The following is a 115,343-nucleotide window of genomic DNA, read 5'->3' on the forward strand; positions in this document are numbered from 1 at the left end:
AAGCCCCATTTCAATGATTTTATTGGGCATTTTAAGATGGTCATTATCATACCCCAATATCTTCCCCATTTTGTTTTTAGGGAATCCACTTAATTTATGTAATCCTTTCTCTTTCAAAGCCTAATTTTTAGTCCTGCAAATATACGCTATTTAAATTTAATCTAAATAACGTTTTGACATAAAAGAAATCACCCCAAATACATTGCTGTATCTGGGGTGATTCAAAATATAATTTAGTTGATATGAATGCTTATTTTTTCTTCTTCTCAGAAGCTTGCTCTTTTTCTATTGGATTGTTATTGGCTCCGAAGAAATCTTTCACTTGCTTTTCCATTCTCTTCATAAAGTCTCCAATTGTTCCATCCGTACCTGGCATTGGTTTACTCATTGTTTCAGCAGTCATATAAGGACGTGATTCCGCAAAAGGATCTGCCTTAAAGGCATCATATGATTTTTGAAATTTTTCTTTAGTTGTCGGAGTTATAGAATTACTAGACATTCCCATTTTGGCATTAATTTTATCAGCATAAGAAATCTCGTCATAGTTTTCTATTTTTTTGTTTCCGCTTAACTGCCAAGAATAATTTTTATCCGTATCTTCTACTTTTACAATTAAACCTGGTAGGCCATAGAATTTATAGGGTCCATCCTGAAAAGGAATATCTGAACTGAACCAAGCTGTCCAGGTTCTTCCTCCAAACTCTGTGGTTGCTTTTTGGGCATTATAAGTACCTATTTTTTGTTTTTCAGGTAAAATATTCCACTGTAATTTTACATCATCATCATAAGAGAAAAAATTTCTGCTGATTTTGTCAACATACTGCATCTTCATTTCAGGATAATTTTTGATGATTTTATAGGAAAATTTCGGCCATCTTATCATCTTACTCATGTCCTTGAAAGTCTTAGTCTTTTCCATCTCTTCTACCTGAACTTTAATGATGGAATCCTGCGCTGGCATGGTATAATCCTGATAGATTGATTTCTTAGGTGTAATATCTAAAATTGTAATGACCTTATCCAGCTTCGCTGAATCTTTCTTAGGTTTAAAAGTCAGTTCATAAAAGAAACGGTTAGCTGTTTCTTTTGACTCCTGAGCTCCCGCAAAGGCAAAAAGAGCAATAAGAAATACGGAGAATAACTTTTTCATTGTAGCAAGTTTATATAATTAGTACCGGTTGTTGTGATTTTGTTACACTTTTTTTCAAATTTTATTTTTTTGAAGGATCTGTTGATGTATTCCATATTGTAGAGGATCGTAAAAAATTATGATTCTCTTAAAACATTTTCATTTTCAAAACACTTACCTTTAAGTTTCTAAAAAACAAAACATTATGGACACTTTATCTCAATTAAAATCCGAACTGGAAGGAGAATTTAAAACCACAAAAAAGTTTATTGAATTGTTTCCTGAAGGAAAAAATGATTTCGCTCCCCATGAAAAAAGTATGAAAATGATGCCTCTTGCCACTCATCTTGTAGAAGTTTTTGAATGGCCAAACACTATTTTGAAAACTTCTGAACTGGATTTTGGTAAAGGCGATTATAAACCAACAGTTCTTTCAACAAAAGAAGATCTTATGAAAAAACTGGAGGATGATTATCAGTCAGCAAAAACTGCATTGGAAAACAGTACTGAAGATGATCTAAATCCCAGCTGGACTATTAAAAATGACGGCCATGAACTGGCAAGCTGGAGTAAATATGGGGCGATCCGACATGCTTTAAATCAGATTACCCATCACAGGGCTCAACTGGGTGTGTATTACAGACTGAACAACATTCCTTTGCCGGGAAGCTATGGGCCTTCGGCTGACCAGCAAAGCTTTTAATTTTAATACATCATTATATCTCAACAAAAAACCAATCCTGACGGATTGGTTTTCTTATTATTTAAAATTGAATTTTACTGTTAACATAACTTGACTAGGGCGAAGCTGATATCTTGTATACTCAATATTTATAGTATTAATATTATAGGTTTCAAAAACTTTTTTGTTCGCGATATTCATCCATTTCAATTCAAAATCAATTTTCTTTTTAGTCCAAGTAAACTGATATGAAAGATCATAGAATCCATTATGATATTTTTGACCTGCTGCATTTGTATTTACCTGATCCCAATTGAATCCAACAGTATGACTTTCCATAGGATAGAAGAAAATCCCTAGATTATGGGTAAATCCTGTTCTGGTAGCATTTGAGTTTAATTCTCCAACACTTGTTTGTTTTGTTCTGGTAAGACTTGCATTATAATCAACGCTCATCCAACTGAAATAGGTATTATTAAATTTAATTCCAAATGACTGGCCGTTGTTTTTATTGGTATAGGATTTATCATTCAAAAAGGCATCAGATTCTGTCGTATTGTTGCTATAGCTAAGAGATGCGTTCGTTTTAAACTTTGGAAAATATTTTCCAACTTCTACGCTATATCCATTATTTAATACATGATTGTCCTGCTCTTTATATTTCATTATGGTATATCCGCCGCCATTAATCACTGGATTCGAAATTAAGTTTCTCTTTGCATCAGAATATCTGTAATTAACATTGAAGAATAAATTATTTAATGGATTTCTGTATTCTATTCTTGTTCCTGCAGATTTATTGTTATTCTGAGGAATTGGATTGTTAACATCCATTGCTCTAATTCCCTCAGGTGACGTCATTAAGAACCCTGAATATGCTGTATTTATTTCTCCAAAATTATTATTAATATTAGCATTTACGGATGCTTTCCAGAATGAAGCAAATGAATATTGTGCAAAAATATTAGGTTCAAAGGTTACTTTATTTACAGATTTTGAAACGAGTCTTAATGGATCATCCGCTTTAATATTGTTTGAGTTTACCGGAAGATTAGCATAGATCATCCATGATTCACTTTTATAATTTATCCCTAAACTTCCGTATGGTGTAGCTATGGTGTAATTTAAATCATTACTATATGCCTCTGGTTTGGGATCTTGAATATCAGGATTGGTAGATGGGATTGCTTTCACATTTAACAAATCAGACATCAGACCCGTACTTTTAAAATTAAATCCGACTTCAGGAGTAAATGTCCATCCTTTGGCAGAAAAACCAATATTAGCAGAATGATTAGCTTCAAAAGTTTTAAGTCTTAAACTCTGTGTAGCAAACTCTGTATTAGGTACTGGTTTAAATCCAGGGATATCCAAATAAGATGACGGAGAAACTTCCAAAGTCTGTCTATCTGTTTGGTAGCTCACATAAGATAAGAGATTTACCATTTTTTCCTTCCATGGAATAATGGTACTCAATGAGTTCTGGAATGATGTTGTAGGAGATTCAACTCCCTCATTAGCATTTCTTTGTATACCTGTTTTTGCATCTGTTCTGTCAACAATTCCTCTATCTGCATTCCAATATTGAGAGAAGCTTGTGGTGTTTTTAAAGAATCCTTTTTTGGCATTCTTTGTAAATATTAATTCTCCTTTTGCTTTATCTGTATAAAAATTATTCAGGGTTTTTATAATAGTAGAAGCTCCTCCAAAATAATCTGTCTGGCTATAAGACTCTCTCTCTACAGCATTGTTGGTATAATTTGCATTCGCTTTAAGCTCCCATTCCTTTTTCTTATCAATGTTGGTAAGATAATTGGCAGATAAATAATGAACATTATTCATCAGATATCTTTTCACCGGAAGATTAGGAGCATCTCCATTTTCTACATTTAGCCAATCATTTTGAGAGGCATTAATTCTTTTTCCTTCAAATCTATTTCCAAACGCCAGAATATTCCCCTCATTTTCAACCTGCTCGCCCATGTTATTGGTCTTGTAATTGACTACCCACTGGCTTTTCTGTCCGAAAAACATAGGAGTCAGTTTTACATTCCAAAGCCATGGGTCTCCGAAACCGGTTCCTACTTCTCCTCTACCTGTCATGGTTACAGAGTTTTTAAGCTTGATATTGATAGCGGCCTGATCTGAAGGGACTTTATCCTGCAGGATTTTTACCGGTTGATGATTTTCCAGTACTTCTACTTTCTGTACAGCATCTTTTGGAAGGGAGTTGTTAATTGTTCCATAACCGCCTTCCATCAGGTCTTTCCCATTGACATAGAATTTATTAATGGCATTTCCCTGATATAGAATTGTTCCATCATTGTTTACTTCAATTCCGGGAATTTTTTTCATAACATCAGCAAGAGTTCTATCATTTTTGGAATTGAACGCTTTAAGATCATAAGAAATGGTATCACCTCTGGCTGTAATCATTTTTGTTTTCAGCTGAACTTCTTTAATTTCTGTAGCTTCAGACTGCATTTTAAAATTCAACGTCTGGTCGCTGTTACTGATTTGCTTAGTGAGAGGTTTCTGATTGAATGCTTTCACTTTTAGATCCACATTAGCCTCACCTGATGTGAAGGTCACTTTGTATTCCCCTTTAGAATTGGTAATTCCGTAAGCCAAAATAGCGTCTTTACCTGGTTCTTCTACAGTAACACTGGCGCTTGGTATTGCTACCCCGTCATCATCAGTAATCTTTCCCGAAACGGTCTTTTGTGCAAAAGTGAGCACAGTAAAGAAAAGCATCAGAAATAAGGAAATATTTTTTTTCATACTTATTATTTGCTCAATTAGTTAATCATTGTAGTTTTTTGTTACACTTTTATAAAGATGGCTTTTATATCTAAAAGTTAAATCTTTTATCACTACAAACATAGTTATAATTTTGTTTTTTACAACTATTAAAAAACTAATTGTAGTTTCTTTTAAATTATTACCTATAATTAACAAAAATAGTCCTTGATTTCTTTGTATTTTAACAAAAACGTTATAGATAAATTATATTAAAAATTACTTTTATTTATTTCATAATCTCTTTTTTAAAATTTACGATTTTATGATTTGTCAAAAAAACAATGCATTAAATAAATATTCCATACCAATCAATAATAAAATTGTTGTTCAAATCTTGCACTATTTTAGATCATTGATGTAATATAAAGTCAATCTGGCTCTATTTTGCCAACAAAAAGAATAATTTAATCAATTAACTAAAAAAATAATATTTTTAACTATTCCAAATAGTAAAATCTGATTTGAATCATAGATTAAAAAAAAATTAAACAGGAGGCTCGTTAACATTTATTTAATAATTTTGTCATATAAATTTACTAAAATGGGAATTATTTTAAAGCCTATAGATGTTGTAGATGAGATTTCCAAAGAGGAATTCTACGAAAAATATCTGAAGCCAAGAAGGCCCGTTGTCATCAAAAATATGGCAAAAAAGTGGCCTGCTTACCAAAAATGGACGATGGAATACATGAAGGAGGTAGTAGGAGATGTAGAGGTTCCTTTATATGACAGCTCAAAAGCAGACCCTTCAGCTCCCATCAATGCTTCTGCCGCAAAAATGAAATTTGGAGATTATATAGATCTCATTCAGCGGGAACCTACTGATCTCAGAATATTCCTTTTTGACCCTATAAAATTTGCTCCGACTCTTCTGGAAGATTATATTTCTCCTAAAGAGCTTATGGGAGGATTCCTGGATAAATATCCCAATATGTTCTTCGGAGGAAAAGGTTCTGAAACATTCCTTCATTTTGATATTGATATGGCGCATATTTTCCATACTCATTTCAACGGAAGAAAACATATTCTTCTTTTCGATTATAAATGGAGAGAAAGACTTTATCAGATTCCTTACGCAACATATGCATTAGAGGACTATGATATTGAAAATCCAGACTTCACAAAGTTTCCGGCACTGGATGGTGTAGAAGGAATTGAATGTTACCTTGAGCACGGAGATACTTTATTCATGCCTACGGGATGGTGGCACTGGATGAAATATCTGGATGGAAGTTTCTCTATTTCTTTAAGAGCCTGGGACAAATCATGGGCAGTAAAAGCTCATTCTTTATGGAATCTTACTGTACAGCGTAAATTTGACGATGTTATGAAATCACAGTTTAAAAGTAAATACATGGACTGGAAAGAAAAGCTCGCCATTGAAAGGGCAGAAATTGCTTTAAAAAGAGGTTTACCAAAATAAATAAAAAGACGTTTCAGATGAAACGTCTTTTTTTATTCTATTATAAAAGGTTTTATTTCTTAATAATCTTATAGCCTTTTTCAGCCTCTTTATCTTTGACCTTTACTATATAATTTCCTGTAGTCAGTTCACTTACGTTTACCGTTCCGTTTTCTGAATTCATCATTTCTTTTTTCACCAGTTTTCCATTAAAATCATAAATATTGATTTCAGATATCTTCGTTTTATTTTTGATGTATAAGATATCTTTTACCGGACTTGGATAGATAGATGCCCGGCTTTTATCTGCTTTTGCATCAGAAACCGATAGACTGTTTGCTGAAATCTGGAAATCATCTATCCCGATAAACCAGATATCGGTTGTAGTGGAATGAAAAGCAATGTAAATAGTTTGTCCAACATATGGGGTCAGATCATAGGTATATTGATTCCATGAAGTAGGAGGCTTTACTGCAGCAGCAAGCGTATTGGTAAGCCCTGCAACGGTAGGAGTTGTTGTTGAGATTTTTACATCCACTGTCTCTGCAAGCCCGGCTCCTCTGTTTCTTGCCCAGAAAGTAAGCTTATCCGATACTCCTGCAGTCACTACTATAGCAGGACTAATGACATAATCATCATGGGCAGTACTGCCATATTCCAATCCCAGAAAATGGGTTCCTGAATGAGGTGCATTGAATGAAGAATCATAGGAAGTCCAGGTTTCCCAGGTTCCGGGATCTCCTCCATTAATTACTGTCCAATCGGCAGGCATTGTTGCCGAATCAAAACTTTGAGAATATTGTGCCAGCAGACCTATTGGTACAAAGCACAGCAATGTTACGAATTGATAAATTTGTTTCATAGTGTTTTGTTTTGAATACTAATTTAATAAAAAAAACTAACACATTGATTAACAAATCACTATAAAAAAAATAAAAATAATCTGACTTTTATGAGTAATTCTCTACAATACCCTATAAACAGGATATTGTCTGAAAGTTTTTTCTTCAAAGTAAGGGGAATGTCTGTACACCCAATCTAATTGTGCATCTCCATCTTCAGAAAGTTTTTTATCGGATGCTTTCGCTTTTTCAAAGGCTTCTTTCAATTTTTGATCTTTTTTCAGCAGTCCAGCAGCCGTGTCCTCAAAAATATAGGCAGAATAGTATTCTTTCTGGGCTAAAATTCCATCAAAGAAATTCCAGTTAAAAAAAGAGTCTAACGCCTCAGGTTCAAGGGTTTCTATAATGTATTTCACACCAGACTGATTGGTAGAAACCAGATAATCTCCGGCTGAAAACATTATATTCTTTTTTGAAGTATCGAGTGTCGTTTCAAAATGCAGATAATGACCTTCATAAGGATTTTTAACGGTCTTAAAATCTTTAATTTTATAAGATTCAACCGCTAAAGTACTGTCTTTCTGAATGGGTTTCATCTGAATATTATTTCTTCTGAATTCTTCAATCACACGGTACTGCGATTGCGGAATTACATAATACTTCGGAATGGAAATATATCCTGTTGGGACAGCGGTAGTAAAGAGTTTTATATTCTTTGTAAAGGGTTTGTTTCTGTCATAATACAGCCTTGGCTTTCCGGAAACTTCACTGGGTTTGTATTTTCCTTCATAGCCTTTAAAATCCATAGTAGAGAACTTTGTGGAGTCAATTTTCCAACGGATGCCATATTGTTTACCCGCCTGGTATTGTTTTAAGTTTTCAATGCGGAGCTGTTTTATAGTACGATACTCTTTATCTAAATTCTGAAGGTTGACCAGCATATATTTGTAAGTAGCATCTACTCTTTTGTCATAAGGCTTCAGCATATGGGTTTCAGGAACGGTTCCTAAGGAATTGAATAGTGATGTATAACCTGTGGAGTATCTCGGAGAGTCTTCAAATGAAGCAAAGCCTACTTCTGGAACATCACCATGAATATTGACATAAGGTGTGCTTTCATAGCCCAGCTTCTTCATATCTTCAAGGTTTTTAGCCTGATAATCATTATAGAAATAAGTCCCCAGAGTATTTCCAAGACGTTCTTTAAAGGTAGAAATATAGGTAAAAGTATATTGATAATCAGCACCGTTGCTGACATGGTTGTCAATGAAAACATCCGGTTTTAGCCATTGGTATATCTCCTGAAAGCTTCTGGCATTTTTAGAATCGGCCTTAATAAAGTCTCTGTTCAGGTCATAATTCCTTGTATTTCCTCTGAAACCATACTGCTCAGGTCCGTTCTGATTGGCTCTGGAGTAAGAACCTCTGTTCAACATTCCACTCACATTATAAGCTGAAATAGCAGCGATGATAAAATTTTGTGGAGTTTTAATCTTTTTTGTGGCAAGATCTCTCATCAGCATCATGGTAGCGTCTATTCCGTCCGGTTCTCCCGGGTGAATCCCATTGTTGACAAAGAGAATTGCTTTATCTTTTCTTAATTTTTCAAGGTCTTTTTCAGGAAAAGGGTTATAAACTACAACATAAATAGGTTTTCCATTATCATCTTCCCCCTTTTTAAGATACTGAATGGTATTAAAATTCTTAGCCAGATCCTGGTAATAACTATTCATTTCATCATAGGTAACGGTCTGGTTGCCATTTCCTTTTTCAAAAGGGGTCTGAAATGATTTTTGAGCAAAAAACAAGGTAGAACTCAGGATAAATAAAAGATATTTCAGTTTCATTGAAGTGATATTTTCAGGCTTTAAATGTAGTTATCTTTTGTGAAAAATGGGAATGTGTTGACAGGCAAAATTGCGAAAAAGTGAAAATGCAAAATTACTTTAAAACCCAAACCTAACAGGTTTTGAAAACCTGTTAGGTTTGTTTGTCAAAATTTGAAAATTTTATTTATACGCTTAATTTCTTCCTTTTTCTTCTGGATATAAGGAAGGCAGCGGATCACTTTGCCAGAATTCTTTAGTATTAATATCCATGATGGATAAAGCTCCGGTATAAGCTGCTCCGGTATCCATATTCCAGATATTGGCTTTATTGGCCGGCGTTCTAATCCCAATATCAAGAGTGGGTGTATGTCCGATAAATATTTCTTTATATAAAAGTAGTCTTTTGGGATACAACACTGAATTCTTTTCCAGTTTTTTGTCCATTGCTACTGCGGTTTCCCAAAGGGTTCTGTCCCAGCGATAATTACTGGAGTAGACTTCTCTTTCCGGGCCGTGCATGGAAGCATATCCGGCATGAATAAACAGGCGGTTCTGATCGTCAATATGATAATTTTTCATTCTTTGAAAGAATTCGAGGTGAAGATCCAGGTCTTCCGGAAGATAATCAGCATAGCTTTCTACAGTGCTTTTTCCGCCGTTGAAAATCCATACATCAGGATTTTGTCCCAATGAAAGCCAGTCTTCACACCATGCATCATGATTTCCTTTGATGAAGATACATTCCTGTTTTTGGGAAAGATCCATTAAAAATTGAATAATTTCTGCAGACTCACTCCATCCATCCACATAATCTCCGAGAAAAATCAGTTGATCGTTTTCAGCGACCTTTGCCCTTTCAAGAACCTGCTGCAAAGCTTTAAATCCTCCGTGAATGTCTCCTATTACTAATGTTCTTTTCATTTTACTTAGAAATGTATTTTGCATCTACAAAATCGGTGAGCCAGACTCCGTTTGCAGACTGATAGAAAGATAATCCATCCTGATGCATTGCTCCGGTTCTGATCGTAAGAATCACAGGCTTTCCGTGTCTCATTCCGACCTTTGTAGCGGTCTCTTTATCAGCGCTTAAGTGTACATGCTGACGGGTTCTTTTTTCTATTCCATTTTCCAAAATGGATCTGATATTGGCTTCTGCAGTTCCGTGATAAAGAAATTCAGGTGGCTGTTTTGTTTCCAAAGCCAGATCTATATCAATAGAATGTCCCTGACTTGCTCTGATCATGGTTTTATCTTCATTAAAAGCAAAGCGTTTCTTATTATTGGTTTCTACTACTTCATCCAATTCTTCGGGAGTAAAATATATTCTTTTCTTTGCTGATTTTGCTCTCAGCTCTTCTATATCTGCCCAGCCGTTTTCATCCAGCGAAAGTCCAATGCTTTCCGGCTGATGGCGTAAGATCAGGCTTAAAAATTTACTTATTTTTTTCTTTTCTATTTCGTTCATGGTTTGAGTTTTAATTCATTTTTTTGGTGTAATTTCTCACACAATGCTTCAATATCATCCTTTCGCACCAGCTCAGCAATCCATTCTTCAGGAATATTTTCATATCCATAATAAATTCCGGCAATTCCCCCTGTAATGGCTCCTGTCGTATCGGTGTCCTCTCCGAGGTTGACTGCCTTCAAAACTGCTTCAGAATAGCTTTCTGAATTGAGAAAACACCATAGAGAAGCTTCCAGGCTGTGAAGGACATAACCTCCACTTCTGATTTCATCTTCAGGATATCCGGAAATATCATTTATTAAAACTCTATTAAAAAGTTCAATTTCTTTTGGGTTAAAGCCTTGTTCATCAGCACATTTCAACGCTGTTTTTTGTGTATAGGTATATGCTTCTGTTTTGTCCTTGCCTTTTAATAATTCGATCGCAAAAAGTACGTAGATGAAACAAGCAAAAACAGAACGGAAGTGACCGTGAGTTATTGCTGAGACTTCTTTTACCGTAAGATAAAGCTTTTGAATATCATCTTCGCTTTCAAGATAAAAAGCAAGAGGAAGAATCCTCATTAAAGAGCCATTCCCATTGTCTTCTTCAAAAATATTTCCTGAAAATCTCGCACTTTCCCCTTTAATTAACCTCGCCAGAGCATGCCTTGTTGTTCCACCAATATCAAAAAGTCTCCCATGGGCAGTCCAGTGACCATATTTATTCCATTTTACAAAGCTTTGCCCGATCTTTTCCAAGTCATACCCTTTGGTAAGTTCTTCAGCAAGACAGAGTGTAAGAGAGCTGTCATCACTCCAGGTTCCTTTGGGCTGATTCCAGGACATGTATTCCAGCATTTTTGTTACCGGAAAACGTTTTAAATCTTCTCTTTTTTTGAATTCTACAGGAACACCAAGGGCGTCTCCTATGCAAACGCCCATGATTCCTGCTTTTACTTTATTTTTCATCAGGCAAGGTTTACCAGTTTATCGAACAGCAGTTTCATTCCCTGGGTTGCTGTTTCTTTCATAACAACAGCTCTCTGTCCGTATCCAAATCCTGTTTCATTAGGATTGATAACGATTAAAAGGCAGTCGTCTTTAATATCATGAATCAATCCAGCTGCAGGATATACCTGCAAAGAAGTTCCGATTACCAGCAGAATATCAGATTCTTTCACAATTTCTCTTGCCGTTTGATATAAAGGAACATCTTCTCCAAACCAAACGATAAAAGGTCTTAACTGCGCCCCATCTTCTGCTTTGTCACCGATATTGATGTCCTCTTTTTGGTCATAAATCAAGTTTTTATTGTTGCATGAACATGATTTGAACAATTCTCCGTGAATATGAAGGATATTGGTAGATCCAGCTCTTTCGTGAAGGTCATCAATATTCTGGGTAATGATCTGAACATCGAAATGTTTTTCCAACTCTGCCAGTAAGTGATGCGCTTCGTTGGGCTGTACTTCATGCAGCTGGCGTCTTCTCTGGTTGTAAAATTCAAGAACCAGAGCTCTGTCTTTTCTCCATCCTTCCGGACTTGCCACATCCGTTACATTATGATTTTCCCAAAGACCGTCTCCGTCTCTGAAAGTTTTTATTCCGCTTTCGGCACTGATTCCGGCACCGCTTAATATGGTTAGTTTTTTCATTGGTTTTTAATTTTTTCTATTAACACCTGGACCGCAACAATAGTCAGCACGATTATAATAAAAGGAGCTAACAGAATCCCTAAAAGGGTATTTCCTATTCTTTTAAGTCGTTTTGGCCCAAATTTGTCTTTCGTTTTATGATTGATAAAATCTACAAAATTTTCTTTATTCGTAAGCTCTTTATCATATCCCAACCAGTCGAAATTGGTTATAAAGTCTCCAAAAATATACAGATCGGGAGATTTAGGATCTGATAAATTGAAAAAATAAAAGGTTTCAAAATCCTGTCCGACCAGAGGTTCATACTCCATATTATACTGGAAACAAAAAAGACGTTCAGTGCTCAATAAGTCTCTTTGCTTCAAAGCTTCCTTAAATTGACTTTGATATTTTTTCAGCTTTACGATATCATTTTCCATTGGGAAAACATTTGATTTTCTTCCAGCATGTTGAAGATAATAAATATAATTTTCAGGAAACTGCAGGTTCAATTCTTTCTGAAGAAAATCAATTTCTTGATTTTCCAATCCCACATTAGGATCTTCAGGTTGATCTACGAATCTGAAATTATATTTTTTCACAGCTGTAAAAGGTCTTTATAAATCTTTTCATTTTCATCATCAAAACAGACAAAAATAACTGTCTCAATACTATCTGAATGAAATTTTCTGACCTCATCTACTGCAATTTTTCCTGCCAATTCTTTTGGAAATCTATAGACTCCTGTACTAATATTAGGAAAAGCAATCGTCTTCACACCAAGACTTTCTGCTAAATTCAAAGAATTATGATAACAGTTTGCCAGAAGCATTGATTCCTTTTCTTCGTGACCGTTCCAAACTGGGCCTACTGTATGAATAACATATTTTGCAGGGAGATTTCCTGCATTTGTTACTACAGCTTCTCCCGTTTTGCATTTTCCTTGTCTATTTCTGATGGCAACACATTCTTCCAATATCTGTGATCCTCCCACTCTATGAATAGCTCCATCTACACCGCCTCCACCAAGTAAGGATGAGTTAGCAGCGTTGACAATTGCATCAGCTTGGGTTTTTGTGATGTCTCCTTTTATTAATTCAATTTTCATCTTAAGTTGAGTTTTTTATTTAAACCCTCGTCATCAAATAATAAGGGTTTTTCCTCAGGAATAATCAGATTATCTAGATCATCGTTCAATACAAACCGATATTGTTCTGCCACGAAATCTGAAATATTTTCAATCAGAAGAATATCATCCTTAGCAAAAGACTTAATAAATTCCTTCCGCAAGCCAATCTGTATGGCTCGTCGTTCCAGTTTATTTCCAAAAGGATCATGATCCGGATCCCACTGCAGTCTCACTGATGATGATTTCACCCGATCCTGCCATTCTTCTCTTGAGATTCCAAGCTTTTTATTGTAAGAAGAATATACTGCATTTTCCAGATATTTTCTAAATGCTTCTTTTTTCAAATGAATCGCAAGAACACTTTCCTGGCCTTCTTTTCTTCCCCAACCATTGCGATACATCATCCAGAGAAAATTAGGTTTTATCCATGTCATTCTTTCGAGACTAAAAGCTCCGCCAAAGAATTGGTTTTTAACAGCAAACTCTCCTATCTCTTTTCTATAGGATTGGTATACTATAATTTTTTCATCATCATATTGAGCCATGATATGATGTCCTTGTTGAGGCCAGTTTTGTAATTGTTCTTTATATTTTTTTAGCTTGATTTTCATTGTATTTCTTCAAATGGTTTCAGCATTTCTTCTTTCTTCGTAAGTACAGCGAAAACCACTCTTTTAAATTTATTTTTATATTTTCCCTGGATATATTTCCTGAATAATCCTGCAATTTCATTTGGATCATTTTTGAAAACACCACATCCCCAAGCACCCAAGATTAAGACTTCATTTCCCTGATGTAAAGCAAGTGAAAGCATTTTATCCATCCTGAGATCCATAGCACCGAGGATTTCATTTGCTCTTTGTGGTTCCTGACGTTTTAGCACTCCTGCATTGACTGCCGGAGAGGTAATGAAATTACACAAAATGGGTTTAGACAGCAATTCTCCCTTATCTTTCCTGAAAACCGGAACTTTCGGGCTGTAAATCATTGTATCCGTATAAAAACAGGATTCCATTGCACGATGAATCGTATAATAATCCCATGCCTCAAGTAAGCTTTCATATAAACCTGAAGTTCTTGCCAGGCTTTCTTCCTGAGCTTCGGCACCGTTGATAAATCCGCCACCCGGATTTTTTGCTGATGCAAAGTTCAGACACATGATTTTCTCCTGATTTTCTTCTTCGGCTAATTGTAAAATTGCTTTTAAAGAACTGCACTTCCATGTTTCAATTTTTGTTTCAAAACTGATTTCAGGCAACGGATATTCTTTCATTTCAGAAAGTTGTTCCGGACTGAAAAGAACGGTTTCTTTTTTACTGATTTCCAGTTCGTTTTCTATATTTATTTTTTCGTTGTTTTCGTTTATATAATATTTTTTGGCAAGGATATCTAAAGTATCTTTTGCCATTCCTTTATTTGTCATTGTTAGTTTTTTTATGTTTAACATCAAGTCTTCCAATCCAGTATTCCCGGCTTTCTTAAAATCACCTCCTATAAATACTTTAGTTACCTTGATATCGCCTACAATCGCTTCATTAAAACTGTCCAGCTCTTCGGAAGGGACCCATAATTCATTGTGGTTCCTGGCTCCAACATTTTGTGCAGGATATTGATCCGCTACTTCTTCCAACACCTCAAACCGGGTTACAAAACCAAGATAATTTCCGGCTTCGTCTCTGGTATTCCATTTTTCAGCAATCTCTGAAGCATATTCTTCATTAAGAACAGGATAAAAAATGGGCTGCCATTCCAGTCTTGGAGGAAATTTTTTAAATCCACTCTCCATAATCAATATCATTTCTTTTTCTCCTACTGGTCTGTATAATGTTGTTGTTTTCATGATGTTTTGTTTTTTTTTTATTACACTGAGGCCCCAATTCTGTGAGCCAGTTCTTTTGACAGAGGATAGTTTTTTTCTACAGGCAGCAGTTTCTTTGCCTTGTCAAATTCTCCCGATTTGGTAAGATTCAGGATTTTCTTAACCAAAGGAGTATAATCCTCTATTTTTACAATCCATTCTTCATTGAATTCCTCAATCAGCGATCGGCTAATCCCGACCTGAATGGAACGGTAATTCAGTTTTGTCCCTTTAATATTCCTTTCAGGATCCCACTGCACATAAACCTCTGCATTTTCAAAATCTTTTTTCCAATTTCGGGGATCGGGATAGACCCTTTTTTCTGGTGAAGTAAGAATCGCTTTGCTCAAAGCCTTCTCCCAGGCTTCTCTTTTAATATGTATTGCCAAAGTACATTCCTGATTGGGTTTCTGTCCATAGTTACTGCGTTCCATCATCCAAAGAAAAGAAGGCTTTATCCAGGTCATCCTGTTGAATGAAAAAGGAGCGGTAAATTTCTGATGCTCCACGGCTGATTGTGCAATGGCTTTATTATAAGCCTGGTAAACGATGAGAGTATCATTTTTATAATCTGCTCTTATTTCAAATTCTTTCATTGCTTGTTAATTTATTCAAAGTCATATACATACACCTCCACATTCTTTGCAAGCAGTGTTCTTTCAATAATAGGTTCTATCTCTTCCCATTTTCCTCCTGCCAATCCACATCCGATTCTCGGCATATGTACCGAAGCTTTTTGTTGGATAGCTTCATGCGCGAGTTTTAATAAACATTCTTCTACAGCATCATATCTGATAGGTGGAACTTCTGAATGAGTGATAATTTTATGCTGAGCAATCATATTGCATACCCAGATATCATCCTCTGTCTGAACGATCTGGATTTCTCCAAGATTAAAATTTTTATTGTTTCTAAACCACTCTCTGTATTCTTTTTCCGGTTGTTTCCATCTTTTGGAAATGGCAGTGACAAATCCTTTTCCCCAGCCTCCTATATCATTGCAGATATGAGCAATTATTATATTTCCTTCGGCATTGGGACGGGTAGCATCTCCTTTTATATATTGTATTATTTTCATGGTTATTATTTCTCAATCATTAATCATTCTCTATTCTATCATTAATATAAAACTAATGCTTTTTTATGTTATTCCTGATTCCCTTTTTTGAAATTAAAAATCTGTTTAAAATCTTTTGAATACGGAGAATAAGATCCATACACAGCGTCAAATTCTATATCGATATTTTCCATTTTAAATTCTTCATCAATCTGATCCAGGCAGGTAACAACAAGATTCTTTTTACTTGGAAATACATAGGCTGCATCCAGTTTTAAGGCATAATTCAAAAGGTTATAATCTATTTGTCCTGTTCTCAACTCCTTTTGGTATTCGTTAAATGTACAGGTTTCTTCTTCATTATTTCTGAGGTTCATTTGTTTTTCATTGCTCATCCAGCCGTTTCCATGTCGGGTTGAATAGCTTCTGGTGACATAATACATCTCAATATCTTCAATTTTTAAAAGCTTACAGATTTCGCAGGCATTTTTTGAAGTGGTATGAGCATAAGTCACATTGGGAAAAACGCCATGATCCATATCGAGTAAAATACCCTGGCTTCCTTCAAAAATAAGATGATTGAATGAAGCAAGCCAGGTATAATCATTTATTTTCCAATCAATGCTGTCAACAGCTTCTAAAAAAGGGTGTAAAAGTTCATCAACTTCTTTTTCATCTGCAAAACCGTAATAATAGGCGATTCCTTTTAATTTTTCCATCAGCATTTCTCTAGGTGCAATCAGGTCTATGGCAAATAGTTTATAAGGACTTTCATGTCTTTTCATGGTTGCTCCTATTCCTTTTCCACAGGTTCCGTGTTCCAGATTTCTTGCATTGGTTCTGTTCTGCCATACGTCAAAAGGAGTCGTAACCTTTGCCAATGGATGAATATGCAGTTCAATATTTCCGTTCTTTGTTTTTAATTCTTCTCTCTCATTGAGAAGAAAAACCGGATGAATAGTGCAATGTTCTGTAAAATAAGAAGGTAATCCACGAAGAGAACCGCTTCCAAAGCTTGAATGTACATGCTTTCTATCATCAATCATCACTGTATGAGCGGCTTGCTGCCCTCCTGAAAACCGGATTACCACCGCCTCAGGATTCTGAGAAGCCAGAAAATCTGTGGTAATTCCTTTCCCTTCATCACCAAAACCAAGTCCAATTACAATCTGCGCTTTTTTCATGTCCTTTTTATTTTTTAAAAGCTTTTGCCATCATCATTTGTGTTTCTAATTTTCCTGATGGCAATGGCTCTGTTTTAAAGCATTTTAAATTGATCTAAACCTTCTGTTCCTGTTGTTCCAAAGGTTGAGTTTTTAAATTTATCGCAGATGATTCCTTTAATAACATTCGGAATTTCTCTGTGATCTTCTATGGAGATACAATTTTGTCCTAATAATTCTCTCCATCCTCTGTCTGCTCTCAGTGCCTGGTCTGAATGTAAAACACTGATATGGTATACTTCATACTTCTTTTTCACTTCTTCGAGCAATTCAAGATGAGTATAGGTTTGCTGTCCTTTTCCCATAATTTCTCTGATTGCGGAAGCAGGAAGTGTCTTTAAACAAGGTTCGTCTCCCACGGTAAACAGCAATCCTTTTTGTTTTCTTTTTTCAAAGGCATCTGTTCTGGTATGGAACGCCGCGAAATACCATGCTAACAGATAGCTTTCTCCAGCATTTCCTCCTCCACCGGATTCAATATAAGTGCGGGTCAGCCACATATCCAGTTCTGCATCTCCGGACTCAAACTGTCCTACCTGAAGCGGATAGCCATCACATTCATGATCTCCGATTCCAAGAAAGAGTAAAGCCGGATCGGGAACTCCTCCCTGAATAATTCCTCCCATCAGTTTAGGCAATCCATCTCTGATCAGCTCATGAGGGATATGTCCCATACTTCCAGTAACATCCAGCCCCAAAATAATCGGAACTGAGTTGGGATGAACTTCCGAATCTCTGGATTCTCTGAAAGAAATTCCGTGAGGATTCATAGATTCGTGGGCCATTCTTTTGGCATTCTGGGTGAAAATTTCTCCCGCGGATTTTGTTCCGTAACCTGCTTTTCTTGCTCTGTCATAACGAGCGTCTAAATCATATCTTGTACTTCCCATGACTATAGTGTTTTTCCAAATAAATATTCAAATCTCTTTTGGGTTACTTCAAGCTGAATATTCAGATTTCTGATTGTTAATGATAATTCCATGTCTTTCTGAACAAATGCTTCGGGATTAAAATCCGCAAAAGTCAAACTGTTTCTGTCTAAAGGACTGATATCAATAAGCCCTTCCTGTTCGCGCTCGAGTCTTTTGATTTTTAATTCGATATCTTCAACTCTGCGTCTGTAGATCAATTCGGAATCTGCTCCGATGATCCTTGCTCTATCTTCTCTGATCTGATCATTATTTCTTTGTAATGACTCGATAAATCTGGGTTTTAATTCATCTTCCATGATCAATATTTTTATTTGTGTTTATATTACGCTAATTAAATAAGACATAGTAATGCCTTTCTTTTTTAAGAATGGTTAATCTCTGGAATACATGATATCCGTTCTTAAAACATACTTCTGTCCACTGGTCAAACTCTTTCCTTCATGTCTCAAAGGATGATGAAAAATAAGGGCTGTCCCTTTCTTTGGAGCTACTGTAAACAGGTTTTCAAATTCTGTTTCTCCCCCTTCAAAATCATCATTCAGGTAGATCATAAAAGTGTAAGAACTTTTCTCTCTTTCATTTCGTATATAGCTTCCATCCCTGTGCATTTTAAACTGCTGTCCGGGAGCATATCGATAAACTCTGAGCATTTCATTGAAGTTAAGAAGCTGATATCCATCATGTTCCTAAGGTAGAAATTCAGATGCTTTTTTAAACAAATCTTCAGCCATGGTTTCATCAAAGATCATCAGCCGGTCATTATTTCTGACTCCCTTATTCATCTGCTGGCGTCCAAATACATTGATTTTTGCTTCTTCAAAAACTTTCTCCTGCGAAAGATTGATATAATGATCACATTCTGCCTCGGTCAGAAAACCTTCAATCAGAAATATCTGTGGGTGCAGTTCTATTTTTTCCATGATTCCTATTTTGTGTTGGTGTTGTTTTTTACTTTCTTAATTGGTCTCTGACTTCCATCAAAGCAAATCCTAAAAGGTTTTCCCCGTTCCAAAGCAAAGGATTTTCTGCCCTGCTATCGGTTTCCAGCATTCCGATACCCCAGATTCTGTCATATGGACTTGCTTCTACCAAGGTTTTATCTCCGGTTGACAAGAGAAATTCTTTAAATTTCTGATTTTGAGAAAATTTCAGAAAGTTTCCCTGGGTTACAATTTCATATTTATGCTCATTCCAAAGTTTAGGATCAAAGTTTTTTACTTTTCGCCCTAAAGCTTTTGCCTGGTTAGGAGTAGCAGCCTTCAAGATCTCTTCTTCGGTTTCAGGATCATTAAATAATCTTGCTTTTCCGGCCATCATATAATGTTCTGCCGTTTTATATATGATCCCGTTTTCTTCAAATTTTCCGGGAAACCATTGGCTGAAGCATGATTTGGTCACAATATCCTTTGCGGTGTGCCCCCAGAAAAAGAGAAACTTTATCCTTTCTTTCTTCTGAAAACGTTCTGTAATATTTTGTATGGTGTATTTCATGATTGCGTTATTTTGACACAAATTTAAAATAATATCAGTCTTTGCACCAAATTTATTTGTGTTAATTTTACGCTAATAAATATAATTAATTGATTTACAGATACAAAAATTTAATTTTATAAAACACGAATAACACAAATTTTTATCACGAAAGGCAAAAATCTTTAAGATGTTTAGGCTAAAGCCGATGGAATTGATCATAAAAAAACGGGCTAAAGCCCGTTCGTATTGAATATTTTCAATTGATGTTTTATATTATTGCTTTAAAAATGTCATAAATATTAGTGATAATTGTGCGTTTGTGTTTAGAAATCTATTTAATTTCAAAATAAAAACCCTGCTCTTCAAGCTCTTTATACTTTTCCTTATTGAAGGTAAAAAGTTTTCCGGGCCTTCCGCTGCCTTCTTTTTTAACGTTATTTGTTTCATTCAGAAGTCCGTAGCTCATGATTTTCTTACGGAAATTTCTTCTGTCGATTTCTTGTCCAACAATTGTTTTATAGAGGTTTTCAAGGTCTGAAAAAGGGAATTCTTCATTGAGAAGATTGAAGCCGATCGGCTGGTATTGAATTTTAGTACGAAGCCTTTTTAACGCAGTCTCAATGATTGTTTTGTGGTCAAATGCCACTGAAGGAAGTTTATTAATACTAAACCATTGTGCATCTTCGGCATCAGAGTCTGCGAACAGTTCATGATACGATGGGTTCACAAGGCCTAGATAAGCTATAGAAACCACCCTATTCCTCGGATCACGGCCCAGATTACCAAATGTATAGAGTTGTTCAAGAAAATCGGGCTTTATGCCTGCCTCTTCATAGAGTTCTCTTTTTACGGCGTCATCTACGCTTTCATCATCAAGCACAAGTCCTCCCGGCAGCGCCCAGCCGCCTTTAAAAGGTTCAATATTTCTTTTAATCAGAAGGATCTGAAGATCTTTTTTATCAAAATATCCGAAAATAACGGCATCTACAGCCACTTTTATATCCTGTAATTTTTTTGGAGACTCCATAAATTGATTTGCGTTACGAATACACAAAGCTACGATTTATGCTCAAATTAAAAAACAATTTCGGTTATAATAAAAGTTCCTATCTTTAAGTTATTATTCTAACCATCTTAAAACTAAATTATTATGAAAAATGCATTAACAATTCTTGCTGTTGCTTTTTTATTAACAGCATGTGAAAAAGGAAAAACAACAGCTGCCAATGGTTCTGATAAAACAGATTCTACTGCAGCAAATTCTGAATGGAAACCTGTAGATTCCGCAACGGCTATGAAAAACTGGACGGAGTATGCCACTCCGGGAGAAATGCAAAAAATGCTGGCCAAATCTGATGGGAACTGGACCGGAGAAACGACAATGTGGATGGAAAATGGAGGAAAACCTATGGTAAGTAAATCCGAAGCTACCAACAAAATGATGTATGGCGGACGTTATCAGATCACGAATCACAAAGGCAACTTTATGGGAATGCCTTTTGAAGGGATGAGCATTGTAGGATATGACAACGCAAAGAAGAAGTTTGTCAGCACATGGATAGACAATATGGGAACCGGAATCATGCATAGCGAAGGAGACTGGAATGCTTCTACAAAATCAGTTGAATTTAAGGGAAAAATGACGGATCCTTCAAGACCTGGCAAAGATTGTGATTTCAGAGAGGTTTTCACATTTGTAGATGATAACAATCAAAAACTGGAAATGTATGGTCCTGATTCCAAAACCGGAAAAGAATATAAAACAATGGAAATAAAGTATACCCGTAAAAAATAAAACAAAAAAAACCGCTTCAGACGAAGCGGTTTTTTTTTATAATGAATTAATCATTCAGTTTTAATACAGCCATGAATGCTGACTGCGGTACTTCTACTCTACCAATCTGCTTCATTTTCTTCTTACCTTCTTTCTGCTTTTCCAATAGCTTACGCTTTCTGGAAATATCCCCACCATAACATTTTGCGGTAACGTCTTTTCTTAAGGCTTTAATCGTTTCTCTTGCGATTACTTTAGTCCCTAATGCCGCCTGAACAGCAATATCGAACTGTTGTCTAGGAATCAGCTCACGAAGCTTTTCACACATTCTTTTACCAATGTAATAAGCATTAGAATCGTGAATCAATGAAGACAATGCATCTACCATATCACCATTGATCAGGATATCCATTTTTACAAGCTTGGAAGCTCTGAATCCTATCGGGTGATAATCAAATGAAGCATATCCTTTGGAGATTGATTTTAATCTGTCATAGAAATCAAATACAACTTCAGCAAGAGGCATATTGAAAATCAATTCCACTCTTTCTGATGTTAAATAACTCTGGTTAACGATCTCACCTCTCTTTTCAATGCACAAAGTCATTACGGCTCCAACGAAATCGGATTTTGTAATGATTGAAGCTTTAATGAAAGGTTCTTCTACCCTATCCATCGTTGAAGGGTCCATCATTTCTGACGGGTTGTTGATCAGAATCGGAACTTCAGGTTCTTTTTTAGTATATCCAAAATAAGATACGTTCGGTACCGTAGTGATCACGTTCATATTGAACTCTCTGTCAAGACGTTCCTGAACAATTTCCATGTGAAGCATTCCTAAGAATCCGCAACGGAAACCAAAACCAAGAGCAGCAGAACTTTCCGGTTCAAAAACCAGAGAAGCATCATTCAGTCTTAATTTTTCAAGCGAGAATCTAAGCTCTTCAAAATCCTCAGAATCAATTGGATAAATACCGGCAAATACCATTGGCTTTACTTCCTCAAATCCGTCAATCGGACCATCAGCTGGTTTTTCAAAAGAAGTAATGGTATCTCCTACTTTTACCTCACGGGCATCTTTAATCCCTGAAACCAGATATCCTACGTCTCCACATTGAATTGTTTTCTTTGGAACCTGCTTCAGTTTTAGTGTACCTACCTCATCAGCTCCATATTCTTTTCCGGTTGCAAAAAATTTAATCTTCTCGTTTTTAGAAATGCTTCCGTTTACTACTTTGAAATAAGCTTCAATTCCTCTGAATGGATTGTATACCGAGTCAAAAATCAAAGCTTGAAGTGGTCCGTCAGGATTTCCTACCGGTGCAGGAATTCTTTCTACGATCTGCTCCAGAAGATGATGAACACCTTCTCCTGTTTTCCCAGAAACCCTCAATACATCTTCATATTCACATCCGATAAGGTTCATAATCTCATCGGTTACTTCTTCAGGATTGGCAGACGGAAGGTCAATTTTATTCAGAATAGGAATAATTGTTAAATCATTTTCCAATGCTAAATAAAGGTTACTGATGGTTTGTGCCTGAATACTCTGTGCAGCATCTACGATAAGAAGAGCACCTTCACAGGCAGCAATAGAACGGGATACTTCATAAGAAAAGTCAACGTGTCCCGGTGTATCAATAAGGTTTAGAATATATTTTTCTCCTTTATACTCATAATCCATCTGGATGGCGTGTGACTTGATGGTAATCCCACGTTCTTTCTCCAAATCCATATCATCAAGCGTCTGAGACTGAAGTTCTCTTTGGGTAACCGTATTCGTGTACTCCAATAGACGGTCTGCCAGGGTACTTTTACCGTGGTCGATATGAGCGATTATGCAAAAATTTCGTATGTTTTTCATTTAAGAATCTTGTAATTTGCAAAGATAAGAAAATGCAAGAGAATTTTTCATTCTAATTCTTTCTTTTAACTGAAACACAGATAACAATAGGAAAAGAGGCAAAATTTTCCCACTTTTCAAATATTATTTTGTTTTGCCAAAGTCTTCAGATAACAGATAATTTCCAGTTAAAGGATCAAGATAAACTTTAGGTCCTACAGCATTCTTTCTCTTGCCTGATAAACTGACATCTATCACTGCACCAATAACGCCACCAATCAGACCACCAGCAGCTGCTCCAATTGTAACCCCGGTTGTTGCCGTTTCAGGAAACAGTTCTGCTTTTGTTACTTCAATATAAAGCCCATTCTCATCTTTAAAAATCTCAGTGTAACCCACAGGAATATTTTTGTATGCGATACCCTTATAGACAAAAGCATAAAAATGTCTTATTGGTGTTTTTTCCGCTCCTTTTACGGCCTTTGTAACGATTCCCTTATCATTAGCCTGCAAAGTAAATCCAGGTTCAGGATTGTGAGTAAAAAAGCTATAATAGTCTTTGTAAACCCCTTCTTTAAGTTCATTTGCTTTTAGAATGCTCAGTTTTTCTTTTAATACAGAGGTATAGTCAGGAAAATCATTTTCTGAAATACTAATTTCCCAAGGGGTAGCTTTATAGGATTCTTTAAAAAGATCAGTAAGAATTAAAGTTGTTTTTCTTGCCAGACTTTGTGCCAGATAAGGTGTTGTACGGGATGAAACTATTGCTATTGTATCTTTTCTGTCAATAAAATGATATCCGTCTTCTTTTTTAAGGAATGTACTCGCTCTTAATTCAAGCTTTCCTATAGAGTACTTTTCTTTTTTGTCTTCTGAAATATTCAAACTTTCCAGCAATAGGACCAGATCATTATTTCCTCTTTCAGGATTGTATTTATAAAACCAGTCCTCTATGTCTTTACGGGCATTATTTTCAAAAACAACTTTCACTTCGTCCTTATGATACATAACTGTGCCAACTTCCTGACTGGGTCTCTGATCTATCACCGTAAGGCTTTTAACAGAGCTTTTACTGTCTTTAATAGATTTTGAAAGATCAATCGTTTCTGTTTTCTGTCCAAATAATACTATCGAAAATAATAAAAAGAAAAGTGTTTTTTTCATAAGTGATACTTTCCGGTAAAAGTAATTTTTTTATTGTAAAAATTAAACGGCTCTCACAGAAAGTTCTGTAAGAGCCGTCCAACATTAAAAAAATAAACTATTATGGGTTTTGTTTAGGTCCCGAAGCATCTTGATTTCCGTGAGGTTTTCTTTCATCCATTTTATCCTTCATCATTTTCTCGGATTGAAACAGCTTCAGAACTTTCTGGCAGGGAATTACCTGCTGCATTTTTTCTGCATATTTTTTTCTGTTATCCAACAGTTTTTGTCCTACTTCAAAGCTTTGCTGCAATTTAGCTTTGGCTTCCTCATCTGTAAGAGTTTCAGGATCAAAGCTTGAGTTAAACTGACTTTTTATTTGCTTCTGGCTGTCCAGATATTCGTTGTACAATTGTGTAAATTCGGCTTTATCTCCCGGATCGACATTAAGATTATCCATAATCATATTGTTCCTGAATTTCTTCAGGAGTTCTTTTCTCTCTTCCGGAGAAAGATTATTGATGACTTCCTTTCTTTGCTTAGGGTCCATCTTTTTCCAGTCGTAATCAGTCCTTTGAGCATTTAGTCCAAAGCCATAAATAATCAAAAACGTCAATAATATCTTTTTCATTTTCTTTTAATTATAAATATCCAAATAAACGTCCTGAGTCGAATTACTTGCTAACTCTGCAATTTCAGAGTTAGAAAACGAATCCAGATATTCATTTATTCGTGTTTCTTCTTTTTTCTTCACGGCTTTCACCGGTTTTGGTGTATCAATTGTTTTTTCAGATTCGCTTACACTTTTATAAGCATAATCATCATTACTATTTTGATTTTCAACTGTTTGATTATTATTTTCAACAGAAGTTAAATCAGATTTTAAAGTTTCGTATGCAAGCTCACCTTCTGTTTTGGGTTCTTTGGTATTGGCAGCATATGCTATTTCAGAATTCAATCCTTTCTGAGCAGAATCATTATCCGAATTGAAAACATAAGTTGCTCCAAAGATCAAAGCCAGAGATGCCGCTGCAGCATACATCCAGTTCAGCTTAAAGACAGGTGCTTTTTTACTTGTCTTTATATCATTCATAACGTTCTCCTGAATACTTTCAAACATATTATCAGGAACTGTGTAAATGTTCTTACGCTCTAATTTTTCTATGTCGAACTCTTTCATCTTTGTTGGGATCAAAAATTATCTTTCGTAATTTTCTTTAATATAATCTTCTATTTTTTGTTTGGCATAATGATAATTCGTTTTCAAAGTTCCTACTGACATATCTACAATTTTTGATATTTCTTCGTAGGGTAAATCATCATAATACCGCATCATAAATACCAATTTCTGCTTTTCAGGCAGGCTTTGTATAGCGCTCTGCAGCAAAATCTGTATTTCCTCAGCATCTCCTTCGGTATTGTCAGCTACAAGATTCTGCATGTGATACTCCGGATCTTCATCAGTTTTCTGCATTTTCTTCATTTTGTTCACCTGCTGCAATGCTTCGTTGGTTGCAATTCTGTACAACCAGGTATACAGCTGGCTATCATTTTTGAACTGATGAAAATTTTGATAAGCTTTTATAAAAGTTTCCTGCAAAGTATCCTGTGCAAGATCTCCGTCCACAATAATTCTTCTTATGTGCCAGTACAATCTGCTTTGATAGGCATCCATCAAGGCCCGGACTCCTTTATCCTGGGTCCGTGGATTCTGCATCAACGAAATAATCTCCGCGTCCTTAATCTTCATAAGATGCCTTACATTGTTTTGGATTACAAAAATAACTGAAAGTTAAATTAAATCTTCAATTTTCAATTAAATATTTAAAATAATATGAGACACTTACGCAATAAACGTGCCCATATTGAAAGTCAGGATTTCTGAGCCCATCTTCCTTTCCCGGCTCAGCTTAATATCTTATATTTGTTATATGCAAATTGTAATTATCGGTTCCGGAAATGTTGCCTATCATATGGCAAAAGCTTTCACTTTGAAAAGCATTCCCCTGGCCCAGATTTTTGGCAGGAACGAAAAAGAATTAAGTAAAATTTCAGAAGAATTAAATATTCCGTATTCCACAGATCATCTGGAGGAAGCGGATCTTTATATCATCTGTGTAAGTGATCATTCTGTGGAAGATGTTTCAAAGATCATTACCAAAAAAGATTGTTTGGTTGCCCATACTTCCGGATCGCTTCCAAAAGAAGTTTTGTCTGGTGAATACCGGAAAGCCAGCTTCTACCCTTTACAGACTTTTTCTAAGTCAAAAGAACTGGAATATGAAAAAATTCCGTTTTTTGTAGAAGCTGAGAATGAAGAAGACCAGAAAATATTGCTTGACCTTGCTTCACAGGTTTCAGAGAAAGTGATGGAAAGCAGCCACGAAAAAAGAAAATATATTCACTTGACAGCTGTTTTCGCCTGCAATTTTGTGAATCATCTTTTTTCCAGGGCTAAAGAAATTTCAGATTCTCAGGAAATTCCGTTTGATTATTTCTTACCGCTGATTGATGAAACGGTTCAGAAAATTTATGAAATTGAACCCAAGCAGGCACAAACAGGACCAGCAGTGAGAAATGATGTAAGAATTCTACACCTGCATGAACAGTTATTAAAAGACGAAAGTCTTGAAATTTATAAAACAATGAATCATTCTATTCAGAAAATGTATGAGTTATAAAGAGAAATTAAAAGATATTAAAGCATTTGTATTTGATGTTGACGGGGTTTTCACAGACGGAAGTGTTTATCTGCTTCCCGGAGGAAATATGTGCAGGGTAATGAATGTTCTGGACGGATATGCAGTAGTGAAAGCATTAAAAAACAACTATTTGATCGGAGTGATTACCGGAGGAAATGATGAAATGGTAAAACACAGAATCAATTATCTGGGTATTCAGGATTATTACCCGAAATCCCACAATAAAATAGATGATTTTGAAGATTTTAAAAAGAAACACAATCTTAAAAATGAAGAAATACTGACCATGGGTGATGATCTTCCGGATATTCATATTATGGAAAGTTCAGCTATTGCGGCATGTCCTGAAAATGCAGTTCCTGAGGTAAAGGGAATCTCCGATTATATTTCCCCGAAAAAAGGTGGAACCGGAGCAGTACGCGATGTGATAGAACAGGTAATGAAGGTCCAGGGCAACTGGCATGATGATAACACTCAATCTGTATAATTCCCGGTATGAAATTACTTTTAGCATCTCAATCACCAAGAAGAAAAGAACTTCTTTCAAGCCTGGGTTTTGAATTTGAAGTCGTAAAAATAGACTGTGAAGAAATTCTTCCCGAACATATAAAAATAGAAGAAGCTGCAGCTTACCTGTCTGATTTAAAAGCAGATGCTTTCAGGCGTCTGGAAGCTGATGAAGTCCTGTTAACTGCTGATACTGTTGTAGCTATTGATAATCAGATTCTTGGAAAACCTAAAGATGAAGCTGACGCATACAAAATGCTTCAGAGTCTTTCCGGAAAAACTCATCAGGTTTATACGGGAATCACTATCAAAACTGCAGATAAATCTATTACAGAAACGGATGTTGCTGATGTCACTCTTGATAGCCTCTCTGATGAAGAAATAAACTATTACATTCAAAACTATAAGCCTTTCGATAAAGCGGGAAGCTATGGTATTCAGGAATGGCTGGGAATGGCAAAGATCACAAGTCTTACAGGAAGTTTTTATACGATTATGGGACTTCCTACCCATCTTGTCTACAAAATATTGAAAGAAACCTCCCTGATTTAAAAATTATTAAGGTTCTCAATATCGATTAAAGAAGAAATAAAATGTTTCCGAAAGAAATATAAATATTATTCATTATAAAATTTTATTATTTTTACAAAATCAGCAAACCGCTGATAATAAAAAGCAGATTAGCGAGTTATATTGAATAATGAAAAAGAATATATTGTTCCTTTTAGTGATATGTCTCGTTGCTTCCTGTGCTACCAAAACAAAAAAGCCGGAGCAGCGATCAAAACTATTGAAAGGATTTTCCACATATTACAACACGCTTTTTAATGCGAAAGATGCATTAAACAGTGAGTTTACCACCAGAGATAAAGGACATAAAGACAATTTTTATGCTCCTTATATTCCCATTCTTACCTATGAAGAACAGCCTTTGGGAAGTGATCTCGGACAGTCAGAAGCTTTTGCTGAAAACTCCATGAAAATGGCTGAAGTAGTCAACAGACCTTCAGGAAGAGGAAATTCCGGAGTTCCCAATATACCGGGAGGACCTCAGGGAAATGCCCCTGCAAGACCTGAAGGTGAACAAGGTAAAGGAGCTACTACCCTAGAAATTGCAGAAGCAAAAGCTTTAAAAGCGATTAATAAATATTCTGTAACCAGAAACGGTGAAGAGAAAAACAAACAGATTTTTGATGCTTATATGATTCTTGCCCAGGCGAGAATTTATAGAGGAAAATCCCTGGAAGCGCTGGATGCTCTTAATTATGTGTTTACTCACATGAAAGACGATAAAAGGATTGCACTGGCAAGAATTTATCAGGGACTTGCTTATAATCAAATCAAAGATTATCACAGAGCTCATGAGACTTTTGCTAAACTGAAAGGAGAAGATATCAATAAGAGCTATGCAAAACTGCTGAGCATTTACTACTCTGAATCTTTGCTAGATGCAGGTAAAAAGGAAGACGCAGCCAAAGAGCTTGATGATGCTTTTGAACTGAACAGCAACAGAAAACTCAAGAGTAGAATTGCTTATCTGAGAGGCCAGGTTTTAGAAAATCTGAACCAGAATGATAAAGCAAGGGAAAGCTATACCGCAGCCTATAAATATGCCAATGATTTTGAATTTGAAGTAAAATCCCAGATTGCCATTGCTAAGACTTTTAATGGTAAAGGTGATTATGCAGGAGCTAAAAACTATCTGGAAGGCATCAGTAAAAAAGGGACTTACGGTTCCAGAAAAAATGAATTTTATTATGCTTTAGGTTTAATGGCCAACAAAGCAGGCAAAAAAGATGAAGCCCAGCAGTTCTTCAGAAAATCTTTGTTTGAAAAGGTTTCTGACCCTCAGATCCGTGGATTAGCTTATTATGAGATAGGAAAAAGCTATCTGGAGAAAAATGATTATATCGGAGCCGGAAGCTATTATGATTCTGCGCTTGCAGTAATGACCTATGAGCCATCAAAGATTTTATTAAAAGATCAGTCTGAATACATTAAAAAGATTTCCAAAAACTACTATCTGATCAAAAAGAATGACAGTATTCTTTCACTCGCAAAGATGGATGAAGGTCAGAAAACAGACTATTTCACAAAATATATTGCAAAATTAAAGATTAAAGAAGAGAAAGAAGAGCTGGAAAGAAAACGTGCAGAAAGAAGCAAAGGATTTGATACCGGAGACTACAGCGCTAATTCTGTTTTTGCCAATAGTTCCAATGCTTTTGAAGATTTCGGAGTGACGACCAAAGGGTTTTACTTTGGAAATACGGGAACTGTAAGCAAAGGAACATCTACCTTTAAACAAGTCTGGGGAGATCGTGCTCTTGCCGATAACTGGCGTTTTTCCAAGAAAATGGCATCTATTGAAGATATGAAGAATGAAGCTCTAGGAGTTACTTCAGCACCTAATCCAAGACGTTTTGAACCTTCTTACTATATTGAACAGATCCCTACAGATCAGGGTAAATTATCCCAATTGAAAAAAGACAGAGATACTGCTTCTTTAGGTCTGGGAATCATGTATCAGAACTATTTTACCAACACTCCTCTGGCGACAAAAACACTGTATGACCTTGTAGATGTTAAACCTGAAGAAAAGGTAATGTTACAGGCATTGTATGAGATTTTTGCCATGAACTATGAGAAAAATCCACAGGCATCTGAAAAAGCAAAACAAATTCTATTGACGGATTATCCTTACACTTCTTATGCTGAATTTGCCAGAAATCCTAAAAATAAATCATTCGTAAAATCAACGGAAGAAGTTGAAAATGAATATAAAAAAGCATATGCCTTATTTGAATCGGAAAAATTTGCAGAAAGTAAGGAAGTGATCGATCAGACTCTTCAAAAATTCCCTAAGGATGCACTGGTTCCTAAATTGTACCTTCTCAATGCATTCAATGCAGGAAAAGCCAACGGAAAGGAAGTCATGATTCTGCAGCTTGAACAGATTGCCCTGAATTATTCTAAAACTCCAGAAGGCATAAGGGCAAAAGAAATGCTGGTGTATCTGAAAAGCGATCTCAGCTTCCAGGCAACGGATAATAAAGGAAATGCTGTTCCACAACAACCAGGAGGAGCACCCGTACAGCCTAATGCCCAAAACACCGGCGTTCCGCAAATGAACAATGGAAAAAATATCAGTACACAAACCCTGAATATGGACCCTGCTCCACAACAGGGAAATCCTGCCCAGCAGCAGCAAAAAAACAAGAAACCTGCAGAAACGAAACCTGCTTCAAAGGCACCGCCAAGACCTCAATAAAATAAAAAAGCGAAGATGTACTCTTCGCTTTTTTTATGCAGTTGCTTATTCTTGTCTACTACTCTATTTAAGAAATATTACGAGCCCTTTTTCTTTACTCCATGGAAATCCTTAAGATAGAAAGGCTCAAAATAAGCCATATCTTCAAATTCTTTATTCTCTATTTTTTCCAATGTCCTTGTGATAAGATATTTTGCAGAAGGATAAACAGTCTCGTTAAAAACAGCATCAGGAAGATTCAATATATCTTTTGCCTTTTTTGCACCGTCTCCCACAAACAATACTTTTTTATCTTTAAATTCTTCAAAAGAAGTTTCATCCAAAATCTTGGCTTCGGTCTCAGATAATTCTTTTCCCGTACTACCGTCATAAACGGCTGTATATACCTCCATTCTCCTCGCATCAATCAAAGGTACTATAAAGTCATAGTTATCGCCTAAAAAAGGCTCTATCATACTTTCAAGGGAATTTACAGCAATCAGGGGAACTTTAAGACCATAGCAGAATCCTTTTGCAGAGGCTGCACCAATCCTTAATCCGGTGTAAGATCCGGGACCTTTCCCCAAAGAAACGGCTTCAATATCTTTAAGTGCAATCCCCGCTCCTTCCAATGCCCATTCCACATAGGTATGAAGGCTTTCAGATTGTTTATAGTTTTCAGAAACTTCTTCACACACACACAGCAGCTTTTCATTGTCTGATACCGCTACTGAACAGTTTTTGGATGATGTTTCCAGATATAGAATTTTCATTTTTTTGTTTTAAGCTAAACAGCAAAATTGCTTTTAATATTCTGCAAATTTAGTCCATTATTTTGACTATTTTCTATAAATTGTTCTCGGTTCTGCTTGAGCACTTGGATAGATGGTCATATCTGAAACAGTTACATGTTTCGGAGCATTCACACAGTAAGCAATGGCATCGGCAATATCCTCTGCTTTCAGAGCTTCATAGCCCGCATATACTGTTGAAGCTTTCTCACTGTCACCTTTGAACCTTACCAAAGAAAAATCTGTTTCTACAGCTCCCGGCTGAATATTGGTCACTTTGATTCCGAATTCAGTAAGCTCCAGTCTCATTCCTTCTGAAATAACGTCTACTGCTTTCTTCGTTGCACAGTACACTACTCCATTGGCATAAGTTTGTCTTGCTGCTACAGAACTGATGTTTACTATATGACCTAAATTTTTAGTTTTCATAATCGGGATGATCATTTTAGAAACATAGAGCAGTCCCTTTACATTCCCATCAATCATAGAATCCCAGTCGTCCGTCTTACCAGCCGAAAGAGGATCCAGCCCATGAGCATTTCCTGCATTATTAATCAGAACATCAATCTCTTTCCAGTTTTCAGGGAGTGAGTTTATAGCTGCTTCCACCTGTTCAAGATTCCTTACATCAAACAATAAACTAAATATTTCGGTATATTGAGAAAGTTCTGTTTTTACAGTTTCCAATACTTCACTTCTTCTTCCGCAGATAATAATTCTGTTCCCTTGTTTTGCAAGAAGCTCTGCAGTGGCTTTACCTATTCCGGAAGTTGCTCCGGTAATTAATACTGTCTTCATAAAATTGTTTATTAACTTGTATGAATGGAATATCTTCTCAAGAGTATGATGCTATTCCTTCATACATTTTTATTGATTTATTAATTAGCATCCAATGCCTGAAATGCATCGGCTATGTGGTCAATTTTTAAGTTTCTGCTTTCATCAGGAAGAACGGAGATAATATCAAACCTGACTTCGTTATCTTTATTAAATTCTTCGAGATAATGATTGGCTGCAGAAACAATTGATTTTATTTTTGTTTTGGTGACTGCTTCCTGTGGGAGCATGAAGGCATCGGTAGACCTTGCTTTCACTTCCACAACAATAATCAGATTATCTTTTTCAGCAATAATGTCAATCTCCGCTTTCTGAAAACGAAAGTTTCTGACAAGGATTTTGTAGCCGTTCTTTTGAAGATAATCAACTGCTGTATCTTCTGCTATTTTTCCAAAATCGTTATGATCAGCCATATCTTGTATTTAAGAGTTTGGAGATAGGAGAGTGGTATTTTTTAAAATTCGATCTTCACTTTAGTTCCAACCTTCATTTTAACTTGCCCACCAATTAAAAGCGGCCGGTTATCTTTAATATGTCCATTCGGGAAACCAAACACTACAGGGAATTTATATCTTGAAATTCGTTCTGAGATCAGTTTATAGGCAAATTCATCAAAGCTTTCTTCATAGCTTTTATTTTCCTTTTCGTCTCCCATATTGGTCATCCCGCCAATGATAAGTCCTTTGATCTTACTGAAAACTCCTGCCAGCTCCAGACTCATAATCATACGGTCCAGTGCATAGAAGTTTTCTCCGATATCTTCAATAAACAGGATTTTGTCTTTAAAGTCAAAAGAATACTTGGTCCCTAAAAGGGCATAAACCAGGGCTAAATTCCCTCCGATTAATTCTCCTTCAATATTCCCTTCTTTATTGAATTGATGTGATTCTAGACTGTATTTTGGCGTTTTACCTTTGAGGATATCAAAGATCAGATCATAGCTGTCATCAGTAACACCGAAACTTGATGTTTTAATGGTCTGCCCATGAATGGATGCAAAACCTTTTTTCAACAGATAACTTTGTATCACTGTGTTGTCAGAATATCCAATATACCATTTCGGATTTTCTGTAAAACCTTTCATTTTCAGGTGCTGAATCAGGTGCTGGCATCCGTAACCTCCCCGTGAAGCCCATACCGCTCTGATCTCTGTATCATTCAAAGCCCAGTTGATATCTTTTATTCTTTCCTGTTCTGTTCCGGCATAATTATATCCGTTTGAAAATCTTGTATAGAGATGTTCCCCGAGAACGGGCTCAAAACCTCTGCTCTTAATCATTTCTATTCCCTTTTCCATTTGAGAGGCATCTACCGCTCCTGCAGGGGAAATAACAGCTATTTTGTCACCTTTTTTAAGGGACTTTGGAAAGATTATTTTTTTCATTCTGTTTTTTGATATTTTACTTCTTTCTTTTCGGCTTCCTCCAGCTGTCTTTCAAACTGATTGAACTTTTTGAAACTCTGCAGGAAGATAAAGAAACTGAAGATAATAAGAATACAGCCAACAACTCTTCTGATTTGGTTGGCCAGTTTTTGTGTTAATTTATCGTGAAATTGCTTGGCAAGAAATATTTTGGCAAGATCTATTGAAAGGTAAGTGCCCAGTACGATCCCTATGTATAGAATAAAACTGCTGGTGTCCGGATATTGATTTCTCACAGAAATTACCGTTACCAGCCAGAAAAGGATAACTCCTACATTTAAAAGATTAAAGAAAAAGCCATTGAAAAATGTTTTAATATAATTTTGGCCAATGATCTTTTCTTCGCCTGGCAAATGCATCTTGGTCTTGGTAACCAGCATCACAATTCCATAAACAAAAATAAGAATGGAAGTGATCCTGTAAAAACCGGGATGCTTATCAATTAAAGCTACAATATCTGTACTGGCATAATATGCTGCTACAATACATAATAAATCTGCAGTAATAACTCCAAGATCCAATGACAAGGCATGTCTGGGGCCTCTGGAAAAGCTGGTTTCAATTAACAGGAAAAATATAGGTCCTATAAAAACCAAGCTCAGCATGAATCCTAATATGATCGCCGATAGTACAAGTTCTAGCATTTAATGTGTTTTAAAATGAATAAAATTCATTTCGTTTTATACAAAGTTATACTTTATGATTTAATTATTCAATAAAGTTGTGATTTATCAAGTGGATTTTAAGGAGAGTTTAATCTAAAGTTTTTAAGAAAATAGGAGAGGAGAGTATATTCAAATGTTTTTGTTTAAAAAAATAAAAGGCTGAATGTCCGTTAACATTTCAGCCTTTCTATTATTTTATAAAAGATCTAATTTTTTATTTTACAATCTGGAAATCAAGCTGCTTCTGAATCAGATTAGCTTTTACCACCTTGATCTGAACTTCATCTCCCAACTGATACTTGTTTCCATGTCTTATTCCGTATACGGCGTGAGTTTTCGCATCATACATGTATGAATCGTCTACAAGGTCTCTAAGTTTGATGAGACCTTCCGCACCGTTTTCAGGAATTTCAACCCAGAAACCAAATTCTGCCACCCCGGAAATAACCCCTCTGAAAGTTTCTCCCAGGTGTTTTTCCATGAATTTCACCTGCATAAATTTGATAGAATCTCTTTCTGCATCTGCAGCCAGCCTTTCCATGGCACTGCAGTGTTTTGCTTTTTCTTCAAGCTCTCCTCTGTTTGGAGATTTTCCTCCATCCAGATAATGCTGAAGAAGACGGTGTGCAAGCAAATCCGGATAACGACGGATAGGAGAGGTAAAGTGGCTGTAATATTCAAAGCCTAAACCATAGTGCCCGATTGGTTCAGTAGAGTACACCGCTTTGCTCATACTTCTCATCGCAAGTGTTTCGATCATATTTTCTTCGCCTTTTCCTTTTACGTCATGTAGAAGTTTGTTCAAAGATGCAGCAACCTTTTTGGTATTGGCCAGATCCATTTTATATCCGAAAGTAGCAACGAAGTCTCTCAACGATTCCAGTTTCGCAGGATCCGGATCATCGTGAACCCTGTAAATAAATGTATTATTTGTGATCTCTCCTTTTCTGCTCAGAGATACATATTCCGATACTTTTTTATTGGCTAAAAGCATGAATTCTTCGATCAGATGGTTAGAATCCTTACTTATTTTAAAGTAAACTCCAACAGGCTCATTATTTTCATCAAGATTGAATCTTACTTCACTTCTGTCGAAAGTAATAGCTCCTTTTCTGATACGTTCCTGACGCATAATTTTTGCTAACTTATCAAGAGTATTGATCTCTTCTGCCAGGTCTCCCTGTCCGCTTTCAATACGTTCCTGAGCTTCTTCATAGGTAAATCTCCTGTCTGAATGAATAACTGTTCTTCCAAACCATTGTTTCTGAATTTCTGCTTCGTCGTTCAGTTCAAAAACTGCAGAAAAAGTATATTTATCTTCGTTAGGGCGAAGGGAACATACATCATTACTCAAAACTTCAGGAAGCATTGGCACAACTCTGTCAACAAGGTATACCGAAGTTGCTCTTTTATATGCTTCATCATCAAGAATAGTTCCCGGAACTACATAATGAGATACATCCGCAATGTGAACACCAATTTCCCAGTTTCCGTTTTCCAGCTTTCTTATGGATAAAGCATCATCAAAATCCTTCGCATCTTTAGGGTCAATCGTAAATGTACAGATATTACGCATATCCCACCTTTTTGCAGCTTCTTCGTCTGTGATACTTCTGTCTATTTTATCTGCATCTGCCTCCACTTCGGATGGAAACTCGTAAGGCAGGCCATATTCTGCAAGAATAGAGTGGATCTCTGTTTCGTGTTCTCCCGGAGCCCCCAGCACCTGGATAATTTCTCCTTCAGGGTTTTTATCTCCCGGTCTCCATTCTGTCATTTTTACAATGACCTTATCTCCATCTTCAGCAGTGTTGAATTTTCCTTTCGGAATAAAGATATCTGTGTTAATTGATTTTTTATCGCAAACCACAAACCCAAATTCCTTATGAGCAACTTTCTGAAATGTTCCTACAAATTCAGTTCTGGTACGTTCCAAAACTTCCAAAACAGAACCTTCCAGCTTCTTTCCTTTATAATGATAAGTTATAATAAGAACCTTATCTCCCTGCAAAGCATCCTTCACATTTTTAGCATGTACGAAGACATCATCTTCCAATCCTTCCACACTTACATAAGCATTTCCACTTTGGTTGAAGTCAATGGTTCCGGTAAGTGTTCCAGCGATTTTCAGGTTCACTATATATTTTCCTTTTTCCACTTCCTTGATCTTTTCAGATCCCTGAAGTTTGTGCAGCGCCTGGATAACAAGTTCTCTTTGTCTTGGATTTTTGTAATCTATTCCGTCAGCGATCTGCTTATAATTATAAATTTTGGATGAATTCGCATTCATAAAACGGAGGATCAGTCTTCCGATCTCCATCATTTTTAAATCATTTTTATGACTTATATATTTTCTTTTTTTTGGCATTTTAATTTTCTTTTAAATGTTCTGGTCTTAGTTTCAAATAAAACCTTTTTCTAAATTTTCCCCATTCATTCCTTATAAAGGTTATTCAATTTCATCATTAGATTCTTTCCGTACATCATCAGAAATTATCTTTCAGTTTACTTAGAACGGGAGCTTTAGTTTTGTATAAATTTAATACAATTCTCGAGAAGAAAAGAGAAAAACCTTCTATTAAATATGTTTCAAATATAAGAAAGGCTTTAGAGAATAATAGAATGTAATTTCTATTGGACACTGCAAATGTACGAATAAAAAATAAATAAGGCTTGTAATACAATTTACAAGCCTTAGTATATTTAGCAAACTGCAATTTTATCAACTCTGTTCTGGTGTCTGCCACCTTCAAAGTCTGTTGCAAGAAATTTATCTACAATCTCAATCGCCAGTTCCTTTGATATAAATCTCGCCGGTATTGAAATCATGTTGGCATCATTATGCTGTCTTGCCAGTGTTGCAATCTCCGGCATCCAGCAAAGGGCGCATCTTATTTTCTGATGTTTGTTCGCAGTGATCTGAACCCCGTTTCCGCTTCCACATAACAGAATTCCTAGCTCATTTTCTCCGTTTTCCACAGAGGTTGCAGCAGGATGTACAAAGTCCGGATAATCCACACTGTTTGTGGAAAACGTTCCAAAATCCTGAACTTCAAACTTTTCTGAAAGGTAGTTCTTAACAATCTCCTTATATTCATAGCCTGCATGGTCCGCTGCGATAGCAATTTTTCTTTTCATAATACTCTTATTAAGCTTTATTAGATTCTATTTCCTTACAAAGGTAAGAATAATAACAATTCGTGTTAGTAAACCCTGAGTTAATTGTGAAAAGGTATGTTAATAACTGTGGAAAACTTTTATCAACTTTCTATTTTTAAAGATCAATTTATTTCGTAATAGAAAACCTTTCCGCAATTTTTTACCACAACTTTCCAGATGTTTTCTTCAGCTATCCCCAGATTTTTCCATAATAAAATAACTAATAATTGATTCATTTCAAAGTTACCAACATTTGTTAATAAGTATGTGAAATAGCGGGTTTACAAGCATTTATATTGTGAGTTAAATATGAATTGAATAAAAGTTGAGTGTTACCAACTTTTAGCTTAAAACTTATCCCCGAAACTAACAACACTCAACAACAACTACATTATTCTTTTTTTTAAAAGAGAAAAAATTGTTGATTAATGGGTGATTGTGTTCGGGGAAAGTTTTTGAAAACTTTTATTTTAATCAATCTGTTGAAAAAGTTTAAAACCTTACATTTGTGAAACAAAAATTCAATGAAATTTATGAAATTGCCTTTGCAGGGTTTACGGAAAATCAAACCGGGATCTGGCGAAAGGAGTTTCATCCGACTCAGAAAAAAATAAATCTACGTATGAAAACAATCAATGATTTCAATTTTAAAGATAAGAAAGCTCTGGTAAGAGTGGACTTCAATGTTCCTCAGGACGATCAGCTGAAGGTGACAGACAATACGAGAATTGTTGCTGTGAAACCAACAGTGGAGAAGATCCTTAATGATGGTGGTTCTGTCATCTTAATTACACACCTTGGAAGACCTAAGGGAGAGGTTAAAGATGAATTTTCTCTTAAACATATTCTTGGCGAAGTTTCTGCTGTTCTTGGACAGGAAGTTAAATTTGTTGATGAATGCATTGGGGAAAAAGCAGAACAGGCTGCTGCTGAACTGAAGCCAGGAGAGATCTTATTACTTGAAAATGTACGTTTTCATAATGAAGAAGAGAAAGGTGATGCTGGTTTTGCTGAGAAGCTTTCTAAGTTAGGTGATGCTTATGTAAACGATGCCTTCGGAACTGCACACAGAGCTCATGCTTCTACAGCAGTGATCGCTCAATATTTTCCATCAACTAAATATTTCGGTTTACTAATGGCTAATGAGCTTCAGGCTATTGATAAAGTATTGAAAAGCGGTGAGAGACCTGTTACGGCTATCCTTGGAGGTTCTAAGGTTTCAACTAAAATTACCATTATAGAAAATATCCTTCCTGCAGTAGACAATCTGATCATTGGTGGAGGGATGGCATTTACATTTATTAAGGCTCTTGGAGGAAAAATTGGTAATTCTCTGGTAGAGGAAGACAAGCTTCCTTTAGCTTTAGAGATTTTAGGGAAAGCAAAAGAACATAAAGTGAAAGTATATCTTCCTTCTGATGCTATCATCGCTGAAAGTTTTAGTAATGATGTGGAAAGAAAAGAAGCTGATATCTATGCAATTCCTGAAGGATGGATGGGACTTGATGCAGGTCATAAATCAAGAGATCAGTTCAATGATGTATTATTAAATTCAAGAACTATTCTTTGGAATGGACCGATTGGTGTTTTCGAAATGTCAAATTTTGCAGGAGGTACGGTAGCCTTGGGTGAGAGTATTGCTGAAGCAACAAGATTAGGAGCTTTCTCTTTAGTAGGAGGAGGAGACAGTGTTGCTTTCGTGAAGCAATTCGGATATGCTGATCAGGTAAGTTATGTTTCTACCGGTGGTGGAGCAATGCTTGAAAGCCTTGAAGGACTTGAGTTACCAGGTGTAGCTGCGATCAACAATTAAATAAAAAATAAAAATATTTTAAAGCCTGCTAATTATATTAGCAGGCTTTTTTCATTTTAAAAGTATAAGAAATTCCTTTATTGATCGAACTTTTTTGACATTTTAAGATATAACCTGTGGTTATACTTATTTAACTTGAATTCACTTTCAGCTACTTAGGTCTTAGTGTGATTTTTTCTTCTTAAAATTGACTCATTAGTTCTTGTTTTTATACTTATTTTTTTGCCATAATCGACCATGAATTTTGATATGGATTTGTACTTTTTATGAGATTATAATTTCCTTTTTTTATTAATTTTCATGTTTATTTTGACGAAATTCAGGACCATAAATAATGTGATGTAAAATAAAATTTATGAAAGCTATAAGTGTTTTTCAAATAACTATTCTTAGTCAAGAATCTATAAACTTTCTAATTGGCTTCTGGAATTTTATTGAACCTTTAAATTCCTTAATAGTTTAGGCAATTACATACAATTTAGATTAATCCTGCTATCTTCTTATTATGTCAGTGTCATTCTGAATGTAGCGGAGTGAAATGAAGAACCTAAGCTTTACATGAGATTCTTCATTTGTCAGAAATCGAGGATTCGACACAGTTAAAGACGATGGTGTCAAATTCTATATTGTCGCTATAATTTATATATTTATGAAACTTGTGGTATTTTTTGAGCTAAGAAACAATTTATTTACCTTTATTTAAAGGTAAATTTTATGATTATTTATTTCATACTTTAGTGATAGTGTTGTAAGTTATTGACTAATAATATTTAAACTATTTTATATCGCTAAGTTATGCTTATTTTCTTTTTTTAATAGCAGGCAAAAATTAGAAATTATTCATTTAACATTATAAAATGAATGATGTATTCAGCTTTTCAAAAAAATCAGAATTATTAAAATTCAATCGTTTTACTTTTTTCTGAAGTTAATAATTTTTCGATGCTTTTATTTTCTATCAAAATTTCTTTTATAATAGTGGTCAATTTTTTTGAACCATAAAGTTTTCTTTAAAGAATTTTCCAGGTCATTATTTTTTTGATGTAAAAGATAAAATAGAGTAGGGGAGTTTTCTGCTCCGGCTTTTAAATTTCCTTTTTGATAGATATAAAAGCTTTTTGACTAATCAGGTTTAAATTTGGTAAGAATGAAATTTACTATAGATCTTATTTTTTATTAATAGTTCCTGAAAATTGACCTTTATAAATACCTTTAAAATCGAAAAACTAAATTTTTCCGAGTATTTATATCTTGATGGATTTTGAGTCGAAATTTCCGTCTTTTTTGTAAGAATTTAATTTCTAATATGCATTTTTTTGTTTTTTGAAGCCAAATATGAAATATTGATGAATGATTAAGTAACACTTTAACTTAATGAATGAGAAGCATTCTTAATTTTCTTTTTTCTTACTTGAAATGGAGTAGGGGAGTATTTATTTTAAAAATTATAGGATCTTAAATATTTAAGTTTGTATCTAAAAATTTTTAAATTGCTTTATTAATAAAGAAAACTCAGGTGAAAAAATCCTGAGTTTTTATTTTTTGAAGCTAAAAATGCTGAAAAACGACCTTTAGAAATAGGTCAAAAATCTATTTTCTATCTTTTTTCGATGATGTATATCAAACTTGAGAATTCGTTCGAAAAAAGGGCTTTTACGTTCGAAATCGTTCCGTAGATCATTGCTTTTATCCAATATAGGGGTGATTTCTTGTATTTTTCGCTTAGCATAGAGATGTAATAAGAATCAAGAACCAAGGGTTTGATTTTTCTCATTTTCCAGTCTGATTTTTTTGAAATGAGATTTTCCATTCCATTTTTTGAAAAATGATAGATGTGTCTTGGTACATCATATGCTGCCCAATACTCTTTATAATGTTTTGCATCATAAGAGGTAGGATTAGGGACAGCAATAATTAGAATTCCTTTTTCTTTTAATTTTCCATGAAAAGCTTCCAATATTTCATCCTGGTTTTCGATATGTTCAAACACATGCCACAGAGTAATTGCATCTAGGCTTTTTTCTTCAATTGTGTTGATCGTATCCAAAATAGTAGCTTTGGCTATTTTTCCTTGTGCTGCTTTTCTTGCATCGGCATCAGGTTCAAAACCAAAAGTCTCAAAATCATTTTCTATGAATTTTACAAATTCTCCGGCACCGCATCCGTAATCAAGTACTCTTGATCCTTTTTTTATTCTGTCTATCAATACATTTTTTTTGTACTGCAGATTGAAGGACTGAAGAAATTTATAAAGCTTTTCTTTCAGACTTCCGGAGTCCTGATGATGAGAAATATAATCTTCACTTTCATAATATCTGGAAATATTGGATGGAATAGGAGTGGTCTTGAATACCCCTTTGATCTCTGTCTCTTTAATTTCAAAAATTTCCTGTGAAAGAAAATGATCTTTTATTTTCATTGAAATCGTTATCTTTTTATATTGTAAAAAAAATTAAGATATCCAGAGCTTAGCCTACGCTCATAAATACCTTAATTTTTGTTTTATTTATTTAAATGTTTCACGTGAAACATATCTTTTATTAACGTCCTAAATAGACTAGTAAAACGTTGATATCGGCTGGAGAAACCCCGCTTATTCTTCCTGCCTGGGCAATAGTCTTCGGACGTACGTTAGACATCTTCTGTTTTGCTTCTGCAGAAAGGCTAGAAAGCTTTGTATAATCAAAATCTTCAGGAATTTTAATGTTTTCCAGACGATTAAGCTTAGCTACATTCTCTTTTTCTTTCTCAATATATCCTTTATACTTGATATTGATCTCAGCCTGTTCTCTTACTTCATCGTTGTATTGGCTTGAAACTTCTTTAATGAAATCAATTTCATCCAGTTTTCCTAATGTCATATGGGGTCTGGTAAGAATTTGTGCCGCTCTGTAGGCCTGATCTACAGGATTACTTTCTATAGATTCAAGAACAGGGTTGATAATACCTGGTTTTAAAGAAGTTTCGCGAAGGAACTCTTCAAGTGCTTGGCTTTCAGATACTTTGGTTTTCATTTTTCTTAATCTGTCTTCTTTTGCCAATCCTAACTGATAAGCTTTTTCAGTTAGCCTGATATCTGCATTATCTTGTCTTAAAAGAAGTCTGTATTCAGCACGTGAAGTAAACATTCTGTAAGGCTCTTCAGTTCCTTTGGTAATAAGATCATCTATTAAAACTCCGATATACGCTTCGTCTCTGTTTAGAATGAAATCACCTTTTTCATGAACTTTATTGTGAGCGTTGATACCCGCAATTAATCCTTGGCCTGCAGCTTCTTCATATCCTGTAGTTCCGTTAATCTGTCCTGCGAAATATAAATTGTCAATTAATTTTGTTTCTAGGGTATGTTTTAATTGGGTAGGAGGGAAGTAATCATATTCAATGGCATAACCGGGACGGAAAACCTTTACGTTTTCAAATCCTGGAATCTGTTTCATTGCTTTGATTTGTACATCTTCAGGAAGAGAAGAACTGAATCCGTTTACGTAGATCTCTACAGTTTTCCACCCTTCCGGTTCTACGAAAAGCTGGTGTCTGTTTCTTTCTGCGAAACGGTTGATCTTATCTTCAATACTTGGACAGTATCTTGGACCTAAGCTTTGAATGGTACCATTGAACATTGGGCTTCTATCAAAACCTTCTCTCAAAATATCGTGTACTGTTTCGTTAGTATATACGATATGACAGCTTAATTGTTTTGTTAATTTCGGAGTATCAAGATAGCTGAACTTTTGAGGATTTTCATCTCCTTTTTGTTCTTCCATCTTTGAATAATCCAAACTTCTTCCGTCAACTCTTGGTGGAGTACCGGTCTTCATTCTTCCTGCTTCAAATCCTAAAGTGACCAATTGTTCTGTAATTCCAAAAGCTCTTGGTTCACCCATTCTTCCTCCGCCTAATTGTTTATCTCCTACATGAATTAAACCATTAAGGAAAGTTCCATTTGTAAGAACTACGGATTTTGCTTTAATCTCAATTCCTAGGGAAGTAACTACTCCGGTTACTTTATTATTTTCAACAATCAGTTGTTTCACCATATCCTGAAAGAAATCAAGATTGGGAGTATTCTCTAATGCTAAGCGCCATTCTTCGGCAAAAAGCATTCTATCGTTTTGGGTTCTCGGAGACCACATCGCAGGACCTTTTGAAAGATTCAGCATTTTGAATTGGATAGCAGATTTGTCTGCTACAATTCCGGAATATCCTCCCATTGCATCAATCTCTCTTACGATCTGTCCTTTTGCGATTCCGCCCATTGCCGGGTTGCAACTCATCTGTCCGATGGTCTGCATATTCATTGTAACGAGTAGTGTTTTTGAACCGAGGTTGGCTGCTGCCGCGGCGGCTTCACAACCTGCGTGTCCGGCACCTACTACTATTACATCATATATTTCTGAAATCATTTTTTATCTCGCTTGTTTTAAGCTTTAAACCTTATCTTTATAACCAATGTTTCACGTGAAACATTTTTGAAGAATGCACTCTAGGTAAAGTTATATTATTACTAGAATTGAGTACTTTAGGTATAGGACTTTAAGTGATTGTTCAAATTCAAATCTTTAAATCCCTGTATTTCGCCAAGTACAAATCTTCCATTCTCCGCATCTCTTTTTCTTCCTCTTCCGTCTTGTCTTTATAGCCTGCAAGGTGTAAAATACCATGGGCTAAAACTCTTCTTAATTCTTCTTCATAATCTCGGGAAAGGGTAGAGGCGTTATCAGAAATGCGCTGCAAAGATACAAAAATCTCAGCGCTTATTGTCTTGCCTTTTACATAATCAAAAGTGATGATATCTGTATAATAATCATGCTGCAAATAATCCTGATTGATCTTAAGAAGATATTCATCATCACAGAAAATGTAATTGATTTCTCCTAGCTTTTTTCCTTCTGAAAGAATAAGATCTTCCAGCCATTTTTTGTAATCTGTACTTACCGACTCTGGTAAGTTTTCGTAAAAGAACTGTATCATTTTTTTAAAACCAGTGTCCTAAAATAACACTGAATATACCTTTTTGGTTATTTTTAAGTGAGTGGCTGAAGTTAACTTTTATCTGCCCGAAAGGAGATTTGTAACCGGCCGTAATTCCCAGGGATCTATAATTTACTTTAACTGCATCTTCAAACTTGATATCGTTTGATAAGTTAGCAAAGCTGAAGTTTCCACTGATAAAATAGTTTTTGTTAAATTTAAACTGGATATCGTTAGAAGCTAATATCACATTATTAGTATAAAGCTGGGCGAAGTAAAATCCGCCAAAGCTTTTAAAATTTATTAGATTCTGCTCAAAAATTCCCCCTAATCTATATTGGTAATAGGCAGGAAGATTTTCGCCAATAGTAACACCTCCAAAAACATTCAGACGATAAGTGAACTGTTTACCCAAAGGAACGTTGATTTTAAGATCTGCTTTGATCTGAATGATTCTTTTATCGACTTCAGATTTTAATAGATCTACTACCTTTCCTTCTGCAGCAAAATAAACTCCTTTGGTGGGAAACTCTTTGTCATCCTGTGTATCGGTTTTTATGAAGATGTACGGGTTCAGAAAACGGCTGTATCGTCTGTTGTCTCCATTGCTGTTTTCCGCTTTGAAGTAATCATGGCTGATACCGCCTCCAATAGCGAATTTATCTTTCCAAATAGACTGTATATAGGCTTCATTCCTGATCCATTCCCAGCGGTCAACTACATAATTATCTACATTTTTGATATCAAAACTCATTCCGGACGAATAGAGTCCAAAGCCAGGAATATATCCGTTATCTATAAAATAGTTCAGATAATATCTCACGCGGTCTCCCACAACAACATCAAGGGAAAGGTTTGAATTTTTAAATAAAAGTCTCTTTGCTGAATAATTCAAAAGAAGTCCTGTCTTGAAAACTTCGTCATAATGCAACCCGAATTTCAGAAAATGGCGGGTATCATCTTCAGTGACATAAAGCTTCAAATAATTGGCATCATTTTCCTGAACGATATCATAATTGATAAAACGGTAGTTATTTGTGGCTACCAATTTATCCACCATTTTATTGATGCTTCCATAGGTCTGTAAAGAGGGGAGACGGAGCCCCATTTTCCCCAGTGTGTAGTTTTTACCGTATATTTTACTTCCTTCAATAGAAATGCTGTCTATCTTATAAACGTTCGAATATATAGGATTTACACGCTGTCTGAGGCGGTCAAAAGGACGTTTGGGTAATTGATCCAGTATCTGAGAATATTTGAGTCCTTCTACATAGCCGCTGTCAAGAATTTTCTTCTTATCATCGTAGCTTGTTGCAGACATTCCTTTCAGATTGGGTTTGATATTGATGTCTGTATACTTATATTGTTTTCGGGTATCTTTTTTGATTCCAAAGTCAATCACCTGATTCAGGATGGATATAATGTTGTTTAAATCCTCTCTTTTTGAAAGATCCTGATTAAGATCCACACCGATAACGATATCAATTCCTTTGTCTTTTAAAGGCTTTGAAGGATAGTTTACCGTCATGGCCCCATCTATATAAATGCTATCGCCAATTTTAACGGGATCCATTAAAGAAGGAAATGCGGAACTTGCCATAATGGATTGTACGAGATCTCCTTTTTCAAATATCTGCATATTGCCGCTTTCAAGATTGGTTGCCACACACATGAATGGAATAGGCATTTTGGAAAAGTCTTCGATATTGGAAACGTTTTTAAAAAGTTCTTTCAAAAGATAAACATTTCTCTGGCCGGTACTGATAGAAGAGGGAAGTGTGATTTTTCCATTTTTCAGGGGAATGGATAAAAGATATTTGTCTACGGATTTGTTGAAAAAAGTGGTTTCCTGTCTCGACTTCGGATCCATAATTAAAGAATAGAAATCCGTATCCATTACTATTTTTTCTATTTCTTTTCCGGAGTAGCCTGCGGCATATAAACCGCCTACAATGGCTCCCATACTTGTTCCGGAAACATAATCCACTTTTACTCCCAATGAATCTAGTACTTTAAGAACTCCTACATGTGAAAACCCCTTGGCTCCGCCACCGGCCAGCGACAGTCCAATCTTTGGGTTTTTAGGAATTTTCAAATCTTTTTTTACCTGAGAATGGATCAATAATAGTTGGAATATGGAAAGCAGAATCAGGAGTTTTCTCATAGTTAATCTTTTATATAAATCCGTTTCACCCGAGGTGAAATGGAGGTTAATACTTCATAGGTTATCGTTTTGCAGTAGCCTGCGAATTCTTTTAGACTTGGTTTGGCATTGAAAACAGTTACCGTATCACCTTCTTTTACATTCGGGATATTATCTACATTAATCATCATCATATCCATACAGATGTTTCCAACAATTGGAGCCAGTGTTTTGTTGACTCCTACATTTCCTACCTGATTTCCTATCAGTCTTGGAATTCCATCTGCATATCCAACAGGGATTGTCGCAATTCTGGTAAGATGATCAGCTTTATATCTTCTGCTGTAACCTACAGATTCACCGTTTTCAACCATTGATATCTGTGAAATTACGGTTTTAAAACTTACCACAGACTGCAGCTGCTTCTGAATTTCATGATCAGACGATTCTCCAAGCATTCCGATCCCGATTCTTACCATATCAAACTGATGATTGGTATAGCTTGTTATTCCGGATGAATTCAGGATATGACGGAGAGGAGTGTATTCTAATTTTTCTATCAGGTAACTGGAATTCTTTTCAAAAACTTCTAGCTGCTTCAAAGTAAATTCTTTTTCTTCAGGCATATCAGAAGATGATAAGTGACTGAACATGCTCTGAACTTTCAGATTTTTCTGGCTTAAAGTTTCGCTTAACTGATCCAGTTCAAAATCTTTAAAACCAAGACGGTGCATTCCTGTCTCCAGTTTGATATGAATCGGATATTTTTTATCATAACCTGACTTCTGAACCGCTTCATAGAATAATTCCAATACTCTGAAACTGTAAATTTCCGGCTCCAGGTTGTATTCTATGATAGTCTGATAACTGTGCTGCTCAGGATTCATTACGATAATAGGAGTGGTGATCCCTTTCTTACGGAGTTCAACACCTTCATCAACATAGGCCACACCCAGATAATCTATATGATGGTGCTGAAGAAATTCTGATACTTCATAACTTCCCAATCCGTAAGCATTAGCTTTTACCATGGCCATCATTTTGGTTCCCGGTTTCAGCAGTGATTTATGATAGTTGATATTATGAAGAATTGCATTAAGGTTTACTTCCAGTACCGTATCATGTTTTCTGAGTTCAAGAATATCTTTAAGCCTTTCAATCTCAAATTTTCTGGCTCCTTTCAGCAGGATAATCTGATTTTCTATTTCAGTAAGATGTTTACTTTCAATCAACTCTTTAGTGTCAATGAAAGTATATGTTTTAGCTTTAAATAATTCACTATAGTTTGATATTTCATCACCTATTAAGAAAACAGAATCAAAATGCTGCTCATTTACCAGATCAGAAACTTCTTCATATAATTCTTTTGTGTTGGTACTCACCCCAACGATATCCGTTAAGACCAGCGATTTCTTAGATTTATTATATTCGTTCAAAAACTGGAGAGCAGTCTTCAAAGAATCGAGGTCAAGATTAAAAGAATCGTTAATGACAATATTGCCTTTAATTCCTTCAATTGCTTCAAGCCTCATTTCAACGGCTTTTAAAAGGTTGATTTTTTCAACGATCTTTTTATTTTCGATATTCAGCTCCTTGAGGACTGTGATAAGCGCCATAGCATTGGTTAATGTCGCTTCGTCTCTCTGATGGGCTGGAAAACTGATTTCTTCACCAAAATAATCAACAATAATGTTGTCATCTTTGGAAATATTGCTTTTGATGAAAACCTGGTTCTCTTTTTTAAATCCGTATGAAATTAATTTTTTATCAGAATATGATTTTTTAATTTTTTGTTCAACCAAAGAATTGTCACCATTATAAATGATCACTTCAGAATTTTTGAAAAGACTTATCTTTTCATCAATAAGTTGTTCTTCGGAAGAAAAGTTGGCAGCATGAGCGGTCCCGATGTGAGTGAGTAATCCGATCTGAGGATGGAACATATCTTCAAGTTTTTCCATCTCATGTGGTTTTGAAATTCCAACTTCAAAAATTCCCAGCTTATAAGAACTGTTGATCTGAAGAAGAGAGAGCGGAAGACCAATCTGAGAATTAAAACTTTTAGGACTTTTTACAGTAGGAAATTCATTCCACAGACATTGATACAACCATTCTTTTAAAATAGTTTTACCATTACTTCCCGTAATTCCGATAGATTGTAAGTGAGAATTTTCAAAATGATACTTTGCTAATTTTTGAAGAAACTCTACGGAATTTTCAACAATAATCCAGGTTATATTTTCAAACTCAGGATAGTGATGTTCAGAAATAATGACATTGATCCCTCTGTCTATTGCAGCATCTATAAATTTTTCGCCGGAATTTTTTTTGGTATTGATCGCGATAAAAGCTGTATTCTTGGTAGAATAAATAATTCTGCTGTCATACGCTATATTTTTGATCATTAAAGTTCCGTCTCCAATGATCTGTGCATTGGTGATCTCTGCAATGTGTTGTACTGTATAGTTCATTGGTGCCCTTTCTGCTTTATTTTTTAAGCGAAACTGCAGAATAGAACTCCAAAAAGTTAAGAAGCCGGTTATTTAAACTGTTCCTTTTTTCCAGATTTTTACCCTATTGCTTTTCCGCTTTTTATTTTTACTGAATGAATTTAATTTTATGGCAGGGTATATTTTAACCCTTATTTTCTTTTTAAAAGTACTTCGTCAATAAATACACGGCGGCTTACTGCTTCATAACTTTCAGTTTCTCCCAATTCTACAAGGTTATCTCCCTGGGAAGTTCTCATAGAATAATTGGCAAGATTACCGGTTCTCTTACAAATAGCATGCACTTTTGTCACGTACTCGGCTGTGGCCATCAGATTGGGCATTGGCCCGAACGGACGACCTAAAAAGTCCATATCCAATCCTGCAATCACCACTCTGATCCCGCTATTGGCAAGCTGGTTGGCAACATCAACAATACTTTCATCAAAAAACTGAGCTTCATCAATGGCCACTACATCACAATTGGAAGCCAACAGAAGAATTTCATTAGGATTTTCTACTGCTGTACTGCGGATTTTATTCTGATTATGAGATACTACATCCTCTTCAGAATAGCGTATATCCATTTTTGGTTTAAAAATTTCCACATTCTGTCCTGCCATTTCCGCTCTTCGCAATCTGCGGATCAGTTCCTCGGTTTTACCCGAAAACATAGAGCCACAAATCACTTCCATCCAACCACTTTGTTTGGAATGATTAATTGTATTTTCTAAAAACATTTGTTAAATTAGCCGTATATTTTTAACATCAAAAGTAAGCAATTTTAATAAGAATCTTATTATGCAGAATATCCAAGATTTAAAGGAAAAGATTTTTTTTGAATCCATGAATATCATTGATAATCTGGACAAAATAAACAACGTAGACGAATTACTTTCCAAGCAAGATCTTGTAGATGAGCTTGCTAACAGGATTTCTTTTTTGAAACTGCTGGAAAAGAATATTGAATATTTCGTAACAGATCAACCGGGGCAGGATCCGGACTATCAGCACCTCTCTTTTGTATCTGGAGAAACGGAACATTATGATAAGGGAAATGAGGTGACAGAAGAAGAAGCCATCTTTAATAATGAGCTGAACGAAATTGATGAGAATGAAATTTTCTCAACCGGTTCTGAAGAAGAGGAAGCCGTTTTCAATAACCAGCTGAATGAAATTGTTGAAAATGAATTCCATGAAAATATTGTAAGCTTTGTAGAAGAAGGTTACGAAGAAAAAGCGCCGGAAAACACTCAGGAACAAAATTCTGACCATGAAACTTTGGAAGAAGAGGCGGTTTTCAATAATCAGTTGAACGAAATTGATGAAAATGAAATTTCAGAAGAGCAGAGAGCTGTTTTAAGTTTTGTAGATGAAGAAAAAATTCTTGCAGATTCTACTCCGGATTCTGATGAAGATCTCAATGAAGATCTGTTTCACCATGAATTGACAGAGGAAGAAGCCATTTTCAACAACCAGCTGAATGAAATGGAAGAGCAGGAAGAAGAAAATTTTGAACAAGAATCAAAAAAAGAAACTGATTTTGCCGAAGTAAATGATGCTAAAGTTCCTGTGACGGAAATTATTCCAAGTATTTTTGATACAGAAACTCTGGAAGATGAAATGCTGATCGAAGAAAACGAGGAGCAGTTTGTGGCTTCCAATATTTCGATTGAGCAGGGAGAAATGGCCACTGAAACATCCAACGTGGAAAATATTCTGAGTGAGATTAAAAATGATCATTCAGTAGAAGAGATAAAGGAGGAAAGCATCCTTGCTGAAGTCTACGACAGAAGAAAAATCGTTGAGATCGATAAACCTGCTGCCGAAGAAACAGAAAAACATCCTTCTGATGAAAGCTTTGAAAATTTAGAAGCCTATCATCAGGAGAAAAAAATAAAATTATCCAATATCAAAGGATTGAAGGCCGTTCAGTCACTTTTTGATGACGATCCTTTGGAAAGAGAATTTCCTAACGAAAAGGAGCCTGTGGCAGTGAAAGAAGATAACGGAAGTATTCTGAAGTCTAATATTCCTACCAACTTTATGGAAGCAGACAAACAGAAACCGGAATTTAAACTGGATCTGAATGACAGAATTGCTTTCTCAAAAATGCTCTTTGAAGGAAGTCAGACCGATCTGAATGATACCGTATTTCAGCTGAACCAGTTCAAAACACTGGAAGAAGCCAAAGAATATCTGAGTGATCTGTATTACGAAAGAAAATGGAATAAAGTGGATGAATATGCTCAGAGACTTTGGATATTGGTAGAAAATAAATTCTTATAATTTTGAGCGGAATCTTATATTTTGTTCCCACACCTGTTGGGAATCTGGAAGATATGACTTTCAGGGCAGTAAATGTCCTTAAAGAAGTTGATTATATTTTATGTGAAGACACAAGAACTTCCGGAATACTTTTAAAACATTTTGAAATCTCAAAGCCTTTAAAATCTTATCATTTACACAATGAACATCAGGCAACGGAGAAAGTGATCACAGACCTTAAAAACGGTCAGAATATCGCTATTATTACCGATGCAGGAACACCCGGTATTTCGGATCCGGGATATTTGCTGGCAAAAGTAGGAGCAGACAATAATATTGATATGATCTGTCTTCCGGGAGCAACGGCTCTCATTCCCGCACTTGTTGTTTCAGGTCTTCCCAACAATGAATTTTTATTCGCTGGTTTTTTACCGCAGAAAAAAGGCAGACAAACAAAACTGAAGCAGCTTGCGGAAGAAAAAAAGACCATCGTTCTTTACGAAAGTCCCCATAAAATCAATACGACTCTGGAGCAGATCAAAGAATTCTTTGGAGAAGAAACCAAAGTAAGTTTAAGCCGTGAGATCTCTAAAAAATTTGAGGAAACCAAACGGGGAACAATCAATGAATTAATTGAATTTTCCAAGAGTAAAACTTTAAAAGGAGAGATCGTTCTTATTGTCAACAATTCTATTTAATTTTTCTTGAAAAAATTAGTTTTTGTATTGTGTTCTGTAGTCTGTACAGCACAGACTAACCAGTATATGAAAGTGATCCTGTCAAAAAAGACAGGGAAGGAGGTGAATTCCTATTCGGACGGATATGGAACGGCTTACGATTCCGGATCTAAAAAGCAGGCAATAGTAGACTCTTTAGGGACCATTACCTTTGAATCTCCCTATAGAGGCGGAATTTTACATATTTTTAAAAACAGATTTATTCTTTATTCTGAGGACGGAAACAATAGAAAATCAGCTGTTATTGACGAAAAAGGCAAGGAATTCATTGCTTTGGATGATCAGGAATTCAATACACCCTGGTGGAGCAAAGACCGCATTATTTCTTCAAAACAAGACAAAGAAGCCGTCTACGATTATAACGGAAAGGAAATTATTCCTTATGCTGAAAAGATCCGTTTTTCAGGAAAGGATAGATTCTTTGTTTTAAAAGATAAAAAATGGTTTCTGTATGACCTTAGCGGAAAGCAGCTCAGCAGCCGGGAATTTAAAGAAGATTACAACTTTGAAGATGGTAAAGCATTGATCATTAATGAAGAAAATGAAAGTGAAATCATTGGAAATAATGGTCAGACCCTGCATAAATTTTCAAAACAGGTAGTAGATATCAATGCGTATCCTTATCTGATTACCAGAAATAAAAGTACAGGAAAATACGGTCTGATTGATAGCGAAGAAAATATACTTGCTGAGGAAATCTTTAGTGATATCACTCCGGAATATTTTGGCAGAAAAGAATATATCTACCTTATAAAAAACGGGAAAGCAACGGTCTTCAATAAAAAAGATAAGAAACTGTATTCCCAGACTTTTAAATACGTAAACCCTTTATTGAATAATTTTTTCAGTTTTTATAATGATAAAGTAAAAAAATCCGGAATTGTTGATCTGGAGGGGAACATCGTTCTTCCTCAGGAATATGATTTTATCAAAGCTTTTACCATTTCCGGAAAAGATTTTATCTATCTTAAAAAAGGAAATGAAGAACAATTTCTGGATAAGGATCTGAAGAATGTTGTTGGAGAAGGCGTACAGATTTTAGGCTTTTATCCCGACAATCTTATTATTGGAAAACAGGATCGTTACTACAGGTTTTCTGTAAAAGATGGCTCAACGGCAGAGTTGAAGAATATCAGTCAGATCAGAAACGAAGATGTTGAATATTTTAATCCGCTTAATCAGTATTCAAAACCTTTGGTGTGTAGAAATACAGGCAATCTCTATGGCATTCTGGATGGAAAAGGAACAGAAATTGTTCCCTTTATTTACGAAGATATCATAACATTCGGGAATGCTGAGAACGAAATTGTAGTAAAAAAGGATGGAAAATTCGGAGTTTCAAACTTTCAGAATGAGCCTTTGAAGGAGATTATTTATGATAAATATTTCTGGCAGAAAGAAGTGCTGAAGCTGGATAGAAGCAAAAAAACGGACTTTATTTATTTCACGAGATTTAAAAATAATTCTGTTCAGCTGTAATAAAAATCCAAAATAATCCAGTATTTTAACAAATTCAATGGCTTGAATAACAATTTATAATATCTTTGCAAACCGTTTAATTCCGGATAGGAATTGTAGAAATTATAAGAGTCAGCCGTCACAAGCTGAATGAGTTAAAAGAAAAATAATTGTCAATAGATATGAAAATATTAGAAGGAAAAGTAGCACTAATTACCGGAGCTACAAGAGGAATCGGTAAGGGTATTGCTGAAATGTTTGCTCAGCAAGGGGCAAAAGTAGCATTTACCTACGCTGGCTCTGTAGACAAAGCAAAAGAATTAGAAGCAGCTTTAAGTTCTGTAACCCAAATTAAGGGATATCAGTCTGACGCATCAGATTATGATGCAGCTCAGAAATTGGTGGAAGATGTGATGGCAGAGTTCGGACAGATTGATATTTTAATAAACAATGCAGGAATTACAAAAGATAGCCTGTTATTGAGAATGTCCAAAGAAGATTGGGATAAAGTAATCAAAGTAAACTTAGATTCAGTTTTTAACCTTACGAAAGCGGTGATCAAGCCAATGATGAAGGCAAGATCAGGATCTATCATCAATATGACTTCAGTAGTAGGAGTGAAAGGAAATGCCGGACAGGCCAACTATGCAGCTTCTAAAGCAGGGGTAATAGGGTTTACAAAATCTGTGGCACTGGAATTAGGATCAAGAAATATCAGATGTAATGCTATTGCTCCGGGATTCATTGAAACGGAAATGACTGCTGTTCTGGACGAAAAAACTGTTCAGGGATGGAGAGAAGAAATTCCAATGAAAAGAGGAGGACAGCCTGCAGATATAGCGAACGCATGTGTATTCTTAGGCAGCGAAATGTCAGCATATATTACCGGGCAAACGTTAAACGTTGACGGTGGAATGTTAACTTAGAAAATGAAAAAAGTACAGAATATAGTATTATTCTTGTCGATATTACTAATCATCGGTCTGGCATACATCAGTTTTTTTAATGTATATCAGACCGATGATTATTTTTGTTCTTATGCTACCAGAAAACTTGGGCTGGTACAATGTTTTATAGATACCTATACACAATGGGGCGGAAGATATTTCGGATATTCACTTAACATGTTTAACCCTGTCTTTTATGACAGCAAAACGATTCTTCCGAAAATATATCCGGTATTTTTGATGCTGTCCTTTATTGGAGTTTCGGCATTAAACTTCAAAGAATATTTCAGCTATTCTCTCAAAGAATCCCTCAAAAAAGGATTTCTTCTGTTTTTCTTTTACACAGTACTTCTTGTAAGTTTACCAGAGCATTACTTCTGGGTGACGGGCTCCAATATCTATTTCGTTCCTGTTATTTTATCCGGGGTTTTACTCTATTTTTTCAAAAAATATGAGAAAACACAACGGAAAATATGGTTTTACCTTTCAGCTTTGTTGATCATCATTCTGATGGGATCTAATGAAATTCTGGCATTGATTCTTGAAGGACTTCTGTTAGTCAATTATTATCAGAAGCGTAATAAAGAAAACTTGTTTCTGGTACTGTTAGGAACAATATTTTTACTTGTATGTTTTCTTGCACCAGGAAATTTCAACAGAATGGGAGAGGTGGAAAGAGGAATGGTAAAATGGCTGAAAAGAATTGCTCTTTTTGGTGCTGATACGGCTTATGTAGGATTAAAAGTTATTGCTGTACTTCCATTATTTATCAAAGTTTTTGAAGAGGAACTCAAAAGGATCACTGCGCAGATAACATTTAAAAAAGCGGTTTTATTTTGGTCTGTCTCACTGATTCCTTTGTTATTTACGAGCTATATTCTCACCTCTGTTGCAAGACAGTTTGAAAGTATACTCTTTTATTTCATGCTTACTTTTTCACTGTTGTTATACTTTAAATTTGAAAAAATTAAAAAGTTCTGGTGGGTTTCTCTTTTGATTGTGTTTCTTCCTGAACTTAAAGTTTTCCCGGAAAAGTATTCTTATTTTAATATTGATTATAATGGTGAAAATATAGTCATGGAACTTCTTACCACAGATCTTAAGGAATATGAAAGAGAGATGAATGAAAGAATCGATATCATCAAAAACTCTTCTCAGGACTCTGTTGTAGTAGATAAGATAAAAGAGGTTCCGAGAATTTTACATACTGATGAAATGGCTTCAGTAAAAGAGCAGGAAACCTATGTAAATGACCAGCTTCAAAAATATTTTAATAAAAAATACATCAGAACAAAAGAATAAAAAAGGCCTTAGAATTATTATCTAAAGCCTTTTTTTATAGTTTTTTAGTCTTTAAAAACCTGATTTTCCTGTTCCTGAACCCGGATAAAAGTGGTTCTCTTGGAAAGTTCTTTAAGCTTTGAAGCTCCTACATAAGTACAGGTAGACCTTACACCTCCCAGAATATCTTTTACGGTGTCTGCCACAGGACCTTTATACGCTGCTTTCACTGTTTTACCTTCAGAAGCACGGTATTCTGCTACACCTCCGGAATGCTTATCCATTGCCGTTTTGGAACTCATTCCATAGAAAAGGCGGTATTTTTTACCATTTTCTTCAATTATTTCTCCGCCACTTTCATCATGACCGGCAAACATTCCGCCCAGCATTACGAAATCTGCACCTCCTCCAAAGGCTTTTGCAACATCACCGGGAACTTTACAGCCACCATCAGCGATGATATGACCTCCGAGACCGTGGGCAGCATCAGCACATTCAATAATAGCAGAAAGCTGAGGATATCCTACACCTGTTTTTACTCTGGTAGTACAAACAGATCCGGGACCGATACCTACCTTTATAATGTCGGCACCTACCAGAAGAAGCTCTTCCACCATTTCTCCCGTAACGACATTTCCGGCGATAATGATTTTATCAGGAAAATTAGCCCTTGCTTTCTTCACAAATCCAACGAAATGCTCAGAATAACCATTGGCTACATCAATGCAGAGAAACTCAATTTTTGGATGCTTTTCCAGGATCAGTCTTATTTTTTCTTCATCAGCTTTTCCAGTTCCTGTGCTTAAGGCAATATATTGATGAATGCTTTCCGGCTGGCTCTGAAGAAACTGATCCCATTGTTCAGGGGTATAATGTTTGTGAATCGCTGTAATAATCTTTTCTTTTGCCAGCTCTACAGCCATTTCAAAAGTTCCTACAGTATCCATATTGGCGGCAATTACGGGAACACCTGTCCATTTTTTCTTAGTATGTTTAAAGGTAAACTCTCTTTGTAAATCAACCTCTGAGCGAGATTTTAAAGTAGAACGCTTAGGGCGGAACATTACATCCTTGAACCCTAATTTTATGTCATATTCTATACGCATTTTGTAATTATTTGTCAGAATAAAGGTAGTGAATAATATGAAATAGTGTATTTTTGAAATAATGGATTTTCCTGTAACATTTCATATTTTCGGCAAAACAATCCTTGCGCATCCACTTTTTGAGGCATGCGGAATGTTTTTGGGTATGAGATATTATTTTTATCTGAAACGTAAGTCTAAGGAAAAACTTTCTTTCAATACTTCTGCGGCAGTTTTAATAGGTGCTACTGCCGGAGCTTTGATAGGTTCCAAGCTGATTGGTAACCTTGAAAATCCTTATGCAATATTTGAAAATTTTTCTATCAGAAAGTTCTGGTCAAACAATACCATTGTAGGAGGGCTGGCTTTCGGTTTATTGGGAGTAGAGCTGGCAAAAAAGATAGTACACCATAAAGAAAGTACGGGAGATCTTATTGTTTTTCCTCTGATACTGGCTATGATTATAGGCAGAATAGGGTGTTTTCTTACCGGTATTGGTGAAGAAACATATGGTATTCCTACTGATTCTGTGTTTGGAATGCATCTTGGGGATCAATATCTCAGACATCCTGTTGCTTTGTATGAAATAGCCTTTTTAATTTTTCTTTGGATAGGATTAAAATATATTCAAAACCAAAAGAAATATCCTTCCGGGTATATTTTTCAGCTGTTTATGCTCAGCTATTTTACATTCAGATTCTTTTTAGATTTTATAAAACCAAAGATAGAAATCATTGGAAATATGGGTACGATTCAAATTGTCTGTATCTGCGTAATTATTTACTACATTTATAAAATCAAAAATACCAGGTCTTTATATTTAAAATATTCAAGATGAAAACGTTAACTATTTTAGAAGGCAATCTCAATCTGGCTGGGGTAGTGGTCATGATTGTTGGTGCGATTATTTTGGCTGCACTATTTTTTTCACTTATTGTCACTGTTATCACAAAACTTATTTACGAAAGAAAGGGAGACCGTAAATTCACCAAAAAACAATTTATCCAGACCATGCTTATATCCCTTCTGATCTGTGGATTGATCAGCGGTTATATTTGTGGAGGACTTTAAAAATTTTGCTATGCCAGTAAGAAATTATACCTATTACGATTATACCATCAGTCTTTGCCCGGAATGCCTTAAAAGGGTAGGAGCCAAAATCATTATTGAGGATGAAACTGTTTTTATGACCAAAAGATGTCCGGATCATGGCTTTTTCAAAACAAAAATAGCTTCTGATGTACATTATTATAAAAATATAAGAAACTATAATAAAGCCTCTGAAATGCCCCTTCATTTCGGAACCGATGTGGAATATGGCTGTCCCTATGATTGTGGACTGTGCGTAGATCATGAACAGCACAGCTGTCTTTCTGTCGTAGAAGTTACAGATCGTTGTAACCTGACCTGTCCAACCTGTTACGCTATGTCATCTCCGCATTATGGAAGTCATAGAAGTCTGGAAGAAATTGAAGCTATGTTTGATGTTATTGTAAAAAATGAAGGTGAGCCGGACGTAGTCCAGATCAGTGGGGGAGAACCTACGATTCATCCGGAGTTTTTCAAAATTATGGATATTGCCAAATCAAAACCGATCAAACATCTGATGCTGAATACCAACGGAATCAGAATAGCCAATGATCCGGGATTTGCTGAAAAATTGGCGACGTATGCTCCTGAGTTTGAAATTTACCTTCAGTTTGATTCATTTAAACCTGAAGTTCTGGAAGATTTCAGAGGGAAGGATCTTACTGCAGTCAGAATGAAGGCACTGGAAAAACTCAATGAGCTTAATCTTTCAACTACATTGGTTATTGTCCTTCAAAAAGATAAAAATATTGATGAAATAGGAAAAATTATAGAATTTGCCCTGAAACAGAAATGTGTAAGAGGAATTACCTTTCAGCCTGTTGAAATTGCCGGAAGAAACCGTGAGGACTCTGCTCATGAAAAAATTACCTTAACTGAAGTAAGACAGGAAATTATCAATCAGTTTCCTTTATTAAATTCTGATGATATTATTCCCGTTCCATGCAATCCGGATGCTTTGGCTATGGGATATATCTTAAAACTTCAGGGCGAAATAATTCCTTTAACGCGGTATATCAATCCTGCAGATCTTCTGAATAATGAATCAAGGAATACCATTGTTTACGAACAGGATAAGGGACTGCACATGCAGCTGCTGGATATTTTCAGTACCGGAATTTCCGTAGATAAAGTTCAGCCTAAGGTCAATCAGTTACTGTGCTGTCTGCCGGAAGTATGTGCTCCGGATCTTGACTATGATAACCTTTTCAGAATAATTATCATGAACTTTATGGACGCTCATGATTTTGATGTAAGGGCAGTGAAGAAATCGTGCGTACATATTGTCAATAAAGACCTGAAGTTGATCCCTTTTGAAACAATGAATCTTTTTTACAGAGATGAAAAAAAGGCATATCTTGAAGAGCTCAGAAAAGAAGATAAAGTATTATTTTAACACTATAAAAGCAAAGCGTGAAATCTGATTTCACGCTTTTATTATCTCTTCGGTTATTTTACCTCTTTTACATCTTCAAAAGTCATTACTTCCTCCAGTGTTTTCATGTATTCGTATGCTGTAAGGTCAAACTTTACCGGAACAATAGAAATATATCCGTTTGCCAATGCAGTTTCATCAGCATCTTCAGAATCATCCATATTGTTAAAATAGCCGGTCAGCCAGTAATATTTTTTACCGTGAGGGTTTATTCTTTCGTCAAAGCTTTCTTCCCATTTTGCGTGAGCCTGTTTACATACTTTTACGCCTTTTATTTCCTCAGCAGGAAGTTTAGGAATATTTACATTCAGTACAATGCCTTTTGGCATTGGATTTTCCAAAGTTCTTCTTACGATATTCTGAATAAATTCCTTAGCCTGGGTAAAATCAGCTTCCCAGCTGAAATCCAGTAATGAGAATCCAATCGCAGGAATTCCTTCTACACCCGCTTCTACAGCAGCTGACATCGTTCCCGAATAGATCACATTAATAGAAGAGTTTGCTCCGTGATTGATTCCTGAAACCACAATATCAGGTCTTCTTTTCAGAATTTTATCAAGAGCCATCTTTACACAGTCTACAGGAGTTCCGCTGCATGAAAAATCAGTCTGCGGGCCATCCAGAGTAACTTCTTCATAGCTTAGGGTAGAATTAATGGTAATAGCGTGGCCTTTTCCACTTTGAGGAGAGTTAGGTGCTACAACAACTACTTCTCCGATTTCATTCATAAAACTGATAAGATTTCTGATACCAGGAGCTGTAATTCCATCATCATTAGTAACCAGAATAAGCGGTCTTTCCATAAATTATCTTTAATATTTTTATTAAAATAGAGTGAATTTGTTCATTTCAGAATAGAACAAACAGATTTTCAACCCATCAAATGTAGGTAAAAATAAGATGTGATAAAACAGCAGATTTATTATTGATTGTTACGAAATCGAAATTGACATTTTCTTGTTTTACCTCTGGAATGAGGCAGAATGCAGGGAAAATAAAGAGGGTAAGGCGTAAAAATTAAACTTAAAATAAATCAAAATTAATACTTGATAATATCCTGATTTTTTTGACAATAAAAGAAGCCACAGTACTTACAGATGCTTTTCAAGACAAAATATAGTATAACTTTGCTAAAGAGCATCTGTTAAGCCTGATGGTTGTTTTAATTTTAAGTGGTTTTACAAAATAATAAACTAGTCGAGAGGTTTTCTGCCGGAAATGATGTTATAAAGAATAACTATAATGGCAATGACCAGTAAAACGTGGATTAAATAACCCGTGCTCATCCCAGGAACAATTCCTAACATTCCCAGTAGCCAAACAACGATGCAGATGACTGCTACTAACCATAATAAACTTTTCATGACTTAATATTTTGAATTTGTATGTTTAATTCTCTGCATATTTTATGCCTTTATGGTCAAAAATTGTTTTTTGTGGTACCTGTTTTTAGTTTTTTAGTGAAAAATAAATACTGAGTCTATATCTTGAAAACAGAGCGTTAATTATTTCATTCCGGAGGTAAACTGCCTGATAATCGGAAATGGCTAACACTGTTATTATTATTTGTAAGTCTATTTAATAAAAATGGTTAAAACTATCTGATAATTGCAAATAAGGTATTAAATTTGATCATTTGTAACAGTACCAAACTTACTGCTACTAATTATTATACTTATTTTAAAAAAATTAATAAATAAAGACAGTTTATGTGGAAAAATTTCAAACTGAATAAATTTTTACTTCTTATTCCATTAACCAGTCTAATGTTTTGTTTCAACTCGCCAAAGAATGACGATGAAAAGATGCAGACGATTATGGTGAGCGTAAAGAACACACTTTCTTATCTGCATTATAGCCCCAAGACTATCAATGATGCCTATTCGAAGGACGTTTATAAGCATTATTTCGAATTGGTAGATCCAGCTAAAAGATATTTCCTGCAATCTGATATGGATGAATTCAGCAAGCATGAGACAAAGCTTGATGATTATATCGGTCAGGGTGATCTTACATTCTATAAGCTAACGATTGACAGATTATACCAGAGAGTGGATGAGATCGATAAGATAACACAGGATATTTTCAGCAAGCCGATTAATCTTCAGGAAGATGAAACGCTTACTCTTGAGCCGAAACTTAAAAAGGTACCTGCCAACAAGCAGGAACAGTATAATGAATGGAAAAAATTCATCAAGTACAATATCCTTCAGGAAGTAGAGTCGATGAACAGCAAAGAAGAGGCTCAGAAAGAAAAGAAAGACTCTGTTCAGAAGTATAAGCTGAAAGATACGATCAAGTTTAAGCCGCTTACTCAGGACGAAAAGATCAAAAAAGCGACTGACGAAGTAAAAGATCTTGTAAAAGATACCTTTACGCGATTCAAAAAAAGAAAGAAAATGGATTGGTTTACCGTGTATATGAATGCATATACAGAAGTATTTGATCCGCATACCAACTATTATTCTCCAAAAGATAAAGAAGATTTTGATACTCAGTTTACTGGAAAAGTAATCGGTATCGGGGCCTTGATCCAGGAGAAAAAAGGAAACCTTTACTTAGGAGCTCTTACCATTGGTGCACCGGCATGGAAGTCGAAACAGCTTTCTGAAGGGGATAAAATCCTGAAAGTAAGATCTAAACCGAAGGAAGATGCTGTAAATGTTGTAGGAATGCTTTCTGATGAAGCAGTACGCTTGATCAGAGGTGAAAAAGGTACTCCGGTAACACTGACGGTTCAGAAAAAAGACGGTACCATCAAAGATGTAACAATGATCCGTGAGGAAGTAGCTATTGAAGACACTTTCGCAAGAAGTATTGTAGTGAATACTCCAAACGGTAAGAAATATGGCTTTATCAACCTTCCAAGCTTTAACGCTGATTTTGAAAATGCTAAAGGAAGAAATGCTTCTGATGACATCAAAAATGAGATCATTAAACTGAAAGAACAGAATATCCAGGGAATCATTCTTGATCTTAGAAATAACGGTGGTGGTTCTTTAACAGAAGTAGGGGATATTATGGGACTTTTCATGGAAGCCGGACCTTACGTTCAGGTGAAAGACGGAAACGGGAAAATACAGACTCTTAAGAATAAAAATGAAACTCCGATCTGGACTGGTCCATTGGTGATCATGCAAAACGAGCTTTCAGCTTCAGCTTCAGAAATTCTTGCAGGAGTAATGCAGGATAACGGAAGAGCAATGATCATCGGGTCTCCGCAGTCTTTTGGAAAAGGAACCGTTCAGACTTTTGTGGATCTGAACAGATTCCTGAATACAGAAGATGATTTCGGATCTTTAAAACTGACTATCCAGAAGTTCTACAGAATTACCGGAGAATCTACACAGAGAAAAGGAATCGTTTCTGATATCCAAATGAAAGATTTCTTTACCTATGCTGAAGTAGGAGAGCGATATGATGACTATGCATTGGCTTGGGACAAGATTCCGCCTACGAAATTCCAGAAACTGAACTATTTCAATATTCAGGCACTGGAAAAAGCAAGCGCAGACAGAATGGCTAAAAACAGTAATTATCAGTTGTTATTAGAGTCTGCTCAGTGGAGAGAAAAACTTGATAAAGAAGAAAATATCACTTTGAATATCACTAAGTTTAATGAGCTGATGAAGAACAGAAAATCTCAGATTGAAAAGTTCAAAGCTTTGACTAAATTTGAGAACGGACTTCAGTTCACCATGTATCCAAGTGAAGTTGAAAGAGAGAAAAAAGATGAGGCTTTCAAGAAAAAATCTGAAATGTGGATCAAGAATCTGAAAAAAGATCTTTACCTGCAGGAAGCAATGAATATTGTATCAGAGATGGGAGCTAAATCCTAAACATAAAAAAACCGCTAATGAAAATTAGCGGTTTTTTTATTGAATAAAGTAGATTACTTAATTTCTACACATCCCACTCTTCCTCCTGCATTTCCGGTAGGCTGAGTATGGAAATCATCTGCTGCAGCGTGTACAATAAGACCTTTTCCGATAATGTTTTTAGACTCATCCGTACAACCCAGGCACCATTTGTCTGTCTTGAAAGTCAATGTTGCAGTTCCGCTCTGATCAGCAACCAGGTTTCCTATATCTCCCATGTGGAAATGTTCAGCACCCCATTTACCATGATCATTCTTTGAAGGATTCCAGTGGCCTCCAGTAGAAGTACCGTCTGCTGCAGAGCAGTCTCCTTTTTCATGAATGTGTACTGCATGGATTCCAGGAGTAAGGTTGGTGATATCCAGCTTCATAGTTACCTCATTTCCGTTCTGGGTAAATTTTGCTGTTCCTCCTGTTTGTGTTCCGCTTTTGGCATTTACAGAATACGTTTTTGTTGTTCCGCATGAAGTTGCTAAAAATGCAAATCCTGCCAATAATGCTAATGTTTGTACTTTCATTTTTTAAATGATTTATAGTGATTTTACCCCTAAAATTATAAAAGATTTTCCAAAGCGCTTTATGATTCCAGTCTTTTTTAAAAAGATATTACGCAGTACAGCCGAAATTCAATAGGTTTCAGCCTCAGATTCTGCAACTTTGACCAGAAGGTGAATTGCTTTACAAAGAGAAGGAAAAAGCTTATTTTTAACGTGAAAGTAATTATCCACATCAAAGAAGAAATAGAAAATGATTATTCTGTATGCATTCATCAGCGAAGAAAGACATCAGTCCCTCCTTGATAGGTATCTGCCAGTTTTTTCTGAGGATATTAAAAGAGATATTCTAAGGTACAAAAGATGGGAGGATGCACAGCTTTCTTTAATGGGAAAAGTACTTCTACAACACGGATTAAGAACTTATTATAACATTCCGGATGTGGAGATTGGGATTCTTCCCAATAAAAAACCTTATTTGAAAGGACAGAAGCTCCATTTCAATATATCACATTCCAAAGAGCTTGTAGCCTGTGCCATTGCAGAATATCCTTTGGGAATAGATATAGAATACAATGACCCGAAGATCAGCTACCATGATTTTACATTTCAGATGACTTCTAATGAGATTCAGGAAATTCAGGATGCTGAAGATAAAATGAGTGGTTTTTTTACCTATTGGACAAGAAAAGAAGCTGTTATAAAAGCCCATGGAGCCGGGATGATGCTTCCGTTGGATGCATTTGAAGTCATAAATGATGAATGTATCATTGAAGATGAAAGGTTCTTTATAAAAGAAGTTTTTATTCACGAAGATTATCATAGTTATATAGCTTCTTCAGATCCTGATATTAAAAATATAATTCCTCTTTTTAAACATTTTGAAGAGGATATCCCAGCATAAATACGAGTTTGATTATCTTGATAATAGCAATAATAGACAACAGATTTTCACTCTGGAAAAATATCTTTGTAAACTAACAACTTTGAATTGGAAGAATATAAAAAACGGATTGTAAAAACAATTCAATACATTGATAATCATATAGATTCTGATTTGTCTCTGGAGAAAGTTTCAGAGGTAAGTGCCTATTCGCCCTTTCATTTCCACAGAATATTTAAGCTCATTACCGGAGAAACCCTTCAGAGCTACATTATCAGGAAGAAAATAGAAAAAAGTGCTCTTCATCTGGCACTGCATAAAAACATGGAGATCAAAGATATCTACTGGAATCTTGGATTTTCAAACCACTCAGCTTTCTGCAAGACATTCAAAAAACATTATGGCGTACCACCTACAGAATTCCGTAGGTCAGCGCCGGAAAAATTTCACAAGATTTTACAAACACATCGCAAGAACGGACAAATTGATACGGTTTTCAGCCAATACATTTGCAACATAGAAAACCTGTTAAATTGGACCAATATGAATTTAAAAATCGAAGTAAAAGAAATGCCGGAAATGAATCTGGCGTCTGTAATGAGCCTTGGAATTGCAAACGTAGAACCCTCTTTCAATGTATTAGTAGACTGGGCGATTAAGAAAAATCTTTTTCCAAAAGAAAATGTGAAAATGATTTCTGTTTATCATGACAGCTGTAAGATCACCCCTCTTGATAAGGTCAGAATCCATGCCTGCATGCTTCTGGATGAAAAACTGAAGCAGCAGGAAGGTGAAGTATTTGCTGAAACCTTAGATGCAGGAAAATACATTGTGGGAAGTGGTGAAGTTACGTTGGATGACTTTGAGCAATGCTGGGTTTCTTTGTTTTTATGGATGAATGAAAACAATTATACAATCAGAAGAACCTTTCCTTACGAAATTTATCATTCCAACTTTAAAGAACATCCGGAAGGAAAAATGATCGTTGATTTCTGTATTCCGATTCACTAATTTCCTATTCGGTAGCAAAAGAATGCCTTTCGGTAACAATTTTTTTATCGGAAGGCATTTTTCATTCTATTTTTGACCCAGAAAACAATAAAAATGAAAACTCAAGGACAAAACATACTGTTTCTTATCTTCCTGATGGCTTCCATAATGGGATATTCACAGGTGAAGATCTCAGGAAAAGTTTCCTTTAAAAACAAAGGAGTAAGTGAAGTAAACGTCACTTTAAAAGATACTTATGATGGAACAACCACAGACGCTCAGGGTAATTTTTCTTTTGAAACTTCAGAAAAAGGAGCACATACAATAACGTTTACCCATCCGAAATATGAGAATGTAGAAAGAACAGTTTCTATTGAAAATCAGGAAATTTCTTTGAATGTCGATCTTAAAGAACAGATCAGCGAGATTGATGCAGTAGTAGTTTCTGCAGGCTCCATTGAAGCAAGTGATAAGAAAAGAGCAACAGCGCTGCTTTCCCCAATTGATATTTATACCACAGCAGGTGCAGACGGGCAGATTTCTTCGGCTTTAACCTATCTTCCGGGTGTACAGAAAGTAGGCGGGACTGAAGGTCTTTTTATCAGAGGAGGAACAGGTACAGAATCTAAAATTTTTATGGACGGAAGTCTTATCAACAATTATTTTTCTAATTCTGTTCCGGGAATTGCAGGAAGAGATCAGTTCAATACCTCTCTTTTCAAAGGAAATATATTTTCAAGCGGCGGATATTCTGCATTGTACGGACAGGCCCTTTCAGGAGCTTTGATGCTGGAAAGTGTTGATCTTCCGGATGAGAGTTCTTACAGTTTAGGTGTTTCACCTATTTTCCTGAGTGTAGGATTTCAGAAGCTGGGAGACAATAAAAATTATTCCTATGGAGCTACAGCAGGATATTCTCTTTTAACGTTGATGCAGAAAACCTTTAATTTTAATACAGACTTTGTTGAAGCACCACAGGGACTTAACGGAGATCTGAATTTCAGATTTAAAACAAAATCAGGGGGATTTTTCAAATACTACGGAATGTTTAACTCCAATAAAATGGGGGTAAGGTCAGAAAGCCTTGAGCCAGGATACAATTTCAGCCTGGTAAAGCTTAATGGTAAAAATACATTTCATAACCTCTCTTTTAAGCAGAAATTTGGAAAATATCTTTTGAATGTAGGCGGATCTTACTCTTACAACAGATCTGATCTTCATTTTTCCACAGAAACCAATGATGTTGAATCCAACAGAAACCAGCTTCTGACAGACGGAAATTACTTAAACTTCAAGGCCGTTCTTGAAAGAAAGATTAACAGAATCAGCGCCCTGAGAGGAGGATTTGAGTTGAATAATACGGATGAAAACCTGAATTTTGAAGCAGTACAAAAACATTATAAGGATTTGATATCTTCCGCTTTTCTTGAAACAGATCTGGGATTCAGCAATGCCTTATCAGCAAAAATAGGAGTAAGAGCAGAACATTCTTCTTTTTTAGGAAAGAATAATATTGCCCCTCGTTTTGCCATTGCTTACCGCCTGGCAAAAGACTGGACCACTTCCTTAGCTTACGGTCTTTTTTATCAGAATCCTGAAAGTAAATATATCAATGGCCCGGCAGATCTTGGTTTCCAGCACTCTCAGCATTATATTTTTCAGGTTCAGAGAGCTTCGGAAGGAAGAACGCTGCGTTTTGAAGCATTTTATAAAAAATATGACCAGCTGATTAAAACATTTAATATTAATCAGGATAAAGAGCAAAATCAGCAGACTCAGGCCGCTTTAAACAATAATGGATACGGATACGCAAAAGGAGTGGAGTTTTTCTGGAGAGACAATAAAAAAACATTTGAAAATATTGATTACTGGATCAGCTACTCTTACCTGGATTCCAAAAGAGATTTTCTTAATTATCCGGTCAGTCTGCAGCCAAGTTTTGCTGCTGAACATACCCTTTCTGCAGTGGCAAAAAGATTTATTCCAGAATGGAAGCTTGGGGTAAATTTATCGTATACCTATGCCAAAGGACGTCCTTATTATGACATTGCCTCTACGTTTGAGAATGGTAAAGCAGTGAATTATACAAGAAATGAAGGGAGGTTAAAAGATTATAACGCTTTGAATTTCAGTATTAATTATCTTCCCAATATTGGTAAAAAAAATGCAAAAGCTTTTCCGGTGTTCGTATTGAGTGTCAGTAATATTTTAGGATCAAAGAATGTATACGGCTATAACTTCTCTGCGGACGGATCCAGAAGTTCTGCTGTAGTACCGCCAGTCAATACTTTCGTGTTCATTGGAGCATTTATAAGCTTCGGAGTTGATAAAACAGATGATGCGATCAATAATAATTTATAAAAAACATATCTTAGAACAAACAAATAAACTAACTTTTAAAATTTGATATCATGAAAAAATACCTTTTAAGCTTTGCTTTAGCTTTTGTAAGTTTAACCGCTTTTGCACAGGCAGATTATGACAAAATAATGACTGAAAAAATCGGAAGAATAGAAGTCTGCAAAACATCGGAAGATTTCCAGACCCTGGCTAATGATTTCCAGAGAATCGGAAGCAAGGAAAGCACAAAATGGCTTCCGGCATACTATGCGGCATTTTCTTATATTCAGAAAGGAAGAACCTTGATGAGAGACGGAAAAATGCAGGAACTGGATGCTATTGCAGATCAGGCTGAGAAACAACTGTCAATGGCACAGAATCTTGCCGGAGCTGATAATGCAGAAATTCACCTGTTGAGAAAAATGTCTTATTCCTTGAGAATGATGGTAAATCCGGCACAACGTTATATGACAGACGGTGCCAGAGCTGCTGAAGAGCTTAATATTGCAGAAAAATTAGAGCCGGCAAATCCAAGAATTGCTCTTATTAAAGCAGAAGACGTTTATTTTACTCCAGAGCAGTACGGAGGAAGCAAAACCAAAGGATTGGAAATGTTTAAAGATGCACAGGCGAAATTTAAGACCTACAAACCTAAAACAGCTTTAGATCCTAACTGGGGAAAAAGTGAAGCTGATTATTTTCTAAGTCTTCCGGCAGAAAAAGCGAAATAGAGCTTTCTCTACTTTACAAATAAACGGACCTTCATTCGTGAAGGTTTTTTTATACCCTTCAGGGAAGAAAATAAGCCCTTCGGTAAAAATTAATTTTTGATACCTTTAATAAAAACTAATTTTGAGTCAAGAAAACAGATCATGAAGCGTAAATATTTTACCACATTACTTTGGACATCATTAGGAACTACCTTGTTTTTCTTTTTGTTTTTTAATGATGAAAAGACGGTGCAGACTTTTTTGATCACGCTGCTCCTTTCTACCATGTATTCTTTTGTGCTGGGATTTGGAAACGGATTTATCAATGAATTCCTCAACCGAAAATTTCCCTGGTCCGAAGCTACCCGCACGAGAGCCGTATTAAGTATTATTTCCATTATTATCGGAAACTTTATTCTGGTCTATTTCTGTAATTATATGAACTATGTCGTGATTCAGAAAACGGCTACCATACAAGAATTTTTCTCTTCAAAATATGGAGTAACCAATTGGTTCATGATCAATATTGCTCTTCTGATCTCTGCTTTCCTTCATGCAAAAAGCTTTATGGAAGAGCTGAAAAAGACTTCCAGAAAAGAAGTGGTAGAGCAGAAGCTTATCGCAAAATCAGCAAATGCCCAATTTGAAAGTTTAAAGAATCAGCTGGACCCTCATTTCCTTTTCAACTCTCTGAATGTTCTAAGCTCACTGATTGATGAAAATCCTCGCCAGGCTCAGAAGTTTACCGCTTCAATGTCAAAGATTTACCGTTATGTACTTGAACAGAAAGATAAAGAGTTGGTAACGGTGGAAGATGAGATAGAATTTGCCAGAACATACTGCGACCTTTTGAAAACAAGGTTTGAAGACAGTGTAGATTTTACTTTTGATATTGCTCAGGAAGATTACCAGAAATATGTGGTTCCGCTATCTTTACAGCTGCTGCTGGAAAACTGTATCAAACATAATTTTGCTACGTCATCAAAACCTTTGGTTATAAGAATTTTTTCAGCCGGAAATATACTTTGTATTGAAAATAATTTACAGGTAAGAGAACAGATCAAAGAAAGCTCAGGAATTGGGCTATCGAATATTGTGCAGCGTTATTCTCTGCTTACGGATCGAAATGTATTTATAGAAAAATCAGAGGATCATTTTAAAGTAAAACTTCCGATGCTTTTAGCTAAGCCTCATATTGCCAGCTCAGAACCTGAAGATGAGTCTGAAGCTTACAAAAGAGCACAGAAGAGGGTAAAAGAAATCAAAGGATTTTATAAAAACCTGATCTCTTACTGTACGGTGTCTTCTTTTTTAATTTTTATCAACCTTTTTACAAGCAGCAGAACACACTGGTTCTGGTTTCCGGTACTGGGTTGGGGAATTGGGGTTGCTTCCCATGCATTTCAGGTGTTTGGAGTAGGAGAATCATGGCAGGAAAAGAAGATTCGTGAAATTATGAACAAACAAAAAAAATAAAGCGATGGAAAGATTTGACGAAAATGATATTGAATATCAGCGTGCCAGAAGACAGGTGGAAAGATTACGGGGTTTTTACGGGCATTTATTCGCTTATATCGCAGTGAATGCCATGATCGTGGTCTATAATTGTATGAACCTGAAACCCGGTGAAAGTTATTTTCAGTTTAAAAACTTTTTTACAGCCACTTTTTGGGGAATAGGACTTGCAGCACACGCTTTTACAGTTTTTCTGCCTCGTGCTAATTTTATCAGGAAATGGGAAGATAATAAGATTAAAGAACTGATGGATAAACAGAAAGATCAGTAAAGAAATTACCATTTTTTAGTCAAAACACTTTAACTTTAAAAACTCATTAAAAATGAATACTTTATCAACTTTGTTCTATATTTCAATGGGTGCCTGGTTTGTCACTGAATTTCTTTACAAAAACATATTGAAATCCGGTAAAGAAGATCAAAAGAACAAAGACAAATCAACCTTGAATATTCTGTGGCTTGCCATTCCTTTTTCTATCATGAGTTCGATATTCGTCTCTTATAACACTCACTTTACGATTGTTGACGGAAACTGGATTCTTTATCTTGGGGAAATCCTCATTCTTACCGGAATTATTTTCAGATATATGATCATCAGATCTCTTGGAAAATACTTTACGGTAGATGTTACCATCAGACAGGATCATAAAATCAAAAAAGAAGGGTTTTATAAATACCTGAGACATCCTTCATACGCTTTTTCTCTGCTGACCTCTCTTGGGTTGGGCTTGTATCTCAATAACTGGCTGTCTTTAATCTTTGCTTTTGTACCTCCGTTTCTGGCTTTTGCCTACAGGATTAAGATTGAAGAGCAGGCTTTGGTAGAACAGTTCGGTGATGAGTATCTTGAATACAGAAAAAGTACAAAGAAACTGATTCCGTTTATCTATTAATTACCTGTTTTTACGATTCGGGTAGCATAATCTACCATTCGGTAATATAAAATTGATTTGAGCTCTTTTCCTGACCTACCTTTGACTCAAGAAAAAACAAATTAACCTTTAAAAACAAAACATTATGGAAATTTTACCAAATAAAGAAACGATCGCTTACAGAAAGGCATCCAGAAGAGTAAAAGAATTAAAAGAGTTTTATGGAAATCTTACTTCTTACTGTATTGTTATTCCATTTCTGGCAATCCTGAACCTTGTGACTGCTCCAGGATACTTATGGTTTTTATGGCCAATGCTGGGCTGGGGAATAGGAATTACGTTTCATGCAATAAACGTATTCGGAATTGGAAAAAGCTGGGAAGAAAAAAAGATAAAAGAGCTGATGGAGAAAGAGGAAAAAAGTAAAATAAAATCATTCTAATAATCATAATTAAAAACTTACATGATCATGGATTACGAAACTGCAACTGAAAGAACAAAGAACATCAGAAAATTCTATAAAAGCATTTTTATATTTGCCGTTTTTGCTGTTCTTATTATTCCTGATGATATTTTTGGCGAAAAGATGATTAATTTTCGATTATTTGACAGGTATACCATCCTTGGGATCTGGGGATTTATAATCCTTATTAAAGCCGTAAAACTGTTTCTTTTTGATTCCGAATGGGAAAGAAACATGATTGAAAAAGAGCTTGAGAAGGAGAAAAAGTCGATAAAATATTAAAATGTGCCCGCTTTTATCTAACTTTATTTCCTAAAATCTAAAAACCAAAATTAAAGCTCAATGATCAAAACTGTCATTATAGAAGATGAAAAACCTGCTTCAAGGAAGTTAGAACGTATGCTGAATAATTTCCCTGAAATTGAGATCGTTGCGAAAATAGAGTCAGTAGAAGAAGGAGTAGCCTGGTTTTCTGAAAACGAACATCCGCAACTGATATTTTCTGATATTGTTTTAGGTGACGGATTGTCTTTCGACATCTTTGAAAAAATTCCGACAAAAGGGTTCATCATCTATACCACTGCTTTTGATCAGTATACTCTGAAAGCTTTTAAGCTGAACAGTATCGATTATCTTTTAAAACCCATTCTTGATGAAGATCTGGAAGGAGCAATAGAGAAGTTTAAATCCTTTATTCCTGCCAATAACACGAATGGTTCTCAGGATATCAAACAGCTGATCAGAAAAGAGAAATCTACGCTGTCCAGAGTTCTGGTAAAAATCGGGTATAATCTTAAAATTATCCAGACTCAGGAAATAAGCTGTTTTTTCAGTGAGAATAAAATCGTTTACCTTCAGACGGAAGAGCGTACCTATCCATCAGATTTTACGCTTGATGAGCTGGAAGATGTTCTGGATGAGAAAAAGTTTTTCCGGGTAAACAGACAGTTTATTGTGAGTTCAGATTATATTAAAAATATCCATACATCACCTTACTATAAAGTGGATATGGAGTTTCAGCCTGAGGAAGAAATTACGGTAAGCAGAGACCGTGTCAGAGATTTCAAAGATTGGCTGGTCAGTTGATCAACAAGGAAGGATTTTAACTTCCTCATCATACAAAAACAAACACCATGGATCTTATATTATTGATTTTTAAACTGTTCCTTTCCCTTTTCTATACCTGAAAAATAATTATCAGGAGTTATAAAAGTTACTGGCAGATTGTATAAACTGGTGAAAAGCTTCCGTAACTTCTTTCTTGTGCCTGTGGGCAAGAGGAAACGGAACCATATGGGAATATTCAAACGGAAAATCTTTGATTTCTACATCTACATTTATATTCCTGTAGCCTCCGCGTAAAGTATTCAATGCTTCCATTGGAGGGGCAACACTGTCTTTTTCCAATACGTACGCTTTTATCTGGGACTGAATTTCATGAATTCTTTCTTCCCTTTCCTTTTGAAAATAATTGTAGCGGAGCATTTTTTTGAACCAGCTTTCCTGCGGATGAAGATCTTCATTCTGATAATGTTTCAAACGGGTATCTGATTTGAAATCAGAACTCAGCAACTCTGTGAAGACTGACTGCATTTTAATAGTAGCCTGCGTATCCATAATGTATTTGGAGATCGGGAACATGCGGTCAATGGTCATTCCTCCACAAAAGCAGAAAACTTTAGATTGCGTAAAGTAATGGCTGGGATCTGCCATTTTAATGATCATTGAAAGAAAAGAACCAATAGAGTAGCCAAATAAATCCAGATCTGCTTCCGGGGAAATCCCTTTTATTTTATTGTTTTTAATGTCTTTCACCACTTCAGTAACATCAGAATAAGTCTGCAGTCCGGACCAGAATATCCTTTGAGGATGGGCTTCTAGTCTTGAGCTTATGGCAGCATTCACATAGGAGAAATTCATATTTTCCGGATATTTTTTCTTCCTGAAACGAACTACTTCCATCATGTGATGGCGGTCACTCCAGATAGGTTCTGCACGATCCATATGAAAAGCAATAGGAAAGAGAATAACAGCTTTTTGTGTTCTCTGGGCAAGTTCATATGCCCAAGGAAGATATTTGTCCCATTTCTTTTCATTCAGGCCATGAAAGAAAAAGATACATCCTTTGGCGGTTTCTATATCTGCGTTTTTCAAGATATAATAGGTAAACCTTTTATTGCATTCAATATCGAAATCTTTGATGTCTACGGCAGGCTGACCGTAAAACAAATAACCTTTTTCATTGATTTCCAATGATTTCTGATGTTTCCTGCAATGTTGATGTTCCGAACCATAAAGCAGGTCAGAAACCTTCGATTCAAAAGGAACAGATTCAATCATTACATTCAATTCCTTGAGTTCAACCCTCTCTTTTCCGGAATCAAAATGACTTTTCAAAACTTCATACAATTCATAATATTCCATAGCAAGACAATTGAAAGGTTCATATTTAGAACTATCAATTTAGAAAATTATTATCGTAATAGATTGATTTTTAAGAGTTAAATGTATTCTAGACATAAGAAAGATTGGAATAGTATTATTCCATGGCAACAGATCTATACATGGCCAGAGAGCATCTATTTTAATCTTTTATTTTAAATGTTGCAATTATCTGTAATCAATCCTGTTAGATTCGGTGTCTTCAAGCTGTTTAAGGATAGATTCCGGAATTTCATCGCTGTCAATGGGGAAGCTTATGGAGTCGGAAATAAAGTTCTTTCTGTCTGCTTTCCTGAAGATTTCAAACAAAGCTATCGGTTCCTGATTGAAACTGATGCAGGTGCTTATGAAATGGATTTCGTGGAGTTTATAGTCCGGATTCTTAAGCTTTTCTTTAATGTCTTTTATTCTTGAAATAAAATGCCGCTGACGGATAAAAGTATTGCTGTTCATGATGATAAAAACATAGTCTGAATATGCGGTTACCTTACCAAAATATTTGTGATGATCACCACCGCTTCGTTCAATAAAATATTCTCCGGTTGTTTCTGACTTATAAATTTCCATTGCAGAGCGCCATATGCGGTCTTCTTTTGCCATTAAAGGATTGTCAGGCAGATTTCTGTTATAAGAATACCAACAGCCCACCAAACGGTCTAAAAGAGTCGTATTCAGATTTACATTATTCATCTCAATTTTCAGGTCATTGAAATTGAAAGACTCCGTAGTGGAATTGATGAAGTCTATATAATTGGAGTAGCCCAGAACTTTGACAATATGACTCAGTTTTGCAAGATTGGGCCTGCTGAGAACTGCGTTTTCATTCTGTCTGAATTTTTTCAGTTTATTGATGATCAGGTGTTCATACAGGTAATTGGTTCCCAGAAGATCCGGTTCTTTTTTTATTTCTTTCTCTGAATGATCATTGATAATGAGTTCGTTGAGTTCTGCGCTGATGTAAGACCATTCTGTTTTGGTGACATCTTCCCAGTGATTTTTCTTTAAAAAGTGACGGCTTAAGAAATTCATCAGCTTTTCAAGATGCAATATATCTTCCTTTTTCATCTGTTTATTTTTTATGGTCAGATTAATTTTAGTTTTATAAGACTAATTTAAGATTTTTATCAAACTAAAAAAGACTTTTGAGGGACTTTTATATTTTAAAATCCATTGATATTTGAATAGAAAACAAAATTTAAAACAATGGAAACAAGAATGTTATTAAAAGATGAATCCCTCTGGAACCGTATACAGGGATTTTCTCTGGATGCTCCCGGCGCTGCTTTTCCTTTTTCAAAAAAACTTGCAAAAGAAGAAAGCTGGAGCCTTGATTTCGCAAAAAAAGCGATTGAAGAATATAAAAAGTTTGTCTATCTCTGCTGTATTCTTCCCAATGGAGCTTCTCCCAGCGAAATAGTGGATAAAGTATGGCATATGCATCTGATCTATACCCAGAATTATTGGGAAGAGTTCTGCCCGAATATTTTAAAAAGGGCACTTCATCATTATCCTTCTCAAGGTGGAAACATAGAAAGAGTGAAACATGAGAACTGGTTTGAAGATACTCTGTCTGGTTACAGGAATGTATTTCAGCAGGAAGCACCTGAAGAAATCTGGAAAGGGAAGAAGAAAGAATCTAAAGTTAAGCGCTGGATGAGAAAGATGGCCTTTTTTGCTCCGGTCTTTGTTTTACTGCTGCTGATCTCTTGTTCTGAAGGAGGTGGCTTCACCGGATTGCTGGTTACAGCAGTGGTTTTTGCCATTATTTTTATTCTGGGAACAATAACCTCAATCATAGGAGATCATGAAATCTCTGATCCCAATAGAAAGGATAAGCAAAGCAATGATGGAGGAGGTGGCGGAAGCTGTGGAGGATCAAGCTGCAGCGGAGGAGGTGGTTGTGGCGGAGGCTGCGGTGGTTGTGGTGGATGTGGAGGATAAAAAAATAACCAATATGAAAAAGCTAATCATTCACTCAGCTCCCGTTGTAATAAGCTTTATATGGCTTATGGCAGAATGTCAGACATGGAATCCCATTATTATCAAAGGCCCGGACTTTCTGAAATTTTATCTCATCCTGGTTCTCGGATTCTATGCTTCAGTTTTTATTTTAAATTCCTGGAGAGAAGCCATTTCGAAAACTACATTGTATTTCACAGGCTTCATTTTTTTACTGGGAACTATAAAACTGATAAGGGGAATCATGTTGGGAAAACCCGTTGGATTTCTCATTATAATTTTAATTCTGGAATGTATTGTGGCAGTGTTTCTTATCATGAGCCATATCAACAAAAAGATAAAGTAATTGTTTCATAAAAAAGAAACCCGAAACAAAACTGTTCCGGGCTTTATAATAAGGTATTGAGATCAAATCTCTTACTTTTTTTCTTTTATGGGCCTGTAGCCATATTTTCGAACCATAACGGAGGTGATCACCACTAAAATAAGGCTGATAGCGATATTTGACTTTTCCGGATGTACAATTGACTGATAGAAATTATAGCCAAAGACTGCAGATACAATTGTGATCAGGATATTATTTGCATAAGCATAGCGGTTTCTTGTAGTTGTTTTCATAGTAATTTTTTATTGTTATTTACTCAGTAAGTAAGACAACTTAAAAAACGTTACAGAAAAATTTAAAAAATATTTTATTTTAAAATTTCCAGTCTCTAATTCCACAACCCCGAAACACGAACCTCGTATCCCTTACGCAATCACACCGCTTCCGATAAGTTCATCATCCATATACCAGGCAGCAAACTGTCCTTCCGCAATAGCAGACTGAAGTTCATCAAACTCAATATATAATGCATTTTCAAACTGATACAAAGTGGCTTTCTGCAAAGACTGTCTGTATCGGAATCTGGCCATTACTTCCATAGATTCACCATTCTGAAGTTTCATATCTTCACGTACCCAGTGCAGTTCAGAATTATCTATTTTCAGTGCTTTTTTGTGAAGGCCAGGGAAGTGGCTTCCTTCTCCCACGAAAATGATATTGTTTTCCATCTCTCTGGAGATGATAAAGCAGCTTTCTTTGTGTCCGCCTATTCCAAGGCCACGGCTTTGTCCGATGGTGAAAAACTGGGCTCCCTGATGTTTCCCGATTACTTTTCCGTCAGATTTTTTATAATTGATTTTTCTGGATAAAAACTCGAGTTCTTCTTCTTTTGAGGTGAATTCAGGTTTTTCTTCCGAAAATAAAGGTGAATCTTTGAAAATTTCTACAATTTCTCCTTCATTAGGTTTTAATTGCTGCTGTAAGAACTGTGGCAGGCTCACTTTCCCGATAAAACACAATCCCTGAGAATCTTTTTTATCAGCAGTTACCAATCCGATCTCCTTTGCGATTTCTCTTACCTGAGGTTTTGTAAGTTCACCAATAGGGAATAAAGCTTTTGAAAGTTGATCCTGACTCAGCTGACAAAGGAAATAAGACTGATCTTTATTGTTGTCTTTTCCGGCAAGAAGATGGAAAATTTCTTTCCCGTTTTCGTCAAAAGTAGAGTTTACTCTTGCATAATGTCCGGTTGCCACCTTATCTGCACCCAAAGACATCGCCGTCTTCATAAATACGTCGAATTTTACTTCTCTGTTACACAATACATCCGGGTTGGGAGTTCTTCCTTTTTCGTATTCGGCAAACATATAATCAACAATACGTTCCTTATAAAGTTCACTCATATCGATCACCTGGAAAGGAATTCCAAGCTTTTGCGCCACCATAAGGGCATCATTACTGTCCTCAATCCAGGGACATTCATCTTCTAATGTTACGGAAGCATCGTTCCAGTTTCTCATGAATAAAGCCACTACTTCATGGCCCTGCTGCTGCAGCAAATACGCTGTAACACTAGAATCTACACCTCCGGAGAGGCCTACTACTACTTTCATTGTATTTCAATTTTACGAAACTCTTAACGGGAGTTCTTAGTTTGATGCGGCAAAAGTACAATTAATAATGTCGTAAAAAAACCATAATTTTAAACATTGATAAAAACGATGTTAATCGTAATTGCCATTATAGCGTACTATTAACAAAGATAGAAGCATATAATATCATCACAACAAATATATCTACATATGAAAAAAATTATTATTTCAATGATGCTGATCACCTCAGGGTCAGCGTTTTCCCAGGTTTCAGTAGGAACTCCGGTGCAGGAAAACAGCAAATGGACCTTTGGAGGAGGAATCGGATTAGGATTCGGGAGTAACAGTGCTTTTAATCTGTCTGCTTCCCCAAGAGTGGGTTACAGACTGACAGATGATCTTGAAGCAGGAGTTGTAGGAAGTGTATCGTGGCAGACTTCCGACTATTATAAATCTACCATGTTTGGAGTAGGACCTTTTGTCAATTATTATTTTGCCCGATCATTTTATGTGGGAGCAAACTATCAGCATTATTTTGTTGATTACAAGGATAAATACTATGATTATAAATACAATACAGAAGAAAATGCTTTGTATCTTGGAGGAGGGTATATGCAAAGAATCGGGAATAATTCTTTTATGCAGCTGGGTTTAATGTATAATGTACTCTGGAAAGAGGATTCCAGTGTATTTTCAAGTGGCCTGATTCCGAATATCGGATTTGTGGTGGGACTTTAATGCCTGATTTATCAATAGGCACGGGCTTTAGCCAAAAACTTATAAAACAAAAAGCACCGGAATTTTTCCGGTGCTTTTCTATTGAAATTAAATTATTTATTCAATTAAGATTGAGAAGATTTCTCAGCAGCTGATTTTTTCGCCTTCTGCGTTTTTCCAATCAATCCGTCTTTAGCCTCATTCAGGTCAAGAACTACGGTTTCTCCTTCATTCAATTGCTTGTTTACCAGCATTTCTGCCAATAAGTCTTCAATGTATTTCTGGATGGCACGTTTCAATGGTCTTGCACCGAAATCTTTATCCCATCCTTTTTCAGAAATGAAGTTTTTAGCATCTTCAGTTAAGTCAACTTTATATCCTAATTTTTCAAGTCTGCCATACAATTTGTTCAATTCAATATCAATAATTTTCTTGATATCATCCTGGACAAGAGAGTTGAAGATCACAATGTCATCAATTCTGTTTAAGAATTCAGGAGCAAATGCTTTCTTAAGGGCACTTTCAATAGTACTTCTTGCTCTTGTATCTGAGCTTGTCTTTTTAGCTGAAGTTCCGAATCCTACACCATCTCCAAAGTCTTTTAGATCTCTGGTTCCGATATTGGAGGTAAGAATGATGATCGTATTTCTGAAGTCGATTTTTCTACCTAAGCTGTCTGTAACGTGTCCTTCATCAAGGATCTGTAACAGAATATTAAATACATCCGGGTGAGCTTTTTCAATCTCATCCAAAAGAACCACAGCATAAGGTTTTCTTCTTACCGCTTCAGTCAGCTGACCACCTTCTTCATATCCTACGTATCCCGGAGGCGCACCTACTAATCTTGATACGGCGAATTTCTCCATGTATTCACTCATGTCAATTCTGATCAGAGATTCATCGGATTCAAACAGTTCTCTCGCCATTACTTTAGCCAGCTCGGTTTTACCAACCCCGGTTGTTCCAAGGAAAATAAATGTACCGATAGGACGGTTTGGATCTTTAAGACCTGCTCTGTTTCTTTGAATTGCTTTCACAACCTTTTTCACAGCATCTTCCTGACCGATTACTTTTCCGTTCAGTTTTTCATCCATCTGGGCAAGCTTATCAAGCTCGTTCTTGCCAACTTTCGTTACAGGAACTCCACTCATCATAGAAACCACTTCCGCTACATTTTCTTCCGTTACGGTTTCTTTTTTCTCTTTTACATCCTTATCCCATTTTTCCTGAGCAGCATTCAGTTCCATCTGAAGACGTTCCTCCTCATCTTTAAGCTTTCTTGCTTCAAGATAATCCTGTGCTTTTACAGCTTTCTGTTTCAGTTCTTTAATATCTTCGATTTTCTTTTCAAAATCAATGATTTCGGTAGGAACTTTCATGTTCTTGATGTAAACACGGGATCCGGCTTCGTCCATCGCATCAATAGCTTTGTCTGGTAAGAAACGGTCTGTAATATATCTCGATGTCAGATTCACACACGCTGTGATGGCTTCAGGAGTATAAATTACATTGTGGTGCTCTTCATACTTATCTTTGATCTGGTTCAGAATCTGAATGGTTTCATCAATAGAAGTAGGCTCCACCATTACTTTCTGGAATCTTCTTTCTAAAGCACCGTCTTTCTCAATATACTGACGGTATTCATCCAGAGTCGTTGCCCCGATGCATTGAATTTCTCCTCTTGCCAAAGCAGGTTTGAACATATTGGAAGCATCTAAACTTCCAGTAGAACTTCCAGCTCCTACAATCGTATGAAGCTCATCAATAAATAAGATGACATCTCTGTTTTTTTCCAGCTCCGTCATGATCGCCTTCATTCTTTCTTCAAACTGACCACGGTATTTAGTTCCGGCAACTAAACTTGCCAGATCCAAAGTGATCACACGTTTTCCGTAAAGAACTCTTGACACTTTTTTCTGTTGAATTCTTAATGCTAAACCTTCAGCAATGGCAGATTTACCAACTCCCGGCTCTCCGATAAGAAGAGGGTTGTTTTTCTTTCTACGCGATAAGATCTGAGAAACTCTCTCAATTTCTTTTTCACGGCCTATTACCGGGTCTAGTTTTCCATCCCTTGCCAAAGAAGTAAGGTCTCTACCAAAGTTATCCAAAGTAGGCGTTTTACTTTTTGCAGAACCTAGATTTCCTGTAGGCTTTCTCATTTGCTCAAATTCTTCTCTCTCATCATCATCGTCATAAGCACTCATCTGTGGAGACTGGCCTGAATTTTTAAGCATAGTCTGGTATTCTCTTGAAACTCCTTCATAGTCGATGTCATAAGCTCCCAGAATATTTGAAGTAGGGTCCTCATATTTATAAAGAATACCTAAAAGCAGGTGAACGGTATTAATTTCATTGCTTTTATATTGTCGGCATTCTAACTCCGCACGCTTAATGGCATGGTCTGCCATCTTGGTGAAAGAAATATTGGTAACCTCCTCAGAAATAGGATTTAGACTTGCTGTATTTAAAGTTTCAATTTTTCTTCTGATTTGTGTTAAATCCGCATTAAGGTTTTGAAGGATTTCTTTTGCAGAGTTTTCCGTTTTTATAATACCTAAAAGTAGATGTTCTGTATTAAGAAATTCACTTTTCAGCCGTTTAGCTTCGCTTTTGCTTTGTTTGAACACCTGGCTCAAACCTTGTGAAAACTTATAATCCATAATATATCTCATTAGAACAAAGGCAACATTACCTTTTATTCATTATCTAAATTACAAATATTTTACCAAAAATCAATTAATGACTTTATGGCAGAAAAAATTTTATTATCTTATTGAAAATGATTAAGTTTGTTATCCTTAAATTTTCCCCATGAATACTGAAATTACCACCTATGTCGGCTATTCTGCATCTCTTTTTATCGTATTGAGTTTCATACTGAAAGATGTAAGAAAAATAAGAGTAGTTAACATGATCGGCTGTATTTGTTTTGTCATTTATGGTATCTTCAATGGAATGCTTTGGCCGGTTATCATTCCAAACGGGCTCATTTGTTTCATTCAGATCTATTATTTAATATTAGACAAGAAAAATTAATGAAGAAAAAAATACTAGTGTCTGCCTTTAGCAGTTTGTATACCGATCAGCGAATAGAGAAGGTATGCAAAACCCTTTTTGACAACGGATATCCCATTGAACTGATCGGAAACGATTGGGAAGGAAATGAGAAAATGGAACGTCCTTATCCTTTTTCAAGAATTGGACTTTCGTCAAAAAGCCTAAAGACGGCTTATTTTGAGTTCAACTGGAAATTATACCATGAGCTTAAGAAAAAAGCTGACAAAGATACTATTCTTCATGCCAATGATATTGATGCACTTCTGCCAAATTATCTCATTGCCAAAAAACTGAACATTCCATTGGTCTTTGACAGTCATGAAATTTTCACGGAAATGCCATCGGTACAAAACAGGTTTTCACAAAAATTCTGGAGGGTGCTGGAGAGAAAGCTGGTTCCTCATGTGAAGTTTATGATGACAGAAAGTGAAAGCTACGCTGAATGGTTTCACGAAAAATATAATGTCAGTCCGGTAGTTGTCAGAAATATCCCGAGAAAAATTCTTTCTGCTCCTGAAATTCCTGAAAACCATCCTAAAATTATTCTGTATCAGGGAGCCATTAACCAGTCCAGAGGAATTGAAAAAATGATTGCAGCCATGCATCATATTAAAGATGCTGTTCTGAAGATCGCAGGTGACGGACCGAAGAAAAAAGCATACGAGGAACTTGTCATTCAGGAAAAACTGCAGGACAAAGTCTTTTTCCTTGGTAAACTGAAGCCTGAAAACCTCAGAGAAGTAACCAAAACAGCAGATATGGGTTTCAGTCTTGAAGAAAATAACGGGGTTAGTTATTATTATTCCTTACCCAATAAAGTTTGTGACTATATTCAATCCAGAGTTCCGCTTGTTATGATTAATTTCCCGGAGATGCAGCGGATAAGAAATCAATTCAATGTAGGAGAAATTATTACCGATCACAAACCTGAAACTATTGAAAAAGCGGTTAACCTCGTTCTTGAAAGAGGAAGACTGTATTATCAGAGCGAACTTAACAAAGCTGCAGATGTATTTTGCTGGGAGAATGAGGAAACAAAAATCCTTCAGCTTTTTGAAAAAGCATCCCGGTAATAAATTTTACAAAATTGGTTATCTTTGCAAAAGAAATTTGATTAAAAATGACCATTAAAGAAAAACAGCAGGAAATAATCGACGAATTCGCTTTTCTTGAAGATTGGGAGCAAAAGTACGAGTATATCATTGATCTCGGAAAAGAACTGAAAGGCTTACCGGAAGATAGAAAAACGGAAGAAAATCTGATTAAAGGCTGCCAGAGTAAAGTTTGGATTGATGCTGAATTTAAAGATGGGAAACTTTTCTTTAATGCAGATTCTGACGGTATTTTACCCAAAGGAATCGTTTCTCTTTTAGTAAGTATTTATAGCGGGCAGTCCACTCAGGAAATTCTGGATTCTGATTTTGATTTTATCGGGGAAATAGGATTGCAGGAATTTCTTTCGCCATCCAGAGCTAACGGATTGATGGCAATGACCAAACAGATCAAGTTTTATGCAGTTGCTTACCAACTGAAATCATAGCCGTGACAAAAATTTTAGCATATCGTTTTTCCGCATTCGGGGATGTTGCGATGACTGTGCCTGTTTTCAGAGAATTTCTTGAGCAGAACCCCGGTGTGGAGATTATTATGGTGTCCAGAAAGAATTTCGAAGCACTGTTTGCAGGAATTCCCAATGTTACTTTTAAAGGAATTGATCTTGATGACTATAAAGGTCTCTTTGGATTGAGAAAATTGAGTAATGAACTGATCCGGGAGTTTAATCCGGATTGTATTGCCAATCTTCATGACGTTATCCGGACCAAGGTTTTAGACAGAATATATAGAAGAAAAGGACTTAAAGTTTTCAAAATAGATAAGGGTAAAGAGGAGAAAGAACACCTCACAGATGTATGGAACCTTGAGAAAGTACAGCTGAAAAAAACAGTGGAGCGTTATGCTGATGTATTTCGTAAAATGGGATTCAAGGTTGAGCTTTCACATCAACTCAGACCGACTTCGGAACAAAAATCAGGGATTGGCTTTGCCCCTTTTGCCCAACATAAAGGAAAGATGCTTCCTCTGGAGAAATCCTATGAACTGGTCAGAATCCTTGCTCAGAAACATACGGTATATTTCTTTGGTGGAGGTAAAAAAGAAACTGAAACCCTTGAAAGATGGGAAAGTGAGATTCCTAATACAAAAAATCTTGCTGGAAAATTAAACCTTACCGAAGAACTGAATCATATTGCCGGGCTGGAACTGATGATTTCCATGGATTCTGCGAATATGCACCTTGCAAGTCTTGTAGGAACAAGATGTGTTTCTATTTGGGGAGCTACTCATCCCTATGCCGGATTTTTAGGATTCGGGCAGCGCGAAGAAGATGTTGTTCAGGTAAAAGACCTTACCTGCAGACCGTGTTCTGTTTTTGGAGATAAAGAGTGCTACAGGGGAGACTGGGCCTGTCTTGAGGAATTCAATATCCAGAAAGTGATAGACAGGGTTAATTTTTAAAAATAATCTTTACCATCTCTTCGGCTTTAGCATGATCCGAATGTGTTTTTTCTAAGATTTCCTTTCTCTTTTCAGAATCATCATAGTCTTTTTCTGCTGAGGTGATGATCTGTTGGCGAATTTCGTCCATATTGGCCCCATAAAGGCATAAATCCTTCAAAATAGGATCATCTGTAATATTTCCATTAATAATCACAAAACGACTGTTGTAAAGGGTGTTGAAAAGCTTCACCTTGGTTCCTGAATTCTGGTAAGAGATCAGAATGTTGGCATGGGCATTTTCCAGAAGATGGTGAAGGTTTTCTGTGGTAAGGATAGGAGTGAGGGTGATATTTTCAACCGCTGAAATCCTCTTTTTAATATCTTCACTGGCACGGTCGGAGGCAACAAGAAGTTTATACTGTGGAAGCGTTTTAAATAGATCAATAGTTTCAATCAGTGCTCTTTTGTTATCTGCCGTGGTAAGGTCTCCATGAAAAAGAAAATAATTTCCTTTTTTATCAAGTTGCTTTACCAATTGATTGCCATGGAAAATATGGATTAACTGTGCGTTTTTCGAATACGTTTCTACTTCATTATATTCCTTTTCAGACAGACAGAATACAGCTTCAAACTTGTTTAAAAGCTTTTTCTGATATCCATTATACTTTAAAGATTCAATTCTGTAAACAATCTTTTTAAAGATGTTTTTTTCTGATAATGAAAGACCTTTATAATATTCTGCTTCATTGTTGTGATGGCGGAGATATAGTTCACGCCTGTTGTTTTTCAGAAATCTGATGACGGATGTTGTCTGCAGCCCTTCAAATAATATAGGAGCATTGATCTTTTCCAGATTTTTAAGAAGCAGATCAGAGTCTCTTATTGCAGCAGCGAAAGGAATTCCTGAAAAATAGAGGAGCGGATTCTTTTTCTTTTTGTAAAAAAAGACATTTTCAGTAATTTCTTCAACTTCCGGATTAATCTTTACAGGAATTTTGTCTACAAAGCAATGAAGGTGGATTTTTATTCCCAGATCAGATAAAGCCTTGATCTTATGATACACATCAATGATCCCGCCATAAGAAGGAGGGTAGGGATAATTGAATGATATGATATGGAGTTCCTTCACGTCAGGCGAATTCAGTTGCAGGCAAAGGTAAATAAATATGAGAAGAAATGGAGAAAGTACTCTTAAATAGCTTAGAAATAAAATAAAAAAATCTCTCAGAAACCTGAGAGATTTTTGTGGGTCCTGAGGGATTCGAACCCCCGACCCTCTGGGTGTAAACCAGATGCTCTGAACCAACTGAGCTAAGAACCCGAATTTTTTTGAAAGGTTTCGTTTCCTTTTCTGTGGGTCCTGAGGGATTCGAACCCCCGACCCTCTGGGTGTAAACCAGATGCTCTGAACCAACTGAGCTAAGAACCCTCTAGACTTGTTCTCTTGTTTAGAGTGGTGCAAATATACGACTTATTCTTTAATCTCCAAATTTTTTTCTAAAAAATCTCCCACTACAAAGTTACTTCCGCCGATAAAAATCATTTCTTCATTTGTACATCGTTCTTTTGCAGCAAGATAGGCTTCCTGTACAGAATCAAAAATTTTATAAAAAATTTTCGCCTCCTGAAGCAGATTTTCATAATCTTCCGGATGTCTTCCCCTGTTGACGGATGGTTTTGCAAAATAGAACTCAGAATTTTCCGGAAGTAATTTCATCACATCATCTATTTTTTTGTCATTTACAAACCCCAAAATGACATGCTTGTGTCGGTCAATTGAGTTTAATTGTGAAAAAACATACTCTAAACCTGCCTGGTTGTGTCCCGTATCACAAATCGTAAGCGGATTTTTTGAAAATTCAAACCAACGACCAATGAATCCTGTATTCTGGTGAACATGAAGGAGTCCGTTTTCAAGATCTTCTTCAGAAATATGTACTTCCAGTTTTCTTAATTCTTCTACTGCCGCCAGTACAACTCTGATATTTTTCTTCTGGTAATTTCCTTTCAGGTCAGATTCAAGGTTTGTGGTAAGAAGAGTAGCATCTATAAATGGTGCATTTTCTTTAATCGCTTTCTCTCGGATGATACTTTTGACAGCTTCATTCTCGTCACCTGAAATAAAAGGGATATTATTTTTAATAATTCCCGCTTTCTCAGTGGCAATTTCTTCAATGGTATCTCCCAAAATATTCTGATGATCCAGCTGAACATTTGTAATAGAAGAGATCAAAGGTTTAATAATATTTGTTGAATCAAGTCTTCCTCCCAGTCCCACTTCAATAATGGCAAAATCTACCTGTTGCTGATAAAAATATTCAAAAGCCATGATTGTGGTAAATTCAAAAAAAGAAGGTCGGATATCCTCCGGAAGTGTTCTTAATTTTTGAATAAACTCGAAGACAAATTCTTTATTACAGTTTTTTCCGTTAACCTTAATACGTTCCGTAAAGTCTATCAGGTGCGGAGAATTGTATAATCCGGTTTTATAACCAGCCTCCTGAAGAACGGATGCCAGCATATTGCTTGAAGAGCCCTTTCCGTTGGTCCCGCCGATATGGATGCACTTTATTTTATCCTGGGGATTTCCAAAGAAAGCACAAAGCTTTGTAATATTTTCAAGCCCAGGTTTATAAGCCTTCTGTCCATCTATCTGATAGTTGGGCATCTGCACGAAAAGCCAGTCAATAGCTTCCTGATATTGTTCATTTGTCATGGTGCAAAATTCCCAAAAGTTTTCTTAAAAAAAAATATAATTTTTCAATCTGTAACTTTTTTATATTTAATTCGTCTAATATTGAAAAATCTTAATATGAAGTCGCTGTGATTTGCATTTACAATACTGATGAAGATGACACGACTCCATATGACCATTAAAAACAAATAAACATCTACATAATATGAAAAAAGTTTGGATCATCGTTTTTGGATTAGGTTATCTGGGGTTAAGCGCTCAGAAGAAATGGTCCTTAAAAGAATGCGTAAGCTATGCAGTGGAGCATAATCTTCAGGTTATCCAAAATCAGTATACTAAAGAAAATCAGGAATACAACCTTAAAGCGGCCAAAAAAGACTATTTGCCTTCCGTATCGGGGAGTGTTACTACTGGAGTGAGTTTCGGACAAGGATCTTTAGGAGCAGGAAGCTATAGAAACGACAGATTTAATAACAGTGTTGGTGTAGGTGCCGATGTTTTGGTTTATAATAATGGGAGATTGGAGAAGAATGTAAGAAAACTCCAGTTTGATGTAGAAGCCAGCCAGTATGATATTGAAGCTATCAAAAATGATATCTCGGTACAAATTGCACAACAATATTTAACCGCCTTACTGAACAAAGAAATTGTGAAGATTTCTCAAAGCGCTGTAGAAAATGCTAAAAAACAACGTGACAGAGCACAGATCACCACTCAGGTCGGGACTACTGCACAGACAGTTTTAGCGGAAGCAGACGCGGCTTGGGCAAGAGAGAAGCAGAATCTTAAAACAGCGGAGGTGAACGTAGGAAGGGCTCTGTTTGCAATCGCTCAGCTTCTGCAACTTTCAGATTATAAGGATTTTGATGTGGAAAATGTAGAGATTCCTGAAACATTAGAATCCCAGTTGATAACTGTTGATGATGTTCTTACAAAAGCCTATGATGTACAGCCTCAGATAAAAGCAGCTGAAAGCAGGATAAGGTCTGCCGAAGCACAAACTGAGGTAAGCAAAACAGCATTCTGGCCTACGTTAACAGCGAGTGCCGGTCTTAATACTTTCTATAATAAGCAGTTTAATGTTCCTCAGGGAGTTGTACAGGGAACTTTTTTTGAACAATATAAAGATCAGTTTGGACAAAATGTAGGGTTATCACTTAATATTCCTATCTTCAATAAAGGAAAAACAAAACTACAGGTTGAGCAGTCCAAATTAAATGAAAGTGTTAGCAAAATTACCCTTGAACAGCAGAAACAAACGGTAAGACAGAATATACAGAAAGCTCAGTTTGATGCAGATGCCAATTATGAAAACTATCTTGCTGCTGTGGAAGCTGAAAAAAGTTCTAAACTGGCTCTTGATTTTGCTGACAAAAGTTATGCGGCAGGAAGAACAACCATTTATGACGTCAATGTAGCGAGAAATAATTATGCAAATGCACAGGGATCAGTAGCGCAGGCAAAATATAATTATCTTTTTAGTCTTAAACTATTGAATTTCTATGCAGGAATTCCATTAAGTTTGTAAAATGCCAATTCAATCATTAGAAAAATATTTACCTAAAAACAATACTCTTAAATATTTAAGAACCTGGTTTTCAGATTATTATATACATATAAAGGTTACTAGAAACCGAAATTCGAAACTGGGAGATTACAGAAAGCTTCCGGACAATTCCCATGAAATAACGGTAAACTCTACACTTACCCCGCAACTTTTTTTCTTTGTACTGACCCATGAGCTCGCGCACCTGATTGCGTTTGAAAAATATGGACGAAGAATTTCTCCCCACGGTAACGAATGGAAAGAAACTTTCAGAAATATGCTCCTTGAAAGTCTTGAAATTTATGATGAAGAGTTAAAACCTATCATTATAAAATTTTCAAAATCACCCAAAGCGAACTTCATGGCCAGCCCTGATCTGGTAAGGTATTTTCATACTGAGAAACAAGATGATACTCTTCATTTTATCGAGGAACTGCAGAAGGGGGAATTTTTTATATACCGCAACGAAAAGTATTTATTAGAAGGTCTGGTTAAAAAAAACTATCTTTGTAAGAACCTGGCTACTGGAAGGAAGTATTCTTTCAAGCCATTAGCCAGGGTAGAAAAATGTAGTTAAGAATGTTAAAATCAGATAGATACTGCGTTATTATGGCGGGAGGAATCGGGAGCCGGTTCTGGCCGATGAGCACGCAGAAATTTCCAAAACAGTTTCAGGATATTTTAGGTACCGGGCGTACTATGATTCAGCAGACCTATGACAGAATCAGCAAGGTAATTCCTAAAGAGCAAATATTCGTGATTACGAATAAAGAGTATGTGGCTCTTTCCCATCAGCAGCTTCCGGAGATTCCTGAAGAAAATATTGTGGGGGAACCGCTTATGAAAAATACGGCTGCATGTAACCTATACATGGCCAACAAGATTGCTGAGATCAATCCGGATGCAACAATGATTGTGCTTCCGGCAGATCACCTGATCCTTAAAGAGGATGTTTTTTTGGAAAAAGTGGAGCTGGCATTTGAGGTAGCTTCAAAACATGATTATCTGGTAACGTTAGGGATTACTCCAACAAGGCCTGATACGGGCTACGGTTACATTCAATTTGTAGAAAAGAAGGGTTCTGACTATTTTAAAGTGAAAACATTCACAGAAAAGCCTATCCTTGAAATTGCCCAAAGCTTCTTGGAAAGCGGTGATTTCCTTTGGAATGCAGGTATTTTTATCTGGAATGTAAAAAGTATTCACCATGCTTTTGACCTTTATCTTCCGGAGATGATGCAGCATTTTATGGCTTGCGAATACAATTCTGAAAAGGAAAACAGCTGTATTGAAACCATTTATCCAAAAGTGCAGAAAATCTCTATTGATAACGGGATTTTAGAAAAAGCAAAGAATGTATATGTGATTCCGTCAGATTTAGGATGGAGCGATCTGGGAACATGGACCTCTGTTTACGAAAATACAGAAAAAGATAAAGACGGAAATGCGGTAAAACTAAAGCATTTACTTTCCTATAACTCAAAAGGAAACATTATCCGTCTGAGAAATAATAACAAGGCGGTTATCATTGACGGCCTTGAAAACTACATTGTTGTAGATACCGATAAAGCGCTTCTTATCTGCCCGCGGGATAACGACCAGCTTATAAAAGATTATGTTCTTGACTTAAAAAACTTTAAGAAAGGAGATAAGTTTATGTAATATTTGGTATATTTTCTGCTGATTTTTAAATTATGATTAAAGCTGCAACCCGATTTACAATTCTTACATTCTTACTCTTGGGAGTCTTAGTATTTTCTCAGGAGAAGAAAAAATTTTCAAGCATTCCGAATATTCTACAGCAGATCAATCCGGGCAATAGGGTAGACTCATGGATACTGGTATACAACAGCTATGGAAAAGGTGAAGAAATAAAAATTTCGGGTAAGGTGGATTATACCCCTCAATTTTCCGGATTTAATCTTTTTCCCAGTGAAGACAGCTTTTATTATATTGCTTATTCAGAAGGTGGAAAAGTTAATTATATTACCGATATTGAAGGACTTAAGAAGTTCATAGACCGGATTGATAATGCGCAGGAAGCTGCTGTAATGCTGGCTGCCGAAGGATATATGGTGGATGAGGAATTCAAAGACCTTGCAGGTAACTATCATGAAGACAAATCGAATTATTATCTTGACCTTGGAAAACTAACCTCAAAGGAATGTCCTTATCAGAAAACGCATTATACGGTGACTGTAAATAAGTCAACAGGTGCTGTAAGTAATGTGAAGGACAATGGAACCTATATTGAGCTTTACAATAAAAAGTGTGCTAATAACCCGAGACTTTTAAAAATCGAAAAAAAAGAAGAACCAAAGAAAGATGAGCCCAGAAAAACACCCAAGCGCAAATAAAACCTACGAGACTGAGCGATTAATACTTCGTCCCATGTCCCGTGAAGACAAAGACTTTGTTTTTGAGCTTTATAACAGACCAAAATTTATTCAACATATCGGCAATCGTAATGTCAATAGCATTGAAGATGCTGAAAACTATATCTTAAACAGATTTGCTCCACAGATTGAAAGGCTGGGATTCGGAAACTATCTTTTAGTGACGAAGGAAGGAAATGAAAAAGTAGGTGCCGTAGGAATCTTTGAAAGAGAAGGCTTGGATATCGTGGATATAGGATATTCTCTGCTGGAAGAGTTTGAAGGTAAAGGATATGCTTTTGAAGCGGCTCAGAAGGTTAAATCTATTGGAATGGATGAATTCGGGTTAACAAAAATATCAGCGATTATTTCAAAAGATAATGTTTCTTCCCAAAAACTAATCGAAAAGTTGGGATTAAGGTTTAAAAAACATGTCACTCTTCCCGGAGAAACTGAAGAATTAAACTATTACGAAACAGAATAATAAATCAAAAAAATATTTTCACAAATAATACAACTATGTATCTGTGTTATTTGTGAAAATATTCGTGATATCTGTGTTTAAAAAGAAATTATCCCTCCAGAATCTGCTCAGCAGCCGTCTTTGAAGTTACTTTTTCAATTACTCTTGTACAAATGCCATTTTCATCAAAGATAAAAGTGGTTCTTACAATTCCCATATAGGTTTTTCCAAATGTTTTTTTCTCCTGCCATACCCCGAATTTCTCAATGATGTTATGATTTTCATCCGCAATAAGATCATAAGGAAATGCAAACTTGCTGTGGAAATTCTTCTGCTTTTTTACAGAATCACCACTTATTCCCAATAATTGAAATCCTGCTTTTTTTAGCTTAGTATAATTATCACTCAGGTTGCAGGCTTCCACCGTGCAGGTTGGTGTATTTGCTTGCGGATAGAAGAAAACCACTAGCTTTTTTCCAATTAATTTTGATGAGGTTACTGTTTCTCCGTCCTGATTGAGTTCTTCAAATTCAGGTAATTTATCTCCAACTTTCAGCATAATGATTTAATTTTGTTCAAATTTAAGGGTTACATGACAAAAAAACAAAGAGCTGAGCTCGTTCAGAGAGAACTGGATAAATTATATCCCACCACTCCTATTCCGTTAGATCACACTGATCCCTATACATTGATGGTTGCCGTAGCACTTTCTGCACAAACTACAGATAAAAAAGTAAACCAGGTTACGCCCGAACTTTTTGCGGTAGCAGGAACGCCTCAAAGAATGGCTAAGCTGGAAGAATTTGAAATCAAAGAACTCATCAAAGAAATAGGATTATCCAACACGAAAGCCAAAAACCTGAAGAGAATGGCCGAACTTCTGTTAGAAAGACATAATGGTATTGTTCCCCAGACTTATGAAGAATTGGAAGCTCTTCCGGGCGTAGGACACAAAACGGCTTCAGTAGTAATGAGTCAGGGTTTCGGATTTCCTGCTTTTCCTGTGGATACCCATATTCACCGTCTGATGACGCAGTGGAAGCTTACGTCAGGAAAAAATGTAGTAGAAACAGAGCGTGATGCAAAAAGTTTATTCCCTGAAGAAGTATGGAATAAGCTTCATCTTCAGATCATTTTCTATGGAAGAGAATATTCTCCGGCAAGAGGGAAAGGAGAGAAAGATTTTATTACGAAAATGATGTTTGAGAAATAATTCAATGATTATAGTGCTACGTTCGCAAAGATTTTATAAAAATTGCGTTGAAATGGTTCGCAAAGGCACTTCGTTCAGTTAAGACAAAAGTTCCTCGCTAAGTGAAACGCCCTTGCGAACTAAAAATAAAACGCAACAATTACTTTATTATCACTGCGTTTATTTTAATTTTTTTATGCAACCATGTCAAGGTTCAAAACCTTAACATGATTTATGTGAGAGAGGAAATGTATTTAATAATCCAACAACCTTCTGTGGTAATTGACCTGACCTAAATGATAGTCCAGGTGAGCAATCAGGTGAATCATAAAGTAATCTGTGGTCATTTTATTTTCAAAAACAACCAGTGGATATTCTTTTTTCAGGTCGTCTTCTGATAATTGAGAAAGAGTAGAATCAATCATTGTTGTAGTTGCCTCTATTTTTTCAATAAGTTCGGCTCTTAGAACATCTTTTAAAGAAAATTCCAGGTCACGTTGTCTTACATATCCTGTGTTTCCAAGATGCGTTCCTATAAAATGGTTGAGGTTTCCAACCAAATGAAGAACCAGGTTACCCGCAGAATTGGCTATGTTTTTATCAATTTTCCATAGATTTTCTTCATTTTGATAGGCTTCTATCTCTGTTTTTAATTTGTTCAAATCTCTGGTGTAAAGAGATCTAAGGCTTTCTGTGATCATATCAATTTTGTTTATTTAGAAGAGTAAATAAAAAGGGTACTTTTTTCAATGTACCCTTTTATTAATGTAAGTTTATTTCTGTTTTTGAGCCCAAAGCTCCATTTTCCTGTTCAGAACGTCCAAAGGAAGACATCCCTGACTTAATACTTCATCATGGAAGCTTGCCAGATTGAATTTGTTTCCAAGTTCTTTCTGATACTTTTCTCTCAGTTCACGGATTCTTAAAGAACCTATTTTGTAGCCTAAAGCCTGTCCCGGCATCGCCATGTATCTTTCTACTTCTGCAGTGGCAGATCCTTCATCGTAAGAAATATTGCTTAAGAAATATTTAATGGCTTCTTCTCTTGACATTTTTCCGGTATGAAGTCCTGTATCCACTACAAGTCGTACAGCTCTCAACATCTGATCACTCAGATATCCCATTTTCTGGTAAGGATCAGTATATAAACCAAATTCAGGACCTAGAGTTTCACAATAATGGGCCCATCCTTCACCATACGCTCCAAACCATCCGAATCTCATGAATTTTGGAAGCTTAGTATTCTCCTGTTGTAAAGAAACCTGATAATGATGCCCTGGAATTGCTTCATGAAGGAAAAGAGACTCCATTCCTGAAGTAACATTGAATTTCGTAGGGTCAGGAAGGGGAACATAAAATATACCTGCTCTTTTTCCGTCAGGAGTTCCCGGAATATATTCTGCACTGGCGCTTGCCTCTCTGAATTTTTCCGTCTGTCTGATTTCAAACTTTGTTTTTGGAGTTACGTTAAACATTGTTTTCAGTTTCGGAGTAATCTTCGTCAGAATACCGTTGAAGGCATTTAAAACCTCCTTAGAAGTCTTATAAGGCATTGCCTTTGGATCTGTTTTCACAAAAGTGATAAATTCTTCCAGACTTCCGGTAAAACCTACCTGTTTCTTTACTTTTTCCATTTCTGCACGAAGCATAGCTACCTGCTGCTGACCAATCTTATTGATCTCATCAGGAGATTTCTTAGTTGTTGTCCAGGTTTTTACATAATAGCTGTAAATTTCATTTCCATTGGGAAGACTGTTGTATCCGTCTGTATCTCTGGCTTTAGGAAGATAATCTTTTTCTAAAAATACGCCCATTTTAGTATAAGCCGGAATAATTTTTTTGGTGATAGCTTCTTTATAAAGTGCTGAAAATTTATCTTTCTGATCCTGAGTGAAGCTTTTCGGGAAGTTTTTAATCGGTCCATAGAAAATATTCTTTTCCATATCAGAGGTTGTGATTTCCTCGGCTTTCATCTGAGGAATCATTTTGATAACCAGTTTTTTAGGAAGTACTACCTTATTGTTGATTCCCTCACGGAAGTTGTCTGCTGCGGCATCCATCCATTCCGGGAATTTTTCCATCCTTTTCAGCCAGTCGCTGTAATCCTTTTCAGTTTTGAAAGGCTGGCTGCCCTGTCCGCTTCCATACAGCGGAAAAGTAAGCGGAAGACCCCCGAATTGTGTGAAAGGAATATATTCCGGATGATAGGCATAGGCCTCAATTTTATCTTTTAAAGTATAATCCAGCACATCATACACCACCTTATCTTCATCAGAAAGAGCCTTGTAGTCTACATGCTCCAGTTGTTTCTGTACAGAATTATAAAAAGCTACTTCTCCTGAAATAAAATCCTTATCAATATTGATAGGAAGCTGGTCGTTGTATCTCGTATCTCCTTGAGATGTAGCGTCTAAAGGGTATAACTTAAGATATTGCTCATAATAGTTGGAAGCAATAGAATCCAGGTTGCTCGGAGTCACTTTCGTAAGAGGAGAATCCGATTTTTTGCATGAAGCAATACCGATCATCAATCCTAGTGCAAGAATACCTTTTGATAAAATGTTTTTCATTTTCAGAATCTTTATGAAAACAAAAGTAAGTATTATTGGGATATTCAGACTTATGGTAGGAGTTGATTTTAAAAAATTATTTTCAAAATCCTTTCAACTTTGAATCAATTTTTTATCTTTGTCTAAAACGTTTAACAATCATATTATTACAGCTCTTTTTTAAGAAATAATGAAAGGGATTTTAAAAATTTACCATCCGGAAGAAACGCTAAAATACAATATCAGAAATACTTATTGTAAGGCGGTTTACAGTAACCAACAACATTTTTTAGAGGTTGAAGTTATTACGGATGACAGTTTGGATCACGTAGACGATGATTCACTACAGTACAACTTTCCGCAGCTTTCACTTGAAGTTTTTGATTTTCCTATAGAATCAGCGGAAATAGAAGGAAAAACTATCACAATCAATGACTCTGATGAAGAAACCTACACAGAAGTAGACCTTTTCGACGACGAAGATGCCTATATCTATGACAATGAGCTCCTTTTCGAAAAAAATGAGGAAGGAGTGCTTCAGGTCATCTGGAAGGGGACCATTGATGATTTCTATACCGGATCTGATACACCGATTCCTTTTAGATTAAAATGCGAATTCAAGCAGGATGATATTGAGGTAGACGAGGATTAACGATCGTCTTCATCCTTTTTTATACCGGATTTCTTTTCAAATTATTTTTGGAGAGAAATTTGCTATTGATAGAATTGTAACAAATTTTAAGTTGTTTTTAAGCAATTTTTAAGAGTTCAATTCATAATATTCTACTACATTTGTCGTTGAAAATTTAATAAAATTCACATTTAATGCTGTTAACGGAACTTTCTCAGATTTTATTTGCACAAATCGCTACACCTGCAGTTGCTGCAGACAACTTAGAGTTCTCATTCTGGAAAATCATGTTCCATGGAGGAGCTTTCGCTAAAATAGTGATGGTCACGGTATTGCTGTTGGGAATATTTTCTCTGTATCTGTTTTTTGAAAGATTTTTCTTTATCAAAAGACTGACTTCAAAAACGGATTCCAACTTTATGAACAATATTGAAGACTTTATCAAAGCTGGAAAAATAGAGGCTGCAACAGATTATTGCAAAACACAGAATTCTCCGGAAGGAAGAATTTTAGAAAAAGGAATCTCAAGATTGGGGCGTCCTGTTTCTGATATCGTAAGTGCTATGGAGGCGCAGGCTCAGGTAGAGGTTGCCAATATGGAGAAAAATCTGAACCTTTTGGCTGTAGTACCGAGTATTGCACCGATGTTAGGGCTTTTGGGTACAGTAATCGGGATGATTATCGCTTTCTTTAATTTATCCCATGCCACAGGATCTTTCTCCCCGAAAACACTTTCAGAAGGTATTTATACCGCATTAGGACAGACCGCTGTAGGTTTGGCAGTAGCCATTCCTGCTAACTTCTGTTACAATATCTTATTGACAAGGATTGATAAGTTTGTACTGAAGGCTCAGAATATGTCAGGAGAATTTTTAGATCTTATCAACAAACCTTTATAAATCTTTCTTAAGATGAAAATTCAGAGAAGAAATAAAGCAAACCCGGAATTCAGTTTAGCAGCGATGACAGACGTTATCCTGTTGATGCTGATTTTCTTTATGATCACATCTTCTGCCGCCAATCAAAGTGCTATTGATGTGAATCTGCCGAAAGCCGGAGCTGTTGACGATAATATTCCTAATCCTGTAACAGTAAGTATTAAGCCGGACGGCTCATTCTTTGTAGATGACAATCCTGTTAATAAAGGGGAACTGGAGAAAAGTATTGTAGATAAACTGGCAGGTCAGACCAATCAATCGTTCACAATCAGAGCTGACGAAAACACATTGCATAAAGATGTTGTTTTTGTAATGGAAATTGCTGAAAAACATAAGTTTAACATTGCAATTGCAACCGTTAAAGATAAATAACAAATCCGGATTTCCGGAAAGAATTACGTGTTAAGATGAGAAGCTATACAGCAAACAGAAACGAAGAAAACAAAGATAGAATAAAGAGCGCCCTGCTTTCTGTTCTTATCTGGGCTGCTATTTTGCTTTTTGTTTTTTTGTATAAACTAAAACCTGAATTGGATAAAGATCCTGAAGTGGTTACTACCATGTTGATGAACTTCGGCGACAATAGAAACGGGAAAGGGATTGATGAACCTGCTGAACAGCCGGGAGGTCTTGCAGCAGCTACAGAAGAAGTAACACCTGAACCTGCAGAAACACCTGTTCCGGAAACAAAAACTATTGTAAAACCAGAACCGGCACCCGAACCGAAGAAAGTAGAAGCAAAGGAGAAAGTCATCACAGGAAATAATTCAAAAGCAACAGTTCCTAAAAAAGAGGAATCAAAAAAAGCTGAAAAAAAGGAAGCAACAAGCACCAGCGCTTCTAAGAATACTAAAAAATCCGGAACTGCCACTGCCAATTCAAAAACAGGAAATGGAGATGGAAAAGGAAATGCGGCTATTGGAAACCTGATCAAAGGAAGAGGAACAAAAGCCGGAAGCCAGGGAACGGGTGAGGGTATAGGAAACGCCGGAGATCCTTTAGGAGGTGACGGAAACGGAGACAGTAAAGTAGGAATAGACAGAAAGCTGGTAGGATATATTCCCGGGACAATGGGCAGAGGAGGAGCACAGCCTTCTCACAGCTGTACAGCAAGCGGATCAATTACTATTGCCTACACTGTAGATAAAGCAGGAAATGTAGTGTCTGCAAGAAGGGCGGGAGGTGTTTCAGATCCTTGTGTATCATCTACATCTGTAGCCTGGGTTAAGAAATATGTAAAAGCAGAGAAAGCCAATACTTCTTCCACCGGAACTTATAAAATTACATTCTAAAAATACAAAAGCACTTTATTCAAGTGCTTTTTTTAATTCATTGATTCTGTTAATAATCGGAAGGGCAAAAATGCCGCTGGTCTGAAGATACAACTCATAGAAAGTCTTTGCTTTATCCTGAAAATCCTTGTTCTGATCATGTCTGCTATTGAAATAGAAAAGGTTCCCCAGCATTTCATAATAATCTTTGTGATCCCTTTCCTGTCTTTCATTAACGAGGGCAATCATTTCTTCTTTAGTTTTAGAAGAAACTTCTGTGAAGCTCATCTTAAAAATGTCTCTCATCAGAGTATCAAAGTCCAGTTCTTTCTGCATTAAACTTTCTTCAGGTTTATCCAGAATCAGTTTTTCCAATGCCTGGGTTAACTGGCGGATGAGTCTTAGGGTGAATTCTTTATCGGTAATCATAATAGGGCATTTTGTTGCTAGTTGCTAGTTGTTGGTTTGGATTAGGTTCGCCAGCTTAATTGGACGTATTTTATAAAGTTATTGATTTTTCCTCCTAAGAGTTTGTATTGTTCTGATTTTTCTTTAAAGTCTGAGCTTAAATCCGGATAGAGACGGTTGATTTTTGACAAGTGACAAACTGTTTCGTCACAACTTGCCTGAGAGTAAGTAAGAAATCTGATAAAGTCACCTTTGTAATTGTTTCTTCCATAACCTTCTGCAATGTCGTAACAAACAGAATCTGCAGAACGTCTCAATTGGCTTCCTAATTCATATAATTCATTGAGCGATAATTTATGTGTTTCAATAAACAATTCAAAAGCAATATTATAAATGTCAAGTTTTTCGTAACTCATTAATATCTTTTTTTACGGGTAAAAAACTAGAAACCAGCAACTAGCAACTTTTTTATTAAGCAAAGAATAAATATGCCAATGCGATTGCTGTAATAACGCCCACCAAATCGGCCAGAAGCATAGCAATTACAGTGTATCTTGTATTCTTAACGGCTACGGCACCAAAGTAGACTGCAATTACGTAAAACGTCGTATCTGAGCTTCCCTGAAGTACGGCTGCCAATTTTCCCTGGAAACTATCAGCTCCGAAAGTACTCATCGTATCCACCATCATTCCTCTGGCTCCTGAACCTGATAAAGGCTTGATTAAAGCTGTCGGAAGCCCGTCTACGAATCTTGGATCCATATTCGCAACATTCGCAACCCATTTCATTCCGTCAATGATCACATCAAAAACTCCTGAAGTTCGTAACAGGGAAATGGCAATCAGCATCCCAACCAGATAAGGAATAATCTTGACACAGGTCGTGAATCCTTCTTTTGCACCTTCAATAAAAGCATCAAAAACGTTGATTTTCTTATAAACAGCACCTAATACAATTGCAAGGAAGATAAAGAGAATAAGACCATTGCTTAATACCTTACTGAAATCATCCAGTTCATCTTTACTCAATTGTATAAGGTACAGAACCAATAAAGCAATAATAGCTGAAATTCCCCCCACATAAGCGATGACTACCGGACGGAGAAGGTTGATTTTCTGGTATAAAGAAACAATAATCATTGCCGCCAAAGTAGCTGCGAAAGTAGCAATCATACAGGGCAGGAAAATATCTGTAGGTGTTTTGGAACCCATTGATGCTCTGATAGCAATAATGGAGACGGGAATTAAAGTCATTCCTCCGGCGTGAAGACACAGGAACATAATTTGTGAATTGCTGGCTGTCTCTTTATTTGGATTTAAAGTCTGAAGGCTTTCCATAGCTTTTAAACCAAAAGGAGTGGCAGCATTATCCAGTCCCAAAAGGTTGGCGCTGAAGTTCATCAGCATATGTCCAAATGCGGGATGGTTTTTAGGGATATCAGGAAATAGTTTTGAGAAGAAAGGCTGTATCAGACGGCTTAAAAGGTTAATTCCACCTGCTTTTTCAGCAATGCTCATGAATCCCATAAACAGGGTCATAATTCCTATAAGACCAAGACAGATCTTCACCGCAGTTTCAGAGGTTCCGATGACTCCATCAGCTTCCTGAACGCGATAAACATTTACATTTTGTTTTAAAGAATCTGTTTTATAATGAATTCTGCTGTCTGCAAAATCATTCTTTTTCATCAGGCTGTCTCTTACAACAGGGGAGAGGCTGTTCATAGGCTGGGATGCAATCTTCACTGTATCACCTCCTTTTCCTACTACCATATCATTGAAAATGGTTTTGTAGTGACCTGACGAAACATATTTTATACTGGCAATGGCAATGGCAATGATAATAAAAGCCGACCAAATTCTGCTGAGAACCATCTGATTGATTTAATTGTTTAAACTTATCAAAAATACTTTAAACCACAAAAATAACTAAAGTCTTTTGTTATTCTGACGTGAAATAAATTAATGATGGTTTCGGGTTTTAAATAAAAGGATTATTCTTCCAGATAAACAAGATGCCCCTCAAAATCGTCTTCAAGATTTTTTAGAACCTTTGCATCATCCATTTTTTTGACCAAGGCTTCTACAAAAAAGCTTTTTTCAAAAAACTGGCGGTGAATTCCAGGTAAAAGTTCCATGAAATAATCCATTCCGATTTTGTTATTATGAAGATCCATTTTGGTTTCCAAAGGCTCATTCGGGAAAAGTTCTTCATGCAGGTCTGTTATTCTTTTGCAGAAATCAAGCGCCTTTTTAGGGGAAGAAATTTTACAGCAGTACATCATAATGAAGCAGCACCAGAGAGCATGTCTGAATGCATTTCCAATTCCATTTGTGGAGGCTGTCTTAGGAAATTTTTTCTGCGCTATGGTAAACGCCTTTACCGTGGCATGAAAGCTCAGCAGGGCAAAAAGAGGATGGGGAAGGATAAGTGATAAAAGACGTATAATCTTTTTAAAACTCATACTTCTGATGGTATTGAAAAATATCTTAAAAGTCCTCATAAATAAAAATCTCTCCCTAATTAGAGAGAGATTGTATTGTTTTTGTTACAGATACTATGCTTTTACAGCTAATAAATTTACTGTTTTTGCAACAGTATCCTGAATTTCAGTTCTTTTTACGATGAAATCTACAAATCCTTTTTCCTGTAAGAATTCTGATGTCTGGAATCCTTCCGGTAAGTCTCTACCGATTGTTTCACGGATTACTCTTGGCCCCGCGAAACCGATCAATGCTCCCGGCTCTGCCATGATGATATCAGCAGTCATTGCGAAAGAAGCAGTAATTCCTCCGAATGTAGGGTCACAAAGATAAGCGATGTATAAAAGTCCTGCTTCAGAAAGCTGAGCCAGCTTAGCCTGAACTTTTGCCAACTGCATCAAAGAGTAAGTGGCTTCCTGCATTCTCGCTCCTCCGGACTGACAGATAATCATATACGGAAGTTTGTGCTTGATACAGTAGTCTACTGCTCTTCTGATCTTTTCTCCCATTACAGAACCCAAAGATCCACCGATGAAAGCAAAATCCATACAAGAAACTACCATTTCAGTTCCTTTTACGGTTCCTACAGCATTTCTGATAGAATCAGTAAGCTTGGTCTTTGCTTTTACTTCTTTCAAACGGTCTTTGTAAGGCTTTGTATCTTTGAAGTTTAAGATATCAATACTTTCAACGTTGGCATCCAGTTCGGTAAATTTACCACCGTCAAAAAGGATGTCAAAAAATTCCGCACTTCCTATTCTTACATGAAATCCGTCTTCAGGAGAAACATAGTTATTTCTCTTTAGTTCATCATGTTCCACAACTTTTCCGGATGGAGTCTGATGCCAAAGGCCTTTGGGAACGTCCTTTTTTTCATCAGTAGAAGTGGTAATGTTTTTTGCTTTTCTTTTAAACCAGTCGAATGCCATTTTTGCTTGTATTAATGTATAAATGTAAAATGTACCAATGTAAATGTATTTCTTATGAATACTTTTTACATCGGTACAAATGTACAGTTCTTATTTTAAAGTATTTACGTTATTTAAATCTTCAAATGCTTTCACCAATCTTGTAGAGAATGTTTCCTCACCTTTTCTTACCCAAACTCTTGGGTCATAGAATTTCTTGTTAGGTTTTTCTTCTCCTTCAGGGTTTCCGATTTGAGCTCTTAAATAATCAATATTGTTTACCATATAATCTCTAACGCCTTCTGTATATGCAAACTGAAGGTCAGTATCGATATTCATTTTGATCACTCCGTAGTCAATAGCTTCTCTGATTTCCTCTAAAGTAGATCCTGAACCACCATGGAATACAAAGTTGATAGGTTTAGCAGCTGTTCCGAATTTCTCCTGAACATATTTCTGAGAATTGTCAAGGATTTTCGGTGTAAGAACTACGTTTCCTGGCTTGTAAACTCCGTGTACGTTACCGAAAGCAGCAGCAATGGTAAAGTTGTCAGAAATAGCTTTTAGTTTTTCATACGTGTAAGCTATATCTTCAGGCTGAGTATATAATTTAGAGTTATCAACGTCTGAGTTGTCAACACCATCTTCTTCACCTCCTGTAACCCCGATTTCTACTTCAAGAGTCATCTGAAGCTTAGCCATTCTTTCGAAATACTGAGCTGAGATCTCAAGGTTTTCTTCTAAAGACTCTTCAGAAAGGTCTAACATGTGAGAAGAGTAAAGAGATTTTCCTGTCTGCTTGAAGAAATCTTCGTTAGCATCCATCAATCCATCAATCCAAGGAAGCAATTTCTTTGCACAGTGGTCTGTGTGTAGAATTACTGTTGCTCCGTAAGCTTCTGCCAGAGTGTGGATATGTTTTGCACCAGCGATCGATCCTAAGATGGCAGCCTTTTGTCCGTCATTGTTTAATCCTTTTCCTGCGTTGAATGCAGCTCCACCATTTGAAAACTGAATAATTACAGGAGAGTTCAATTTCGCTGCAGTTTCCATCACAGCGTTTACATTGCTTGATCCAATTACGTTTACTGCAGGTAATGCAAACTTGTTTTCTTTAGCATACTGAAAGATATCAGTAACTAGCTGACCTGTGGCAACTCCTGCCGGAAAAATTCTGCTCATGTTTTACTTTTTGTTATAAATTTATTAGGTGTTTTAATTTCGTGTAAAGGTAATCATTTTTAAGAAATTACTAATTTCTTTTATCTCTTCCCCAAAGTAGCTTCTGACGGATCGTCTCATAGAAACTCAAACTGTTGGGCTGTACCAGAAGAAGCTGGAATGCCGCCTTTTTGATGATAATTTCCTTATCGGTTTCTATATGGATCAGTCGGGAGTCCAGAGAAAGGGAATATTGAGGTACACGGCTTTCCACCCTGAATTTTATTTCTACTTTATCATTTACTACTAATGGTCTCACATTTAGATTGTGAGGCGCAATGGGAGTGATGACGAAATTTTCGTTGTTTGGAGAAATAATGGGCCCGCCACAGCTCAAGGAGTAAGCGGTAGAACCTGTAGGAGTTGATATGATAACACCATCACCCCAGAATACATTCAAAAACTCATTATTGATGTAAGAATCTACTGTAATCATTGAGGTGGTTTCTTTTCTGGAAACCGTAACGTCGTTCAGGGCATAAGGGAAAGACCCCTCCAGATTGGGAGAAACAACTTCAATGACGGATCGGCGGCTGGTTTTTACATCTCCTTTTAATATGGAATCCAGTTCTTTAAAAGCTTCTTCCTTAGTGAAAAAAGCCAAAAAACCAAGTCTTCCCGTGTTTACTCCTACAACAGGAATTTCAAGATCTTCAATAAAGGTTAAAGAATTTACAATCGTTCCGTCTCCACCGAAAGTGAAAAACAGATCGACTTCCTTATCCAGAAGATCCTGCTTACAGTTGAAGGTTTCGAAGATTTTTGAGAACTGAAGTGCTTCAGCCATTTCATCGTACAGAACAGATTTTACATCTCTGGCTTCAAGTTCAGAGATAAACTTGCTTAAATATAAAAAAGTATCAAGATCTTTTTTCTGAGAATATATGGCTGCCTTCATGTTATATTTCTATGAATTTTTGTAAAAACCCAAATCGGTCTTTAAACAGATCGGATTTCTCATCAGAATAGTATTTTTCAACAATTCTGTAGTCATACCGGTCAAAAGTTGAGTCTATCGAGGCCAGATTTTCATTGCTGATCTTTATGGTGATTTGAACCACTTCTTCAGACATAAAGCTTATAAACCCTCCATAAAACTTCGAGTTGTTGCTTTCTACGATATTGGTAATCTCCGTCATGGAATATTTTCTGGCAGGAGTTTCTACAGTAAGAATGGCACCTGTTTCTGAAAATAAAGGATAACGGGAAAGATCCTGGAAAACATCTTCACAGGTGATATACCCCAGATATTTTTCATTTTTATTAATCACCGGGATCACATTGCTGCTGAAGGTATAAAACAGACGGATACTGTCCATAATATTGCTGTCCTCCAGAATAGCAAACCGCTCAATCTGATGCTCAAGATCCTTCAAAGTCCCGCCATCTTCTTCATACAGAAAATCCATTGCAAGGGCTCCGTAGAAATGGTGGGATTTTTTGATAAAAACATGGGAATATCCAAAATCTTCCAACATATTTCTGGCCGACTCTATAGAGTCAGACAAGCTAAAACATGGAAAGTCTTTTGAGATATAGTCCTTGATAAACATTGTGCTAATTTATAAAAAATTAAATGAAACTTTTTCTGAAAACCCGACTTTTTTTAAGCTGAAACAAAAAAAATGCCATCAAAATTTGTTTGTAATGAAAAAAAAAGTACCTTTGTCGCCTTTCATTTTTACTTTTTATTAGATTTATTTCAAACTGCACTGTCTACTAAGGACATATGCAGTTTTTTTATTTTAACGCTTTTGCGAATTCCCACATTACAATTCCGCCACATACACTTACATTCAGAGAATGCTTTGTTCCAAGCTGTGGAATTTCTAAAAATACATCAATATTAGGAAGAACTTCATCACTGATTCCTTCCACTTCGTTCCCTAAAATCAGGGCATATTTTTTCGATCTGTCAATCGTAAAATCAGTGATAAGCTGGCTTCCGGTAGTCTGCTCAATCCCGATGATTTCGTATCCTTTGCTTTTCAGATCAGAAATCGCTGTATTGGTTGCTGTCTCATGAGACCAGTCTACACTTTCTGTTGCTCCCAATGCCGCTTTATGAATCTCACGGTGGGGTGGCTGCGGCGTGATCCCGCAAAGGATTATTTTTTCAATTAAAAAGGCATCTGCCGTTCTGAAGGCTGCACCTACATTGTGCATACTTCTGATATTATCTAAAATGATGACCACCGGAATTTTTTCAACCTTCTTAAATGTTTCTACATCTATTCTGTTAAGTTCTTCCAGTTTTAGTTTCTGTACCAATTGTATTATTTTGTTGAGATTAATTTTCCGTCTTTATAGACCTCTGTTTTTTCTATGCTTCCGTCTTCACGGTAATGAACCCTGTTGCCATTTCTCTTGTCGTTGGCAAACTCAGTTTCACGCTGTAACTTTCCTGATGGATAAAATACTTTCCATTTTCCGGTCGCAAGGCCGTTGTCATACTGGCCAATATCTTTCACGGATTTTCCGTCTTCATGGAAGGTTTTGCTTTCTCCCTGTAATTTATTGAATTTATAATTCGAAATTTCAGTTATTTTGCCGGCTGGAGAATAAAAAGTAGCGGTAAGGCTGTTATCATAAACATTCTTTTCTCCGTTTCTGAAAGCTTCCTTGGAAGTAAGTACTCCGTTTTTATCAAAATAGGACCATTCTTTTACTTTGAATCCTTTCTTATATTCTCCTTTAGACTGAATTTTTCCGTTATCGTAATAAAAAACAGCATCTCCGTCCAGTTTCCCTTTTTCCCATTCTACTGTATTTTTTACCTGCCCGTTGTCATAGAATTCTTTGCAGGATCCCTCCTGTAATCCGTCTTTGTATCCACAAGGTTTCTGTGCCAGAATCATGACAGAAGTGGAAAAAAACAATAGAAACATGTACTTCATAGCTATTTTTACTTCAAAAATAGTAAAATACTTATATTTGACTCAAAAATATACTATGAAAAAATTATTCACCTTATTCATGCTGATATGTGGATTTATGTATTTTGAAGCACAAAATACATATTATCCTCAAGCGTTTTTCGATAAAAAATTGGCCAGAGATATGCTGGGATTCGGAAATTCTACCATTGAAGGCGTTGCTTCCACCAAACAAAAAAACAATTGGGGCATCAAGCCATTGCTTGGAGAAAAGCATTACGCACCCAAAGGAACTGTTGTCATGCTTTTCCCTGTAACTCCCTATTTTGAGGAGTTTTATGATATGAGGAAGAAATATGAAAACAAAAAGACAACGGTATATATGTCCGAAGAAGCTTTTAAATACAGAGTGGAAGCTTTAACGGATGATCATGGTAGATTTAAATTCGAAAAACTGAAACCCGGTAAGTATTATCTTGAAACGATCGTAAATTTTACGGCAACGGCAAGTTATCAGCAGCAGACGGGAACTTCAGATGCTTATAACGGTTATGGAGCTTATATGTATTCAACACCAATATATAGTACGTTTTTCTACGGATATTCTGCTGCCAACAGGGAAAGCAAGTTTGTAGAAATAAAACAGGATGGCGAACTCAAAGAAATCAAGCTTTAAAAGCTTGATTTTTTATTTTCTGATCATAATCTGATGCACATTTTTTTCAATATTCTGTGCTAATGTTTCCATAGGAATATCATTTTCATCATTGTTGAAAGGATCTTCAATTTCTTCAGCAATCAGCTCAAGGCTCATTAAAACATAATAGACGAAAACGGTAAGCGGAATCATGAAAAGACCGATAGTGATCACATACGCAATAGGCAGTGCAAAAACGTACAGGATAATAAATTTTTTGATGAAAGAAGAGTAAGAGTAAGGAATCGGAGTATTTTTAATTCTTTCACAGCCTCCACACACATCCAGAAATCCTGAAAGCTGAGTGTCTAAATACAGCATTTCAATTTCTGAAATTTTACCTTCTTTCTTTAATAAGTTCAATTTGTGGGTCAGCAGGATAACAATTTCACTTGGACCATGATTTTTTAATGAACTTTCTATTTCAGAATAATCTTCATCCAAAGCCAGCCTTGTAGATTCTTTGGAAAGATGTTTGGCTAAAAAGTGCGGGAAATACTTTAAATATCTTGCAATCTGCTCAGCATCCTGACGGTTGTCACCCAGAATAGTATTGATTTTTACAGCAAAATTTCTGGTGTCATTGACCAGTTTTCCCCAAAGCTTTCTCCCTTCCCACCATCTGTCATAAGCTGTGTTGGTTCTGAAAACCAATAAAAGTGAAAGCACAAAACCCAGCAGAGAGTGAATCATTCCCACATTACTGATTCCTGATTTTGATGTAAGATGAAGATATTCCACTTCCAGATACTGAATTCCCCAGGAATAAAGTCCTATAAGAACCATGCTTGGAAAAAGGATCTTCAGCGTATCACTTTTATGTAAACTGAAAAGGATTTTAAGGAAATGTTTGGTATTGTAGACTCTCATAAATTCACTTGTTACCACAAATATAAATTTTTCATCTGAGCTCTGCTAATAAAGTAAGGAAGTCTGAAGCTGGAAGAGGGAAGTTATTGAAGCCGAAGGAAAATCTAAGTTTTCCATAAAAGGTTTTATAAAATGAAATATAGACATTTGTAGACAAATCTTAACTTCCAGCATCCCACTTCCAGCTTTCAGCTCTTTTAATCTTAATTTTCTCAGGTTTCAAAAAAACACTATTTTTATTTCGCATTAAATACAAAATACATGATCCTCGAAAACGTAGATATTGTAAATGATATCAGTAAAGAAGATTTTCAGAAAAATTATTTTAAGAAGCAAAAACCTCTTTTGATAAAGAATTTTGCCAGCAGATGGGATGCTTTCGACAAATGGAGTCTTGCTTACATCCGGGAAAAAGCAGGAGATCAGGAAGTTCCGTTGTATGACAATAAGCCTGCAGATGCCGCCAAAAGTTCTGATGCTCCGGTAGCCCAAATGAAAATGAAGGAGTATATTGATACCATAAAAAGTAAACCTTCGGATCTGCGTATCTTTTTTTATATCATAACAGACAGACTTCCTGAGCTGCTGAAAAACTTTACTTATCCGGATCTTGGTATAAAATTCTTTAAAAGATTGCCAACGTTATTCTTCGGGGGCAGTGAAGCTCATGTTTTAATGCATTATGATGTGGATTTGGGAGATTTTATGCATATCCATTTTGAAGGAAAGAAAAGAATTCTTTTGTTTGATCAGAAGCAATCTCCTTTTTTATATAAAGTTCCCTTATCTGTTCATACGGTATATGAGGTAGATTATGAAAATCCGGATTACGAAAAGTTTCCGGCACTGAAATATGCGAAAGGCTATGAAATTTTTATGGAACATGGTGATGCCCTTTTTATTCCGGGAGCTTTCTGGCACTTCAACAGATACCTGGAGCCCGGCTTTTCACTTTCATTAAGAGCACTTCCCAATAAACCGAATGTATTTGCCAATATGCTGTATCATGTTTTCATTATGAGATACACGGATAAGATAATGCGCAAACTATTCAAAGCCAAATGGGTGAACTACAAGCAAAAATGGGCCTATAAAAAAAGTTCTGAGGCTTTGGAAAAGCACCTTTCAAAAAAATAAATATTATACATTTGATAATTTTAACGCATTGAGCGCAAGGCTCAGGGATAGCTGCTGATAAAGCTTCGCAAAGGCGTTTCACTCAGCGAGGGAAGCACTTCAATTACTAAATGAAATGCCCTTGCGAACGAAAATAAGAAGCATCAATATCAATTTTCTTTGCTTCTTAGCGTTAGATTTAGAGCAATTTATTTATTGATAAGCCCGAAAATTGTTGCATCTACAAATTTTCCTTTTTCAAAAAAATAATCTTTCAACGTTCCTTCTTTGCTGAAGTTTAAAGAAGATAAAAGCCTTTCAGAAGAGATATTGGAAGGGTCAATGAATGCATCTACGCGGTGCAGTCTCATGGTTTCAAATCCATAAGTCAGGATAGGAAGAATAGCTTCTTTCATATAAGACTGCTGCCAGAATTTTGGATTGAGCTCATAGCCGATTTCAGCTCTGAAATGTTCCCTGTACCAGTTGTGGTAGCCACAGGTGCCAATAACTTTCTTTTCAGATTTCAGTTCCAGCGCCCATCGGAATCCTTTTCCTTTTTCAAACTCGCTGTTAAAATGCTGAATAATGCGACGGGAGTCCTCTTCTGTTTTAAAGGTTTCAAGATCATAATATTCCATAACTTCATCGAGAGAAAAATATTCGAACAGATCTTGGGTATCATTAAAAGTAAGCTGACGTAAAATAAGCCTTTCAGTCTCTAAGACAGGAAATTCCATAAATAATGTGATTTGATGGGTGAAAAGTACGATTAATTACTGATAAAGAAAAGTATAGAAGATTAACCCCTAAACAATTCTCTTAGCCTGAATTTATTTTTCTAAATTTGGGGCTCATTTTTTACTATGGCAAAATCGAAGAAGGAAACCCCGTTAATGACGCAGTACAATACCATCAAGGGTAAATACCCGGATGCGCTATTACTTTTCAGAGTAGGGGACTTTTATGAAACTTTTGGGCAGGATGCTGTGAAAACATCCCAGATTCTTGGCATTGTTCTTACCAAAAGAAACAACGGGGAAGGAAGTGTGGAGCTGGCAGGATTTCCGCACCATTCAATAGATTCTTATCTTCCGAAACTGGTAAGAGCAGGAATGAGAGTGGCCATCTGTGATCAGCTGGAAGATCCCAAAATGGTGAAGGGTATTGTAAAACGTGGTGTTACTGAGTTGGTTACGCCTGGAGTTACCTTCAATGACCAGGTTTTAAATTCAAAAAAGAACAATTTCCTGCTTTCATTACACAAAGAAAAAGAGAAATATGGAATCGCTTTAGTGGATATCTCTACCGGCGAGTTCCTGGTAAGTGAAGGAAATCTGGAGAAGCTTTTGCACATTGTCAATACATTTGATCCCAGTGAGATTATTTATCAGAGAAGCGTACAGATTCCTGATCAGATTAAGAATAGAAGTGCCTTTAAACTGGAAGACTGGGCTTTCCAATATAATTTTGCTTATGAAAAATTAACGAATCACTTCAAAACCAATTCATTAAAAGGATTTGGTGTAGAAAACTTTCCGCTGGCCATTACTGCAGCAGGAGCTATTTTTGCTTATCTGGTGGAAGATACCCATCATAATCTGCTGGCCCATATTACAAAGCTTCAGATCATTCCACAGGAAGATTATCTGATGATGGATAATTTTACCCTGAGAAACCTTGAAATTGTTTATCCAAGCAATCCACAGGGAAAATCTCTGCTGGATATCATTGATAAAACCTCTACTCCGATGGGAGGAAGGCTTTTGAGGAGAAGAATCATTCTTCCCTTAAAATCAGTGGATGAAATTATGAGAAGACTTTCTCTGATTGATTTCTTAAACGAGAATGATCATCTGAAATATGAGATCTGCCAGCTTCTGAAATCGATTTCTGATCTTGACCGACTAATGGGAAAACTGGCTGCAGAGAAAATTTCACCTAAAGAACTGGGATATCTTCGTCAAAGTTTAATTAATATTCACAAAATCAAAGCGTTATTGCATCCTCATGCAGATGTGCTGGCGTGGCTGGAGCCTTTGTTTGATCTTGAAGAACTGATTAAATTCCTTCAGAATCATCTTAATGAAGAACTTCCGGTAAGTATTGCCAAAGGAAATATCATTAAAGAAGGTGTTTCTGAAGAGCTGGACAGATTGAGAAATCTACAGAATAAAGGGCGTGGATTCCTGGACGAAATGTGCCAGAGAGAGATTGAAAGAACAGGTATTACAAGCCTTAAAATTGATTTTAATAACGTTTTCGGATACTATATTGAAGTCCGGAATACTCATAAAGATAAAGTTCCTGATGATTGGGTAAGAAAGCAAACCCTGGTTAATGCTGAAAGATATATTACCGAAGAATTAAAGGAATACGAAAGCCAGATCCTTGGTGCTGAAGAAAAAATAGGAGTTCTGGAAACTTCGCTGTACAGAAATGTATGTGCAGAAACGATGGTTTATATTGACCAGATCCAGGGAAACTCCAATATCATTGCTCAGCTTGATGTAGCGGCCGGACTATCTGAACTGGCTGTTTCTGAGAGTTATACAAAGCCTATTTTGAATGATGGCTATGCAATTGATTTAAAAGAAGCCAGACATCCGATCATTGAGAATGCGCTTCCGCTGGGTGAAAAGTATATTCCGAATGATATCTTCCTAGACAAACATTCCCAGCAGATTATTATGGTGACAGGACCGAACATGGCCGGTAAATCCGCCATTCTGCGCCAGACTGCTATTGTTTGTCTTTTGGCTCAGATAGGAAGCTTTGTCCCTGCAAAGCATGCTGAAATAGGAATGCTGGATAAGATCTTTACGAGGGTAGGTGCTACAGACAATATTTCTGCAGGTGAATCAACTTTCATGGTAGAAATGAACGAGGCAGCGAATATTTTGAACAATATTTCAGAGCGAAGCCTTATTCTGCTGGACGAAATTGGTCGTGGGACTTCCACTTATGACGGGGTTTCTATTGCATGGGCAATTGCAGAATACCTTCATCAGCATCCAACACAATCCAAGACTTTGTTTGCTACACATTATCATGAACTGAATGAAATGACTATCAATTTCGAAAGGGTGAAAAACTTCCACGTTTCTATTCAGGAAAACAAAGGAAACATTATTTTCCTGAGAAAACTGATTCCTGGTGGAAGTGAGCACAGTTTTGGTATTCATGTAGCAAAACTGGCGGGAATGCCTGCCAAAGTGGTGAACAGAGCCAATGAGATTCTTAAAACACTTGAAGCGAGCAGAACGCAGGGAAGTGGAGGTACTTCTGAGAGTATCAAAAGAGTGACTGAAGAAAATATGCAGCTCTCTTTCTTCCAGCTGGATGATCCTGTTCTGGAAAATATCCGTGAGGAGCTGACGAAAATAGATATTAATACATTGACACCTATTGAAGCTTTAATGAAGCTGAATGCAATAAAAAAAATGATTGGAGGTTAATCCAATCATTTTTTTTAATAATGTTAAAAGCTTGATTAGCAGCAGTAGCCGTCTTTACCCTTTGGGCCGATAATAAGGAAGTGACTTACTCCTCTTAGCTTGCATAAACCTTCTGCGCAGGCAGCTATACCTCCGTTGATTTCTTTAAGCTCGGCTTTGGTGAGTTTTCTTGTGTTGAGGTTTGAATTTTTCATATTTTCCAAGTTTATATTGTATAACTTGGTTAACAGCAAAATCCATCCTGCATGCCAGGCACTCCATATCGTTCTTCTCCGGTGTGAGGATCTGTGCAGCTTATTACTCTAGGGCAGATGGGTCTGTTAGCTCCTCCGCTGATTTCTTTAAGCTCATTTTTACTAAGCTTTCTTTTTTGATTCTTTGAATTTTTCATAATAATTTTAATTTGGTAAAAGCTAATTTACAAGTTATTTTAATATTTGCAAAATATTGTGAGTCAAATTGTTAACTTTTTTTCGCGAAATCTATTTTATGAAAAAAGATTGAGGGGTTGCCTCAATCCTTATTTATCTAACAAAGCTTTATTTGATATTAACAGCAATATCCGTCTCTTCCTACCGGCCCTATTACAAACTCGCCGTCACCCCTGTCACAAAGTCCTTCCGGGCATACAACAGGTCCGTTACCTCCGTTAATCTCTTTCAATTCGCTTTTTGTTAATTTTCTTTTTTGAATGTTTGATTTTTTCATGGTAATTTTTAGTTTTGATTTGATTTTTCTTGAAGTTTTTAATTAGCAACAGAATCCATCTTTTCCCACCAGACCTGGAACCAGTTCTCCTGAGTCAGGTTGTGTACAGAACCCCCGAAGGCATCTTGGAGGAAGTGCTCCACCGTTAATTTCTTTTAGTTCGCTTTTGGAAAGCTTTCTCTTTTGAGTGTTTGAATTTTTCATGGTAATTTTAGTTTTGATTCTGAGCTAATTTACATTTTATTTTTATTAATTCAACAGTTGGTGAAAGAATATTGTGCAATAAATAGAATTCTTAACAAATTTTAACAAGTTGATTCTCATTGAGAAAGAATGCATTTATTAATTTTGAATATGAAGAATTTAATAAAGATACTAGCTGTATTTATATTTTGTACGGTTTTTAAAGCTCAGCAGACAGAAGTTTCTGTGATAAAATATGAAGATCTGGAAAAGAGGATCCAGCAGGAAAAAGATAAATTATTGGTTGTCAATTTTTGGTCAACCACCTGTGGACCATGTGTAAAAGAGCTTCCCCATTTTATGGAAGTGAATGGTGAGTTTACAGATAATCAGAAATTTAAAATGATCTTAGTTTCACTGGACAGGCTTGCAGATAAAGAAAGGGTAGTGAAATTCATTAAAAATAAAAACCTTACTGCTGAAGTTCTCTTGCTGGATGATATCAAAAGAATGAATACCTGGATTCCAAAGTTTGAAAAAGACTGGGATGGGAATATTCCTGTGACACTGTTCTATAAAAACGGAGCGAAATTTCATTTCAATGACGGTGAAATGAGCAAAGAAGACCTTGAAAAAACAATTAAAGAAAATCTACAATAAATAATCGATTATGAAAGACCTGAAAATTTTAATGACCGCATTCATCGTTGGACTTGGGTTACTGAGCTTTACGACGACGAATCATGATAGAAACAATACCCAGAAAGAGAATATTTCTGCAAAAGGCTATGAAGTAGGAGATGAAGCTGCTGATTTTAAACTTAAAAATATCGATGGTAAAATGGTTTCTTTAAGCGATTTTAAGAGTGCAAAAGGATTCATTGTGGTATTTACATGCAACCACTGCCCATATGCCAAGAAATATGAAGACAGGATTATTGAGCTGGATAAAAAATATAAAGCTCAGGGATATCCGGTAATTGCAATCAATCCTAATGATCCTAATGTACAGCCCGAAGATGGCTACCAACAGATGATTGAAAGAGCAAAGCAGAAAGGATTTACTTTTCCGTATCTGGTAGATGAAGGGCAGAAAATTTATCCGCAGTATGGAGCTACAAAGACGCCTCATGTGTTTGTACTGAAGAAAGAAAACGGAAAGAATATCGTAAAATACATTGGCGCAATCGACAACAATTATGATAACCCGAATGATGTATCCGAATATTATGCTCAGGATGCCGTAAATGCCCTGATAAAAGATGAACCGGTGAAAATGACAAAAACGGTAGCTATCGGATGTACAATTAAAGTAAAGAAATAATATATTTGCTCCTATAAAAATAAAATCGGTGTTCCTTGAATACCGATTTTTTATGCCTAATTCCCTTTTGAAATGAAATTGCAATTCAGCCTGAAATATCTTCTTCTAACCGTATTTATTTTTCTGGTGGAAGTATTAATTGCCACCAAATTAAGTGGTGTTTTCTTCGTAAGAGCTTATCTCGGGGATGTTATTGTGGTGATGCTTCTGTATACTTTTGTGAAAAGTTTTGTAAAAGTAAATGACCAGAAACTGATTCTGGGAATTCTTATTTTTTCATTTCTGGTAGAGTTTGCCCAGTATTTCAATATTGCAGAAAAACTAGGCTTCCGTCCTGGAAGCCTGATGTATATTGTTATCGGAAATTCTTTTTCATGGATTGATAATCTTTGCTATGCTGTAGGCTGTCTGCTGCTTTATCTTTTCGTAAAGATGGCAAAAAGTGAAAGCTTAACCTCAACCCCTAATCCCTAACCCCTGCAACCTAATCCCTACTGTTTATCTTCCAAAACTATCGTACTTATCCTCTGCATACTTGGTAAAGCGGTTCAATAAAGCAACATTTTCCTTTTCCATAGGAGAAAGATCATTGTCTACATTGCTGGAAACAGGAATGTACCAGTCTGTTTGCTCAAAGAAATTTCTGTAGGTTTCTTTTTTGAAAGAATAGCCATGTCTTGCAAATACGGAATTTTTGATGATCTCAAGATCAAGTTTTCTTAAGTTTTTAAGATCCTTTTCTGTCAGTTTCTGTTTGGAGGCATTCAGTTTGAAAATTGCTTCTGAAGCGATACGGTTTTTAGATGTTTTATAGCTTTCTGTCTTTCCGGTTTCTTCATCCGTGTACTTTTCTGTAAACTCCTTAGGATTGGACCAGTCTACCAGATCAGAATCTTTATTCAACATAAAATTAGGATTGTAAACAAACTCTTTTTTAGTCAGTTTAAGTGTTTTTGAAGGGGCTTTAACGCTTGTTTTATCAAAGGCGTTCCACTTTCCGGTTAGGCTGTCTCCTTTCAGTTTTACTTCAAATCTCCCGTCTGTTTTGTCATTGCCAGGTTCATCCAGTATAAAAGACGCTGAAGTCTCATTGAAAACTCCTCTGAATGGGCGCTGATTACCATTCACAATACTTTGTCCGTAAACGCTGTCCTTGGTAATTCTGTTGATCTTTAAAGAAATTCTTTTGTAATTATCGACATCATATTCCGAGCCATCTGTCTCGTCAACTACCTTTTCCATTCCGGCAAACTCACCGGTATAAATTCCGTAGTATTCTTTGTGAACTTCAGGAATAACAATAGAATCTTTCTTTGCGGTCAGGGAATCTTTCCCCGATTCATTGGTCTTTCCCTCTTTTTTACAGCTTGCCAAAGAAACTGCCAATAAAGAAATCAATGTGTAATTTACAATTTTCATATATGTTTTTTTGTGATTAAATATTCA

General features: G+C 36.1%; 122 protein-coding genes and 2 tRNA genes (2 of these 124 only partly in view). 50 read left to right on the forward strand and 74 right to left on the reverse strand.

Annotation, left to right across the window (positions count from 1 at the left end):
• Both DYR29_RS15080 and DYR29_RS15085 read right to left on the reverse strand, forming a co-directional pair.
• On the reverse strand, positions 1–69 hold the 5' portion of the coding sequence (locus DYR29_RS15080; RefSeq protein WP_052186375.1) for a FeoA family protein. Its footprint begins 138 nt before the window's first position; only the first 69 of its 207 coding nucleotides appear in the window; its start codon is at positions 67–69; its stop codon lies beyond the left edge, outside the window.
• Positions 70–250: 181 nt separating this feature from the next.
• The gene (locus tag DYR29_RS15085; protein WP_213277512.1) at positions 251–1,150 is read right to left on the reverse strand and encodes a GLPGLI family protein; all 900 of its coding nucleotides are present in this window, start codon (positions 1,148–1,150) and stop codon (positions 251–253) included.
• Between the two features lie 184 nt (positions 1,151–1,334).
• Here DYR29_RS15085 and DYR29_RS15090 point away from each other — a divergent pair, with 184 nt between their 5' ends.
• Complete coding sequence (locus DYR29_RS15090; protein WP_047421998.1) at positions 1,335–1,832, forward strand: DinB family protein; 498 nt, start codon at positions 1,335–1,337, stop codon at positions 1,830–1,832.
• Positions 1,833–1,889: 57 nt separating this feature from the next.
• Here DYR29_RS15090 and DYR29_RS15095 read toward each other — a convergent pair whose 3' ends face one another.
• Positions 1,890–4,592: a hypothetical protein gene (locus tag DYR29_RS15095; RefSeq protein ID WP_213277513.1), complete on the reverse strand. Its 2,703-nt coding sequence runs from the start codon at positions 4,590–4,592 to the stop codon at positions 1,890–1,892.
• A gap of 562 nt (positions 4,593–5,154) precedes the next feature.
• On the opposite strand from DYR29_RS15095, the gene DYR29_RS15100 reads away from it, so the two are divergent.
• A complete protein-coding gene (locus tag DYR29_RS15100; RefSeq protein WP_213277514.1) occupies positions 5,155–6,036 on the forward strand; it encodes a cupin-like domain-containing protein in 882 nt (293 codons plus the stop codon).
• Between the two features lie 52 nt (positions 6,037–6,088).
• On the opposite strand, the gene DYR29_RS15105 is transcribed toward DYR29_RS15100, so the two are convergent.
• The 19 genes from DYR29_RS15105 to DYR29_RS15195 all read right to left on the reverse strand — a co-directional run bounded on the left by DYR29_RS15105 (position 6,089) and on the right by DYR29_RS15195 (position 20,465).
• Positions 6,089–6,877 carry a T9SS-dependent choice-of-anchor J family protein gene (locus DYR29_RS15105; protein ID WP_213277515.1) on the reverse strand — a complete coding sequence of 263 codons (789 nt, stop codon included), beginning with the start codon at positions 6,875–6,877 and terminating at the stop codon, positions 6,089–6,091.
• A 102-nt stretch (positions 6,878–6,979) separates the two neighbouring features.
• On the reverse strand, positions 6,980–8,704 hold the full coding sequence (locus DYR29_RS15110) for a hypothetical protein (protein WP_213277516.1): 1,725 nt from the start codon (positions 8,702–8,704) through the stop codon (positions 6,980–6,982).
• A gap of 174 nt (positions 8,705–8,878) precedes the next feature.
• Complete coding sequence (locus tag DYR29_RS15115) at positions 8,879–9,607, reverse strand: metallophosphoesterase family protein (protein WP_213277517.1); 729 nt, start codon at positions 9,605–9,607, stop codon at positions 8,879–8,881.
• Between the two features lies 1 nt (position 9,608).
• Positions 9,609–10,151, reverse strand: a complete 543-nt coding sequence (locus DYR29_RS15120; RefSeq protein ID WP_213277518.1) for an RNA 2'-phosphotransferase — start codon at positions 10,149–10,151, stop codon at positions 9,609–9,611.
• Positions 10,148–11,101 (reverse strand): ADP-ribosylglycohydrolase family protein, encoded by a 954-nt coding sequence (locus DYR29_RS15125; RefSeq protein WP_213277519.1) that lies wholly within the window; start codon positions 11,099–11,101, stop codon positions 10,148–10,150. Before DYR29_RS15125 ends, DYR29_RS15120 begins: the two co-directional genes overlap by 4 nt.
• Entirely contained in the window at positions 11,101–11,787 is a 687-nt protein-coding gene (locus DYR29_RS15130; protein WP_142717498.1) for an SIR2 family NAD-dependent protein deacylase, read from the reverse strand. Before DYR29_RS15130 ends, DYR29_RS15125 begins: the two co-directional genes overlap by 1 nt.
• Positions 11,784–12,368 (reverse strand): hypothetical protein, encoded by a 585-nt coding sequence (locus tag DYR29_RS15135; RefSeq protein WP_213277520.1) that lies wholly within the window; start codon positions 12,366–12,368, stop codon positions 11,784–11,786. Before DYR29_RS15135 ends, DYR29_RS15130 begins: the two co-directional genes overlap by 4 nt.
• Positions 12,365–12,874: an O-acetyl-ADP-ribose deacetylase gene (locus DYR29_RS15140; protein WP_213277521.1), complete on the reverse strand. Its 510-nt coding sequence runs from the start codon at positions 12,872–12,874 to the stop codon at positions 12,365–12,367. Before DYR29_RS15140 ends, DYR29_RS15135 begins: the two co-directional genes overlap by 4 nt.
• Positions 12,871–13,506 (reverse strand): DUF4291 domain-containing protein, encoded by a 636-nt coding sequence (locus DYR29_RS15145; protein ID WP_213277522.1) that lies wholly within the window; start codon positions 13,504–13,506, stop codon positions 12,871–12,873. Before DYR29_RS15145 ends, DYR29_RS15140 begins: the two co-directional genes overlap by 4 nt.
• Complete coding sequence (locus DYR29_RS15150; protein ID WP_249413511.1) at positions 13,503–14,735, reverse strand: TIGR02452 family protein; 1,233 nt, start codon at positions 14,733–14,735, stop codon at positions 13,503–13,505. Before DYR29_RS15150 ends, DYR29_RS15145 begins: the two co-directional genes overlap by 4 nt.
• A gap of 20 nt (positions 14,736–14,755) precedes the next feature.
• Complete coding sequence (locus tag DYR29_RS15160; RefSeq protein WP_213277523.1) at positions 14,756–15,349, reverse strand: DUF4291 domain-containing protein; 594 nt, start codon at positions 15,347–15,349, stop codon at positions 14,756–14,758.
• A gap of 11 nt (positions 15,350–15,360) precedes the next feature.
• Complete coding sequence (locus DYR29_RS15165) at positions 15,361–15,831, reverse strand: macro domain-containing protein (RefSeq protein ID WP_213277524.1); 471 nt, start codon at positions 15,829–15,831, stop codon at positions 15,361–15,363.
• A gap of 68 nt (positions 15,832–15,899) precedes the next feature.
• A complete protein-coding gene (locus DYR29_RS15170) occupies positions 15,900–16,994 on the reverse strand; it encodes an adenylosuccinate synthetase (protein WP_213277525.1) in 1,095 nt (364 codons plus the stop codon).
• Between the two features lie 74 nt (positions 16,995–17,068).
• Entirely contained in the window at positions 17,069–17,923 is an 855-nt protein-coding gene (locus tag DYR29_RS15175) for a hypothetical protein (protein ID WP_213277526.1), read from the reverse strand.
• Between the two features lie 2 nt (positions 17,924–17,925).
• Positions 17,926–18,261, reverse strand: a complete 336-nt coding sequence (locus DYR29_RS15180; RefSeq protein WP_034693999.1) for a hypothetical protein — start codon at positions 18,259–18,261, stop codon at positions 17,926–17,928.
• A 75-nt stretch (positions 18,262–18,336) separates the two neighbouring features.
• Positions 18,337–18,615: a 2OG-Fe(II) oxygenase gene (locus DYR29_RS22845; RefSeq protein ID WP_249413512.1), complete on the reverse strand. Its 279-nt coding sequence runs from the start codon at positions 18,613–18,615 to the stop codon at positions 18,337–18,339.
• Positions 18,616–18,651: 36 nt separating this feature from the next.
• Positions 18,652–18,885, reverse strand: a complete 234-nt coding sequence (locus tag DYR29_RS22850; RefSeq protein ID WP_249413513.1) for a hypothetical protein — start codon at positions 18,883–18,885, stop codon at positions 18,652–18,654.
• A 28-nt stretch (positions 18,886–18,913) separates the two neighbouring features.
• On the reverse strand, positions 18,914–19,456 hold the full coding sequence (locus DYR29_RS15190; protein WP_213277527.1) for an NADAR family protein: 543 nt from the start codon (positions 19,454–19,456) through the stop codon (positions 18,914–18,916).
• Between the two features lie 313 nt (positions 19,457–19,769).
• Positions 19,770–20,465, reverse strand: a complete 696-nt coding sequence (locus DYR29_RS15195; protein WP_047380037.1) for an NUDIX hydrolase — start codon at positions 20,463–20,465, stop codon at positions 19,770–19,772.
• Positions 20,466–20,588: 123 nt separating this feature from the next.
• Here DYR29_RS15195 and DYR29_RS15200 point away from each other — a divergent pair, with 123 nt between their 5' ends.
• Positions 20,589–21,233: a DUF1579 domain-containing protein gene (locus tag DYR29_RS15200; RefSeq protein WP_213277528.1), complete on the forward strand. Its 645-nt coding sequence runs from the start codon at positions 20,589–20,591 to the stop codon at positions 21,231–21,233.
• Between the two features lie 46 nt (positions 21,234–21,279).
• Here the strand turns inward: DYR29_RS15200 and lepA are convergent, their stop codons facing one another.
• The 5 genes from lepA to DYR29_RS15225 all read right to left on the reverse strand — a co-directional run bounded on the left by lepA (position 21,280) and on the right by DYR29_RS15225 (position 25,948).
• The gene (gene lepA / locus DYR29_RS15205) at positions 21,280–23,076 is read right to left on the reverse strand and encodes a translation elongation factor 4 (protein WP_047422022.1); all 1,797 of its coding nucleotides are present in this window, start codon (positions 23,074–23,076) and stop codon (positions 21,280–21,282) included.
• A 123-nt stretch (positions 23,077–23,199) separates the two neighbouring features.
• Positions 23,200–24,219: a hypothetical protein gene (locus DYR29_RS15210; protein ID WP_213277529.1), complete on the reverse strand. Its 1,020-nt coding sequence runs from the start codon at positions 24,217–24,219 to the stop codon at positions 23,200–23,202.
• A gap of 100 nt (positions 24,220–24,319) precedes the next feature.
• Positions 24,320–24,829, reverse strand: a complete 510-nt coding sequence (locus DYR29_RS15215) for a hypothetical protein (RefSeq protein ID WP_213277530.1) — start codon at positions 24,827–24,829, stop codon at positions 24,320–24,322.
• Positions 24,830–24,835: 6 nt separating this feature from the next.
• Positions 24,836–25,378: a hypothetical protein gene (locus DYR29_RS15220; protein ID WP_213277531.1), complete on the reverse strand. Its 543-nt coding sequence runs from the start codon at positions 25,376–25,378 to the stop codon at positions 24,836–24,838.
• Positions 25,379–25,396: 18 nt separating this feature from the next.
• The gene (locus DYR29_RS15225; RefSeq protein WP_047377935.1) at positions 25,397–25,948 is read right to left on the reverse strand and encodes an RNA polymerase sigma factor; all 552 of its coding nucleotides are present in this window, start codon (positions 25,946–25,948) and stop codon (positions 25,397–25,399) included.
• Between the two features lie 181 nt (positions 25,949–26,129).
• Between DYR29_RS15225 and DYR29_RS15230 the strand changes: the two genes are divergently transcribed.
• The 4 genes from DYR29_RS15230 to DYR29_RS15245 all read left to right on the forward strand — a co-directional run bounded on the left by DYR29_RS15230 (position 26,130) and on the right by DYR29_RS15245 (position 30,678).
• Positions 26,130–26,879, forward strand: coding sequence for a Rossmann-like and DUF2520 domain-containing protein (locus DYR29_RS15230; protein ID WP_213277532.1), 750 nt, complete (start codon positions 26,130–26,132; stop codon positions 26,877–26,879).
• The gene (locus DYR29_RS15235) at positions 26,869–27,387 is read left to right on the forward strand and encodes a KdsC family phosphatase (RefSeq protein WP_047380044.1); all 519 of its coding nucleotides are present in this window, start codon (positions 26,869–26,871) and stop codon (positions 27,385–27,387) included. Before DYR29_RS15230 ends, DYR29_RS15235 begins: the two co-directional genes overlap by 11 nt.
• 8 nt (positions 27,388–27,395) lie before the next feature.
• Positions 27,396–27,959, forward strand: coding sequence for a Maf family protein (locus DYR29_RS15240; protein WP_047422027.1), 564 nt, complete (start codon positions 27,396–27,398; stop codon positions 27,957–27,959).
• Positions 27,960–28,107: 148 nt separating this feature from the next.
• Positions 28,108–30,678 carry a tetratricopeptide repeat protein gene (locus tag DYR29_RS15245; protein WP_213277533.1) on the forward strand — a complete coding sequence of 857 codons (2,571 nt, stop codon included), beginning with the start codon at positions 28,108–28,110 and terminating at the stop codon, positions 30,676–30,678.
• A 77-nt stretch (positions 30,679–30,755) separates the two neighbouring features.
• Here DYR29_RS15245 and tsaB read toward each other — a convergent pair whose 3' ends face one another.
• From tsaB to rpiB, 7 genes are all read right to left on the reverse strand, one after another.
• Positions 30,756–31,430, reverse strand: coding sequence for a tRNA (adenosine(37)-N6)-threonylcarbamoyltransferase complex dimerization subunit type 1 TsaB (gene tsaB, locus DYR29_RS15250; RefSeq protein ID WP_213277534.1), 675 nt, complete (start codon positions 31,428–31,430; stop codon positions 30,756–30,758).
• Positions 31,431–31,496: 66 nt separating this feature from the next.
• Entirely contained in the window at positions 31,497–32,246 is a 750-nt protein-coding gene (locus DYR29_RS15255) for an SDR family NAD(P)-dependent oxidoreductase (protein WP_213277535.1), read from the reverse strand.
• 80 nt (positions 32,247–32,326) lie between these two features.
• Positions 32,327–32,698 (reverse strand): YraN family protein, encoded by a 372-nt coding sequence (locus DYR29_RS15260; RefSeq protein ID WP_213277536.1) that lies wholly within the window; start codon positions 32,696–32,698, stop codon positions 32,327–32,329.
• A 41-nt stretch (positions 32,699–32,739) separates the two neighbouring features.
• On the reverse strand, positions 32,740–33,669 hold the full coding sequence (locus DYR29_RS15265) for a S66 peptidase family protein (RefSeq protein WP_213277537.1): 930 nt from the start codon (positions 33,667–33,669) through the stop codon (positions 32,740–32,742).
• Complete coding sequence (locus tag DYR29_RS15270; protein ID WP_047422033.1) at positions 33,666–34,352, reverse strand: LysE family translocator; 687 nt, start codon at positions 34,350–34,352, stop codon at positions 33,666–33,668. The genes DYR29_RS15265 and DYR29_RS15270 overlap by 4 nt, the downstream gene beginning before the upstream one ends.
• 235 nt (positions 34,353–34,587) lie before the next feature.
• Entirely contained in the window at positions 34,588–36,741 is a 2,154-nt protein-coding gene (gene rnr, locus DYR29_RS15275; RefSeq protein ID WP_142717475.1) for a ribonuclease R, read from the reverse strand.
• Between the two features lie 335 nt (positions 36,742–37,076).
• Positions 37,077–37,511, reverse strand: a complete 435-nt coding sequence (gene rpiB / locus DYR29_RS15280; RefSeq protein WP_047422036.1) for a ribose 5-phosphate isomerase B — start codon at positions 37,509–37,511, stop codon at positions 37,077–37,079.
• A gap of 643 nt (positions 37,512–38,154) precedes the next feature.
• On the opposite strand from rpiB, the gene DYR29_RS15285 reads away from it, so the two are divergent.
• Positions 38,155–39,345, forward strand: coding sequence for a phosphoglycerate kinase (locus DYR29_RS15285; protein ID WP_142717580.1), 1,191 nt, complete (start codon positions 38,155–38,157; stop codon positions 39,343–39,345).
• Between the two features lie 1,597 nt (positions 39,346–40,942).
• Here the strand turns inward: DYR29_RS15285 and DYR29_RS15290 are convergent.
• The 6 genes from DYR29_RS15290 to DYR29_RS15315 form a co-directional block, all read right to left on the reverse strand.
• A complete protein-coding gene (locus DYR29_RS15290; RefSeq protein WP_213277538.1) occupies positions 40,943–41,764 on the reverse strand; it encodes a class I SAM-dependent methyltransferase in 822 nt (273 codons plus the stop codon).
• A gap of 121 nt (positions 41,765–41,885) precedes the next feature.
• Positions 41,886–43,748: a tRNA uridine-5-carboxymethylaminomethyl(34) synthesis enzyme MnmG gene (gene mnmG / locus DYR29_RS15295; RefSeq protein ID WP_213277539.1), complete on the reverse strand. Its 1,863-nt coding sequence runs from the start codon at positions 43,746–43,748 to the stop codon at positions 41,886–41,888.
• A 148-nt stretch (positions 43,749–43,896) separates the two neighbouring features.
• On the reverse strand, positions 43,897–44,316 hold the full coding sequence (gene ybeY, locus DYR29_RS15300; protein WP_047422039.1) for an rRNA maturation RNase YbeY: 420 nt from the start codon (positions 44,314–44,316) through the stop codon (positions 43,897–43,899).
• A 4-nt stretch (positions 44,317–44,320) separates the two neighbouring features.
• A complete protein-coding gene (locus DYR29_RS15305; RefSeq protein WP_213277540.1) occupies positions 44,321–46,480 on the reverse strand; it encodes a patatin-like phospholipase family protein in 2,160 nt (719 codons plus the stop codon).
• A gap of 2 nt (positions 46,481–46,482) precedes the next feature.
• The gene (locus tag DYR29_RS15310) at positions 46,483–48,930 is read right to left on the reverse strand and encodes a bifunctional UDP-N-acetylmuramoyl-tripeptide:D-alanyl-D-alanine ligase/alanine racemase (RefSeq protein WP_213277541.1); all 2,448 of its coding nucleotides are present in this window, start codon (positions 48,928–48,930) and stop codon (positions 46,483–46,485) included.
• Between the two features lie 170 nt (positions 48,931–49,100).
• Positions 49,101–49,688, reverse strand: a complete 588-nt coding sequence (locus tag DYR29_RS15315) for a thymidine kinase (protein ID WP_047380060.1) — start codon at positions 49,686–49,688, stop codon at positions 49,101–49,103.
• 61 nt (positions 49,689–49,749) lie between these two features.
• Between DYR29_RS15315 and DYR29_RS15320 the strand changes: the two genes are divergently transcribed.
• From DYR29_RS15320 to DYR29_RS15340, 5 genes are all read left to right on the forward strand, one after another.
• Complete coding sequence (locus tag DYR29_RS15320; RefSeq protein ID WP_213277542.1) at positions 49,750–51,237, forward strand: hypothetical protein; 1,488 nt, start codon at positions 49,750–49,752, stop codon at positions 51,235–51,237.
• Positions 51,238–51,239: 2 nt separating this feature from the next.
• Positions 51,240–51,914 carry a 16S rRNA (cytidine(1402)-2'-O)-methyltransferase gene (rsmI, locus tag DYR29_RS15325; RefSeq protein ID WP_213277543.1) on the forward strand — a complete coding sequence of 225 codons (675 nt, stop codon included), beginning with the start codon at positions 51,240–51,242 and terminating at the stop codon, positions 51,912–51,914.
• Positions 51,915–51,920: 6 nt separating this feature from the next.
• Positions 51,921–53,432: a WG repeat-containing protein gene (locus tag DYR29_RS15330; RefSeq protein ID WP_213277544.1), complete on the forward strand. Its 1,512-nt coding sequence runs from the start codon at positions 51,921–51,923 to the stop codon at positions 53,430–53,432.
• Between the two features lie 161 nt (positions 53,433–53,593).
• Positions 53,594–54,337 carry a 3-oxoacyl-[acyl-carrier-protein] reductase gene (gene fabG / locus DYR29_RS15335; RefSeq protein ID WP_213277545.1) on the forward strand — a complete coding sequence of 248 codons (744 nt, stop codon included), beginning with the start codon at positions 53,594–53,596 and terminating at the stop codon, positions 54,335–54,337.
• Between the two features lie 3 nt (positions 54,338–54,340).
• Complete coding sequence (locus DYR29_RS15340; protein WP_213277546.1) at positions 54,341–55,660, forward strand: DUF6056 family protein; 1,320 nt, start codon at positions 54,341–54,343, stop codon at positions 55,658–55,660.
• 44 nt (positions 55,661–55,704) lie between these two features.
• Here DYR29_RS15340 and DYR29_RS15345 read toward each other — a convergent pair whose 3' ends face one another.
• A complete protein-coding gene (locus DYR29_RS15345) occupies positions 55,705–56,745 on the reverse strand; it encodes a GMP reductase (RefSeq protein ID WP_149389082.1) in 1,041 nt (346 codons plus the stop codon).
• 61 nt (positions 56,746–56,806) lie between these two features.
• On the opposite strand from DYR29_RS15345, the gene DYR29_RS15350 reads away from it, so the two are divergent.
• The 3 genes from DYR29_RS15350 to DYR29_RS15360 are packed head-to-tail and all read left to right on the forward strand — an operon-like array spanning position 56,807 to position 59,209.
• On the forward strand, positions 56,807–57,562 hold the full coding sequence (locus tag DYR29_RS15350) for a prolipoprotein diacylglyceryl transferase (RefSeq protein WP_213277547.1): 756 nt from the start codon (positions 56,807–56,809) through the stop codon (positions 57,560–57,562).
• Entirely contained in the window at positions 57,559–57,795 is a 237-nt protein-coding gene (locus DYR29_RS15355) for a hypothetical protein (protein WP_213277548.1), read from the forward strand. The genes DYR29_RS15350 and DYR29_RS15355 overlap by 4 nt, the downstream gene beginning before the upstream one ends.
• A 10-nt stretch (positions 57,796–57,805) precedes the next feature.
• A complete protein-coding gene (locus DYR29_RS15360) occupies positions 57,806–59,209 on the forward strand; it encodes a radical SAM protein (RefSeq protein ID WP_213277549.1) in 1,404 nt (467 codons plus the stop codon).
• A gap of 53 nt (positions 59,210–59,262) precedes the next feature.
• Here the strand turns inward: DYR29_RS15360 and surE are convergent, their stop codons facing one another.
• Positions 59,263–60,051: a 5'/3'-nucleotidase SurE gene (gene surE, locus DYR29_RS15365; RefSeq protein WP_213277550.1), complete on the reverse strand. Its 789-nt coding sequence runs from the start codon at positions 60,049–60,051 to the stop codon at positions 59,263–59,265.
• Positions 60,052–60,441: 390 nt separating this feature from the next.
• Entirely contained in the window at positions 60,442–60,612 is a 171-nt protein-coding gene (locus DYR29_RS15370) for a lmo0937 family membrane protein (RefSeq protein WP_047426491.1), read from the reverse strand.
• Positions 60,613–60,957: 345 nt separating this feature from the next.
• Between DYR29_RS15370 and DYR29_RS15375 the strand changes: the two genes are divergently transcribed.
• Complete coding sequence (locus DYR29_RS15375) at positions 60,958–63,087, forward strand: carboxy terminal-processing peptidase (protein WP_142717461.1); 2,130 nt, start codon at positions 60,958–60,960, stop codon at positions 63,085–63,087.
• Between the two features lie 53 nt (positions 63,088–63,140).
• On the opposite strand, the gene DYR29_RS15380 is transcribed toward DYR29_RS15375, so the two are convergent.
• Entirely contained in the window at positions 63,141–63,644 is a 504-nt protein-coding gene (locus DYR29_RS15380; RefSeq protein WP_213277551.1) for a superoxide dismutase family protein, read from the reverse strand.
• A gap of 229 nt (positions 63,645–63,873) precedes the next feature.
• Between DYR29_RS15380 and DYR29_RS15385 the strand changes: the two genes are divergently transcribed.
• From DYR29_RS15385 to DYR29_RS15430, 10 genes are all read left to right on the forward strand, one after another.
• Positions 63,874–64,524, forward strand: a complete 651-nt coding sequence (locus DYR29_RS15385) for a 4'-phosphopantetheinyl transferase family protein (RefSeq protein ID WP_213277552.1) — start codon at positions 63,874–63,876, stop codon at positions 64,522–64,524.
• A gap of 87 nt (positions 64,525–64,611) precedes the next feature.
• Positions 64,612–65,514: an AraC family transcriptional regulator gene (locus DYR29_RS15390; protein WP_213277553.1), complete on the forward strand. Its 903-nt coding sequence runs from the start codon at positions 64,612–64,614 to the stop codon at positions 65,512–65,514.
• A 93-nt stretch (positions 65,515–65,607) separates the two neighbouring features.
• On the forward strand, positions 65,608–67,854 hold the full coding sequence (locus tag DYR29_RS15395; RefSeq protein WP_213277554.1) for a TonB-dependent receptor: 2,247 nt from the start codon (positions 65,608–65,610) through the stop codon (positions 67,852–67,854).
• A 50-nt stretch (positions 67,855–67,904) separates the two neighbouring features.
• A complete protein-coding gene (locus DYR29_RS15400; RefSeq protein WP_213277555.1) occupies positions 67,905–68,564 on the forward strand; it encodes a hypothetical protein in 660 nt (219 codons plus the stop codon).
• 141 nt (positions 68,565–68,705) lie between these two features.
• Positions 68,706–70,019 (forward strand): 2TM domain-containing protein, encoded by a 1,314-nt coding sequence (locus DYR29_RS15405; RefSeq protein WP_213277556.1) that lies wholly within the window; start codon positions 68,706–68,708, stop codon positions 70,017–70,019.
• 4 nt (positions 70,020–70,023) lie between these two features.
• Positions 70,024–70,329 carry a 2TM domain-containing protein gene (locus DYR29_RS15410; protein ID WP_213277557.1) on the forward strand — a complete coding sequence of 102 codons (306 nt, stop codon included), beginning with the start codon at positions 70,024–70,026 and terminating at the stop codon, positions 70,327–70,329.
• Positions 70,330–70,381: 52 nt separating this feature from the next.
• On the forward strand, positions 70,382–70,951 hold the full coding sequence (locus tag DYR29_RS15415) for a methyltransferase family protein (RefSeq protein WP_213277558.1): 570 nt from the start codon (positions 70,382–70,384) through the stop codon (positions 70,949–70,951).
• A gap of 124 nt (positions 70,952–71,075) precedes the next feature.
• Positions 71,076–71,372, forward strand: coding sequence for a 2TM domain-containing protein (locus DYR29_RS15420; protein ID WP_213277559.1), 297 nt, complete (start codon positions 71,076–71,078; stop codon positions 71,370–71,372).
• A 27-nt stretch (positions 71,373–71,399) separates the two neighbouring features.
• Positions 71,400–71,675, forward strand: a complete 276-nt coding sequence (locus DYR29_RS15425) for a 2TM domain-containing protein (protein ID WP_213277560.1) — start codon at positions 71,400–71,402, stop codon at positions 71,673–71,675.
• Positions 71,676–71,735: 60 nt separating this feature from the next.
• Complete coding sequence (locus DYR29_RS15430; protein ID WP_213277561.1) at positions 71,736–72,479, forward strand: LytR/AlgR family response regulator transcription factor; 744 nt, start codon at positions 71,736–71,738, stop codon at positions 72,477–72,479.
• 111 nt (positions 72,480–72,590) lie between these two features.
• On the opposite strand, the gene DYR29_RS15435 is transcribed toward DYR29_RS15430, so the two are convergent.
• Complete coding sequence (locus DYR29_RS15435) at positions 72,591–73,817, reverse strand: DUF6051 family protein (RefSeq protein WP_213277562.1); 1,227 nt, start codon at positions 73,815–73,817, stop codon at positions 72,591–72,593.
• 186 nt (positions 73,818–74,003) lie between these two features.
• Positions 74,004–74,900, reverse strand: coding sequence for a hypothetical protein (locus tag DYR29_RS15440; protein WP_213277563.1), 897 nt, complete (start codon positions 74,898–74,900; stop codon positions 74,004–74,006).
• Positions 74,901–75,038: 138 nt separating this feature from the next.
• Between DYR29_RS15440 and DYR29_RS15445 the strand changes: the two genes are divergently transcribed.
• Together DYR29_RS15445 and DYR29_RS15450 are read left to right on the forward strand one after the other, a co-directional pair.
• Positions 75,039–75,776, forward strand: a complete 738-nt coding sequence (locus tag DYR29_RS15445) for a glycine-rich domain-containing protein (RefSeq protein ID WP_213277564.1) — start codon at positions 75,039–75,041, stop codon at positions 75,774–75,776.
• 13 nt (positions 75,777–75,789) lie between these two features.
• The gene (locus DYR29_RS15450) at positions 75,790–76,140 is read left to right on the forward strand and encodes a hypothetical protein (RefSeq protein ID WP_213277565.1); all 351 of its coding nucleotides are present in this window, start codon (positions 75,790–75,792) and stop codon (positions 76,138–76,140) included.
• Between the two features lie 71 nt (positions 76,141–76,211).
• Here DYR29_RS15450 and DYR29_RS15455 read toward each other — a convergent pair whose 3' ends face one another.
• Together DYR29_RS15455 and mnmA are read right to left on the reverse strand one after the other, a co-directional pair.
• A complete protein-coding gene (locus DYR29_RS15455) occupies positions 76,212–76,412 on the reverse strand; it encodes a hypothetical protein (RefSeq protein ID WP_213277566.1) in 201 nt (66 codons plus the stop codon).
• Between the two features lie 132 nt (positions 76,413–76,544).
• On the reverse strand, positions 76,545–77,732 hold the full coding sequence (mnmA, locus tag DYR29_RS15460; protein WP_213277567.1) for a tRNA 2-thiouridine(34) synthase MnmA: 1,188 nt from the start codon (positions 77,730–77,732) through the stop codon (positions 76,545–76,547).
• A 189-nt stretch (positions 77,733–77,921) separates the two neighbouring features.
• Between mnmA and DYR29_RS15465 the strand changes: the two genes are divergently transcribed.
• A complete protein-coding gene (locus tag DYR29_RS15465; RefSeq protein ID WP_213277568.1) occupies positions 77,922–78,449 on the forward strand; it encodes a hypothetical protein in 528 nt (175 codons plus the stop codon).
• Between the two features lie 104 nt (positions 78,450–78,553).
• Here the strand turns inward: DYR29_RS15465 and DYR29_RS15470 are convergent, their stop codons facing one another.
• Entirely contained in the window at positions 78,554–81,091 is a 2,538-nt protein-coding gene (locus DYR29_RS15470; RefSeq protein ID WP_047422474.1) for an ATP-dependent Clp protease ATP-binding subunit, read from the reverse strand.
• 151 nt (positions 81,092–81,242) lie between these two features.
• Here DYR29_RS15470 and DYR29_RS15475 point away from each other — a divergent pair, with 151 nt between their 5' ends.
• Genes DYR29_RS15475 through DYR29_RS15490 form a run of 4 tightly spaced genes read left to right on the forward strand, consistent with a single transcriptional unit; the run spans position 81,243 to position 84,002 of the window.
• Positions 81,243–81,467 (forward strand): uroporphyrinogen decarboxylase, encoded by a 225-nt coding sequence (locus DYR29_RS15475; protein ID WP_142717441.1) that lies wholly within the window; start codon positions 81,243–81,245, stop codon positions 81,465–81,467.
• Entirely contained in the window at positions 81,467–82,561 is a 1,095-nt protein-coding gene (locus tag DYR29_RS15480) for a glycosyltransferase (RefSeq protein ID WP_213277569.1), read from the forward strand. The genes DYR29_RS15475 and DYR29_RS15480 overlap by 1 nt, the downstream gene beginning before the upstream one ends.
• 47 nt (positions 82,562–82,608) lie before the next feature.
• Positions 82,609–83,028: a SufE family protein gene (locus DYR29_RS15485; RefSeq protein WP_213277570.1), complete on the forward strand. Its 420-nt coding sequence runs from the start codon at positions 82,609–82,611 to the stop codon at positions 83,026–83,028.
• 50 nt (positions 83,029–83,078) lie between these two features.
• On the forward strand, positions 83,079–84,002 hold the full coding sequence (locus DYR29_RS15490) for a glycosyltransferase family 9 protein (RefSeq protein WP_213280638.1): 924 nt from the start codon (positions 83,079–83,081) through the stop codon (positions 84,000–84,002).
• Here the strand turns inward: DYR29_RS15490 and DYR29_RS15495 are convergent.
• The 4 genes from DYR29_RS15495 to DYR29_RS15510 all read right to left on the reverse strand — a co-directional run bounded on the left by DYR29_RS15495 (position 83,992) and on the right by DYR29_RS15510 (position 86,700).
• Positions 83,992–85,113 carry a hypothetical protein gene (locus tag DYR29_RS15495; RefSeq protein WP_213277571.1) on the reverse strand — a complete coding sequence of 374 codons (1,122 nt, stop codon included), beginning with the start codon at positions 85,111–85,113 and terminating at the stop codon, positions 83,992–83,994. The genes DYR29_RS15490 and DYR29_RS15495 overlap by 11 nt on opposite strands.
• Positions 85,114–85,230: 117 nt before the next feature.
• Positions 85,231–85,305 (reverse strand) — tRNA-Val (locus DYR29_RS15500).
• Between the two features lie 33 nt (positions 85,306–85,338).
• Positions 85,339–85,413, reverse strand: a tRNA-Val gene (locus DYR29_RS15505).
• Positions 85,414–85,455: 42 nt separating this feature from the next.
• On the reverse strand, positions 85,456–86,700 hold the full coding sequence (locus DYR29_RS15510; protein WP_213277572.1) for a bifunctional folylpolyglutamate synthase/dihydrofolate synthase: 1,245 nt from the start codon (positions 86,698–86,700) through the stop codon (positions 85,456–85,458).
• Between the two features lie 184 nt (positions 86,701–86,884).
• Between DYR29_RS15510 and DYR29_RS15515 the strand changes: the two genes are divergently transcribed.
• Genes DYR29_RS15515 through DYR29_RS15535 form a run of 5 tightly spaced genes read left to right on the forward strand, consistent with a single transcriptional unit; the run spans position 86,885 to position 91,084 of the window.
• Entirely contained in the window at positions 86,885–88,207 is a 1,323-nt protein-coding gene (locus DYR29_RS15515) for a TolC family protein (protein ID WP_213277573.1), read from the forward strand.
• Between the two features lies 1 nt (position 88,208).
• Positions 88,209–88,802 carry a SprT-like domain-containing protein gene (locus DYR29_RS15520; RefSeq protein WP_213277574.1) on the forward strand — a complete coding sequence of 198 codons (594 nt, stop codon included), beginning with the start codon at positions 88,209–88,211 and terminating at the stop codon, positions 88,800–88,802.
• 2 nt (positions 88,803–88,804) lie between these two features.
• Complete coding sequence (locus DYR29_RS15525; protein ID WP_228408576.1) at positions 88,805–89,887, forward strand: mannose-1-phosphate guanylyltransferase; 1,083 nt, start codon at positions 88,805–88,807, stop codon at positions 89,885–89,887.
• Positions 89,888–89,919: 32 nt separating this feature from the next.
• Positions 89,920–90,582 (forward strand): hypothetical protein, encoded by a 663-nt coding sequence (locus DYR29_RS15530; protein WP_213277575.1) that lies wholly within the window; start codon positions 89,920–89,922, stop codon positions 90,580–90,582.
• Positions 90,551–91,084 carry a GNAT family N-acetyltransferase gene (locus DYR29_RS15535; RefSeq protein ID WP_213277576.1) on the forward strand — a complete coding sequence of 178 codons (534 nt, stop codon included), beginning with the start codon at positions 90,551–90,553 and terminating at the stop codon, positions 91,082–91,084. Before DYR29_RS15530 ends, DYR29_RS15535 begins: the two co-directional genes overlap by 32 nt.
• An 88-nt stretch (positions 91,085–91,172) precedes the next feature.
• On the opposite strand, the gene bcp is transcribed toward DYR29_RS15535, so the two are convergent.
• Complete coding sequence (gene bcp, locus DYR29_RS15540) at positions 91,173–91,622, reverse strand: thioredoxin-dependent thiol peroxidase (protein ID WP_213277577.1); 450 nt, start codon at positions 91,620–91,622, stop codon at positions 91,173–91,175.
• Positions 91,623–91,655: 33 nt separating this feature from the next.
• Here bcp and DYR29_RS15545 point away from each other — a divergent pair, with 33 nt between their 5' ends.
• Entirely contained in the window at positions 91,656–92,276 is a 621-nt protein-coding gene (locus DYR29_RS15545; RefSeq protein WP_213277578.1) for an endonuclease III domain-containing protein, read from the forward strand.
• Positions 92,277–92,509: 233 nt separating this feature from the next.
• On the opposite strand, the gene DYR29_RS15550 is transcribed toward DYR29_RS15545, so the two are convergent.
• Positions 92,510–92,956 (reverse strand): DinB family protein, encoded by a 447-nt coding sequence (locus tag DYR29_RS15550; protein ID WP_213277579.1) that lies wholly within the window; start codon positions 92,954–92,956, stop codon positions 92,510–92,512.
• Positions 92,957–93,028: 72 nt separating this feature from the next.
• Positions 93,029–94,825, reverse strand: coding sequence for a DUF885 domain-containing protein (locus DYR29_RS15555; RefSeq protein ID WP_213277580.1), 1,797 nt, complete (start codon positions 94,823–94,825; stop codon positions 93,029–93,031).
• A gap of 169 nt (positions 94,826–94,994) precedes the next feature.
• Here DYR29_RS15555 and DYR29_RS15560 point away from each other — a divergent pair, with 169 nt between their 5' ends.
• The 4 genes from DYR29_RS15560 to DYR29_RS15575 all read left to right on the forward strand — a co-directional run bounded on the left by DYR29_RS15560 (position 94,995) and on the right by DYR29_RS15575 (position 97,665).
• Positions 94,995–95,456: a hypothetical protein gene (locus tag DYR29_RS15560; protein ID WP_047422080.1), complete on the forward strand. Its 462-nt coding sequence runs from the start codon at positions 94,995–94,997 to the stop codon at positions 95,454–95,456.
• Between the two features lie 173 nt (positions 95,457–95,629).
• Positions 95,630–96,334 (forward strand): MotA/TolQ/ExbB proton channel family protein, encoded by a 705-nt coding sequence (locus DYR29_RS15565; protein WP_047422081.1) that lies wholly within the window; start codon positions 95,630–95,632, stop codon positions 96,332–96,334.
• Positions 96,335–96,346: 12 nt separating this feature from the next.
• Positions 96,347–96,745, forward strand: a complete 399-nt coding sequence (locus DYR29_RS15570) for an ExbD/TolR family protein (RefSeq protein ID WP_213277581.1) — start codon at positions 96,347–96,349, stop codon at positions 96,743–96,745.
• 35 nt (positions 96,746–96,780) lie between these two features.
• Positions 96,781–97,665, forward strand: a complete 885-nt coding sequence (locus tag DYR29_RS15575; RefSeq protein ID WP_213277582.1) for a ferric siderophore ABC transporter substrate-binding protein — start codon at positions 96,781–96,783, stop codon at positions 97,663–97,665.
• A gap of 15 nt (positions 97,666–97,680) precedes the next feature.
• Here DYR29_RS15575 and DYR29_RS15580 read toward each other — a convergent pair whose 3' ends face one another.
• From DYR29_RS15580 to DYR29_RS15625, 10 genes are all read right to left on the reverse strand, one after another.
• Positions 97,681–98,073 (reverse strand): hypothetical protein, encoded by a 393-nt coding sequence (locus tag DYR29_RS15580; protein WP_142717428.1) that lies wholly within the window; start codon positions 98,071–98,073, stop codon positions 97,681–97,683.
• Between the two features lie 41 nt (positions 98,074–98,114).
• The gene (locus tag DYR29_RS15585) at positions 98,115–98,468 is read right to left on the reverse strand and encodes a four helix bundle protein (protein ID WP_213277583.1); all 354 of its coding nucleotides are present in this window, start codon (positions 98,466–98,468) and stop codon (positions 98,115–98,117) included.
• 55 nt (positions 98,469–98,523) lie between these two features.
• On the reverse strand, positions 98,524–99,927 hold the full coding sequence (locus DYR29_RS15590; RefSeq protein WP_213277584.1) for a nucleoside recognition domain-containing protein: 1,404 nt from the start codon (positions 99,925–99,927) through the stop codon (positions 98,524–98,526).
• 119 nt (positions 99,928–100,046) lie between these two features.
• On the reverse strand, positions 100,047–100,556 hold the full coding sequence (locus DYR29_RS15595; protein ID WP_213277585.1) for a DUF6973 domain-containing protein: 510 nt from the start codon (positions 100,554–100,556) through the stop codon (positions 100,047–100,049).
• Positions 100,557–100,610: 54 nt separating this feature from the next.
• Positions 100,611–101,465, reverse strand: coding sequence for an acetyl-CoA carboxylase, carboxyltransferase subunit beta (gene accD / locus DYR29_RS15600; protein ID WP_047095043.1), 855 nt, complete (start codon positions 101,463–101,465; stop codon positions 100,611–100,613).
• Between the two features lie 90 nt (positions 101,466–101,555).
• Positions 101,556–102,626 carry a class II fructose-bisphosphate aldolase gene (gene fbaA / locus DYR29_RS15605; RefSeq protein WP_047422087.1) on the reverse strand — a complete coding sequence of 357 codons (1,071 nt, stop codon included), beginning with the start codon at positions 102,624–102,626 and terminating at the stop codon, positions 101,556–101,558.
• A 70-nt stretch (positions 102,627–102,696) separates the two neighbouring features.
• A complete protein-coding gene (locus DYR29_RS15610; RefSeq protein ID WP_047422088.1) occupies positions 102,697–103,563 on the reverse strand; it encodes an NAD kinase in 867 nt (288 codons plus the stop codon).
• Between the two features lies 1 nt (position 103,564).
• The gene (locus DYR29_RS15615; protein WP_047375984.1) at positions 103,565–104,218 is read right to left on the reverse strand and encodes a CBS domain-containing protein; all 654 of its coding nucleotides are present in this window, start codon (positions 104,216–104,218) and stop codon (positions 103,565–103,567) included.
• Between the two features lie 187 nt (positions 104,219–104,405).
• Complete coding sequence (locus DYR29_RS15620) at positions 104,406–104,936, reverse strand: RNA methyltransferase (protein WP_213277586.1); 531 nt, start codon at positions 104,934–104,936, stop codon at positions 104,406–104,408.
• Between the two features lie 5 nt (positions 104,937–104,941).
• Positions 104,942–105,562, reverse strand: coding sequence for a toxin-antitoxin system YwqK family antitoxin (locus tag DYR29_RS15625; RefSeq protein ID WP_213277587.1), 621 nt, complete (start codon positions 105,560–105,562; stop codon positions 104,942–104,944).
• A 55-nt stretch (positions 105,563–105,617) separates the two neighbouring features.
• Here DYR29_RS15625 and DYR29_RS15630 point away from each other — a divergent pair, with 55 nt between their 5' ends.
• Positions 105,618–106,217, forward strand: coding sequence for a hypothetical protein (locus DYR29_RS15630; protein WP_249413515.1), 600 nt, complete (start codon positions 105,618–105,620; stop codon positions 106,215–106,217).
• A gap of 12 nt (positions 106,218–106,229) precedes the next feature.
• Here the strand turns inward: DYR29_RS15630 and DYR29_RS15635 are convergent, their stop codons facing one another.
• A complete protein-coding gene (locus tag DYR29_RS15635) occupies positions 106,230–107,126 on the reverse strand; it encodes a bestrophin family protein (RefSeq protein WP_223598234.1) in 897 nt (298 codons plus the stop codon).
• A gap of 243 nt (positions 107,127–107,369) precedes the next feature.
• On the opposite strand from DYR29_RS15635, the gene DYR29_RS15640 reads away from it, so the two are divergent.
• Positions 107,370–108,245 (forward strand): cupin-like domain-containing protein, encoded by an 876-nt coding sequence (locus DYR29_RS15640; RefSeq protein WP_213277588.1) that lies wholly within the window; start codon positions 107,370–107,372, stop codon positions 108,243–108,245.
• Positions 108,246–108,433: 188 nt separating this feature from the next.
• Here DYR29_RS15640 and DYR29_RS15645 read toward each other — a convergent pair whose 3' ends face one another.
• On the reverse strand, positions 108,434–108,964 hold the full coding sequence (locus DYR29_RS15645; RefSeq protein WP_213277589.1) for a GNAT family N-acetyltransferase: 531 nt from the start codon (positions 108,962–108,964) through the stop codon (positions 108,434–108,436).
• Between the two features lie 126 nt (positions 108,965–109,090).
• Here DYR29_RS15645 and mutS point away from each other — a divergent pair, with 126 nt between their 5' ends.
• The gene (mutS, locus tag DYR29_RS15650; RefSeq protein ID WP_213277590.1) at positions 109,091–111,682 is read left to right on the forward strand and encodes a DNA mismatch repair protein MutS; all 2,592 of its coding nucleotides are present in this window, start codon (positions 109,091–109,093) and stop codon (positions 111,680–111,682) included.
• A gap of 35 nt (positions 111,683–111,717) precedes the next feature.
• Here the strand turns inward: mutS and DYR29_RS15655 are convergent, their stop codons facing one another.
• The 4 genes from DYR29_RS15655 to DYR29_RS15670 all read right to left on the reverse strand — a co-directional run bounded on the left by DYR29_RS15655 (position 111,718) and on the right by DYR29_RS15670 (position 112,594).
• Positions 111,718–111,876: a hypothetical protein gene (locus DYR29_RS15655; protein ID WP_213277591.1), complete on the reverse strand. Its 159-nt coding sequence runs from the start codon at positions 111,874–111,876 to the stop codon at positions 111,718–111,720.
• 29 nt (positions 111,877–111,905) lie between these two features.
• A complete protein-coding gene (locus DYR29_RS15660) occupies positions 111,906–112,073 on the reverse strand; it encodes a bacteriocin (RefSeq protein WP_213277592.1) in 168 nt (55 codons plus the stop codon).
• A gap of 158 nt (positions 112,074–112,231) precedes the next feature.
• Entirely contained in the window at positions 112,232–112,390 is a 159-nt protein-coding gene (locus DYR29_RS15665) for a hypothetical protein (RefSeq protein ID WP_213277593.1), read from the reverse strand.
• Positions 112,391–112,432: 42 nt separating this feature from the next.
• Positions 112,433–112,594, reverse strand: a complete 162-nt coding sequence (locus DYR29_RS15670) for a hypothetical protein (protein WP_213277594.1) — start codon at positions 112,592–112,594, stop codon at positions 112,433–112,435.
• A gap of 150 nt (positions 112,595–112,744) precedes the next feature.
• On the opposite strand from DYR29_RS15670, the gene DYR29_RS15675 reads away from it, so the two are divergent.
• The 3 genes from DYR29_RS15675 to DYR29_RS15685 all read left to right on the forward strand — a co-directional run bounded on the left by DYR29_RS15675 (position 112,745) and on the right by DYR29_RS15685 (position 114,371).
• A complete protein-coding gene (locus tag DYR29_RS15675) occupies positions 112,745–113,233 on the forward strand; it encodes a TlpA family protein disulfide reductase (protein WP_213277595.1) in 489 nt (162 codons plus the stop codon).
• A gap of 10 nt (positions 113,234–113,243) precedes the next feature.
• Positions 113,244–113,897 carry a thioredoxin family protein gene (locus DYR29_RS15680; protein WP_213277596.1) on the forward strand — a complete coding sequence of 218 codons (654 nt, stop codon included), beginning with the start codon at positions 113,244–113,246 and terminating at the stop codon, positions 113,895–113,897.
• Between the two features lie 72 nt (positions 113,898–113,969).
• Positions 113,970–114,371 carry a DUF2809 domain-containing protein gene (locus tag DYR29_RS15685; RefSeq protein ID WP_213277597.1) on the forward strand — a complete coding sequence of 134 codons (402 nt, stop codon included), beginning with the start codon at positions 113,970–113,972 and terminating at the stop codon, positions 114,369–114,371.
• A 24-nt stretch (positions 114,372–114,395) separates the two neighbouring features.
• Here DYR29_RS15685 and DYR29_RS15690 read toward each other — a convergent pair whose 3' ends face one another.
• On the reverse strand, positions 114,396–115,316 hold the full coding sequence (locus tag DYR29_RS15690) for a YARHG domain-containing protein (RefSeq protein ID WP_213277598.1): 921 nt from the start codon (positions 115,314–115,316) through the stop codon (positions 114,396–114,398).
• Positions 115,313–115,343, reverse strand: the final stretch of a protein-coding gene (locus DYR29_RS15695; protein WP_213277599.1) for a DUF2306 domain-containing protein. Its footprint extends 608 nt past the window's final position; the window shows 31 of its 639 coding nt (coding positions 609–639); the start codon falls outside the window, past its right edge; the stop codon is at positions 115,313–115,315. Before DYR29_RS15695 ends, DYR29_RS15690 begins: the two co-directional genes overlap by 4 nt.

The sequence above is a fragment of the Chryseobacterium indologenes genome (assembly GCF_018362995.1).
Classification (GTDB): Bacteria; Bacteroidota; Bacteroidia; order Flavobacteriales; family Weeksellaceae; genus Chryseobacterium; species Chryseobacterium indologenes_G.

Coding starts and splice junctions, on each gene's coding strand:
- DYR29_RS15085 (WP_213277512.1), bottom strand. CDS start 1,150: ATGAAAAAGTTATTCTCCGTATTTCTTATTGCTCTTTTTGCCTTTGCG.
- DYR29_RS15090 (WP_047421998.1), top strand. CDS start 1,335: ATGGACACTTTATCTCAATTAAAATCCGAACTGGAAGGAGAATTTAAA.
- DYR29_RS15095 (WP_213277513.1), bottom strand. CDS start 4,592: ATGAAAAAAAATATTTCCTTATTTCTGATGCTTTTCTTTACTGTGCTC.
- DYR29_RS15100 (WP_213277514.1), top strand. CDS start 5,155: ATGGGAATTATTTTAAAGCCTATAGATGTTGTAGATGAGATTTCCAAA.
- DYR29_RS15105 (WP_213277515.1), bottom strand. CDS start 6,877: ATGAAACAAATTTATCAATTCGTAACATTGCTGTGCTTTGTACCAATA.
- DYR29_RS15110 (WP_213277516.1), bottom strand. CDS start 8,704: ATGAAACTGAAATATCTTTTATTTATCCTGAGTTCTACCTTGTTTTTT.
- DYR29_RS15115 (WP_213277517.1), bottom strand. CDS start 9,607: ATGAAAAGAACATTAGTAATAGGAGACATTCACGGAGGATTTAAAGCT.
- DYR29_RS15120 (WP_213277518.1), bottom strand. CDS start 10,151: ATGAACGAAATAGAAAAGAAAAAAATAAGTAAATTTTTAAGCCTGATC.
- DYR29_RS15125 (WP_213277519.1), bottom strand. CDS start 11,101: ATGAAAAATAAAGTAAAAGCAGGAATCATGGGCGTTTGCATAGGAGAC.
- DYR29_RS15130 (WP_142717498.1), bottom strand. CDS start 11,787: ATGAAAAAACTAACCATATTAAGCGGTGCCGGAATCAGTGCCGAAAGC.
- DYR29_RS15140 (WP_213277521.1), bottom strand. CDS start 12,874: ATGAAAATTGAATTAATAAAAGGAGACATCACAAAAACCCAAGCTGAT.
- DYR29_RS15145 (WP_213277522.1), bottom strand. CDS start 13,506: ATGAAAATCAAGCTAAAAAAATATAAAGAACAATTACAAAACTGGCCT.
- DYR29_RS15150 (WP_249413511.1), bottom strand. CDS start 14,735: ATGAAAACAACAACATTATACAGACCAGTAGGAGAAAAAGAAATGATA.
- DYR29_RS15160 (WP_213277523.1), bottom strand. CDS start 15,349: ATGAAAGAATTTGAAATAAGAGCAGATTATAAAAATGATACTCTCATC.
- DYR29_RS15165 (WP_213277524.1), bottom strand. CDS start 15,831: ATGAAAATAATACAATATATAAAAGGAGATGCTACCCGTCCCAATGCC.
- DYR29_RS15170 (WP_213277525.1), bottom strand. CDS start 16,994: ATGAAAAAAGCGCAGATTGTAATTGGACTTGGTTTTGGTGATGAAGGG.
- DYR29_RS15175 (WP_213277526.1), bottom strand. CDS start 17,923: ATGGGAAGTACAAGATATGATTTAGACGCTCGTTATGACAGAGCAAGA.
- DYR29_RS15180 (WP_034693999.1), bottom strand. CDS start 18,261: ATGGAAGATGAATTAAAACCCAGATTTATCGAGTCATTACAAAGAAAT.
- DYR29_RS22845 (WP_249413512.1), bottom strand. CDS start 18,615: ATGCTCAGAGTTTATCGATATGCTCCCGGACAGCAGTTTAAAATGCAC.
- DYR29_RS22850 (WP_249413513.1), bottom strand. CDS start 18,885: ATGGAAAAAATAGAACTGCACCCACAGATATTTCTGATTGAAGGTTTT.
- DYR29_RS15190 (WP_213277527.1), bottom strand. CDS start 19,456: ATGAAATACACCATACAAAATATTACAGAACGTTTTCAGAAGAAAGAA.
- DYR29_RS15195 (WP_047380037.1), bottom strand. CDS start 20,465: ATGGAGTCTCCAAAAAAATTACAGGATATAAAAGTGGCTGTAGATGCC.
- DYR29_RS15200 (WP_213277528.1), top strand. CDS start 20,589: ATGAAAAATGCATTAACAATTCTTGCTGTTGCTTTTTTATTAACAGCA.
- lepA (WP_047422022.1), bottom strand. CDS start 23,076: ATGAAAAACATACGAAATTTTTGCATAATCGCTCATATCGACCACGGT.
- DYR29_RS15210 (WP_213277529.1), bottom strand. CDS start 24,219: ATGAAAAAAACACTTTTCTTTTTATTATTTTCGATAGTATTATTTGGA.
- DYR29_RS15215 (WP_213277530.1), bottom strand. CDS start 24,829: ATGAAAAAGATATTATTGACGTTTTTGATTATTTATGGCTTTGGACTA.
- DYR29_RS15220 (WP_213277531.1), bottom strand. CDS start 25,378: ATGAAAGAGTTCGACATAGAAAAATTAGAGCGTAAGAACATTTACACA.
- DYR29_RS15225 (WP_047377935.1), bottom strand. CDS start 25,948: ATGAAGATTAAGGACGCGGAGATTATTTCGTTGATGCAGAATCCACGG.
- DYR29_RS15230 (WP_213277532.1), top strand. CDS start 26,130: ATGCAAATTGTAATTATCGGTTCCGGAAATGTTGCCTATCATATGGCA.
- DYR29_RS15235 (WP_047380044.1), top strand. CDS start 26,869: ATGAGTTATAAAGAGAAATTAAAAGATATTAAAGCATTTGTATTTGAT.
- DYR29_RS15240 (WP_047422027.1), top strand. CDS start 27,396: ATGAAATTACTTTTAGCATCTCAATCACCAAGAAGAAAAGAACTTCTT.
- DYR29_RS15245 (WP_213277533.1), top strand. CDS start 28,108: ATGAAAAAGAATATATTGTTCCTTTTAGTGATATGTCTCGTTGCTTCC.
- tsaB (WP_213277534.1), bottom strand. CDS start 31,430: ATGAAAATTCTATATCTGGAAACATCATCCAAAAACTGTTCAGTAGCG.
- DYR29_RS15255 (WP_213277535.1), bottom strand. CDS start 32,246: ATGAAGACAGTATTAATTACCGGAGCAACTTCCGGAATAGGTAAAGCC.
- DYR29_RS15260 (WP_213277536.1), bottom strand. CDS start 32,698: ATGGCTGATCATAACGATTTTGGAAAAATAGCAGAAGATACAGCAGTT.
- DYR29_RS15265 (WP_213277537.1), bottom strand. CDS start 33,669: ATGAAAAAAATAATCTTTCCAAAGTCCCTTAAAAAAGGTGACAAAATA.
- DYR29_RS15270 (WP_047422033.1), bottom strand. CDS start 34,352: ATGCTAGAACTTGTACTATCGGCGATCATATTAGGATTCATGCTGAGC.
- rnr (WP_142717475.1), bottom strand. CDS start 36,741: ATGCCAAAAAAAAGAAAATATATAAGTCATAAAAATGATTTAAAAATG.
- rpiB (WP_047422036.1), bottom strand. CDS start 37,511: ATGAAAAGAAAAATTGCTATCGCAGCGGACCATGCAGGCTATGAATAT.
- DYR29_RS15285 (WP_142717580.1), top strand. CDS start 38,155: ATGAAAACAATCAATGATTTCAATTTTAAAGATAAGAAAGCTCTGGTA.
- DYR29_RS15290 (WP_213277538.1), bottom strand. CDS start 41,764: ATGAAAATAAAAGATCATTTTCTTTCACAGGAAATTTTTGAAATTAAA.
- mnmG (WP_213277539.1), bottom strand. CDS start 43,748: ATGATTTCAGAAATATATGATGTAATAGTAGTAGGTGCCGGACACGCA.
- ybeY (WP_047422039.1), bottom strand. CDS start 44,316: ATGATACAGTTCTTTTACGAAAACTTACCAGAGTCGGTAAGTACAGAT.
- DYR29_RS15305 (WP_213277540.1), bottom strand. CDS start 46,480: ATGAGAAAACTCCTGATTCTGCTTTCCATATTCCAACTATTATTGATC.
- DYR29_RS15310 (WP_213277541.1), bottom strand. CDS start 48,930: ATGAACTATACAGTACAACACATTGCAGAGATCACCAATGCACAGATC.
- DYR29_RS15315 (WP_047380060.1), bottom strand. CDS start 49,688: ATGTTTTTAGAAAATACAATTAATCATTCCAAACAAAGTGGTTGGATG.
- DYR29_RS15320 (WP_213277542.1), top strand. CDS start 49,750: ATGCAGAATATCCAAGATTTAAAGGAAAAGATTTTTTTTGAATCCATG.
- fabG (WP_213277545.1), top strand. CDS start 53,594: ATGAAAATATTAGAAGGAAAAGTAGCACTAATTACCGGAGCTACAAGA.
- DYR29_RS15340 (WP_213277546.1), top strand. CDS start 54,341: ATGAAAAAAGTACAGAATATAGTATTATTCTTGTCGATATTACTAATC.
- DYR29_RS15345 (WP_149389082.1), bottom strand. CDS start 56,745: ATGCGTATAGAATATGACATAAAATTAGGGTTCAAGGATGTAATGTTC.
- DYR29_RS15350 (WP_213277547.1), top strand. CDS start 56,807: ATGGATTTTCCTGTAACATTTCATATTTTCGGCAAAACAATCCTTGCG.
- DYR29_RS15355 (WP_213277548.1), top strand. CDS start 57,559: ATGAAAACGTTAACTATTTTAGAAGGCAATCTCAATCTGGCTGGGGTA.
- DYR29_RS15360 (WP_213277549.1), top strand. CDS start 57,806: ATGCCAGTAAGAAATTATACCTATTACGATTATACCATCAGTCTTTGC.
- surE (WP_213277550.1), bottom strand. CDS start 60,051: ATGGAAAGACCGCTTATTCTGGTTACTAATGATGATGGAATTACAGCT.
- DYR29_RS15370 (WP_047426491.1), bottom strand. CDS start 60,612: ATGAAAAGTTTATTATGGTTAGTAGCAGTCATCTGCATCGTTGTTTGG.
- DYR29_RS15375 (WP_142717461.1), top strand. CDS start 60,958: ATGTGGAAAAATTTCAAACTGAATAAATTTTTACTTCTTATTCCATTA.
- DYR29_RS15380 (WP_213277551.1), bottom strand. CDS start 63,644: ATGAAAGTACAAACATTAGCATTATTGGCAGGATTTGCATTTTTAGCA.
- DYR29_RS15385 (WP_213277552.1), top strand. CDS start 63,874: ATGATTATTCTGTATGCATTCATCAGCGAAGAAAGACATCAGTCCCTC.
- DYR29_RS15395 (WP_213277554.1), top strand. CDS start 65,608: ATGAAAACTCAAGGACAAAACATACTGTTTCTTATCTTCCTGATGGCT.
- DYR29_RS15400 (WP_213277555.1), top strand. CDS start 67,905: ATGAAAAAATACCTTTTAAGCTTTGCTTTAGCTTTTGTAAGTTTAACC.
- DYR29_RS15405 (WP_213277556.1), top strand. CDS start 68,706: ATGAAGCGTAAATATTTTACCACATTACTTTGGACATCATTAGGAACT.
- DYR29_RS15410 (WP_213277557.1), top strand. CDS start 70,024: ATGGAAAGATTTGACGAAAATGATATTGAATATCAGCGTGCCAGAAGA.
- DYR29_RS15415 (WP_213277558.1), top strand. CDS start 70,382: ATGAATACTTTATCAACTTTGTTCTATATTTCAATGGGTGCCTGGTTT.
- DYR29_RS15420 (WP_213277559.1), top strand. CDS start 71,076: ATGGAAATTTTACCAAATAAAGAAACGATCGCTTACAGAAAGGCATCC.
- DYR29_RS15425 (WP_213277560.1), top strand. CDS start 71,400: ATGGATTACGAAACTGCAACTGAAAGAACAAAGAACATCAGAAAATTC.
- DYR29_RS15430 (WP_213277561.1), top strand. CDS start 71,736: ATGATCAAAACTGTCATTATAGAAGATGAAAAACCTGCTTCAAGGAAG.
- DYR29_RS15435 (WP_213277562.1), bottom strand. CDS start 73,817: ATGGAATATTATGAATTGTATGAAGTTTTGAAAAGTCATTTTGATTCC.
- DYR29_RS15440 (WP_213277563.1), bottom strand. CDS start 74,900: ATGAAAAAGGAAGATATATTGCATCTTGAAAAGCTGATGAATTTCTTA.
- DYR29_RS15445 (WP_213277564.1), top strand. CDS start 75,039: ATGGAAACAAGAATGTTATTAAAAGATGAATCCCTCTGGAACCGTATA.
- DYR29_RS15450 (WP_213277565.1), top strand. CDS start 75,790: ATGAAAAAGCTAATCATTCACTCAGCTCCCGTTGTAATAAGCTTTATA.
- DYR29_RS15455 (WP_213277566.1), bottom strand. CDS start 76,412: ATGAAAACAACTACAAGAAACCGCTATGCTTATGCAAATAATATCCTG.
- mnmA (WP_213277567.1), bottom strand. CDS start 77,732: ATGAAAGTAGTAGTAGGCCTCTCCGGAGGTGTAGATTCTAGTGTTACA.
- DYR29_RS15465 (WP_213277568.1), top strand. CDS start 77,922: ATGAAAAAAATTATTATTTCAATGATGCTGATCACCTCAGGGTCAGCG.
- DYR29_RS15470 (WP_047422474.1), bottom strand. CDS start 81,091: ATGGATTATAAGTTTTCACAAGGTTTGAGCCAGGTGTTCAAACAAAGC.
- DYR29_RS15475 (WP_142717441.1), top strand. CDS start 81,243: ATGAATACTGAAATTACCACCTATGTCGGCTATTCTGCATCTCTTTTT.
- DYR29_RS15480 (WP_213277569.1), top strand. CDS start 81,467: ATGAAGAAAAAAATACTAGTGTCTGCCTTTAGCAGTTTGTATACCGAT.
- DYR29_RS15485 (WP_213277570.1), top strand. CDS start 82,609: ATGACCATTAAAGAAAAACAGCAGGAAATAATCGACGAATTCGCTTTT.
- DYR29_RS15490 (WP_213280638.1), top strand. CDS start 83,079: ATGACTGTGCCTGTTTTCAGAGAATTTCTTGAGCAGAACCCCGGTGTG.
- DYR29_RS15510 (WP_213277572.1), bottom strand. CDS start 86,700: ATGACAAATGAACAATATCAGGAAGCTATTGACTGGCTTTTCGTGCAG.
- DYR29_RS15515 (WP_213277573.1), top strand. CDS start 86,885: ATGAAAAAAGTTTGGATCATCGTTTTTGGATTAGGTTATCTGGGGTTA.
- DYR29_RS15520 (WP_213277574.1), top strand. CDS start 88,209: ATGCCAATTCAATCATTAGAAAAATATTTACCTAAAAACAATACTCTT.
- DYR29_RS15525 (WP_228408576.1), top strand. CDS start 88,805: ATGTTAAAATCAGATAGATACTGCGTTATTATGGCGGGAGGAATCGGG.
- DYR29_RS15530 (WP_213277575.1), top strand. CDS start 89,920: ATGATTAAAGCTGCAACCCGATTTACAATTCTTACATTCTTACTCTTG.
- DYR29_RS15535 (WP_213277576.1), top strand. CDS start 90,551: ATGAGCCCAGAAAAACACCCAAGCGCAAATAAAACCTACGAGACTGAG.
- bcp (WP_213277577.1), bottom strand. CDS start 91,622: ATGCTGAAAGTTGGAGATAAATTACCTGAATTTGAAGAACTCAATCAG.
- DYR29_RS15545 (WP_213277578.1), top strand. CDS start 91,656: ATGACAAAAAAACAAAGAGCTGAGCTCGTTCAGAGAGAACTGGATAAA.
- DYR29_RS15550 (WP_213277579.1), bottom strand. CDS start 92,956: ATGATCACAGAAAGCCTTAGATCTCTTTACACCAGAGATTTGAACAAA.
- DYR29_RS15555 (WP_213277580.1), bottom strand. CDS start 94,825: ATGAAAAACATTTTATCAAAAGGTATTCTTGCACTAGGATTGATGATC.
- DYR29_RS15560 (WP_047422080.1), top strand. CDS start 94,995: ATGAAAGGGATTTTAAAAATTTACCATCCGGAAGAAACGCTAAAATAC.
- DYR29_RS15565 (WP_047422081.1), top strand. CDS start 95,630: ATGCTGTTAACGGAACTTTCTCAGATTTTATTTGCACAAATCGCTACA.
- DYR29_RS15570 (WP_213277581.1), top strand. CDS start 96,347: ATGAAAATTCAGAGAAGAAATAAAGCAAACCCGGAATTCAGTTTAGCA.
- DYR29_RS15575 (WP_213277582.1), top strand. CDS start 96,781: ATGAGAAGCTATACAGCAAACAGAAACGAAGAAAACAAAGATAGAATA.
- DYR29_RS15580 (WP_142717428.1), bottom strand. CDS start 98,073: ATGATTACCGATAAAGAATTCACCCTAAGACTCATCCGCCAGTTAACC.
- DYR29_RS15585 (WP_213277583.1), bottom strand. CDS start 98,468: ATGAGTTACGAAAAACTTGACATTTATAATATTGCTTTTGAATTGTTT.
- DYR29_RS15590 (WP_213277584.1), bottom strand. CDS start 99,927: ATGGTTCTCAGCAGAATTTGGTCGGCTTTTATTATCATTGCCATTGCC.
- DYR29_RS15595 (WP_213277585.1), bottom strand. CDS start 100,556: ATGAGGACTTTTAAGATATTTTTCAATACCATCAGAAGTATGAGTTTT.
- accD (WP_047095043.1), bottom strand. CDS start 101,465: ATGGCATTCGACTGGTTTAAAAGAAAAGCAAAAAACATTACCACTTCT.
- fbaA (WP_047422087.1), bottom strand. CDS start 102,626: ATGAGCAGAATTTTTCCGGCAGGAGTTGCCACAGGTCAGCTAGTTACT.
- DYR29_RS15610 (WP_047422088.1), bottom strand. CDS start 103,563: ATGAAGGCAGCCATATATTCTCAGAAAAAAGATCTTGATACTTTTTTA.
- DYR29_RS15615 (WP_047375984.1), bottom strand. CDS start 104,218: ATGTTTATCAAGGACTATATCTCAAAAGACTTTCCATGTTTTAGCTTG.
- DYR29_RS15625 (WP_213277587.1), bottom strand. CDS start 105,562: ATGAAGTACATGTTTCTATTGTTTTTTTCCACTTCTGTCATGATTCTG.
- DYR29_RS15630 (WP_249413515.1), top strand. CDS start 105,618: ATGAAAAAATTATTCACCTTATTCATGCTGATATGTGGATTTATGTAT.
- DYR29_RS15640 (WP_213277588.1), top strand. CDS start 107,370: ATGATCCTCGAAAACGTAGATATTGTAAATGATATCAGTAAAGAAGAT.
- DYR29_RS15645 (WP_213277589.1), bottom strand. CDS start 108,964: ATGGAATTTCCTGTCTTAGAGACTGAAAGGCTTATTTTACGTCAGCTT.
- mutS (WP_213277590.1), top strand. CDS start 109,091: ATGGCAAAATCGAAGAAGGAAACCCCGTTAATGACGCAGTACAATACC.
- DYR29_RS15655 (WP_213277591.1), bottom strand. CDS start 111,876: ATGAAAAATTCAAACCTCAACACAAGAAAACTCACCAAAGCCGAGCTT.
- DYR29_RS15660 (WP_213277592.1), bottom strand. CDS start 112,073: ATGAAAAATTCAAAGAATCAAAAAAGAAAGCTTAGTAAAAATGAGCTT.
- DYR29_RS15665 (WP_213277593.1), bottom strand. CDS start 112,390: ATGAAAAAATCAAACATTCAAAAAAGAAAATTAACAAAAAGCGAATTG.
- DYR29_RS15670 (WP_213277594.1), bottom strand. CDS start 112,594: ATGAAAAATTCAAACACTCAAAAGAGAAAGCTTTCCAAAAGCGAACTA.
- DYR29_RS15675 (WP_213277595.1), top strand. CDS start 112,745: ATGAAGAATTTAATAAAGATACTAGCTGTATTTATATTTTGTACGGTT.
- DYR29_RS15680 (WP_213277596.1), top strand. CDS start 113,244: ATGAAAGACCTGAAAATTTTAATGACCGCATTCATCGTTGGACTTGGG.
- DYR29_RS15685 (WP_213277597.1), top strand. CDS start 113,970: ATGAAATTGCAATTCAGCCTGAAATATCTTCTTCTAACCGTATTTATT.
- DYR29_RS15690 (WP_213277598.1), bottom strand. CDS start 115,316: ATGAAAATTGTAAATTACACATTGATTTCTTTATTGGCAGTTTCTTTG.